General features: G+C 69.0%; 76 protein-coding genes and 1 riboswitch (2 of these 77 only partly in view). Of the genes, 56 read left to right on the top strand and 20 right to left on the bottom strand.

Translation table 11 applies throughout. The features are described from left to right. On the top strand, positions 1 to 1,775 hold the 3' portion of the coding sequence (locus PZE19_RS17455; protein ID WP_277861908.1) for a serine/threonine-protein kinase. The gene continues 1,354 nt to the left of window position 1, outside the view; only the last 1,775 of its 3,129 coding nucleotides appear in the window; the start codon falls outside the window, past its left edge; the stop codon is at positions 1,773 to 1,775. A 27-nt stretch (positions 1,776 to 1,802) separates the two neighbouring features. On the opposite strand, the gene PZE19_RS17450 is transcribed toward PZE19_RS17455, so the two are convergent. The 7 genes from PZE19_RS17450 to PZE19_RS17420 all read right to left on the bottom strand — a co-directional run bounded on the left by PZE19_RS17450 (position 1,803) and on the right by PZE19_RS17420 (position 12,615). Beyond that, positions 1,803 to 2,288 (bottom strand): hypothetical protein, encoded by a 486-nt coding sequence (locus PZE19_RS17450; RefSeq protein ID WP_277861907.1) that lies wholly within the window; start codon positions 2,286 to 2,288, stop codon positions 1,803 to 1,805. Between the two features lie 92 nt (positions 2,289 to 2,380). Continuing rightward, on the bottom strand, positions 2,381 to 4,402 hold the full coding sequence (ligA, locus tag PZE19_RS17445; protein WP_277861906.1) for an NAD-dependent DNA ligase LigA: 2,022 nt from the start codon (positions 4,400 to 4,402) through the stop codon (positions 2,381 to 2,383). 51 nt (positions 4,403 to 4,453) lie between these two features. Continuing rightward, positions 4,454 to 8,155, bottom strand: a complete 3,702-nt coding sequence (locus PZE19_RS17440) for a c-type cytochrome (protein ID WP_277861905.1) — start codon at positions 8,153 to 8,155, stop codon at positions 4,454 to 4,456. A 227-nt stretch (positions 8,156 to 8,382) separates the two neighbouring features. Next, entirely contained in the window at positions 8,383 to 9,969 is a 1,587-nt protein-coding gene (locus tag PZE19_RS17435; RefSeq protein ID WP_277861904.1) for a hypothetical protein, read from the bottom strand. Between the two features lie 22 nt (positions 9,970 to 9,991). After that, positions 9,992 to 10,765, bottom strand: a complete 774-nt coding sequence (locus PZE19_RS17430; RefSeq protein ID WP_277861903.1) for a cytochrome b N-terminal domain-containing protein — start codon at positions 10,763 to 10,765, stop codon at positions 9,992 to 9,994. Between the two features lie 42 nt (positions 10,766 to 10,807). Continuing rightward, positions 10,808 to 11,977, bottom strand: coding sequence for a Rieske 2Fe-2S domain-containing protein (locus tag PZE19_RS17425; protein WP_277861902.1), 1,170 nt, complete (start codon positions 11,975 to 11,977; stop codon positions 10,808 to 10,810). A gap of 104 nt (positions 11,978 to 12,081) precedes the next feature. Next, positions 12,082 to 12,615: a hypothetical protein gene (locus PZE19_RS17420; RefSeq protein WP_277861901.1), complete on the bottom strand. Its 534-nt coding sequence runs from the start codon at positions 12,613 to 12,615 to the stop codon at positions 12,082 to 12,084. A 542-nt stretch (positions 12,616 to 13,157) separates the two neighbouring features. On the opposite strand from PZE19_RS17420, the gene PZE19_RS17415 reads away from it, so the two are divergent. Continuing rightward, positions 13,158 to 13,787 (top strand): DUF4142 domain-containing protein, encoded by a 630-nt coding sequence (locus PZE19_RS17415; RefSeq protein ID WP_277861900.1) that lies wholly within the window; start codon positions 13,158 to 13,160, stop codon positions 13,785 to 13,787. Between the two features lie 64 nt (positions 13,788 to 13,851). On the opposite strand, the gene PZE19_RS17410 is transcribed toward PZE19_RS17415, so the two are convergent. The 3 genes from PZE19_RS17410 to ptsP form a co-directional block, all read right to left on the bottom strand. Beyond that, on the bottom strand, positions 13,852 to 15,888 hold the full coding sequence (locus PZE19_RS17410) for a hypothetical protein (protein WP_277861899.1): 2,037 nt from the start codon (positions 15,886 to 15,888) through the stop codon (positions 13,852 to 13,854). A gap of 29 nt (positions 15,889 to 15,917) precedes the next feature. Next, positions 15,918 to 16,328: an NIPSNAP family protein gene (locus tag PZE19_RS17405; RefSeq protein WP_277861898.1), complete on the bottom strand. Its 411-nt coding sequence runs from the start codon at positions 16,326 to 16,328 to the stop codon at positions 15,918 to 15,920. 105 nt (positions 16,329 to 16,433) lie between these two features. Further along, a complete protein-coding gene (gene ptsP / locus PZE19_RS17400; protein ID WP_277861897.1) occupies positions 16,434 to 18,209 on the bottom strand; it encodes a phosphoenolpyruvate--protein phosphotransferase in 1,776 nt (591 codons plus the stop codon). A 475-nt stretch (positions 18,210 to 18,684) separates the two neighbouring features. On the opposite strand from ptsP, the gene PZE19_RS17395 reads away from it, so the two are divergent. The 7 genes from PZE19_RS17395 to PZE19_RS17365 all read left to right on the top strand — a co-directional run bounded on the left by PZE19_RS17395 (position 18,685) and on the right by PZE19_RS17365 (position 27,611). Further along, a complete protein-coding gene (locus tag PZE19_RS17395; RefSeq protein ID WP_277861896.1) occupies positions 18,685 to 20,370 on the top strand; it encodes an Hsp70 family protein in 1,686 nt (561 codons plus the stop codon). A 46-nt stretch (positions 20,371 to 20,416) separates the two neighbouring features. After that, positions 20,417 to 21,319, top strand: coding sequence for a family 16 glycosylhydrolase (locus PZE19_RS17390; RefSeq protein ID WP_277861895.1), 903 nt, complete (start codon positions 20,417 to 20,419; stop codon positions 21,317 to 21,319). A 67-nt stretch (positions 21,320 to 21,386) separates the two neighbouring features. Continuing rightward, positions 21,387 to 22,040, top strand: a complete 654-nt coding sequence (locus tag PZE19_RS17385) for a Uma2 family endonuclease (protein ID WP_277861894.1) — start codon at positions 21,387 to 21,389, stop codon at positions 22,038 to 22,040. A 3-nt stretch (positions 22,041 to 22,043) separates the two neighbouring features. Next, positions 22,044 to 24,131 (top strand): Hsp70 family protein, encoded by a 2,088-nt coding sequence (locus PZE19_RS17380; RefSeq protein WP_277861893.1) that lies wholly within the window; start codon positions 22,044 to 22,046, stop codon positions 24,129 to 24,131. Beyond that, positions 24,128 to 25,033: an FHA domain-containing protein gene (locus tag PZE19_RS17375; protein ID WP_277861892.1), complete on the top strand. Its 906-nt coding sequence runs from the start codon at positions 24,128 to 24,130 to the stop codon at positions 25,031 to 25,033. The genes PZE19_RS17380 and PZE19_RS17375 overlap by 4 nt, the downstream gene beginning before the upstream one ends. 5 nt (positions 25,034 to 25,038) lie before the next feature. Continuing rightward, positions 25,039 to 26,532: an FHA domain-containing protein gene (locus tag PZE19_RS17370; protein ID WP_277861891.1), complete on the top strand. Its 1,494-nt coding sequence runs from the start codon at positions 25,039 to 25,041 to the stop codon at positions 26,530 to 26,532. 77 nt (positions 26,533 to 26,609) lie between these two features. After that, the gene (locus PZE19_RS17365) at positions 26,610 to 27,611 is read left to right on the top strand and encodes a vWA domain-containing protein (RefSeq protein WP_277861890.1); all 1,002 of its coding nucleotides are present in this window, start codon (positions 26,610 to 26,612) and stop codon (positions 27,609 to 27,611) included. On the opposite strand, the gene PZE19_RS17360 is transcribed toward PZE19_RS17365, so the two are convergent. The 3 genes from PZE19_RS17360 to PZE19_RS17350 all read right to left on the bottom strand — a co-directional run bounded on the left by PZE19_RS17360 (position 27,601) and on the right by PZE19_RS17350 (position 31,004). Further along, positions 27,601 to 28,833, bottom strand: coding sequence for a DUF362 domain-containing protein (locus tag PZE19_RS17360; RefSeq protein WP_277861889.1), 1,233 nt, complete (start codon positions 28,831 to 28,833; stop codon positions 27,601 to 27,603). The two genes, PZE19_RS17365 and PZE19_RS17360, sit on opposite strands and share 11 nt — an antisense overlap. 192 nt (positions 28,834 to 29,025) lie before the next feature. Beyond that, complete coding sequence (locus PZE19_RS17355) at positions 29,026 to 29,502, bottom strand: hypothetical protein (RefSeq protein WP_277861888.1); 477 nt, start codon at positions 29,500 to 29,502, stop codon at positions 29,026 to 29,028. Between the two features lie 161 nt (positions 29,503 to 29,663). Next, on the bottom strand, positions 29,664 to 31,004 hold the full coding sequence (locus PZE19_RS17350; protein ID WP_277861887.1) for a replication-associated recombination protein A: 1,341 nt from the start codon (positions 31,002 to 31,004) through the stop codon (positions 29,664 to 29,666). Positions 31,005 to 31,224: 220 nt separating this feature from the next. Here PZE19_RS17350 and PZE19_RS17345 point away from each other — a divergent pair, with 220 nt between their 5' ends. Then, positions 31,225 to 32,235 carry a methyltransferase gene (locus PZE19_RS17345; protein WP_277861886.1) on the top strand — a complete coding sequence of 337 codons (1,011 nt, stop codon included), beginning with the start codon at positions 31,225 to 31,227 and terminating at the stop codon, positions 32,233 to 32,235. A 146-nt stretch (positions 32,236 to 32,381) separates the two neighbouring features. Beyond that, positions 32,382 to 35,240, top strand: coding sequence for a hypothetical protein (locus tag PZE19_RS17340; protein WP_277861885.1), 2,859 nt, complete (start codon positions 32,382 to 32,384; stop codon positions 35,238 to 35,240). Between the two features lie 28 nt (positions 35,241 to 35,268). On the opposite strand, the gene wrbA is transcribed toward PZE19_RS17340, so the two are convergent. Continuing rightward, entirely contained in the window at positions 35,269 to 35,886 is a 618-nt protein-coding gene (gene wrbA / locus PZE19_RS17335) for an NAD(P)H:quinone oxidoreductase (RefSeq protein WP_277861884.1), read from the bottom strand. Between the two features lie 121 nt (positions 35,887 to 36,007). On the opposite strand from wrbA, the gene PZE19_RS17330 reads away from it, so the two are divergent. Together PZE19_RS17330 and PZE19_RS17325 are read left to right on the top strand one after the other, a co-directional pair. Next, positions 36,008 to 36,424 carry a winged helix-turn-helix transcriptional regulator gene (locus PZE19_RS17330; protein WP_277861883.1) on the top strand — a complete coding sequence of 139 codons (417 nt, stop codon included), beginning with the start codon at positions 36,008 to 36,010 and terminating at the stop codon, positions 36,422 to 36,424. A gap of 641 nt (positions 36,425 to 37,065) precedes the next feature. After that, positions 37,066 to 38,268: a sialidase family protein gene (locus tag PZE19_RS17325; protein ID WP_277861882.1), complete on the top strand. Its 1,203-nt coding sequence runs from the start codon at positions 37,066 to 37,068 to the stop codon at positions 38,266 to 38,268. Between the two features lie 100 nt (positions 38,269 to 38,368). On the opposite strand, the gene PZE19_RS17320 is transcribed toward PZE19_RS17325, so the two are convergent. After that, positions 38,369 to 39,097, bottom strand: coding sequence for an NHL repeat-containing protein (locus tag PZE19_RS17320; RefSeq protein WP_277861881.1), 729 nt, complete (start codon positions 39,095 to 39,097; stop codon positions 38,369 to 38,371). A gap of 3 nt (positions 39,098 to 39,100) precedes the next feature. Between PZE19_RS17320 and PZE19_RS17315 the strand changes: the two genes are divergently transcribed. The 19 genes from PZE19_RS17315 (at position 39,101) to PZE19_RS17225 (ending at position 66,820) form a co-directional block, all read left to right on the top strand. Further along, on the top strand, positions 39,101 to 40,066 hold the full coding sequence (locus PZE19_RS17315) for a hypothetical protein (protein WP_277861880.1): 966 nt from the start codon (positions 39,101 to 39,103) through the stop codon (positions 40,064 to 40,066). A 113-nt stretch (positions 40,067 to 40,179) separates the two neighbouring features. Continuing rightward, positions 40,180 to 41,862, top strand: coding sequence for a permease (locus PZE19_RS17310; RefSeq protein ID WP_277861879.1), 1,683 nt, complete (start codon positions 40,180 to 40,182; stop codon positions 41,860 to 41,862). Between the two features lie 186 nt (positions 41,863 to 42,048). Next, complete coding sequence (cysK, locus tag PZE19_RS17305) at positions 42,049 to 43,023, top strand: cysteine synthase A (RefSeq protein WP_277861878.1); 975 nt, start codon at positions 42,049 to 42,051, stop codon at positions 43,021 to 43,023. A gap of 4 nt (positions 43,024 to 43,027) precedes the next feature. Further along, entirely contained in the window at positions 43,028 to 43,498 is a 471-nt protein-coding gene (locus tag PZE19_RS17300) for a M67 family metallopeptidase (protein ID WP_277861877.1), read from the top strand. Between the two features lie 96 nt (positions 43,499 to 43,594). Next, positions 43,595 to 44,050 carry a nucleoside-diphosphate kinase gene (gene ndk, locus PZE19_RS17295; RefSeq protein ID WP_277861876.1) on the top strand — a complete coding sequence of 152 codons (456 nt, stop codon included), beginning with the start codon at positions 43,595 to 43,597 and terminating at the stop codon, positions 44,048 to 44,050. Between the two features lie 14 nt (positions 44,051 to 44,064). After that, positions 44,065 to 44,361 (top strand): hypothetical protein, encoded by a 297-nt coding sequence (locus PZE19_RS17290; RefSeq protein WP_277861875.1) that lies wholly within the window; start codon positions 44,065 to 44,067, stop codon positions 44,359 to 44,361. Positions 44,362 to 44,488: 127 nt separating this feature from the next. Continuing rightward, positions 44,489 to 44,728: a hypothetical protein gene (locus tag PZE19_RS17285; protein WP_277861874.1), complete on the top strand. Its 240-nt coding sequence runs from the start codon at positions 44,489 to 44,491 to the stop codon at positions 44,726 to 44,728. Positions 44,729 to 44,940: 212 nt separating this feature from the next. Continuing rightward, positions 44,941 to 45,723 carry a cupredoxin domain-containing protein gene (locus PZE19_RS17280; protein ID WP_277861873.1) on the top strand — a complete coding sequence of 261 codons (783 nt, stop codon included), beginning with the start codon at positions 44,941 to 44,943 and terminating at the stop codon, positions 45,721 to 45,723. Between the two features lie 53 nt (positions 45,724 to 45,776). Continuing rightward, positions 45,777 to 46,841 carry a DNA adenine methylase gene (locus tag PZE19_RS17275; RefSeq protein ID WP_277861872.1) on the top strand — a complete coding sequence of 355 codons (1,065 nt, stop codon included), beginning with the start codon at positions 45,777 to 45,779 and terminating at the stop codon, positions 46,839 to 46,841. A 331-nt stretch (positions 46,842 to 47,172) separates the two neighbouring features. Further along, positions 47,173 to 51,684: an outer membrane protein assembly factor BamB family protein gene (locus tag PZE19_RS17270; RefSeq protein WP_277861871.1), complete on the top strand. Its 4,512-nt coding sequence runs from the start codon at positions 47,173 to 47,175 to the stop codon at positions 51,682 to 51,684. Between the two features lie 108 nt (positions 51,685 to 51,792). Beyond that, positions 51,793 to 52,899 carry an AAA family ATPase gene (locus PZE19_RS17265; RefSeq protein ID WP_438269973.1) on the top strand — a complete coding sequence of 369 codons (1,107 nt, stop codon included), beginning with the start codon at positions 51,793 to 51,795 and terminating at the stop codon, positions 52,897 to 52,899. Continuing rightward, positions 52,856 to 53,755: a DUF58 domain-containing protein gene (locus tag PZE19_RS17260; RefSeq protein WP_277861870.1), complete on the top strand. Its 900-nt coding sequence runs from the start codon at positions 52,856 to 52,858 to the stop codon at positions 53,753 to 53,755. The genes PZE19_RS17265 and PZE19_RS17260 overlap by 44 nt, the downstream gene beginning before the upstream one ends. A 52-nt stretch (positions 53,756 to 53,807) precedes the next feature. Then, positions 53,808 to 56,012 (top strand): BatA domain-containing protein, encoded by a 2,205-nt coding sequence (locus PZE19_RS17255; protein ID WP_277861869.1) that lies wholly within the window; start codon positions 53,808 to 53,810, stop codon positions 56,010 to 56,012. 67 nt (positions 56,013 to 56,079) lie between these two features. Continuing rightward, a complete protein-coding gene (locus tag PZE19_RS17250) occupies positions 56,080 to 58,545 on the top strand; it encodes a VWA domain-containing protein (protein WP_277861868.1) in 2,466 nt (821 codons plus the stop codon). Between the two features lie 82 nt (positions 58,546 to 58,627). Next, a complete protein-coding gene (locus tag PZE19_RS17245) occupies positions 58,628 to 62,539 on the top strand; it encodes a DUF4175 family protein (protein WP_277861867.1) in 3,912 nt (1,303 codons plus the stop codon). Positions 62,540 to 62,543: 4 nt separating this feature from the next. Beyond that, complete coding sequence (locus tag PZE19_RS17240) at positions 62,544 to 63,587, top strand: hypothetical protein (protein WP_277861866.1); 1,044 nt, start codon at positions 62,544 to 62,546, stop codon at positions 63,585 to 63,587. Between the two features lie 4 nt (positions 63,588 to 63,591). Next, the gene (locus PZE19_RS17235; protein ID WP_277861865.1) at positions 63,592 to 64,770 is read left to right on the top strand and encodes a prenyltransferase/squalene oxidase repeat-containing protein; all 1,179 of its coding nucleotides are present in this window, start codon (positions 63,592 to 63,594) and stop codon (positions 64,768 to 64,770) included. Positions 64,771 to 64,805: 35 nt separating this feature from the next. Beyond that, positions 64,806 to 66,035, top strand: coding sequence for an NPCBM/NEW2 domain-containing protein (locus PZE19_RS17230; RefSeq protein ID WP_277861864.1), 1,230 nt, complete (start codon positions 64,806 to 64,808; stop codon positions 66,033 to 66,035). Positions 66,036 to 66,088: 53 nt separating this feature from the next. Further along, positions 66,089 to 66,820, top strand: a complete 732-nt coding sequence (locus tag PZE19_RS17225) for a sensor histidine kinase (RefSeq protein ID WP_277861863.1) — start codon at positions 66,089 to 66,091, stop codon at positions 66,818 to 66,820. 163 nt (positions 66,821 to 66,983) lie between these two features. On the opposite strand, the gene PZE19_RS17220 is transcribed toward PZE19_RS17225, so the two are convergent. The 3 genes from PZE19_RS17220 to PZE19_RS17210 form a co-directional block, all read right to left on the bottom strand. Beyond that, positions 66,984 to 67,439 (bottom strand): FKBP-type peptidyl-prolyl cis-trans isomerase, encoded by a 456-nt coding sequence (locus tag PZE19_RS17220; RefSeq protein ID WP_368411365.1) that lies wholly within the window; start codon positions 67,437 to 67,439, stop codon positions 66,984 to 66,986. 1,312 nt (positions 67,440 to 68,751) lie between these two features. After that, a complete protein-coding gene (locus PZE19_RS17215; RefSeq protein ID WP_277861861.1) occupies positions 68,752 to 69,006 on the bottom strand; it encodes a hypothetical protein in 255 nt (84 codons plus the stop codon). A 19-nt stretch (positions 69,007 to 69,025) separates the two neighbouring features. After that, positions 69,026 to 70,762 carry an FAD-dependent monooxygenase gene (locus PZE19_RS17210; protein WP_277861860.1) on the bottom strand — a complete coding sequence of 579 codons (1,737 nt, stop codon included), beginning with the start codon at positions 70,760 to 70,762 and terminating at the stop codon, positions 69,026 to 69,028. A gap of 465 nt (positions 70,763 to 71,227) precedes the next feature. Here PZE19_RS17210 and PZE19_RS17205 point away from each other — a divergent pair, with 465 nt between their 5' ends. The 8 genes from PZE19_RS17205 (at position 71,228) to trhA (ending at position 86,973) form a co-directional block, all read left to right on the top strand. Next, positions 71,228 to 76,159, top strand: coding sequence for a discoidin domain-containing protein (locus PZE19_RS17205; RefSeq protein WP_277861859.1), 4,932 nt, complete (start codon positions 71,228 to 71,230; stop codon positions 76,157 to 76,159). A 44-nt stretch (positions 76,160 to 76,203) separates the two neighbouring features. Continuing rightward, a riboswitch (cobalamin riboswitch) is annotated at positions 76,204 to 76,404 on the top strand. Positions 76,405 to 76,527: 123 nt separating this feature from the next. Continuing rightward, positions 76,528 to 77,502, top strand: a complete 975-nt coding sequence (locus tag PZE19_RS17200) for a DUF1559 domain-containing protein (protein ID WP_277861858.1) — start codon at positions 76,528 to 76,530, stop codon at positions 77,500 to 77,502. Between the two features lie 278 nt (positions 77,503 to 77,780). Further along, positions 77,781 to 78,743, top strand: a complete 963-nt coding sequence (locus PZE19_RS17195) for a glycoside hydrolase family 16 protein (protein ID WP_277861857.1) — start codon at positions 77,781 to 77,783, stop codon at positions 78,741 to 78,743. A 400-nt stretch (positions 78,744 to 79,143) separates the two neighbouring features. Beyond that, positions 79,144 to 82,200, top strand: coding sequence for a GH116 family glycosyl-hydrolase (locus PZE19_RS17190; protein ID WP_277861856.1), 3,057 nt, complete (start codon positions 79,144 to 79,146; stop codon positions 82,198 to 82,200). Positions 82,201 to 82,846: 646 nt separating this feature from the next. Further along, on the top strand, positions 82,847 to 83,032 hold the full coding sequence (locus PZE19_RS17185; protein ID WP_277861855.1) for a hypothetical protein: 186 nt from the start codon (positions 82,847 to 82,849) through the stop codon (positions 83,030 to 83,032). A 107-nt stretch (positions 83,033 to 83,139) separates the two neighbouring features. Beyond that, positions 83,140 to 84,177 carry a DUF1559 domain-containing protein gene (locus PZE19_RS17180; protein ID WP_277861854.1) on the top strand — a complete coding sequence of 346 codons (1,038 nt, stop codon included), beginning with the start codon at positions 83,140 to 83,142 and terminating at the stop codon, positions 84,175 to 84,177. A gap of 413 nt (positions 84,178 to 84,590) precedes the next feature. Further along, positions 84,591 to 86,132 (top strand): FAD-dependent oxidoreductase, encoded by a 1,542-nt coding sequence (locus PZE19_RS17175; protein WP_277861853.1) that lies wholly within the window; start codon positions 84,591 to 84,593, stop codon positions 86,130 to 86,132. Positions 86,133 to 86,226: 94 nt separating this feature from the next. Continuing rightward, on the top strand, positions 86,227 to 86,973 hold the full coding sequence (trhA, locus tag PZE19_RS17170; RefSeq protein WP_277861852.1) for a PAQR family membrane homeostasis protein TrhA: 747 nt from the start codon (positions 86,227 to 86,229) through the stop codon (positions 86,971 to 86,973). 138 nt (positions 86,974 to 87,111) lie between these two features. Here trhA and PZE19_RS17165 read toward each other — a convergent pair whose 3' ends face one another. Continuing rightward, complete coding sequence (locus PZE19_RS17165; RefSeq protein WP_277861851.1) at positions 87,112 to 87,507, bottom strand: response regulator; 396 nt, start codon at positions 87,505 to 87,507, stop codon at positions 87,112 to 87,114. Positions 87,508 to 87,811: 304 nt separating this feature from the next. On the opposite strand from PZE19_RS17165, the gene PZE19_RS17160 reads away from it, so the two are divergent. Beyond that, positions 87,812 to 88,621: a hypothetical protein gene (locus PZE19_RS17160; RefSeq protein ID WP_277861850.1), complete on the top strand. Its 810-nt coding sequence runs from the start codon at positions 87,812 to 87,814 to the stop codon at positions 88,619 to 88,621. Positions 88,622 to 88,686: 65 nt separating this feature from the next. On the opposite strand, the gene PZE19_RS17155 is transcribed toward PZE19_RS17160, so the two are convergent. Then, positions 88,687 to 89,997, bottom strand: coding sequence for a sulfatase family protein (locus tag PZE19_RS17155; RefSeq protein ID WP_277861849.1), 1,311 nt, complete (start codon positions 89,995 to 89,997; stop codon positions 88,687 to 88,689). A gap of 386 nt (positions 89,998 to 90,383) precedes the next feature. On the opposite strand from PZE19_RS17155, the gene uvrA reads away from it, so the two are divergent. The 15 genes from uvrA to PZE19_RS17080 form a co-directional block, all read left to right on the top strand. Continuing rightward, a complete protein-coding gene (uvrA, locus tag PZE19_RS17150) occupies positions 90,384 to 96,938 on the top strand; it encodes an excinuclease ABC subunit UvrA (protein ID WP_277861848.1) in 6,555 nt (2,184 codons plus the stop codon). A 1,105-nt stretch (positions 96,939 to 98,043) separates the two neighbouring features. Then, entirely contained in the window at positions 98,044 to 98,481 is a 438-nt protein-coding gene (locus PZE19_RS17145; protein ID WP_277861847.1) for a hypothetical protein, read from the top strand. A 53-nt stretch (positions 98,482 to 98,534) separates the two neighbouring features. After that, positions 98,535 to 99,434 (top strand): hypothetical protein, encoded by a 900-nt coding sequence (locus PZE19_RS17140; protein ID WP_277861846.1) that lies wholly within the window; start codon positions 98,535 to 98,537, stop codon positions 99,432 to 99,434. A gap of 186 nt (positions 99,435 to 99,620) precedes the next feature. Then, the gene (locus PZE19_RS17135) at positions 99,621 to 99,833 is read left to right on the top strand and encodes a hypothetical protein (RefSeq protein ID WP_277861845.1); all 213 of its coding nucleotides are present in this window, start codon (positions 99,621 to 99,623) and stop codon (positions 99,831 to 99,833) included. Positions 99,834 to 99,898: 65 nt separating this feature from the next. After that, a complete protein-coding gene (locus tag PZE19_RS17130) occupies positions 99,899 to 100,258 on the top strand; it encodes a hypothetical protein (protein WP_277861844.1) in 360 nt (119 codons plus the stop codon). Positions 100,259 to 101,050: 792 nt separating this feature from the next. Then, positions 101,051 to 102,481: a hypothetical protein gene (locus PZE19_RS17125; RefSeq protein WP_277861843.1), complete on the top strand. Its 1,431-nt coding sequence runs from the start codon at positions 101,051 to 101,053 to the stop codon at positions 102,479 to 102,481. 48 nt (positions 102,482 to 102,529) lie between these two features. Further along, positions 102,530 to 104,143: a hypothetical protein gene (locus PZE19_RS17120; RefSeq protein ID WP_277861842.1), complete on the top strand. Its 1,614-nt coding sequence runs from the start codon at positions 102,530 to 102,532 to the stop codon at positions 104,141 to 104,143. Between the two features lie 61 nt (positions 104,144 to 104,204). Then, positions 104,205 to 104,879: a hypothetical protein gene (locus PZE19_RS17115; RefSeq protein ID WP_277861841.1), complete on the top strand. Its 675-nt coding sequence runs from the start codon at positions 104,205 to 104,207 to the stop codon at positions 104,877 to 104,879. 85 nt (positions 104,880 to 104,964) lie between these two features. After that, the gene (locus PZE19_RS17110) at positions 104,965 to 106,107 is read left to right on the top strand and encodes an SU10 major capsid protein (RefSeq protein ID WP_277861840.1); all 1,143 of its coding nucleotides are present in this window, start codon (positions 104,965 to 104,967) and stop codon (positions 106,105 to 106,107) included. Between the two features lie 116 nt (positions 106,108 to 106,223). Further along, positions 106,224 to 106,577, top strand: a complete 354-nt coding sequence (locus PZE19_RS17105; protein WP_277861839.1) for a hypothetical protein — start codon at positions 106,224 to 106,226, stop codon at positions 106,575 to 106,577. A gap of 130 nt (positions 106,578 to 106,707) precedes the next feature. Further along, positions 106,708 to 107,310, top strand: coding sequence for a hypothetical protein (locus tag PZE19_RS17100; protein WP_277861838.1), 603 nt, complete (start codon positions 106,708 to 106,710; stop codon positions 107,308 to 107,310). Between the two features lie 5 nt (positions 107,311 to 107,315). Continuing rightward, positions 107,316 to 107,771, top strand: coding sequence for a hypothetical protein (locus tag PZE19_RS17095; protein WP_277861837.1), 456 nt, complete (start codon positions 107,316 to 107,318; stop codon positions 107,769 to 107,771). A gap of 167 nt (positions 107,772 to 107,938) precedes the next feature. Then, complete coding sequence (locus tag PZE19_RS17090; RefSeq protein WP_277861836.1) at positions 107,939 to 109,459, top strand: hypothetical protein; 1,521 nt, start codon at positions 107,939 to 107,941, stop codon at positions 109,457 to 109,459. A 327-nt stretch (positions 109,460 to 109,786) separates the two neighbouring features. Continuing rightward, on the top strand, positions 109,787 to 111,229 hold the full coding sequence (locus tag PZE19_RS17085) for a fibronectin type III domain-containing protein (RefSeq protein ID WP_277861835.1): 1,443 nt from the start codon (positions 109,787 to 109,789) through the stop codon (positions 111,227 to 111,229). A gap of 123 nt (positions 111,230 to 111,352) precedes the next feature. Further along, on the top strand, positions 111,353 to 115,343 hold the 5' portion of the coding sequence (locus PZE19_RS17080) for a hypothetical protein (RefSeq protein ID WP_277861834.1). The gene runs 71 nt beyond the window's last position; only the first 3,991 of its 4,062 coding nucleotides appear in the window; it begins with the start codon at positions 111,353 to 111,355; the stop codon falls past the right edge of the window.

Raw genomic sequence — 115,343 nt, 5'->3', positions numbered from 1 at the left:
CGGGCCAGGATTCGCCCCTGGCGCAGGACGGCGTGATCGTGGGGACGGTCCCCTACATGAGCCCCGAGCAGGCCCGCGGCCTCATCAGCCAGATGGGCCGGACCAGCGACGTCTACGCGCTCGGGGCGGTGCTCTACGCCGTCCTGACCGGACGCGCGCCGGTCGCGGCCGGCGACTTCGCCTCCATCCTCGCCCAGGTCCGGAAGGGCGAATTCCCCCGCCCCCGCGACGTCCGGCGCGACGTCCCTCCCGCGCTGGAGGCCGTCTGCCTCAAGGCGATGGCGTTCGACCCGGCCGCCCGCTACGCCTCGGCCGGCGACCTGGCGTGCGACGTCGAGCACTGGCTCGACGACGAGCCGACAGTCGCCTATCCCGAGCCTTGGAGCGTGCGATCCAGTCGCTGGCTCCGCCGCCACAGCACGGCCGCCGTCGCCGCCGCCACGCTCCTGGTCTGCGCCCTGGCCGGGCTCGCCGCGATGAACCTCCAGGCCCGCCGGGCCAACGCGGCGATCGGCAAGGAGCGCGACCTCGCCGACGCGGCGCGCGAGGAGGCGGAACTGAACCTGAGGGCGTCCCTGACGGTCGTCGATCGGATGCTCTTGTCGATCGCCGCGAAGCCCATGCCCGCGGTCCCGGAGGCGGTCGAATTGAGGCGAAAGGTCGCCGACGAGGCGATGGCCCTGCTCGACGTCCTCGATCGTCGACATCCTCGAGACCTGGAGGTCCGGTTCTTCGGAGCCCGGGTGAGCCGCGAACTGGCGACGATCCTCAGGCTGCTCGGCCAGCCGACCGCGGCGGCCTATGCGAGGGCCGTCGGCCTGCTTCGCAACGCGCTCGCCGACTCGCCCGGCGATCGCAAGTATCGCGATTTGCTGGCCGAGACGCTGCAAGACTTCGCTGCGGCGCTCCAGGCCGAGGGCCGGCCGGAGGACGGCGACCCCCTCCTACGAGAGGCTCTGGAAGTCCTGGCAGGCCTCCGCGCGCAATACCCCGACGCGCCCGACTATCGAAGGACCGAGGCGCGCGTCGCGAACACCCTGGCGAATCGGCGATTGGGCGAGGGCGACTACGCCGAGGCCGCCCGCGTCGCCGACCTGGCGACCCGGACGATGCAGAAATTCGCAGACTCCGACTCGCCCGGGCCGACCGACCGCATGGAAGCGGTCATGTACCAGGACACTCTCGGCGAGGCCCTCCTGGAGGGAGGCAAGCTGCCGGAGGCGGCCACGGCCCTGGACGAGACGGTGCGCCGGGTGGACGGCCTGCTCGAAAAGGCGCCCACCGACCAGAATCTCCGCTTCCTGAAGGCGGCGGCCCTCATGAAGCGGGCTCGCGCCCTGCACGGGGAAGGGGCGAAGGCCGCCGCCGACGCCGCGGTCGATGGGATCGACTCCTTGTACCGACAGTATCCCAAGATCGTCGTCTATCCCGAGTACCTCGCCCTGGCCCTGTTCGCCCGAGCAGACCAGCATCTGGAGCGCGAAGATCTCGCTGGCGCGCGAGCCGACCTGGAACGAGCCCTCGAGGCGAGCGACGGGTTGATGAAGATCGACGCAGGGCGTCCCGCGTATTCCGCACTGCTCGGTCGCGCCGTCGGCCGCCTCGGTCTCCTGGACGTTCACCAGGGAGACGCAGTCGCGGGCCGGCCGCGGCTGGAGCGAGCCGCAGGCTTGCTGACATCCGCCCTGACGGCCAATCCCAAGAGTCCGCCCGACCGCAGGACGTTGGAAGAGGTCAAAGCGGCTCTCAAGACGCTTCCCAACGCCGCGCCATGACGCCCGGACCTCGGATCGCGTGGCTGATCAGCCCGGGGGCGAGAAGAGGTTGATTTGGCCCGGAATCTGGATGTCGACTTGATTGTTGATGTTGGGATTTCTCTTATCGACCTGGTAGAGCGCCGGCGTGCCCGTGCCGACGCCGAGGATGGGGGTGGCGGGCGTGTTCGTAAGGGTGACGGTGATGGCGGTCGTGGGGATCCGCGGCCCACCCGCCGCGTCGGGGTCGCCCTTCGCGTCGGGGTCGCCCTTCGCGTCGGGGTCGTCCTCCGACCTGATCGGCGTGTAGAGGAAGACCGCGTTGAATTCATGATCGCCGGGCGCCGAGGGGGTCATGTCGACGGCTCCGGCCCTGGTGACGGGCCCTTGCTTGACGCCGTTGAGGTAGATCTCCAAGGCGGCGGTCATCTCGACCCGGAACGTCTTGCTGTTGAACCCCGGGATCTTGCCCTTGACGAATACTTTGTTGTACTTGGTGAAAAACGTCGATTCGACGGGCAATTGTTGGAGCATGGGTTTCCCCCTCCGGTCGATGGGTGACGGGAACGCCTGCAAGGATACGTTCATGATCGGCCAGATCTTACCCATCAGCGGCGCGAATGGCCTCAAATCTCTCCTGCAAGCCTCTCGAATTCGTCCTCGTCGAGGATCGTCACGCCCAGGGCGCGGGCTTTTTCGAGCTTGCTCCCCGGGTCGGCGCCGGCGAGGACGAAGCCGGTGGACTTGGAGACGGAGCCCGTCACCTTGCCGCCGAGGCTCTTGATCAGCAGCTCGGCCTCGGGGCGGGTGCGCTTCGGCAGCGTGCCGGTCAGGACGAACGTCTTGCCCAGGAAGGGGAGGCCGGTCGACGCGGCGGCGACCGGGGTGTAGGGCTGGGGGTCGACGCCCAACGCCGTCAGCTCGTCGAGCAGGCGCCGGTGGTCGGGGTCCTGGAAGAACTCGTGGACGCTGGCGGCGACGACCGAGCCGACCTCGGGGACGGCCTCCAACTCGGCGAGGGTCGCGTTGCGCAGCTCGTCGAGCGTGCGGAAGCGGGCGGCGAGGACTTCCGAGGTCCGCACGCCGACGTGGCGGATCGCCAGGCCGTTGATCAGGCGGTCGAGCGTCTTGAGCTTGCTCTGCTCGATGGCCGTCGTCAGGTTCTCGGCCGACTTCTCGCCCATGCGGTCCAGGTCGGCCAGGGTCGCCGCGTCGATCCGGTAGAGGTCGGGGATGCTCCGCACGAGGTTGGATTTCACGAGCTGGTCGACCAGCTTGTCGCCCAGGCCCTCGATGTCGAGCGAGTCGCGGTGGGCGTACTGCCGCAGCCGCCGCTCGAGCTGCTGCGAGCAGGCGGAGGGCTTGTTCGAGCAGCGGTAGTCGACCTCGTCGGGATCGCGGACGACGGGGGCCTCGCAGCTCGGACAGCGGTCGGGGAAGACGTACTCGACCTCGTCGCCGGTGCGGGCCTCCTTCTCGACGCGGACGACCTGCGGGATGATCTCGCCGGCCTTCTGGACGACGACCGCGTCCCCCTCGCGGACGTCCTTGCGGCGGATCTCGTCGGCGTTGTGCAGCGTGGCGCGCTTGACCGTCGTGCCGGCCAGGCGGACGGGCTCCAGCTCGGCGACGGGCGTGAGCTTGCCGGTCTTGCCGACCTGGACCGTGATCTTGAGGACCTTCGTGATCGCCTGCTCCGCCTCGTACTTGAACGCGATCGCCCAGCGCGGCGACTTGCTGCGGGCGCCCAGCCGGTTCCGCTGGCCGAGGTCGTCGACCTTCACGACCAGGCCGTCGGTCTGGAAGTCGAGCGTGTTCCGCCGGGTCTCCCACGCGCGGGCGTGCTCGATCACGTCGTCGATCGAGTCGTACCGCTCGACGTGGGGGCTGACGGGGAAGCCCATGTCCTTCAATCGCATGAGGATGTCGTAGAACGATGATTCGTGGACCCCGCGATGCTCGCCCAGGCCGTGGCCGACGAACCGCAGCCGGCGCTGGGCGCAGAGGCGGGGATCCAGCAGCTTGAGCGACCCGGCCGTGGAGTTGCGCGGGTTCTCGAACGGCTTCTCGCCGGCCTCGCGGCGGAGGTCGTTGAGGCGCGCCAGCTCGGCGTTGGTCATGAAGACCTCGCCGCGGACTTCCAGGACCTCGGGGGCCTCGCCCTTGAGGGTCAGGGGGATCTCGCGGACGGTGCGCAGGTTGGCCGAGACGTCGTCGCCGCGCTCGCCGTCGCCGCGGGTCGCCCCCAGGACGAACCGCCCGCGCTCGTAGCGGACCGAGACGGCCACGCCGTCGACCTTCAGCTCGACGACGTAGCGGACCGGCTCGCCGGGGTTCAGGCCGCGGCGGACGCGGGCGTCCCACTCGCGGACCTCGTCGTGATTGTAGGTGTTGTCGATCGAGAGCATCGGCGCGGCGTGCACGACCGTCGCGAACTGCGCCAGCGGCTCGCCGCCGACGCGTTGCGTCGGGCTGTCTTCGGAGACGAGCTCGGGATGCTCGGCCTCGATCTCGGTCAGCCGCTCCATCAGCCGGTCGTACTCGCGGTCGCCGATCTCGGGCGCGGCCTCGAGGTAATAGAGCCGGTTGTGCCGGTCGATCTCGGCGCGGAGCGTCTCGACCTCGCGCTTCACGTCGTCTTTCGCCATCGTCGGGCCTCCCTTCCCGTCCATTTTATCGGCTCGCGGGCGTTCCCGCGATCAGGGCGACCCGCCCCCCGCGGCGGCCGGCGTGGGGGGCGCCGCCGGCGGAGCGGGGGCGGCGGCCGGTGCGGTTTCGACGAGCCGACGCTCGACGGCGACGGCGTAATTCAAGAGGGCGTCGCGCATGGCCCGGATCATCTCCAACCGCTGGCCCTCGAACGTCGGCGGGGGCGGCATCTGCGAGGGGCCGCGGGGGGCGATGTTCTGGGGCATGGCGGTGAACGGCACGAGCCGACGGGGGTTGGCGATCCAGTGCTCCAGGTAGTCGGGACGCAGGCGGCCGGCGACCTGCCGCAGGTCGGGCCCGGTGATCGCGTCCGGGCCGGACTCGGGCTTGAACGAGCCGACGGCGTGGCACTGGATGCACGGCGAGCCCTTCGCGGCCATCATCGCGAAGCCCGAGTCCAGGTAGTTCGGGTGGACCTTCTCGCGGGCCGCGACGTAGCCCTGGAGCAGGTGGGGGATCGTCTGGTAGGGGAACTCCGCGCCGTCGACCGCGGCGAAGTAGTCGGCCAGCCCGTCGGTCTCGCGGCCGATGCTGCGGTAGTGGTAGCGGGGCATCCGCAGCTGAGCCGCGGGGCGGATCGCGTAGGGGTCTTTCAGGAAGAGCGACATCCAGGGGGTCTGGACCTTGAGACCTTCGCGGATGAGCGGCGGCGGCAGGCGGTTCCAGAACGACTCGAACGGCTTTCCCGATTCTTCGGCCTGGTAGGCCGCGTAGAGCCAGGCGAAGCCGCCGCCGACGGCCGGCTCGACCTGCACCTTGGTCCTGTCGAACGTCAGCATGTCGCCGACGTTGAACGTGTGGCCGCGGACGACGACCGGCTTCCAGACCTGCACGCTCACCTCGTCGTCGATCTCCTGGAGCGGCATCCCCTCGACCACGACCGGCGAGCCGTCGTCCGGGCCGACCTTCAACGACGCTTCGACGGACTCGTCGTCGAGCTTCGCCTGGGGGTCGTGGGTGGTGGTCGCGAGCAAATCGGGCGAGAAGTCCGAGGCGCGGGCGTTGTACGAGGCCCGCAGGTTCGTCCGGAAGGCGGGGAGCGCGTCGGCCACCGACGTCCCGGCGGGGATCCGATAGCGCGGCATCTCCAAAACGTGGCAGCCCGCGCACTGATACCGGTCGAGGATCTTGGCGCCCTCGGCGCGGGCGACCTTGGCCTCGTCGTAGTGCGTCCGCGCGACGTAGCGCGGGTGGACCCGCTCGCCGGTCAGGCCGAGGACGAAGGTCATGACCTCCTCGACGGCTTTGGGATCGTCGGCCCAGGCGAACTGGGGCATCCGCAGGCGGTCGTCCCAGCTCTTGTAGAGCGGGTCGCGCTTGAGGTGGTCGTAGCTCCGGGGCCGGTGCAGCTTCTGGAAGAGGAAGCCGACGCGCGTCCGCTGCGCGATCTGGTCCTGGTAGAACTGGTCGACGCCGTCGCGCGCGCCGGCGGCGTCGGGGAGGCGGTCGCCGATGAGTTCGTCGACGTGGCCGAAGTCGAGCTGGGCGAGGCTCTTCGATCCCCAGTCGCTGAGCGCGACGCCGATCGGCTTGGCGTTCTCGAAGCCGGGTACGTCGTGGCAGCCGAAGCAGCCCAGGCGGGCGATGGTCTTCTCGCCCAGGAACATGAGCTTGTCGTCGGCCGGCAGCCCGGCGACGAACGACTCGACCTGGCCCAACGGCACGCCGACGGCCTTGCCGTCCTTCCTGTATCCCCCCTTGGCGACGTACATCCGCACCAGCTCGTCGACGGCGTCGCGGACCGGAGCGGCGGCGGCCGGGGGGGCGTCGACGCGGACGGGCCAGCCGCCGGGGACGGAGATCAGCCAGGCGGCGACGTCGGCCGCCTCCTGATCGGTGAGCTGCAGGTCGGGCATGAGGCTGTCGGGGTCGTGGACGCCGGGGTCCTTGAGCCAGGCCGTCAGCCACGCCAGGCCGCGTTCGCCCGAGGGGAACTTGGCGGCGACGTTGACGAGGTTCGGCCCCAGGTCGGCCATCGCATGCGGCCGAGCCGGCTCGGGGAAGACCGAGGGGTCGAACGTGGCGTCGACGGCCGGCCTGTACGCGGGATCGACGAACTTGCGATCGCGTAGGGCCACCTCGCTCGTCGGGCCCTCGGTGCGGTAGGGCCGATGCTGGTGGCAGGCCAGGCAGCCCTTGCGCAGGAAGGCCTGCTTGCCGCGGTCGGGGTCGGGGTCGGGCGCCTCGGCGGGCCCCGGGGCGTCGGCCGCGGGCTCGGACTTCGCGGTCAGGTAGCGGACCATCGCGTGGACCTCGGCGTCGGACTTGGGGGCGTCGCCGGGGATGACGTCGTCGACGCCGTAGTAGCGCGGCATGCGGGTGTCGGGGCGGAAGGCGTGGGGGTTCTTGATCCAGCGGAAGAGCCAGTCGGGGGCGACCTTCGAGGCCAGCTTGCGGAGGCTGGGGCCGACGCGGGGCTCGTCGGCGAAGCTCGGCGCGGGCGATTCGCCGCCGCCGATTTCGTGGCAGCCGAAGCAGCCGTAGCTCGCGATCCGGCGACGGCCGGCCTGGAGTTTGGCGGCCTGGGGGACGTCGGCGACGTCCTGATGACACTTGAGGCAGCTCGCCTCCAGGAACCGCGAGGGGAGCATGGGCGCGTCCCAGTGCTCGACGGGCTTCCATTCGTGTTCGGCCCCCCAGCGGCGGGCCTCGGCGACGTCGTCGGGCGTGTGGGCGGCGTGCGTGAAGTCGACCCCCGAGCCCTGGCCGCCGTGGCAGATCGTGCAGCCGAAGGCGTGGATCGGGTGGGGGCCGTTGGCGTCGAGGAAGAGGCCCGCGGGCACGACCTTTCGCCTGGGGTCGACGGTCGTCGCGCCCCGATCGAGGGCGGGGTGCGACGCGAAGACCCGCGGGGACGGCTTCCCCTGGGCGTCGAGATCGTATCCGGGACGGTCGATGCCCTGATGGCAGGTCGTGCAGCGGTCCTGGCGGGGGACGTCCTTGAAGTTGTAGTTGATCGTCAGCTGCGGGAGGGTGATCTGGTCGATCTTCGACGGCGGCGCGGCCATGTCGACGCCCGGCAGGCCGCGGAGCCGGACGAGCCATCCGAAGTTGCGCGACGCCTTCTGCTCGATCACGCGGCGGACGCGGTCGACCTCGCGCGTGAGCCGGTCCCTCTCCTGAGCGAGCGCCTCGACCCCGCCGCGGAGGGCCTCGCGCTCGGCTTGTTTAGCCTTGAGGGCGGCCTGGGCCTCCTGGTCCTCGCGCGCCAGGTCGGCGAGCCGGCGCTCGGCCTCGGCGACCTCGGCGTCGAGGAAGTCGCGGGCGCGATGGGCCTCGCCCCCCTCGATCATGCCGTCGTAGACCGTCCGGAGCCCGTCCAGCTCGGCCTTCTTGAAGCGTCGAGCGGTGTCGGCCCGCTCGGCCCGGCCGCCCAATCGCACCAGCTCGACGTCGAGCGCCGCCAGCGCGGCCGAACGGCGGCCCGCGTCCTCCTCGGCGGCGCGGATCCGGGCCTCGACGGCGGCGATCTCGGCGGTGCGGGCCTCGGTGCGCTCGGCCCGCTTCCGGGCCTCCAGGGCCTTGAGCTTGGCGTCTTCCAGCTGGTGGAACTCGCGCTGGACGCGCTTCCAGGGCCGGTCGTGGTCGGCCGCGATCATCCAGACGACGGCCGCCAGCATGCCCACCGACGCGATCGCGAAGATGCGGTGCAGGGCGGGCAGGCTGCGGTAGGTTTCGTCGTCGGCCGGCATGGCGAGGCTTCTTTCGAGACGCGGCGGGGGAAGGTCGTCGAGAGTGGAACATCCTTCTCGCCCCGGGAGAAGGTGGCCCGAAGGGCCGGATGAGGGTCATGGCGCTTCGCGAAGGCCGACGCGTCCTGGAAGCCATTGCTCCTTCCGAACTCCGACGACCCTCATCCGCCGCTGCTCGGCGCCTTCTCCCGGCGGGAGAAGGGTTCGGAGGGCCGGCCTCTTTCCTTTCAGATGTTGAATCCCGGGATGGCGATCACGTATTTGAGGTTCAGCGTCCAGCGCAGGATCATTTTGAGCGGCAGCGCGGCCATCATCAAAAGCAGGACGACCGTCGTCAGCGACCGCGTCAGCCCGGCCCTGGCTCGGTAGTCCTGGAAGACGGTGCGCAGCAGGACCGGGGGCAGGGCCAAAAGATAGAACGCGAGCAGGGCCAGGCCCGGAGCCTCGCGCAGCAGCGCCCACGACGGCTTCGCCCGGCCCAGCGCGCGCACCCAGACCAGGTCGGACAGGTCGACGTTGTTGAGCGGGACGACCTTGTGGGGCTCCCAGCGCTCGTAGGGCCCGAAGAAGTTCCAGTTCGGCCCCCGCAGGAACGTCCCGAGCACGATCAGGACGATCCAGAGGACCAGGAACCCGAACAGGAAGACGACGTAGGCGAACGGCCGCGCCGCGATCGTGTAGTACCCCGAGCCTTCTTTGTTGGCGTCGATGTAGGGGATCGCGCAGAGGCCCAGGATGATCAGGCTCGGGAAGGCGACGCCGGCCAGCCAGGGGTCGAAGTAGACGAGCATCTCCTGCAGGCCCAGGAAGTACCAGGGCGCCTTCGACGGGTTGGGCGCCTCGGTCGCCTTGGCCGGCTGCTCCAGCGGGGCGGGGAGCACGACGGCCCAGACGATCAGGAACAGGGTCAGGGCGACCATGCAGATCAGCTCGGTGTACACCAGGTCGGGCCAGGTGAGGACCTTGTCGGGCTCGAGCGCCTCCAGGACGGGCAGGTCGGCCTCGCGGCGGGCGTCGTTGATCACGGCGCGTCGCAGGGCGAACCAGGTGAAGCCGGCGACGAGGACGATCAGGCCCACGATCGGCACGTTGTCGGGCTTGGCGACGATCTCGCGGAAGTCGGCGTCGGTGAGGCTCAGTCCGAAGGCCAGGAGCGCCAGATCGACGATCCCGAAGGCCACGAGCCCGCCGGCGAAGACCCGGCGGAAGGCGACGACGGCCGCGAACAGGAGCGTCGCCCCCAGGAAGACGGTCGTCGGCCCGGCGGCGTAGTCGACCCCCGCGCGGACGAACCGGGGGAGGATGAGCGGCCCCTTGAAGAAATACGTCAGCCCGATCGCCTGGAAGACGACGGCGACGACGCTCCAGACGAGCGACCAGAGCGTGCGGTTGATCGGCCCGCCCAGGCCGACGGCCGGCACGTGGTCGTCGAGCGAGGGGCCGCCGCCCGCGGTCTCGTCGGCTTGCGTCCCGCTCGATCCGTGGACCTCGGCGAAATGCGCCGCGTCGGCCCCGGCCGTCAGCGCGAGCAGTCCGTTGGCCAGCGAGGCGAGGCCGTACGCGACCGTCAGGCCGCCCGGCAGGAGCCACCGGAAGGGCACGGTCACCAGGGCCGCGCCGTAGAGCCCGACCACCGCGAGCGAGAGCCACTCGGGGAAGCGCCGGGTGCGGGGCGCGAGGCCCTCGCGCGAGGCCCCCTCGGCGACCATCTCGTGGTAGGCGACGTAGCCCGAGGCCGCCGCGTTCAGGGCCGAGGCCAGCAGGTAGTACCAGGCCAGGCCGGCCAGCACCTCGGGAGTGACGTCTTGGTGCATCGTGGGCTCGCGTTCCGATCGATCACAGGGGGCCGCTGATCCCGCCGTCCTTCCGGACGCGCCAGAAGTGGATCATGATCAGCAGCGACGCGGCCAGGGGGATCGCCACGCAGTGCAGGACGTAGAACCGGTTGAGGGCCCCCTCGCCGACGCTCCGGCCGCCGAGCAAGGCGAACTTCGCGTCCGAGCCGGGCGTGATCAGCTTCACGCCGTTGAGGTCCAAAAACCCCGCCCCCGGGCCCTCGGCCCCCAGGACGGGCGCGGCCCTCGCCATGTTCGAGCCGACGGTGATCGCCCACACCGCGAGCTGGTCCCAGGGGAGCAGGTAGCCGGTGAACGAGAGCAGCAGCGTCAGCACCAGCAGGAGGACGCCGATCACCCAGTTGAACTCGCGCGGGGGCTTGTAACTGCCGGTCAGGAAGACCCGGTACATGTGCAGCATCACGGCGATCACCATCGCGTGCGCGGCCCAGCGGTGCAACTCGCGGAGCAGGCCCAGCGTGGTGACGTCGCGGAGGGCGAGGATGTCGTTGTAGGCGTGCTCCAGCGTCGGCCGGTAGTAGAACATCAGCATCACGCCGGTGACGATCTCGACCAGGAAGAGGAAGAACGTCGCGCCCCCCATGCACCAGGTGTAGCTGAGCGCGATCCCCTGCTTGCGGACGCTGACCGGGTGCAGGTGCAGGAAGAAATTCGTGAGCATCACCTGGACCCGGTTGCGCCGGTCGGTCGGCATCGGGTGGCGGAAGAGGCTCTTCCAGACCTGCGTCTCGGTGATGCGGTCGCGGAGCGGCATGAGGGGTCTCGAAAGGCTGGGGAGGGCGGGGCGCGCGAGGCGTCAGACGGCCAGGAAGCTGTCGGGGTCGGACCACTGGTCGAGGTCCTTCCGGAACGTCTGGCCCTTGTCGACGACGATCTGGCCGTCGTCGGCGAGGCCGATCTTGTAGCGCTCCAGGGGCCGCGGGGCGGGCCCCTCGAAGTTGGCGCCGTCCTTGTAGAAGCCGCTGCCGTGGCAGGGGCACTTGAACTTCTGCTCGCCCGGCAGCCAGCTCGGCGGGCAGCCCAGGTGGGTGCAATACGTTTGCAGGGCGTAGATGACGTCGCGGCCCCGGTCGTCGACGTTGCGGACGATCCAGAACCCCCATTGATCCTTGAACCGCTCGCTGACGTCGCCCGGCTCGTAGTCGGTCGGCAACCCGACCTTCACGGTACTGGGCGGCTCGGCGTCGGCGTTGGGGAAGAGGTAGCGGATCATCATGGCCGACAGCAGCGCCAGGGCGGCGGCGAAGGCGAGCCAGCCCACGACCACCCACCACGTCGCGTAGACGAACAACCCGCGACGATCCACGCGGACCTGCGACCGATCGGGCCGCTCGCCCAGCACGTCCTCGCGCCGGGGACGGGCCGGGACGGCGGCGGCCGCGGCCGAGGTCGCGACGGCCGGCCGAGCGGCGGCCTCCTGGTCCTTCTTCGCCCCGGCGCGGCGGAGGGCCTCGGCGAGGTCTCTGGGGTCGGTCATCTCGGCCAGCGGCGGCAGGACGCGAGGCGCCGCCGTCGGAACCTGAGCGGGGACCGGAGTCGGCGATGAGGCCGTCTCGACAGTCGCGGTCTCGGGCGCCGTCGCGACGCCGCGGGCCGCGGCGAGCTTCTGCTTGACCGACATCCCACCGGGCTTCGCGGCCGGGGCGGCGGAGGTTGCGGCGGGTGCGGGCGCGGGACGGCCCGCTCCCCCCGCGCGGGCCGCGGCGAGCTTCTCCGTCACCGACATCGCCCCGACGGCCGGCGAGGCGGCCGGCGGCGCGTCGGTCTGGTCGGCGGTCGCCGGCTTCGGGGCATGTTTCGTCGTCCCCCCCGCGCGGGCCGCGGCGAGCTTCTCCTTCACCGACATGGTCTTGGGAGGGCCCGCCGGCGCGGGGGCGGTGCTCGCGGCGACGGCCGGCGACGGCTCGCCGGCGGGCTTCGCAGAGTTTCCCGAGCGGGCCGCGGCGAGCTTCTCCTGGACCGACATCGGCTTCGCCTTCGCGGGGGCCTCCGTCGACGGGGCCGCGGCCGGCGGCGATACGGGCGGGGCCGAAGCCCCGCCGCGGGCGGCGGCCAGCTTCTCCTGGAGCGTCAGGCGAGGCGCGGGCGACCCGGACGCGGGCGGCGGCTCGGTCGCGGCGGGCTTCGGGGCGGGGGCGGTCGCGGCCCTCGCGCGCGGGCGGCGGCCAGCTTCTCCTGGAGCGTCAGCCGACGCGGGCCCGGCTCGGCGATCTCGGTCTCCGGTTCCTCGACGGCCGTCGCTGTACCCACGGGGGCCGACGTGCGGGCCGCCGGTCGATTGGCGCGGGCGGCGGCGATCTTCTCCTGGAGCGTCAGCCGCCGGGAGCCGTCGGACGGGGCGGGGACGGCGGCCGCGAGGGCCGGCGGCGTCGCCTCGATCGCCGCTGCGCCGCGGGCGGCGATGCGGGCCTCGCGCTCGACGCGGGACCGATCGAGCTTCGCCTGGAGCGTCAGCCGGGGGCGGGATCCGACGCGCCGTGGGACGTCGGCCGCGGGGGGGGGCGGGGGCGTCGCGATCGGGGTCGGGGCCTCGGTCCTGGCCGGGACCGGGCCCCCGCGGCGGGCGACTTCCAAAATCTCCTGGACGCTCGGTCGTTTGGCCATCGTTCGCTTCCGGCCTGTCGGCTCGAATCGCCCGCTCGGGCTCCGGTCGTCCTCATGACGTCGGGCGTCGATCGGGCTCGGTCGGCTCCGCCGCGGGGACGGTCCTGCGTGCCGCGTCACGCCCGTGGTCGCGGACCCGGGCGACATCATCCTCGGATGGGGCGGCCTCTTCGTCGAGGGCCCGCGGTCGGCGTTCTCGATCCCGACGCGGGCCAGGGCGAAACGCGGTGGCCTCGGGGTCGATTCCGAGCGACGGGCGCCTGGCGAGGCGGGGCGTCGGACGTCTTTCAGCCTAGCAATCCCCCCCGCGCGGTTCAACTCTCCTGCGTCCCACGCGCGCCCGCTCGCCCAGGAGCAGCCGGACCGTCGTGGGCCCGAGATCGGCGTCATTCCGGCACCCCGAAGGCTCCCGGATGGGCACGCACTTTGCCTGAGAGGGAGCAGGTAAGACCAAAGACTTTGATTCAGCGAACTTTTCGCCGCCCGTTCACTGGACGGGCGGAAAGTCCCCATCGACGCCCAAACAGCAGGAGAAACGCCTGATGCTCCGCATCTTGACCCTGACCGCCCTGGCCGTCGCCCTCTTCGGGCCGACGAGCCACGCCCAGTCGCCCCCGCGCGAGGCCACGCCGGGCCGAAACGACCAGGACGCCTCGTCCGGCACGCCCGCCACGAGCAACGGCCAAACCTCCGCCCTCGACGCCGCCGTGAGCGACGTCCTGTTCGCCGAGGCCGCCGCCATCAGCGGCATGGCCGAGCTGACGATCAGCCAGATTGGCGTCCAGCAGGCCCGCGACCCCGAACTGAAGTCGTTCAGCCAGAAGATGATCGACGATCACACCAAGCTGGCCGAGGAGCTGACGAGCCTCGCCGCGCAGAAGGGGATCGCCCTGCCCCGCATGGTCGACCCTCGCGCCCAGTTCTGCGCCCAGAGCCTCCAGGGGACGTCGCGCGAGAAGTTCGACGCCTGTTACGCCAAGGCCCAGCTCACCGCCCACATGGAGGCCGTCGCGGCCTTCGAGGCCGAATCGGAGCGCGGCCTGGACCCTGAGATGAAGGCCCTCGCCGCCAAGGCGCTGCCGATCCTCAAGGGGCACCTGCATATGATCAAGCCGATCGCAATGAAGTATGCCAAGGAGAAGATGGAGAAGGACGACCACCTCTCGCAGTGACCCTGGCGCCGGGTCCGTCCGCCGTCACGGTGCAATACCGCGGCGGACAGGCCCCGGTCGAACATCATCCGGTGGAAGAAGTCTCCGCCTCGCGTCGGAACCCCCCGATCAGGCCGGCCCCAAGCCCGCAGGCGATCGCCACGGCCCCCGCGACGAGGGGCGCGGGATAATAGTCCGCGAACGTCTGCGGATCCTTCCAGGCTTCTTCCACCTTCGTCGCGGCGACGACCTGGCCTTTCAGCAGGCCCTCGGGCGTGAATTCGGCCGGTGGGATGGGGCCGAAGCGGCGCTCGACGATCGTCCAGCTCACCTCGCGGGTGTGACCGGGCGGCCCGGATCCCGTCATCCGCTTCGAGCGGAGGAAGGGAAGCCCGCCTTCCTCGTAGACGGAGTCCGTGCGGAGCCCCTCGCCGTCGCCAAGATCCTGCGACTCGGAGAGGGCGACAAGGTCGCGATCCGCGTCGAACAGGCATTCCGCCGAACGCATGCGGCCCACGAGGCTTTCCGGCCGTCTTTCGATCCGGACCAGGACCCGGCGACCGCCGTCCTCCTGCCGACGCTCCAGGCGCGAGACGACGAACCGGGCCGCGTCCTCGGGCACCTCGAATTCGCGCAGGCAGGCCGGGACGGCCGTGACGAAATTCCGCCAGTTCTGGTCGATCTCGACGATCGCCCGGTCATACGAGTCCTCGGCCGATTCCCCCGCGGCGTCCTCCATCCGCCAAGGTCCGCCGCGTTCCCTGCGCACAGCCTTGAACGAGCGCGACGGCGTCGCCGACCAGGCGGTGCCGACGTCGTCATCGACCTCGACGATCAGGCTGCGGCTCGCGCCCGAACGTCGCCAGTCCCAACGAGACGAACTGCCATCGGAACGGTCGGGGCCTTTCGACGACCATTTCCAATCGAGGACCACGCGCGACTGTTCGTAGGGTTCGGCCAGTCGCGCGGCCCCCTCGCCGAACTCCCGCGTGAAGGTCCGCCAGGCCTCGGGTTCCACGGTCGGGCCGAGCTTCAAGCCGTTCAGGATCCCGGCGACGTCGGCCGGTCGAGGGGCCTCGCGCGCCACCTCGGCCCGGCAGGCGGCGTCCAGCGTCTCGACGTCGACCCCGAGGACGCGCCGGCAGTCGGCGTCGAACGTCGCCGGGCCGCATTGCGTGTACAGTTCCAGGAATTTATCGGGGCCGTAGGCGTCGAGGATGTGGTCGACCAGCACGGCGCCCTGGGGATACGCCATCCCGGCGTGGGCGTGATACCAGCCCGGTCCGACCAGCGTCCGGAGCGGTCGCGTCTCGCCCGACCGGCGGAGATTCCAGACCTGCCGTCGGATCTCGCCGCGATCGCGACCCGAATTCGCCTCGGCCCAACCCTCGACGAAGAGGGAGGGCGGGTCGACCTCGATCGGCGACACGACGGAGTTCATCACGCAGTGCGCCACCTCGTGCCGGTCCAGGTGCGACAGGGGTTCTCCGTTCGGGCCGGTCTCGCCGGCGGGGCTCCCCAGGCAGGTCCCATACGAAGCCCGGCCGCTCATGCCCATCAGCGGCCCGCGGACCCAGTGGATCTTCCGATCGCTCGTCCGCCCGCCCAACCGCTCGCGGAGCGTGCGGACGTGCCGGTCCATCGCGGCGACCTGGTCCTTCGCGAGGGGAGACGGCTCCGCGATCATGACGACCGTGTCGCCTTCGGTGCGGACCGGGTAGCGGAACCGCGCCTCCAGGTCGAAGATCGACTCGCCGAACGGCAGCAGGAGTTTCAGCGGGAGGTCGACGACGAGCAGTCGCCCGAAGCCGGCCCTGAGGCCGTACAGGATGTGCCCGGCGGTGAAGAGCAGGGGCGCGACGCCCAGCAAGACCCACGTCGCGGCCCGGAGCCGGGCCGGCCCCCGCGCGAGCCTCCAAATCCCGCCGATCCCCAGCGCCGCCGTGGAGATCAGCAAGGCCCCGAAGATCGCCGTCGCCGGCAGGAAATGGGGATGCCACGCCCGCGTCGCCAGCATCCCGGCCAGCAGAGCCAGCCAGGCGAGCCACGAGATCCACGCCAGGATCGCCAACGCCGGCAGGTCCACGCGGACCGCCCGACGGCTCGTCGAAGGCGGGGTCATGCGACGTCTCCGGCGGGGGAGCCCGCGGCTTATTTCATCGCGCTGTAGTCGGTCGGTTCGAGGAAGACGGAGTCGACCTTCTCAGTCAGCTTGCCGTCGACCTCGCTCGCGGCCTTGGCCTTCTGCCATTCGGGGTCGGCCTGGAAGGCCTTCCAGGTCTGGGTCGCGGCCTCGCGGCTGGGGTAGGCGACGAGGTAGATCAGGGTCTTCGCCTTGCCGTCCTTCTCGTCCTGGGGCGTCCAGAAGCCGACCAGCTCCGCGCCGTGCTTCTTGAGCAGAGCGCAGGTGTGGTCGCGGAACCGCTTGTGGAGGTCGACCAGCTTGCCGTCGGGCGTGTGATACGTGCGCAGCTCGAAGACCCGCGACGGCTTGTCGTCGGCGGCCAGGACGGGGAGGGTCATGCCGAACAGCAGCAAGCCGACGGTCAGGGCGAGGCGCATGCGATCGTCTCCGGGGGAGGAAATGGGTGCGACGCCGCGACGGATCGACGACGTCTGTCGGACGTTGTAGCACGACCGACCCGCGGGCTCAAGGGGCCGGCGGGCTCAGGCGAAGTCGATGGCTTCCAGGACGCTGGAGACCTCGCGGAGGCGCTCGGAGAGGTACGTGCGGATCTCTTCGTTGGTGGAGAGCTGGAGCACGTGGTGGGCGAAGCGTTCGGCCTGGGCGGTCGTGACCGAGGAGATCAGGGCCTTGACCTGGGGGATGAAGGCGGGGCTCATGCTGAACCGCCGCAGGCCCATGCCGAAGAGGACCAGGGCCGAGCGGGCCTGGCCGGCCATCTCGCCGCAGACGGTCACCGGGGTCCCGGTGCGCTGGCAGGCCTCCAGCACCATGTGGATGACGCGGAAGATCGACGGGCTGAGGGGCTCGCAGAGGTGGGCGACCTTGGGGTTGTCGCGGTCGGCGGCGACCAGGTACTGGATCAGGTCGTTGGAGCCGATCGAGATGAAGTCGGTCTCGCGCAGCAGGGCGTCGATGCAGACGGCGGCCGCGGGGACCTCGACCATGACGCCGGTCTTGACGTCGTCGGCGAACGGGACGCCCTCGCGCTTGAGGTTGTTCTTCGCCTCCTTGACCATCGTGTTGAGCCGCCGCAGCTCCTCGACGGTCGTGATCATCGGGAAGAGCATCGACACCTTGCCGTGCCGCCCCGCGCGGAGGATGGCGCGGATCTGGGTGACGAGCAGCTTAGGGTTGTCGAAGAAGATGCGGATCGACCGCCAGCCCATGAACGGGTTGGGCTCGTTGCGGCGGCCGAGGTAGGGGACCGTCTTGTCGCCGCCGAGGTCGAGCGTGCGGATCGTCGCGGTCTTGTTCGGCGAGTTGAGGACGATCTGGCGGTAGTACTCGTACTGCTCCTCCTCGCCCGGCACGTCGTGGTGGGTGAGGAAGAGGTATTCGGTGCGGAAGAGGCCGACGCCGGTGGCGCCCACGGTGTCGGCGGCGTTGGCGTCGGCGAGGTTGTTGATGTTGGCCAGCAGCTCGACCTGGGTGCCGTCGCAGCTCACCGCGGGCAGGTCGCGGTTGGCGATCAGGCTGTCCTTGAAGTTGAAGAACTCGCGCTGGACCTTGCGGTAGGCGGCCGTGGCCTCGCGGTCGGGCCGGACGATGACGTGGCCCTCGCGGCCGTCGACGACCATGAGGTCGCCGGCGACGACGTCGTTCATGATGTTCTCGACGCCCGAGACCGCCGGGATGCCCCGGCTCCGCGCCAGGATCGCGGCGTGGCTGGTCGAGCCGCCGATCTCGGTGACGATGGCGGCGATCGGCAGGTCGCCCAGGTTCATGGCCTGGCTGGGGAGGATCTCGTGGGCGACGAGGATCACCGGCTCGTCGCCCGGGTGCGAGTCGACCGAGCCGTTGCCGTTGTCGGCCGCGCCGGGCTTGCGGGTCAGGTGCGAGCCGATCCGGGTCATCACGTCGCGGACGTCGGTGATCCGCTCGCGGAAGTATTCCTGGTCGATCCGGGCGAACTGCGCCGCGTAGGCGTTCATCACGACCTGGAGGGCCGAGAAGGCCGTCAGCCGCTGCTTCTCGATGCCCGCGTGAACCCGGGCCGTCAGCTCGGGGTCGTTGACGATCTGGAGGTGGGATTTGAAGATGTCGGCCGCCGGCGTCCCCAGCTCCAGGGCGATCCGCTGGACGAACGTCTCCAGCTCGGCCGTCGTGTCCTCGACCGCGCGGTCGAACCGCGCGACCTCCTCGGGGATCCGCGCCGCGTTGTCGAGCGTCTGGGGCTCGCCGGAGCCCAGGACCGACTCGACGCGGTAGGCGACGCCCACCACCACTCCAGGACTGACACCGATGCCTTTGTGCATAGACGAGTCGCCGAGTCGTCCTGTGAGGTTCTGGGGAGGCCCGCCGCGCGAAGGTTCGTCGACCCGTCCTGAACTCGCTTAACCAGGCCTGACCCCGTGACGGGTCGGCTCGGGCCGGGCGGTTCGTGACGGCGGCCGGGGGGGCCTGGGCGTCCGGACCAATCTATAGCGTAGGGATTCCCCCGCCGCCCGTCCAGTACGCAACGCCGGCCCCGGGCCCCGATGCGGTTCGCGGCGGGCCCGGGCGGACGGCCCCGCGCCGGCTCGCGGGCCGAACCGGGATCGACTCCTTCCAACCGGGGTCGGCGAACTTAATAATAAGGAGACGTCGAAGAAACGCGCGAGGGCGGCGAAGACTCCGAAGGAGCCGTCGCCGCGCCGCGCGGGCGGGATCGTCTCCAATCGAAGCCAGACACGACGAAGGCCGTCGCACCTCCTCCATCGCCGGCCGCGGAATCCAGCGGGAGCGCCAGACATGTCTCAGCCCGAGGGTTTGAAGCGCGTCTTCGGGATCGACCTGGGGACGACGTACTCCGTGATCTCGTACGTCGACGAGCACGGCAAGGCGGTGGTGGTGCCGAACCAGGAGAGCGAGCGGATCACCCCCTCGGTCGTCCTGTTCGACGGCGACGCCGTCATCGTCGGCGACACGGCGAAGGAGTCGGCCAAGGTCGAGCCCCACCGGGTCGTCGCCCGGGTCAAGCAGCACATGGGCGACCCGAACTTCGTCTTCGAGCACGAGGGGAAGGTCTACAACGCCGAGGACGTCTCGTCGTTCATCCTCCGCAAGGTCGTGGGCGACGCCGAGGTCGCGCTCGGCGAGCCGATCACCGACGTCGTCATCACCTGCCCGGCCTACTTCGGCACCCCCGAGCGCGAGGCCACCGCCAACGCCGGCCGGCTCGCCGGCCTCAACGTCCGGGCCGTGCTCAACGAGCCCACGGCCGCGGCGATCGCCTACGGCCTGGAGCAGGCGTCGGACCAGACGGTCCTCGTCTACGACCTGGGCGGCGGCACGTTCGACGTCACCATGATCGAGATCAACGAGCGGCTGATCCGCGTCGTCTGCACCGGCGGCGACCACCGCCTCGGCGGCGTCCTCTGGGACGAGGCCGTCGTCATGTACCTCGCCGAGCAGTTCCGCGAGCAGACCGGCGAGGAGTCCGACCCGCTCGACGACCCCGAGGTCCTCAACGACCTGACCCTCCAGGCCGAGCGCGGCAAGAAGACGCTCACCCAGCGCGAGAAGGCTCCGTTCCGCGTGACCCACGCCGGCAAGCAGGCCCGCGTCGAGCTCGACCGCGCGAAGTTCGAAGAGGTCACCCGCCACCTCCTCGACCGCACCATCGAGCTGACCCGCGAGATGCTCGAGGACGCCCGCGCCAAGGGGAGCGCCGCGTTCGACAAGATCATCCTCGTCGGCGGCGCCACCCGCATGCCCCAGGTCCGCGACCGGATCATCGCCGAGTTCAACGTCGAGCCCGAGACCTACGACCCCGACGAGGCCGTCGCCAAGGGCGCGGCGCTCTACGGCCTGAAGGAGTCGCTCCAGCAGGGGGTGCAGGACATCCTCGCCGAGGCCTCCGAAAGTGCCAACGGCCCGGCCGACGACCATGACCGCAGGCCGATCGAGCTGGGCGACGTGCCCGAGGAGGAGGTCGCCGAGGCCCTCGACCGCCTGGAGAAGCAACTCGGCTTCACCCTCACCGGCCCGGTCCGCGAGCTGGTCGGGACCAAGATCGTCAACGTCCTGTCCAAGAGCCTGGGCGTCGTGGCGCTCGACGACAAGCGCAAGGAGGTCGTCGTCTACCTCCTGCCGCGCAACACCGAGGTCCCCTTCGAACGCTCGACCGACTTCGGCACCGACGCCGACGACCAGATCGCCGTCGACATCCGCGTGATGTCCGGCGAGCGCGACAGCCCCGAGCCGACCGACTGCCAGGAGGTCGGCGTGGCGACGCTCAACCTCCCCGAGCGGCTCCCCGCCCACAGCCCGATCCGCGTCAAGTTCACCATCACCCGCGACGGCCGATTGAACGTCACGGCCGTCGACCTGACCGCCGGCGGCGCCATCGAGGTCGACTTCCAGACCGAGGCCGTCATGGACTCGGAGGCCGTCGAGGAACGCTCCACGGCGCTGCGACTTCTCACGGTGTCGTGAGTCGTCGGCGATCGGCCGCGCGGTCGGGTGGAAAGGAAGTCGAGCCATGTTTCGTGCCACGCTGTTCCTGCTGGCCCTGAGCGCCTCGGCCGCCTGGTGCCGCGGCGACGAGCCGTCGTCGGAGCCGCCCGGGACCCGGAAGGTCTGGACCCGGGTCGGCCCCCTCGGCGATACGCCCCGGCGAGTCACCGACGCGTTCCCGCTCTCCGACCAGAAGAACGAGGGGGGCTGGACGCGGCTCGAGCCCCTGAGCGACGAGTTCGAGGGCGACCGCCTCGATCCCGGGAAGTGGAACCTCGGCCTGTCCTGGTGGCGGGGACGCCAGCCCGCCCTCTTCTCCGAGAAGAACGTCGTCGTCGCCGACGGCAAGCTCCGCTTGACCATGCGCAAGGAGACGCTGACGGAAGGCGATCGCGCGCAGGGATACCACGACTACACCAGCGCCGCGATCCATTCCAAAGTCGGCACGGCCTACGGCTATTACGAGGTCAAGGCCCGGCCCATGAACTCGGCCGGCTCCAGCTCGTTCTGGTTCCAGCACGGAGACGGCCCCGACTGGGGGACGGAGATCGACGTCTTCGAGCTGGCCGGCAAGTCCCCCGACTTCGAGCGCAAGGTTCACATGACCCTTCATATCTTCAGGACTCCGACCGAAACCCGGCACTGGTCCGTCCCCGGCATCTGGGAGGCGCCCTGGCGGCTCGCCGACGACGACCACGTCTACGGCCTGGAGTGGTCCGAGAACGAACTCGCCTTCTACCTCGACGGCGTCCCCGTCCATCGCGTCGAGAACACCCACTGGCGCCAACCGCTGCAACTGATCTTCGACAGCGAGACCATGCCCGACTGGTTCGGCATGCCCGCCGACGCCGACCTGCCGTCCACCTTCAACGTCGACTACGTCCGGGCGTGGAAGAAGGGCGAGCCCGCCCCGAAACCGCAGCCGTGAGCCGCCGGCGCTTTTCGCCCCCGCCCTCTTGAATCAGGTCGATCGAGCTTCTCCCGAGGTGTCGCCCATGTCCGTGACCGCCGAGCGAATCTCGACCGAGGGCCGGAGGCTCGTCCTTCACGGGGTCCCGTGGGCTCATTACGAGACGCTCCTCGACATGTTCGCCGAGCGTGGCGTGCGCATGGCCTTCGACCGCGGGACGCTGGAACTCATGACGCCTCTGCCGATACACGAGCGTTACAAGTCGCTCTTCACGAGGATGATCGAGACGCTCGCCGACGAACTGGATGTCGACTATTTCTCGCTCGGATCGACGACCTTTTCCAGTCGGGCGCTCGAGCGGGGCGTCGAGCCGGACGCCTGCTTCCTGATCGCGAGCGCCGGCCGCGTGGCGGATTGGCGGAGCTACGACCCGGCCGCCGACCCGCCTCCCGACCTGGCCGTCGAGATCGATGTCACCAGCGACTCGCGGCGCCGCCTCGGGATCTACGCGGCGCTGAAGGTCCCCGAGGCCTGGCGGTTCGACGGCACGGAACTGGTCGTCTGGACGCTGCAGGGCGAGCAATACGTCTCCGCGCCCCACAGTCCGACATTCCCGACGGCCGCGATCGGTAGACTCGCCCAGTTCGTTCGCGACTATCGCTCCGGCACCGATCGCACCTGGATCAAGGCGTTTCGCAGATGGGTGCGCGAAGACGTCGCCCCACGGGGGGAGGGCTGACGCATGGCCGCGTTCGTGGGGATCGACCTGGGGACGACGAATTCGGTCGTGGCGCGGCGGAACGCGTACGGGCGGCCGGAGGTGATCCCGAACCGCGAGGGGGCGAACATCACGCCCTCGGTGATCTACTTCGGCGTCGACCCGCCGGCCGTCGGCCAGGAGGCCAAGGAGTGGGCGCGGCTGGGCGACTCCGAGATCGCCAGCTTCTTCAAGCCCCACATGGGGAGCCCCCTGTATCAGCTGGAGTTCCACGGCAAGGCCTATTCGGCCGCCGACCTCTCGGCCCTGGTTTTGAAGCGGCTCAAGGAGGACGCCGAGGCCGCGATCGGCGACGAGGTCGACCGCGCGGTCATCACCGTGCCGGCCTACTTCGGCGACGCCCAGCGCAAGGCGACGATCGCGGCCGGCGAGGCGGCCGGGCTCCGCGTGCTGCGGATCGTCAACGAGCCGACCGCCGCCAGCCTGGCCTACGGCCTCAGCCGCGCGAGCGACGCCGACGAAACGGTGCTCATCTACGACCTGGGCGGCGGCACGTTCGACGTCACCGTCGCCCGGATCACGCCCCAGGACGTCGCCGTTTTGTCGACGGCCGGCGACCACGACCTCGGCGGCAAGAACTGGGACGACCGCATCGCCACGTTCCTCGCCGAGAAGTTCGCCGAGGAGACCGGCTTCGACCCGCTCGACGACCCCGTCGCCCTCAACGAGGTCCTGGTCCGCAGCGAGCAGGCCAAGTGGACGCTCTCCGAGCGAGCCTCGGCGCGGGTCACGCTCCAGCTCGGCTCGCAGCGGAAGACCTTCGAGATCGCCCGCGACGAATTCGAGGCCATGACCGCCCCCCTGATGGACCGCACGCGGCGGCTCACCGAGGAGGCGCTCGGCGAGGCCGGCCTGTCCTGGCACCGGCTCGACGGCGTCCTCCTCGTCGGCGGCTCGACCCGCATGCCGATGGTCCGCACGTACGTCGCCAGGATGGCCGGCAAGCCCCCGCGCACGGGGGTCAACGTCGACGAGGTCGTCGCCCTGGGGGCGGCCGTGCAGGCGGCGATGGAGGTCGGCGAATCGATCGGCGACGCCGTCCCCAAATTCACCCTGGGGGTGGGAGCGAGCCCGCCGCCGGCGCGCCGGGTCGTCGACGTGATGTCCCACAGCCTGGGCGTGGTCGCGGTCTCGGCCGACGGGGGCTCGTACGTCAACGACGTCGTCATCCGCCGCAACCTCCCGATACCGGCCGAGGACGTCCGCACCTACATGCACGCGACGCATGGAGGCGCGAACACGCGACTGGAAGTTTACCTGACGCAGGGCGAGAGCGCGGCGCCGCTGGACTGCACGATCCTGGGGAAGTACGTCTTCAACGGCATCGCGGCCACCGACGCCGAGGTCGCGGTCGACGTCGGGCTCTCGTACGACGCCGACGGCGTGGTCCAGGTCCGCGCCACCCAGCGCGACAGCCGCCAGCGGCTGGCGATGACCGTCGAGCCGGTCCCGGACGACCTCTCGTGGCTCGCCGGCCCGCCCCGCACGCTCTCGGACGACTCGATCGGCGGCAAGATCCGCGTGATGCTCCTGGTCGACGGGTCGTCGAGCATGATGGGCGAGCCGCTCGTCGAGGCCCAGAACGCGGCGCGGGAGTTCCTCGATCGTTGCGACTTCACGACGATGGAGGTGGGCCTGATCTCGTTCGCGACGGACGTCGCGCTGCAGGCCCCGGCGACCGGCAACGTCCGCCGGCTGCACGCGGCGATCCACCGGCTCGACGCCGAGGGGAGCACCAACCTGTCCGACGCCCTGGAGCTGGCCCGCGGCCAGCTGGTCGCCGACGACGCCCGGCGCTACATCGTGCTGCTGACCGACGGCTACCCCGACGCCGCCGAGAGCGCCGTGGAGCAGGCCGAGGCGGCGCGTAAGCAGGGGATCGAGGTCGTGGCGATCGGCATGGGCGACGCCGACCGCGATTACCTGGCCCGGCTCGCCAGCAGCGAGGCCGCATCGATCTTCGTCAAGGGGGGCGAGCTGGTGCAGACGTTCGGCCACATCGCCCGCGTGATCGCCGAGGGGGGCCGCTCGCTGCGGATCTTGAGCCGATGACCACCGCCGCGACCGATCCCCACGTGATGGCCCGGGCGATCCAGCCCGGCCGGTTCCGCGCCAGCGTCCGCCAGGCGTACGACCTGGCCCTGGCCGGTGCGCTCGGAGGCCTCTTCGGGCTCTACCTCTACGTCGAGACGGTGGAGGCCCGGTCGGTCTACGTCCGCGACGCCTGGGCCGGGGCGATCATCGGCGGCTCGATCGGCTTCTTCCTCAACGCCTGGGGGCCGCTCCGCGACGGCTCGTGGCGGCGGATGGCCCGCGCGGCGGCCTGGGCGACGCCCGCCTCGGCGCTCGGCGGGGCGATCGGGCTGGTGCTGGGCGAGTTCGTCATCGGGGCCTTCCAGGGGGGCCTGATCGGCCGCGCGGCGTCGTGGGCGGTGCTCGGCCTGGGGATCGGCCTGGGGCAGGGGATCGCCGACCGCTCGTTCCAGCGGCTGACCTTCGGCCTGATCGGCGGCGGCCTGGGCGGGTTCGTCGGCGGCCTCTGCTTCGAGGTCCTCCGCATTGTGCTGAAGAACCGCTACGATTTGAGCCAGGCGCTCGGGATCGTGATCCTCGGCGGCGGCCTGGGGCTCTTCCTCGCGCTGGTCGAGCAGGCCCTGCGGCGGGCCTGGGTCCAGGTCGCCAGCGGCCGCCAGGAAGGGCGGATCTACCTTCTCGCCCGCCCGGTCTGCCGGCTGGGCCTGGACGAGCGGGCCGACGTCGGCGTCTTCGGCGACCCGGCCGTCGAGCGCGCCCACGCCGAGATCGTCCGGTCGGGCGACGGCTACGTCCTCCGCAACCTCTCGCGCTCGGGCGCGACCCGCGTCAACGGCGTCGCCAGCCCCGGCGAGCGTCGCCTCGGCGACGGCGACCGCATCCAGCTCGGGCAAACCTCCCTGATCTTCCGGCGGCGATAGGAACCATGGCGACGACCGCGACGAAGACCCGATGGATCCTGGAAGTCTCCAAGGGCCGCGAACCCGGCCGGCGGTACTCGCTCGACCACGGGGAGACCACGATCGGCAACGCGCCCTGGTCCGCGGCCTACCTCAGCCTCGCCGACCAGGAGGGCGAATCCCCGCGGCGGATGGCGACCAAGCAGGCCGCGCTCGTCCTCGGCGACGACCGCCTGTCGATCCGCGACCTGGACAGCCCCGGCGGCACCTTCGTCAACCGCCAGCGCCTGTTCACGAACCAGGAGCGGGCCCTCGCCGCCGGCGACGTGATCCAGGTCGGCGCGGTCCAGCTCGTGGTGCGGAGCGAAGCCGCGAGCAAGCCCGAGCCCGCGAAGCCGGCCCGGCCGACCAATGGGACCGTGAAGCCCGCGCCCACGCCTCCGCCGGCCCCGCCGCCGCAGCCGAAGGCGGCCCCGCCGCCGGCCTCCCGCACCGCGCCGCTCGCCGCCCCCTACGCCTTCCCGGACGGCTCGACGGGCCGGACCTGGGACGACTTCCTGACGCTCTCGGCCCAGCGCTGGGCGATGGTCCGCGACGAGCTGGACTCGGGACGCCTCGGCGAGCACCTCCGGCGCACGGGGCGCAGCGATCTCCTGCCGAGGCGCGAACCGGGATGGACGGCCGACGAGACCCTGGACGACTGGCTCGGCCGGCTCCCCACGTCGCGGTCGAGCGCGCCGGAGCTGGACGTCCATCCGGCCGTTTTGATGGTCCCGGCCGGGGCCGTCGGCGGCGTCGTGCGGCGGTCGATCCGGATCACGAACGTCGGCTATCGCATCCTCCGGCCGACGATCGCGATCGAGCCCGCCGTCGGCATGCCGGGCTCGATCCGCGCCGCGGCCGCGTGGAAGGACAAGCCGATCCAGGTCATCGACGAGGCCGAGTTCGTCGTGGAGATCGAGCCCCCCGACCACGTCTTCGACGCGACCCTGGGCGCGGTCGTCGTCAGCGCGGGGGGCGTGACGCGCCGGGTCGGCGTGCAGGTCGATCGGCCCCGCGTCGAGACGATCCCCGACGTCCCCGAGGCGACCTCGGACGCGAAGTGGTCGCCGGTCGGCCCCCTGGGCGACGGGCTGTCGGGGCTCTCGCTGGCGCGGAGGCTCTGGGCGTTCCCGCTCGTCGTCCTGGTCCTCCGCGGCCTGATCGGCCTGGGGAACCGCCTGCCCTACCTGGCGACGGGCGGCGAGCTGCGGCTGGCCGGCGCGGCGGCCCTGCCGACGCTGGCCGGGGCGGTGATCGGCTGGGCCGTCGGCTCGCGCTCCGGCGCACGCGACGCGATCGCCTCGACCTTCGCGGGCGCGGTCGTCGGCCTGCTCGCGGCCTCGCTGGTCTTCGCCACGGTCCGCAGCGTCGAGCCCCTGTTCGGCTCGCCCATCTTCGCAGCTTTGACCCTCGGCTTCGCCCTCGCCGGGGCCTCGTACGTCGCATTCCCGCCGGCTCGGAAAGAGGTCCAGGCATGACGCGCTCGTCCGACGAAAGCGTAATCCCTTCTCCCGGGGGGAGAAGGATGCTTGTGCCGGCATGTTGGATTTTGATGATGGGTTGTCTCGCCGTCCGGGCGCAGGAGGCGGAGCCCGGCCCCGCGCCCCCGTCCGGCGACCTTTCGGTGGTCGTGACCGGGGCGAGCCAGGACGACTTCCCGCGGATCGGCGTGCAGTTCGAATTGCGGCGGCCGGACGGGACGTTCGTGCGCGACGCGACGCGCGACGAGTTCCGGGTGACCGAGGAGGGGCAGGAGCGGCCGATCCTCGACTTCCAGGCGCCGCAGACCAAGGAGGAGGTCGCGACGACGATCGTGCTGGTCGTCGACCGCAGCGGCAGCATGAACGAGGAGGCGCGGCTGGCGTCGCTCAAGGGGGCCGTCGCGCGGTTCGTCGAGAAGATGCCGCAGGGCTCGAAGGTGGCCGTGATCGCGTTCAGCTCGCAGGTCGAGCTGATCCGCCCGTTCACGACCGACCGCGCCAAGATCCGCGGGGCCGTCGACGAGCTGTTCGCCGACGGGCCGACGCGGTTCTACGACGCCGTCGCCATGGCGCTCGAACTGCTCCAGGACCAGACCGGCCGCCGCGTCGTCATCGCGCTGACCGACGGCCAGGACACGTCCAGCTCGACCTCGCTCGAACAGAACGCCGACGAGGCCCGCCGGCTCGGGCTGCCGATCTACACCCTGGGGTTCGGCGAGGAGCAGGTCATCGCCAGCCGCGAGCTGAAGGAGCTGGCGAAGGCCACCCGCGGCGCGTATTATCCGGCGCGCAAGGCCGACGAGCTGCGGAAGGTCTACGAGGCGATCGCCGAGCGGCTCGGCGCCGGCTACTCGCTCGCCTACCAGAGCGACCGCCGGATCCCCGACGGCACGCTCCGCCCGGTGCAGGTCTTCCACCGGGCGAGCCGCAAGGCGGGCGAGACGGCCGTGTTCATCCCCGGCATGGTCGTGCCGGCGGCGGGCTGGTCGCCCCTCTTCCTGGCGCTGGCCGCCGGCCTCGCCGCGCTGGCGTTCCTGCCGGCGCGGCTGAGGCGGTCGCAGGCGGTCAGACCGTGACGACGTCGTGCTTGATCAGCGGGCCCTTGCCTTCGAAGAGGTAGGTCCCCAGGCCGAGCGTCCCCGCCAGGGCGATGTGCTGGGGCTGGCGGACGTCGAAGCCCTCGATGCCGGCCGGGTCGAGCGCCGTCTTGCCCGAGGCGGCGACCGGCGGCAGGTTCGCCGCGGCGCGACGGGCGTCGATCAGCTTCCACTCGATCCGGTCGAGGGCCACCGGGTCGGTCGCCAGCAGCAGGGCGTTGTTGTCCCACGTCCAGCGGCCGTTCTGCACCGAGGTCGGCCCGCCGTGGTACACGCCGCGCACGCCGTCCATGATCTGGAGGACGAACTTCGACTTCAGGATCGGGTGGCTGACGACCTGGGGGATGAACTGGTTGCAGGCGTTGGTGAAATTGTTGGCGTGCGACCGCGCCACGTTGTTGACCGAGCCGTGGCTGATGTTCTTGAGCGCGCCGGTGACGCCCGCCGAACGGTGGTCCTTCAGGCACGGGATCGCCACGACCTTGTTGACGACCTTCGTCAGGAGCTTGCCCAGGTGCGAGCGGTACTGGCGGTCGTCCTTGGGGTCGTCGCCGTAGTGGACGAGGTCCATCTGGATGAAGGCGTCGCGGTCGTAGCCGGCGATCGGGTCGTCCCGGAAGCCGTCGAACTCCATCGCGATCTGGGGGGCGTCGCCGGCGGTCAGGCCGCCCCAACGGACGTCGGCGGGGAGGATCTTGTCGTAGCCGGCCGCCTGCATCTCGCCGCGGAACCGCTCGTAGACGAAGATGTCCTTAGTCTTCACGCCGGCCGCCTTGAGTCCCTCGATGGTCTCCAGCACCAGCTCGTGCGAGGAGAAGGCGTACGGGAAGCCGTTGGGGACGACCTTGATGCCGACGACGTCGCCGGGCTCGAAGAACGTCTTCCAGGCCCCGACCGCGTCGTCCGCGCCGGTGAGCGACGTCAGGCCCTTGTCCAGGCTCGCCTTGATGGCGGCGCGGTCCTTCTTGCCTTCCTTGATCATGGCCGCGTTCTTGACCTCGACCACGCGGCCGGGGTAGAGGCCCGGCAGGTCGAACTTGCTCTTCTCCGGCTTCGGCCCGTGGGGCGTCGCGCCGGCGGCGTCCTGGGGCCCCTCGGCGCGCGACGACTTGCCCGCGAACCAGGGCGTCGCCGCCGCCGCGGCCGCCGCACCCAGGAACCCACGACGCTTCAACGTGCCGCAAGGATAACGGTCGCTCATCAGGCTCTCGTCCTTTGTCCGGGTAAAGAAGTGCGGGAGAAGGGCCGGGAAGGTCGCCGCCGCCCTGGGGCGTCGACGCGGCCGAGGAGACGCGCGACCGTCGCCGGCGCGGCCGGGACGGTCCTTGCGAACAGGATAAATCGACCGATCAGTCTAAGTCCATCCGAAAATCCGGCCGAGCCCCCGGAACGCTCAGGCGTCCGGGGGCGTCGGGGCGAGGATCTCGACGTCCAGCGACTCGATCGCGAGGTCGCCGCCGAACTCCGGGCGGTCGGCGTCGCGTTCCAGCAGCAGGAAGAACGTCGCCAGATAGATGCGGCCGGCGGGGATCGTGGACTCGGCCTCGTACACGAGATCCTCCCCCGACGAGCCGGGCGGGGGGATCGGGATCTGGTGCGTCGCCCCGCCGAGCTGGGCGAGGATCACCCCCCGGGCGCCGGGGCTCACGCGGGCGAAGCCCCGGACCACCTGGCGGACCGTGACGCCGGCCTTCGCGTCTTCGAACGGGATGTGGATCGTCGCCGTCCGCGTCGCCGAGAGCGGCCCCGGCAGGTCGCCTCCCACCACGCGGAGCTTCTCGATCCGCACCGTCGTCGCACGCCGGTCGGGCGACACGTTCGGGACGAGGACGACCCCGTCCAGGAGGAAGATCCCCTTGATCTCGGCCATGGCGCCGTCGCCCTCGAAGCCTGGTCTGAAGTGAATCCGCCGTGCGGGTTCGTCCCCGCCCGGCGACGCATCAAGATCTCCGAAACGGACCGTTCGGTCAAACGGATTCGCGTCGGTGCAGCCATTTTCGGCCCCACTCGACGCGTGTCGTCGCGCTCGCATCAGGTCGATCCCGGCGCCACGCGCCCCGGCAGGTCGTCGGGGCCGAGATAGGTCCGGCCGCGGAGGGATTCGGGGAGGCAGGGCATCTCGTCGCGGGCGGCGGGGTCGTCGTGGACGTATCGGTATCCTTGCGAATATCCGGCGGCCTTCATCAGCGAGGTGACGGCGTTGCGGAGGTGCAGGGGGACGGGCTCGCGCGCGGTGGCGGCGGCGTCGGCCGCGGCGGCGAAATAGGCGCGTTTCACGGCGTTGGACTTGGGGGCGTTCGCCAGGTAGATCGTCGCCTGGCTGAGCGGGTAGAGGCCCTCGGGCAGGCCGATCAACTGGACGATCTGCGCGGCGGCCGAGGCCTGGACGATCGCCTGCGGGTCGGCCATCCCCACGTCCTCCGACGCCGAAATGCACAGCCGCCGGGCGATGAAGATCGGGTCGGCCCCCCCCTCGATCAGGCGGGCGAGCCAGTACAGGGCCGCGTCCGCGTCGGAGTTGCGGAGGCTCTTGATCAGGGCCGAGGCCAGGTTGTAATGGTCCTCGCCCCCCTTGTCGTAGGCGTAGCGGGCGCGGCCGAGGGCCTCGACGAGCGTCTCGGGCTCGACGGGGCGCGAGCCGTCGTCGAGGGGGGAGGTCGCCAGGACGGCCGTCTCCAGGGCGGTCAGGGCGACTCGGGCGTCGCCGCCGGACGCGTTGGCGAGGCGGGCGATCTCGTCCTCGGCGACGACGGCCCGGAGCGACCCGAGGCCGCGGTCGGGGTCGTCGAGGGCCCGGCGGAGGATGGTCGCGACGTCGGCGGTCGTCAGCGGGTTCAGCGTCGCGACCCGCGAGCGCGACAGAAGGGCCGAGTTGATCTCGAACGAGGGGTTCTCGGTCGTCGCGCCGATCAGGATGACCGTGCCGTCCTCGACGGCTTGCAACAACGCGTCCTGCTGGCCCTTGTTGTAACGGTGGATCTCGTCGATGAACAGGACCGTCCGGACGCCCCGCGCGCGGCGGGCGCGGGCCTCGGCGACGGCCTCGCGCAGCTCCTTCACGCCCGAGAGGACCGCCGAAAGCTGCACGAACTTCGCCCCGCTCGGGCCGGCCACGAGCCTCGCCAGGGTCGTCTTGCCCGCGCCGGGGCCGCCCCAGAAGATCAAGGAAGGCAACGGCCCGCCGCGTTCCACCAGGCGGCGGATCAGCCGGCCCTCGCCGACGAGATGCTCCTGGCCGACGTACTCGTCCAGCGTCCTCGGCCGCATCCGCTCGGCCAGCGGGGCGTCGGCCGACGGGCCCGGATCGGCCGCCTCGGCCCAGTCCGGCTCGTCCGATCCGCCAAACAGCGAGCCCGTCGATTCGCGACGCATGGTCCCATCCTTCGCCGGCGTTACGATGTCCACCCGTCCATTATACCACGGCGATTTTTCGTCCATGAACGTCGCCGTCCGGGGCTTTTCTTCGTCTCCTAGAAGCCTCGTTCAGCAGGTATCAGGGAACCTTCCGGTCGGAAGGGCCGGTCGAAGCCGCCCTGCGACCGGCACCGCATGGTTTTGGCTGAATCACTCCTCGCATGGAGACTCGACGAGAATGGACGAGCCCACACCGCAGGACCGGGCGTTTCAAGTGCTCGCGGGATACTGGGGATCGCAGGCCGTGCTGGCCGCGGCGAAATTAGGGATCGCCGACCATCTGGCGGAGCATCCTCGATCGGCCGGTCAGCTGGCCGAGAGCCTGGGCGCGGATGCGCCTTCGCTGGCGCGGCTCCTTCGGGCTCTCGTCGGCCTCGGCGTCTTGCATGCCGACCAGGGTCGCTACGGCCTGACGTCGTTCGGCCAGGTGCTCCGAACGGGCGTCCCGGGCTCGATGAAATCCTTCTTCCTGGGGGTGATGGCCGACGACCATCGCCGGGCCTGGGGCGAGCTGGCCCACAGCGTCAGGACGGGCGAGACGGCCTTCGACCACATCTTCGGCATGCCCTGCTTCGACTATTACGCCCGCCATCCCGAGCTGTCGGCGGACTTCAACGACGCCATGACCGCCGGCTCCGCGGCCGTCGAGTCGGCGGCGACCGAGGCGTACGACTTCACGCGGTTCGGGCGGATCGCCGACGTCGGCGGCGGCAACGGCGGGTTCCTGTCGGCCGTCCTCGCGTCCGCTCCCGAGGCGGAGGGGATCCTCTTCGACACGCCCGCCGGCCTGGCGGGGGCGAAGAACCTGCTGAAATCGCGCGGCGTTTCGGGCCGCTGCGACGTCGTCCCGGGCGACTTCTTCGAGTCGGTCCCCTCGGGCGGGGACCTCTACATGCTGAAGTGGATCCTCCACGACTGGGAGGACCGTCGCGCGGCGGCCATCCTGAGGAACTGCCGCAAGGCGGCGCCCCGGGGCGCTCATGTCTTGCTCGTCGAGGTCGTCCTCCCCGACGGCGACGAGCCGACGATCGGCCACCTCGGCGACCTGAACATGATGGTCATGACCGGGGGCCGCGAGCGCACCGCCGGGGAGTTCCGCTCGATGCTGGAGGCCGCCGGTTTCTCCAACGTCCGGGTCGTCCCGACCCGCTCGCCGTTCGCCCTCGTCGAGGCCGAGGTCGCGGGCTGAGGCCGGCGTCGTGACGAACCCATCCCTCGCCGGACGGGCGCGATTCCTCGGGAGTGTTCCCGCGGCCCGCGACACCTGATAAGCTCCCGGGACGGTCGTGGCGAGGAGAGGGACGGCGCATCGTCCCGTCGCAGGGAGGGCGAGGCATGGACGTGCGACGCGCGGTGGGGTCGGGGATCGTCGTGGGCCTGGGCTGCTTCCTGACCGCCGCCGCCTTCGGGCAGGCCGGGGCGGGGCGGGGCGGGCCCTCGATCCGCTGGGTCGGCCAGGATGGGATGGATTTCGTCGGCCCGCACAACCGGATCGAGCCCAGCGACGTGCAGGACGTCCACCTCGCGATCGCCGGCCTCGACCCCCGCCGCGAGGTGACGTTCGTCGGGCTCCTGGCGATCGGCGGCCCGCGCCAGGAGTGGAACTTCAACGCCGACACGTTCGCGTGGAAGGCCGTGCTCAAGCGCGAGAAGGGATCTCCCCGCGCCGATCTCTACATCGAGCCTCCCGGCGACGGCACGGCGCGCAAATACGACGTGACGATCCGCTACGACGACGGCCGCGAGCACAAGCAGGTCATCCAGGGCCGCAAGATGGACGCCGGCCTGCGCACGGCGGCCGCGGCGATGAAGGTCGCCTGGCTCGGCCAGGACGGACGCGACGCCGTCGGCGCGGGGCCGGGCGTGGGGCCCGACGGGATCCAGGACGTCCGCCTCCGCCTGGCGGGCGTGTCCAAGTCGGCCGGGATCAAGGCCATCCGGATCGACGGGCCCGGCGGGGCCAGGTGGGAGAGCCACGCCAACCCCGAAATGCTCCCCGCCTGCGAGTACCGGGGCGACCCCGCCAAGCCCGGCGAGGGGGATCTCTTCTTCCAACCGGCCCGCGACCTGGCCGCCGGCAAGCCGCTGGCGATCCGCATCCTCTACGCCAACGACACGGGCGACCGCGCGACCGTCGCCGTCGGCCGCTTCGACCCCGCACGCAAGACGCCCGACGTCGCCGCGCCGGCGGTCGCGTTCGTCAAGGCCCAGGCGCGATGGCTCGGGCAGGACGGCCGGGATCCGGGCGGCGCCGGCGACGTCCACGTCGCCCTGACGGGCCTCTCGAACTCGCCGCCGGCCGCCGCGGTGCTCACCGATTCGGTGCGCGGCGCATGGCTCTACCAGCCTCCCGGCGACGACCGCCTGAAGTCCTCGCCCGAGTGGGCCGGGGTCGAAGGGCTGATCGTCAATCCGGGCGCGACGAGCGGGACGCTCGACCTCTTCTTCCCGCCCTATCGCGACGAGGTCGACGCCACGTTCACGCTCCGGTTGATCGCGAAGGACGGCCGATCGACGTTCGTGCGATTCCCCGGCGGCGCGTGCGATCCCGACAGGCGAATCCCCGCCCCCGACGCGACCCGTCGCGAGGCCAAACCGGGCGACGACCTCCAGGCGCTCGTGGAGCAGGGGGGCGTCGTGAGCCTCGCGCCGGGGACGTATCGCCTGGGCCGGACCTTGACGCTGAACAAGCCCGTGGTGCTCAGGGCCGAGCGAGGGGCGACGCTGGTCTTCGCGCAAGCCGCGGGCGAGCCGCCCTGGACGGCGGCGATCAAGATCCACAAGGGGCGGACGACGCTCGAAGGCTTCGCGATCCGCTTCGAGGGGCCGGTCCGCTGGGACGACAAGGTCGGCTACGGGCCGGCGGTGATCGGCACGAGCGACGACCGCGACCCGAACCCGTTCGGCCGCAAGTCGGGCCTCGTCCTCGCGCGTCTCGACGTCGAGGCCCCGGCCGGCGGCGATCCCGGCAAGTGGACCGACGCCCTCCGGGTGATGCGGTTCACCAACGCCGACGGCGGCCGCGTCGAGGGCTGTAAGCTCCTGGGAGGGTCGATCGAGTTCTTCAACGGGCCCTGGCGGTTCGTCGACAACACGTTCCGCGGCGCACCGGCGAAGGCCATGTCGCCGGCCGCGATCGCGGGGCGGTACGTCCACGACCTGCTGATCCGCGGCAACCGCGTGAAGCCGGAGCCCTCGGGCAAGCTCTGGCGGTTCCTCGCCCTGGCGCAGACGGGGCGGAACGTCGTGATCGAGGACAACGTGATCGAGGGCGTCGGCGAGATGGACGGCGACGGCGTGCCCCGCGTCAACGCGCCCGAGGTCATGCTGACCGAGGCGTACCGCGTCGGCTACGAGGGCGCGGCGCGGGCCGTGTCGCCCGACGGCCTGGCGATCCGCATCGGCGAGCGCCAGGGCGAGCCGATCCGCGCCGGGCAGTTCGTGGCGCTCCTGTCCGGCCCGGCCGCGGGGACCTACCGCCGCGTCGCGCAGCCGATCGACGCGACGACGATCCTGCTCGACGCCCCCATCCCCAAGGAGACGGGGCTCGTGTCGATCGTCGACGGCTTCAGCGGGCTGCGGTTCGCGGGCAACACGGTCGACGTCCGCGGCAGTTCGACCTCGTACGGCCTGATCCTGCCGGGCAACCACTTCGGCACGGTGGTCGAGCGGAACCGTTTCTACGGCGGCGCGCAGGGGCTCGCCGCGTCGGCCTGCCCGTCGGAGTCGCCGATCCACTGGGGGTGGTCGCACTGCCCGGCGATGGGGATGGTCGTCCGCGGCAATACGTTCGAGGACGTCCGCGAGAGCCTGTCCCTGGGCGTCTCGCACGACCCCGCGCACATCAAGGCGAACGCGGGCCGCGTGTTCATGTCGGCGATCGTCGAGGACAACGTCGTGCGCTGGACCGAGCCGTTCCTGAGGCGGGTCGCCGCAGGCCGCTCGGACGGCAAGGCCGGCGACCGGCCGCTGCTGGGGATCGTCCTGGGCGAGGGCCATTCGCGCGACGCCCGCGAGCTGCGCGTGACGGCCGCCCGCAACACGCTCGACGCGCCCGCCGGCCGCCGCCCCGGGCCGTCGCTGATCGTCCGCGCGGCCGACCTGAACGGCAAGCCGACGCTCGACCAGACGCTCGAACTCCCCGCCGCCGCCCCGGGCCCGGCCGCCGGCGACCGGGCGGGGGCCCGGCGATGAGGAAACTCGACCCCGAAAGCCGGACGGCTCAGCCGGCCGCGAGCTTGGCGGCGATCTGGGCCGTGTGGCGGCCCTGGAACCGCGCGATGGCCAGCTCGTTCGCGGTCGGCGTGCGCTCGCCGCGGGGGCCGGCGATGGTCGAGGCCCCGTAGGGGGTGCCGCCGGAGATCTCGTCCAGGTTCAGCAGCTCCTTCGCCGAGTAGGGGACGCCGACGACCACCATCCCCTGGTGATACAAGAACGTGTGCATGCCGACGATCGTCGTCTCCTGGCCGCCGTGCTGGCTGGCGGTCGAGGTGAAGGCCCCGCCGACCTTGCCGATCAGCGCCCCCTTGCCCCAGAGTCCGCCGGTGGAGTCGAGGAACGCCTGCATCGAGGCCGCGGCGGCCCCGTAGCGCGTCGGCGAGCCCAGGATGATCGCGTCGGCGTCGGCCAGGGCGTGGGGGTCGGCGGTGGGGACGTGGGCGAACGACTTCTTGGCCTCGACGGCCCCCATCTTCTCCAGGACGTCGGCCGGCAGGATGTCGGGCACCTGCGCGAGCGTCACCTCGGCCCCCGCCTCCTTCGCCCCCTCGGCCACGGCCTGGGCGAGCTGATAGACGTGCGTGTAAAGGCTGTAGAAGACGACCTGCACCTTGACCGCCATGCGAAGCTCCTAGCGATGGCCCGAGACGCGACCCCGACCGCCGGGGGGTTCATCCGCGACGCCCCTAAGACTAGACTTTCGGTATCCGTTGGCAAGTAGGCACCGATCGGATACCAACCCCATGACGCCGACGACCCCGCCCCGCCCGACCCCGGCCGAGCAGACCGCGCCCTCGGGGGAGGCCGCCGCGCCGACGGCCTGTCCCGCGGCCTTCGCGATGGAGCTGGTCGCCCACAAGTGGACGATCCACATCCTGTTCGCGCTGCACAGGGCCGACGCCCCGATCCGCTTCCGCAAGCTCCAGCGCGAGACGGCCCCGATCACGCAGAAGGAGCTGACCAAACGCCTCCGCGAGCTGGAGCGCTCGGGCCTGGTCGCCCGCCGCATTTTCGCCGAGGTTCCCCCGCGCGTCGAATACAGGCTGACGGACCTCGGCCGGACCCTCATGCCGGCCCTCGTCGGCCTGCACCGGTGGGCCGAACAGCACGGCGGCGAGGTCGTCGACCACTGGCGACGCGCCGAGCGCGAGTCGGGCTGAGAGAGTGTTCCTGAAGGCCGTAGAGCGGTCCCGTTCCCACGCCTTCCCCCCTCGCGGGGGAAGGCAGCCCCCGCAGGGGTCCGATGAGGGGGAGGCCGCGCGAGCCCCCGTTGGAACCCACCGGCAGGCCGGACGTTACGGCGACGGTCGCCGTGCTCGTCTCCCCCTCATCCGGCCCTTCGGGCTACCTTCCTCCAGAGGGGGGGCAGGCCGTCGTCCGGGGACCCGGCCGACCCCTGGGAACAGCCCCTGAGCGAAACGCCGGCGCGAAATCGGTCCCCATCCGCGCATCGTGGACCACAATGACGGTAAGGGACGGTGCGCCCGGCTTGGTCGTTTCTCAGGAGGGCAGGGCATCGGGGGAACTGCGAAAACAAAAAAAATTCCCGCCAACGAAGCCAATCCGAACTCTTACCAAGCCTTTATAAGACAACATCTTGCGTCGAAATCGCGATCACCCGCGGGAGACGAACGGACCCGAATCGAAGCCGTCGCCGGATCTCCGAGTTCGAGGCTGCTGCTACACCGAGTGACGAGGCCGAGGACGGATCCCTCGATCCTTGCCCCGGCCGGGCCGACGCGCTAGACTCGGGGCCGCCGCCACTCCGCCTCTCTCGGCCTCGAACGGGGACGCATCGACGATGACGCGATCGACCAGGGCATTTGCAGGGATCTGGGTCATGGGGCTCTTCGCCGCGTCCGCGACGGCCGCGCCGCCGGGGCTGGTGAAGCGGGAGATCTTCGGGCAGGAGCCGAAGCACAACCACGCGTCATGCGTGATCGAAACGCCCCGCGGCGACCTGCTCGCGGCCTGGTACTCCGGCAGCGGCGAGCGGACGTCGGACGACGTCGTGATCAAGGCGGCCTGGCTGGCGAAGGGCGCCGACGCGTGGTCGCCCCAGTTCCAGGCGGCCGACACGCCGGGCTACCCCGACTGCAACCCCGCCCTGTTCGCGGCGCCCGACGGCCGGGTCTGGATGTTCTGGCCGACGATCCTCGACCACCGCTGGGAGGGCGCCCTGCTCAAGTACGCCGTCGCCGACCCCTCGCAGGGCGCGCCGGGGCCGATCCGCTGGGAAGCGTCGAACGTCCTGCACATCACGCCCGACGCCGGCCGATTCGCCAGGACCGTGGCCGACTCGGTCGCCAAGCTGACCGACGAGCAGCGGTCGAAGTACGCGAAGGAACTGGAGACGTTCTCGAAGCGGTCGACGGACCTTTTGTATCAGCGGCTGGGCTGGATGCCGCGCGTCCGCGCGGTCGCCCTCCCCTCGGGGCGCTGGCTGCTGCCGCTGTACTGCGACACCTTCTCGCTCTCGCTGATGGCGATCAGCGACGATCAGGGGAAGACCTGGAAGGCCGGCGAGGTGACCGACGGCTTCGGCGCGATCCAGCCCAGCATCGTCCGCAAGAACGACGGCACGCTCGTCGCCTACTTCCGCGACAACGGCCCGCACCAGAAGATCCGCATGTCGACGTCCCCCGACGAGGGCGTCACCTGGACCGAGGTCGCCGACACGGCCCTGCCGAACCCCGGCGCGGGGATCGAGGCCACCCGCCTGGCGAGCGGGGCCTGGGCCATGGTCTACAACGACCTCCCCAAGGGCCGCCACTCGCTGGCCGTGTCGCTCTCCGACGACGAGGGCGCCACCTGGCCCATCACCCGTCACGTGGAGCTGGACGAGCCCCGCGCGTCGTTCCACTACCCCTCGATGATGCAGGCCCGCGACGGCGCGATCCACCTCACCTACACGTACAACCTCGGCAAGGCCTCGGGCGCCGACCGCAAGAGCACGATCATGCACGCCACATTCCCCGAGGAGTGGGTCCGCCACGGCGACTGAAACGCCCGGGCCCCGATCACGCCCGAGGCAGGCGGCGCAAAGGGATCCGGAACGTCGGTCGTCGGACCGCGACCGAGACAGGCGCGGCCGCCGGGGCCGGCTACAACGGGGCGGGACTCCTCGTGACCGGACGTCGGTTGAGCCCGTAGAAGAAGTTGATGCGGCCCTTCGGGCCTTTTCCCGGGTTCTGATCGGTCCCGCCGCCACCACCGCCATCGGTTGGAGGCGCGACGACGTTCAGCCGCGCCAGGGCGAAGCTCCCCAGGGCCACCGAGGGGGACGGCACCGAGTCACCCGCCAGGACGATCCTGCCGTCCGACTGAATGGCCATGGCGTAGGCGTGGTCGGAGCGGGGGTCGCCGGCGCTGAAGTCGACGTTGGTCCGGCCGCCCGATCCGAAGGTCATATCGAGCGGCCCCCCGGAGTTGAGCCGAGCCACCACGAAATCGTCGACCGTGCTAAAGGACGACCCGGCGGTCGTGGCGGCCGAACCGGCGACGATGATGCGACCGAGGCTGTCGACGGCGACCGCATAGGCGTGGCTCGCCCCGACGAACGAGACCGTGGCCTGACCGTCCGTATCGAACGTGGCGTCGGGGCTGCCGTCGGGATTGAGCCGGGCGACGCCGAACTGCCACCCGCCGCCCTTATCGAAGTCGACGCGCCGCCGGGCGATCCCCGGCGTGGTCGATTTCCAGGGCATCGGCCGGGGCGGGTCGGGGCCGTGTTCAAGGCCCTCGCCTCCGGCCTCCCGCCGCCGCTGCTCGCGGTCATCGCCGCCTGACCGCTCCAGCCGTCCCAGGGCGAGGACGAAGACGATGCGACGCAATCCTTGGTCGGAGCGATTCTGGAGCTGGCTCGGGCGTCTCGCGACCACTCGATCCGGCAGGCGTCGATCGCCGAAGCCGAGGGCCGGATCCGAGACGGCATCGGCCGCTTGGAGTGGCTCAGGTCGGCAAGTGAGGACGGCCTCACCTTTCGCAACGAAGCGAGCGTCTGGGGACGTTGCGCCCGCCTGCTGAAGATCGAACGCGAGCGAGCGTCCGTCGACACGGACTCGACGGTGTTCGGTCCCAGGCTGACCGAGGGGCTCGCGGCCGAGTCTCGCGACGGACGACACCCGATCGACGGCGGCCGGCTGCTTTCGTTCCGCGAGCGTTTGCTCTCTGAAAACAGGTGGCTGACCCTTCCCTGCGTCGACGCCGGGAAGGATGAAGCGGCCCGCCGCAACCTCCTGGTCGAAGCGACGTTGGCCTTCGAAGAGGGCTTGCGTGAACTAGAGAAGAACCAGCCCGTGGCGTCCCGAGTACGACTCGCCGACGCCCTCGTCCTCTCCGCCCGGGCCCATCGCCTCGGCGGCGATCGGCTGCGTAGCCTGCAACTCTGCGAACAGGCCCGCGAGACGCTCGGGGCGACCCCGGAATGGGGGCCGCCCGCCCATCGCCTGCTTGCCCTGAGCGAGTCCTGGACCGAGACCGTGAAGGCGCTCAGGAACCACGCCGAGCGTCCGCGAACCCGCGAGGCGATGATCCATGCCATCGACGCCTCGAAGGGCCTCCACGCCGCCGCGCCCGACGACATCGGCTGTCGGAGGATCCTCGACAGGGCGTTCGAACGCCTCGGCGATTTCGAGCGCGAGGGGGGCGACCACGACTCCGCCGAGGCCGCCATGGCCCGCCGCCGGCCGCTTTGGGCCCCGAGGACGGCCGAGGCCGTCATCATCGACGACGACCTCCGAGAGATCGCCGAGGCGCGGAAAGGGCGGACGGGTCGAGACGCCGTCGCCGCATCGCGGTAGACTGGCGTTTCTTCGAGACGAGCCCGGCCCCTCTCCCCGCCGCCGAACCCCGGATCGTTCGGGCGCGCGCCGGTCGAACTTCCGGCCCCAACAGCCCGCGAGGGGACGCCGCCGTGAGCATCGCCGCCGCACCCGCACCGAAACTCCGCGACCGCGACAGGTACGAATGGGCCCGGACGGGCGACGTCAACGCCTTCTTCGGGCTGATGATCGACAACATCGGCGACATGATCCTGATGACCAGCCTGCTGGTCGTCGCCTTCGGCTTCCCGCGCGATTTCATCCTCACGCGGATGATCCCCGGGACGGCCGTCGGCGTGCTGGTCGGCGACCTGATCTTCACGGTCATGGCCTTCGCGCTGGCGCGGCGGACGGGTCGGTCGGACGTCACGGCGATGCCGCTGGGGCTGGACACGCCCAGCACGTTCGGCTCGGTCTTCCTGATCCTGGGCCCGGCGTTCGTCGCCGCCAAGGGGAGGGGGCTCGACGCCGCGGCGGCGGCCGAGCACGCCTGGTTCCTGGGGATCGCCATGCTGCTGGCGTCGGGGCTGTTCAAGCTGGCCTGCGCCCCGTTCTGCGGCTGGATCCGCCGCGTCGTCCCCCGGGCCGGGCTGCTGGGCTCGCTCTCGGCGATCGCGCTGGTGCTGATCAGCTTCCTCCCGCTGCTGGACGTCGCGGCCCAGCCGGTGGCCGGCTTCGCGGCCCTGATCGTGGTCCTGGCGACGCTCTCCGCCCGATGGAAGCTCCCCGACCGCGCCCCGGGGATGGTCTGCGCGGTGGGCGTCGGGTGCGCGATCTACTACGGGATGTACCTGGCGGACCTGGGGCCGGGGGCCGAGGGGGGCCGGCCCGAGAGCTGGCTGCGGTTCTCGCTCCCCTTCCCGATGGCCGGCTGGTGGGCCTGGTTCCAGCTCCACTGGCGCGAGGCGGCGGGCTACCTGCCGGTGGCGATCCCGCTGGCCCTGGCGACGATCATCGGCGGCGTCGACTGCACCGAGAGCGCGGCGGCCGTCGGCGACGAGTACCCGACCGGCCTGATCGTCGCGGCCGAAGGCCTGGCGACGCTCGTCGGCGGCGGGCTCGGCGGGGTGATCCAGTCGACGCCCTACATCGGCCACCCGGCGTACAAGGCCATGGGCGCCCGCGCGGCGTACACCCTGGCGACGGCGGTCTTCATCGGGGCCGTCGGCGTGCTGGGCTGCTTCGACTGGATCTTCTTCCTGCTCCCCAAGGCGGTCGTCTTCCCGATCCTCATCTTCATCGGCCTGGAGATCACCGCGCAGTCGTTCCAGGCCACGCCGTTCCGCCACTTCCCGGCCGTCGCCTTCGCGTGCGTGCCGGCGCTGGCGTACCTGGCGCTGCTGGCGGTGAACCAGGTCCTGCCGCTGGTCGACAGGCCGTTCGACCAACTGCCGTCGAACGTCCAGCACTGGATCGGCTCGGTCACCACGCTCTCGGGCGGCTTCATCGTCACGAGCCTGCTCTGGGGCTCGGGCCTGGCGACCCTGATCGACGGCCGGGTCCGCGCCACGGTCGCCGTGCTGCTGCTGGCGGCGGCCTTCGCCTGGTTCGGCGTGATCCACTCGCCCCTGCCCTCGGGAGCCGTGATGCCGCCGGCCGCCGTCGTCGCCGAGCTGAAGGCCCTGGGCCGGGCCGAGGCCTCGGCGCACCAGACGCCCTATTACTGGTCCGCCGCGTACCTGGCGATGGCGGCCGCCGTCCTGGTCCTCGCCCGCTTCGCCGAGATGCCCGAGATCGAGCCCGACCCCCACGTTGCGCCGACGAAGGCCGTTTGAAAACCTCGTCGGCCGCCCCGAAAAGTCGGCCCGACCGCCACGAAGACCCGTAGCCTTGTGCTGCCGCGAGATTGTCTACTATGATGATCGAAATTTCGCGGGTGGCGGTGTGAATCGAGCGACGCGTCGCAGCCGATCTTCTCGGGGTATCGGGATCGCAGTGCGGGGCGTCGAAGGGGACGTGATATGAAAGCCGGGGAGCAGGTCAGGTCGCACGGACGGATCTACGACGACATCACCCAGACCATCGGCGGCACGCCGCTGGTGCGGCTGCGTCGGGTCGTCGACGGCGCGAAGGCCACCGTGGTCGCCAAGCTCGAGAACTTCAACCCGCTCTGGTCGGTCAAGGACCGGATCGGGGTCGCGATGATCGACGCGGCCGAGTCCGAGGGCCTGATCGACCCCGACACCGTGATCGTCGAGCCGACCAGCGGCAACACCGGCATCGCCCTGGCGTTCACCTGCGCGTCGCGGGGCTACCGCCTGATGGTGACGATGCCCGAGAGCATGAGCCTGGAGCGGCGGCGGCTGATCAAGGCGTTCGGGGCCGAGATCGTGCTGACCCCGGCCTCCGAGGGGATGCCCGGCGCCGTCCGGAAGGCCGAGGAATTGCTCAAGAGCCTCCCCAAGGCCTTCATGCCCCAGCAGTTCAAGAACCCCGCCAACCCGGAGATCCACCGCCGCACCACCGCCCAGGAGATCTGGCAGGACACCGAGGGCGCCGTCGACGTCTTCGTGGCCGGCGTGGGGACGGGCGGCACGGTCACGGGCGTCGGCCAGGTGCTCAAGAAGCTGAAGCCGAGCGTGAAGATCATCGGCGTCGAGCCGGCCAACTCGCCGGTCATCAGCCAGTTCCGCCGGCACGACCCGCTGCGGCCCAGCCAGCACAAGATCCAGGGGATCGGCGCCGGGTTCATCCCCGACGTGCTCGACGTGGGGATCCTCGACGACGTCATCGGCGTCCGCGACGAGGACGCCTTCGAGACCACCCGGCGGCTCGCCCGCGAGGAGGGGATGCTCTGCGGCATCTCGTGCGGGGCGGCGGCGTTCGGGGCGGTCGCGCTGGCCAAGAAGCCCGAGTACGCCGGCAAGCTGATCGTCGTCCTCCTGCCCGACCTCGGCGAGCGCTACCTGTCGACGCCGCTCTTCCCCGAGGCCTGAGCCCGTGGCCCGACCGCCGTTCGACCCCGAGGGCTTCGCCGGCCCGCTGGCGATCCCCGCGGAGGTCGTCGCGGCGATGGTCGACCATTGCCTCCGCGAGTCGCCCCGGGAGTGCTGCGGCCTGCTCGGGGGCGTACCGCCGCGGGTCTCCTCGTTCCACCCCCTGCGCAACGCGGCCGGGTCGGCCGAGACCCGCTACGACGCCGACCCCCGCGACCTGATCGAGGCCGTCGTCGACCTCCGCCGCCGCGACGCCGAGATCCTGGCCATCTACCACTCCCACCCCCGCTGGGAGGCGATCCCCAGCCGGACCGACCTGGACGAGAACCACTACGGGGCCGTCCCCCGCATCATCGTCTCGCTGCTGAACGACCCGCCCGACGTCCGCGCCTGGCGGCTCGGCCGCGACGACTTCCGGGAGATCCCCTGGGTGATCGCCGACGGGACGTTGCACGACCCGCCGGCCGGCGAATAAACTACCTCCCAGCCGTTTCGGTGACCGATCGGCCCGATGCACACCCTCTTGTCCCCCCCCATGAAACGGCGCACGCCGCGCCGCGAGCTTCCTCTCATGCAGAAGACCCTGATCATCTTCAAGCCGGACGCCGTCCAGCGCCGCCTGGTGGGCGAGATCCTCGCCCGGTTCGAGTCCAAGGGGCTGCGGGTCGCCGCCCTGAAACTGCTGCAGGTCGGCCGAGCCCTGGGCGAGAAGCATTACGCCGAGCACGCCGGCAAGCCCTTCTTCGAGGGCCTGATCGACTTCATCACCGGCGGACCGGTCGTGGTCGGCGTGCTCGAGGGGAACGAGGCCGTCGCCGTCGTGCGCTCCATGCTGGGCGCGACCAACGGCACGGCCGCCGCCCCGGGCACCATCCGCGGCGACTTCTCCAGCAGCAAGCAGAACAACCTGATCCACGGCAGCGACAGCCCCGAATCGGCCGCTCGCGAGATGGCCCTCTGGTTCAAGCCCGAGGAGGTCGTGGAGTACGCGATCGCCGGCTCGCAGTGGGTCTTCGACGGGGCCTGAGCGGACGCCCGCCGATGGCCTCGCGAGCCCGCAAGAGCGACGTCCTGGCGAACCCGTTCCACCTGGTCCTGCTGGCCCTGGCGGTCGCCTTCGTGCTGACGGCCCTGGCCTACCTGGCGAGCGGATTCGCCCTGGACGAGTCGAGGCCCGTCGCCCCTTCCGAGGCGTCGCGCCGGGCCGCCCGCTGGATCGACCGCAACGGCCCCCGGCTGCTGGCCGCCGAGCTGATCCTCATGCTCCCCGCCGCCGCCCTGCTGATCGCCTTCGACCGCCGGCTCGACCGTGCGAAACGCCGGCGACGGAGAGGGTGAGGGTGAGGGGGCGGAGGAGCTCGGGCCGCCTCGAAGCGCGACGACCCTCATCCGGCCCTTCGGGCCACCTTCTCCCGGGGGAGAAGGGCTGAGAATCGAGAACCCCATCCAACCTGGAGACGACACCATGCGCGTCCTGAACTCCCTCGCCCTCGCGGCGGCGATCGGCCTCGGCCTCGGCCTCTCGGGATGCGGCGGATCGCCCGAGGTCGGCGACGCCGTCGTGGTGCCTCCGGCGTCGACGCCCGCGCCGACGCCGCCCGCCGAGAAGCCGGCGGAGACGCCCGTCGACAAGGTCGACCCGTCGGTCGCGCCCGGCGACCCGCCGAAGACGGCCCCGGAGCCCGCCAAGCCGAAGGCCGAATGACCGGCGGGAGGCCGCCGGCCTCTCGGTTTTCGGGGGTGGCGTCTCAACACGGCCGGGCCGTCCTGGTATCGTGAGGGGACGGCGACCTCCGATCTTGACGCCTCGCGCGGCGCGGTCGGACCGAGGCGGTTTCCACGGCCCGGTCGCTCACACCCGAATCAACCCGCCCGCGGATCGCAGTGAACACCCACCATCCCCCGGAGGATCCCGCCATGTCCCGTTCCGCGCGTCTCGTCCACGCCTTCGCCCTCGCCGCCGCGACGGCGGCCCTGGCCGTCGCCCCGGCCGTCGCCCAGGAGCCCGGCTCGATCAAGGGTAAGGTCGTGTGGGCCGGCAGCACCGTCCCGGCCGCCAAGGTGCTCGTCGAGAAGGGCAAGGCGACGAAGGACCTGGAGGTCTGCGGCGTCAACGGCCCGATCGTCTCGCAGGAGTTGCAGATCGACCCCGAATCCAAGGGCGTCGCCGGCGCCCTGGTGTATCTCGTCAAGCCGACGGGGACCAACCCCGACGCCGTCAAGGCCCTTCTGAAGGCCCACCCCAAGGCCGTCCTCGACCAGAAGGACTGCGAGTTCGTCCCCTATATCCAGGGGATCTACAAGGAGCAGCCGCTGGTCATCAAGTCGAGCGACCCGGTCAACCACAACGTCCGCTACAACGGCTTCAGCAACGCCTCGCTGAACCAGATGCTGGGCGTCGGCGGGACCATGGAAGTCAAGCTCGAGGCCGAGCGCCGGCCGCTGATGGTCGCCTGCGACATCCACCCCTGGATGAAGTCGTACATCGCCGTCTTCGACCATCCGTACTTCGCCGTGACCGGCAAGGACGGCTCGTTCGAGCTGAAGGGCGTCCCCGCGGGGGCCCAGAACCTCGTCGTCTGGCAGGAGAAGGCCGGCTGGATCAACGAGGGCAAGGCCAAGGGCGCCCCGGTCGCCGTCAAGGCGGGCGCCGCGACCGACGTCGGCTCGATCAAGCTGGAACCGAACCAGATCAAGTGACCCGCGAAGCGGACCGGATCGGTCGAGCCCCGGTCCGGCCCGGGGAGGGAGCGGTGGAATCGCGGAGCGTCGAGACTCCCGGCCCCGTCTCCCCCCTCGATCGCGCCGCCGGCTATCCCGAGCTGCGCTACATGGGGTCGAAGCATCGGCTCCTGCCCTGGATCCACGAGGTGCTCGACGGCCTGCCGTTCGAGACGGCCGCGGATCCGTTCGTCGGCGGCGGCTGCGTCGCCTACCTGCTCAAGGCGATGGGCAAGGCCGTGGCGGCCTCCGACTTCCTGAACTTCCCCGCCGTGCTCGCCGAGGCGACCCTCGCCAACGACGGCGACCGCATCGACGACCGGGCCCTGTCGCGTCTGCTGGCGCGTCGCTGCGACGGCCCCAATTTCATCGAGACGACCTTCGCCGGCGTCTTCTTCACGCCCCCCGACCTGCAATTCCTGGATCGGGTCTGCGGCAACATCGACGAGCTGGAGAATCCCCGCCTGCGGTCCCTGGCCCGCGCGGCGTTGATTCGATCGTGCCTGAAAAAGCAGCCTCGGGGAGTGTTCACCCTGTCGGGCGACCTCTCGCGCTATGACGACGGCCGCCGCGACCTGCGGCTCTCGATCGAGGAGCATTTCCGCGAGCAGGTGGGCGTCTTCAACGGGCTCGTGTTCGACAACGGCGTTCGCCACTCGGCGCGACGGGCCGACGTTTTCGATCCGGATCCGCGGGGAGTCGACCTCGTCTATCTCGACCCCCCGTACGTCCCCCGCTCCGACGACAACTGCTACATGAAACGCTACCACTTCCTGGAGGGGCTCTCCTGCTACTGGAGGGGCGTCCAGATCATGGAAGAAACGCGTGTGAAGAAGATCGCCAAGCCGCACACGCCGTTCAGCTATCGCCGAAGCGCCGTCGAGGCCTTCGACCGGCTCTTCCGCACGTACCGCAACGCGATCATCGTCCTGTCCTACAGCTCGAACGGCTATCCCGACCTGGAGCAGCTCGAGGGCCTGCTGCGCCGCCACAAGTCGGAAGTCGCGATCCACAAGAAGCCCCACCGTTACCACTTCGGCACCCACGGGAAGGTCGAGCGGGCGCTCGTGGAGGAGTATCTCCTCGTGGGCAGATGAGTTTCGGCCGGTCGTGTGGCGAAGCATGGGTGTACGCCACATGTCGATGCCATGATGCACAACGGCGCGGCATGGAAGGGCCGGATCGGTATCGATCGTCGCTCTGTTAAGAAAGGCGAGGCTTGATCCCCGGCCTGCCAACCCTCCTCGCGCGGAAAATAGGAGAGCGGTACCGGATTTGCCAATGGGGTTGCCAAGGGCGTGGAGTCGGCGCGTACAATGTGAGGCTGAGGCGAAGACGGACGCCCTTCGACGGGCGAGCGGTTCATGAGTGGTTGATCGAGGCTTCGGACCGTATCCGATCACGACGATCGGGAAGAGGGGAGCGAGGATGACCTGGTCCCGGCTCGACCGGCGCGACCGCGCCGCGGCTCCGTCCCGAACCTTCGGAGTCTTCCTGGTCTGCGTGGTCGTCCTGACGGCGGCGGCCCGAGCCCAGATCCCCGGGCGGAGCGCCTCGAAGTTCTACCCCGATTCCAGCGAGGCCGCGGAATCCCTGCTTCGCAACGCCGCCAATCACGCCAGATCGAGCCAGTGGTCTGAATCCGTGGCCATCTATCAGCGGATCATCGACCAGTTCGGCGACAAGGTCGCACGGCTCCCCCGCGACCTGGTCGCGCCCGTCGGCGAGGCGGCCCCCAACGCGAACGCGGCCCGCCGCGACGACGACTTCACGCTCTACGTCGACCTCCGGGCTTACTGCCAGCGCACCCTGGCGGGCCTCCCGCCCGAGGCTCTGGCGGCCTACCGGACCCGGCGCGACCCCCAGGCGGAGCGCTGGTACAGGGAAGGCAAGGAGCGCCGCGACGCCTCGCTGCTGCGACGGGTCGTCGACGAGGCGTTCTGCACCTCGTGGGGCGACGACGCGCTGGAACTGCTGGGCGACCTGGCGTTCCAGGACGGCCGGTTCGGCGAGGCCGTGGCGATGTACCGTCGCCTCGTCCCCGACGATCCGGCAAGCCCCCTGAACTTCGTCCACCCCGACCCATCCGTCGACCTGGTCCGCGTCGAGGCCAAGAAGATCCTGGCCCACGCGGCCCTCGCGGGGGCGCCGGCCGTGGCCGATGAGGTCGCGACGTACGCGAAGCGGCGGGGCGAAGTCGCCGGCACGTTGGCGGGCCGGAAGGGTCTCCTGGCCGAGAGTCTGGCGGCGGCGGTCGCGTCCGATTCGCTGGCCCCGCCGGCCCAGAGCGACGCCCGCTGGCCGACCTTCGGCGGGTCGCCGACGCGGGACAAGGTTTTGGCCGAGGCGGTCGACGTCGGTTCGATGCAGTGGCGGGCGCCGCTGGATCGGATCACCCCAGCGCGCGGGGGCTATCCGGGGCCTCGGGGCATGGGTCAGGGGGCGTCGTTCCCGCCCGACCGCTTGCTGGGATATCATCCGATCGTCCTGGGCGACCAGGTGGTCGTCTGCGACGGCTCGAAGGTGCTCGCCTACAACCTGAGCGACCGGCCCGACGCCTCGGCCGAGGACGCCGCGGCGACGGTCCAGCCTGCGTGGACCTACGACGCCGAGGGGGGCGACGCGGGCCTCCAGGCCAAGCAGCCGTTCTGGACGGCCCCGCGGTACACGCTCACGGCCGTCGGCCGTCGGATCTACGCCAGGATGGGCCCGTCGGCCCCGAGCTTCCCGAACATCCCGAGGATGGCCATGCGCGACGGCGGCGGAGGCGCGGGGAGCTGCATCCTCGCCCTGGACCGCGACCGGCCGGGCGACAAGAAGTTGTGGATGCGGCGTTCGAGCGAGCTCTCCCTCCCCGACCGGCCGGGCGACCAGGGGAGCCGGACCGTCGCCTTCGAGGGGGCTCCCGTCGCCGACGCGCGGAACGTCTACGTCGCCGTCACCGACCGCCGCGAGCAGACCGCGACCTACGTCGCCAGCTACGACGCGGTCGACGGTTCGCTCCGCTGGATCCGCTACCTGGGGGCCGCCGCGTCCGAGAACGACGCGTTCATGGGCATGATGGGGGTCGGGACGGGCGACCCCGGGAGCCGCCTCCTGTCGCTCGACGGCCCGGCGCTCTACTACCAGACGAACCTGGGCGCGGTGGTGTCGCTCGACGCCGAGACCGGCTCGATCCTCTGGGTGGCGACCTACCCGCGGCACGAGACGGGGCGGGGCGCGGCTGCCAGCGAGCGCGACCTGAACCCGGCGGTGGTCCACGACGGCACCGTCTTCGTCGCGCCCGGCGACGCCTCGGCGATCTTCGCGTTCGACGCCCAGACGGGGCGGCTGCGATGGAAGACCGAGTCGATCCCGGAGGACGTGAAGATCGCCCACCTGCTGGGCGTGGCCCAGGGCCGGCTGGTCGCCACGGGCGACCGCGTCCTGCTGTTCGACGTCCGCGACGGCCGGCTGCTGCACGCCTGGCCCGACGCGGGCGGCCGCGAGGGCTTCGGCCGGGGGCTGCTCGCCGGGGGTCGGATCTACTGGCCGACCCGGACCGAGATCCACATCCTCGACCAGACGACCGCGACCCTGGTCGCGCCGCCGATCCGGCTGGCCGAGACCTACCGGACGACCGGCGGCAACCTCGTGGCGGGCGACGGCTACCTGATCGTCGCCCAGAACGACGGCCTGACCGTCTTCTGCCAGAACAGCCGGCTGATCGAGCGTTACCGCGAGGAGATCGCCCGCCGCCCCGACTTCGGGCCGGCGCACTACCGGCTGGCGCGGGCCGCCGAGGCGGCCGGGGGCGCGGACCTGGCGCTGGCGTCGTACGAGGCCGCGGCCCGGCACGCCAGGCCGGCCGAGACCGTCGACGGGGCGCCCCTGATCGAGGCGGCGCGGGACCACGAGTTCCGGCTGCTCCTCCGGGTCGCCGCCGACCTCCGGCGCGACAAGAAGCCCGACGAGGCCCTGACGCGTCTGGAGTCGGCGACGAAGGTCGCCCGCGAGCCGCTGGACCGCCTGAAGGCGCGGCTGACGCTCGCGGAGGCGTACCTCGACCTGGCCCGGCCGGCCGAGGCCGTCGACGTCTTCCAGCAGCTTTTGGGGGACGACCGCCTGGGGGCCCTGACCGTCGCCTCCGACGACGGTCGCCGCGGCGTCCGGGCCGACCTGTTCGTCGGCGACCGGCTCGCCGCCGTCGTCCGCGAGCGAGGGCGGGCGTCCTACGCGGAGTACGACCGCCGTGCCCGCGAGCTGTACGAGAAGGGCCGGCTGAACCGCGACGCCCGGCTCCTGGCCGAGGCGGCGCGGGCCTTCCCGGCCGCCGAGGTCGTCCCCGACGCGCTGATCGCCCTGGGCCAGGCGCTCGAGGCCGAGGCCCGGCCGGCCGAGGCCGCGACCGTCTACAAGCGGCTGCTGGCCCTGTCGTCCCCGGACGACGAGGCCCGCGCCCGGGCCCTCTGGCGGCTCGCCCGCGCCTACGAGGCGCAGGGGTTCCTGGTCCCGGCCCGCGACGCCTACCTCCGCCTGCAGGCCCGATTCCCCGGCGTGCGGATCGAGGCCGAGCCGGGGGCGAAGGAGGCGGACGCCGCCGAGCTGGCCTCGGCCGAGCTGGCCCGCGAGCCCCTCGCCCGGATCGCCGCCGACCGCGCCCGGCCGTCCTCGCCCTCGCCTTTGGTCCGCCGCTGGCTCTGGCGCGGGGGCGACGGGGCCGACTCGTCCCGGCCCGTGACCGCCGTCGGCGTCCCCCCGGCCGTCGATTCGGGCCGGACCTTCCTCGCCTCCGCGACGGCCCTCGCGGCGCTCGACCCGGCCGGCGGCGAGGGCCGCTGGACGGCCGACCTCGGGGCCCGCGCCGCCTGGGTCGGCTACCTCGCCGACAAGCTCGTCGCCGCCACCCCGGCCCGCGTCCTGGGGCTCGACGCCCGCACCGGCGCCGTCCGCTGGCGGTTCGGGCCCGAGGCCGAGCCCGGCGCGCGGCCCGGCCTCGACCCCTTCGCCCGCGACGCGGCCCCCAGGCCCGACGCGCCCGCGGCCGGCGAGCCCCTCGCGGCGCCGCTGCACGGCTTCCAGGCCGTCGGCGGCCGACTGTTCGTGCTCCGCGGCGACGACGAGCTGCTGGCCCTCGACGGCGACACGGGGCTGGTCGACTGGTCGTTCTCGGCCCGCGGAGGCGGCATCAACCCCCTCGTCTGGATCGGCCCGGAACGGCTCGTGATCCAGACCGGGAAGCCCCTGGAGATCGTCGTCCTGGAGACCGAGACCGGCCGCGGCGTCTCGCGCCGGCCCCTCGCCGAGGGCGAGTCGCTCCAGCGGGCCGCCGTGCCGCTGGACGACGAGCACGCGATCGTTGTCACCGACCGCCGGACCGTCAAGAAGCTCGACCTGACGCGCGGCCAGTTCGACTGGGACTACCGCGAGAGCGCCGAGCTGCCGGTGAACGGCCCCCCCCGGCCGATCGTCGACGCCGAACGCCTGCTGGTCATCCACGACGGCCGGACCCTGGTCCGCCTCGACCCGGTCGGCGGCCTGCGGCGCTGGTCGGCGCTCCTCGGGGTGGACGACCTCGGCGAGCGTCCGGACGCCTCGGCGATGGACGAGCGGCGGTTCTTCTGGTCCAGCGAGCAGCAATTGAGGGCCCTGTCCCTGGAAGACGGGACGACCCTCTGGAGCCGGCCGCTGGCCGGGCCGAAGCTCGTCCGCTGGTCGATCGCCCTGAGCGACCGCGCGGTCGTCGCCTATCCCGAATCGTCGGGCATGGCCGAGGACGCGACGGAGTCGCTCCCGGTGGTCGTCCGCCGCCAGGCCGACGGCGCGCTGGTCCAGCGGTTCATGCTGCCAGCCCCGATCGAGGACGTCGCGCTCCGCCTCGACCCCCGCGGCGCCGTCGTCGCCACGCCGCACGCCCTCTGGGCGCTCGGCGACCGCCCGGCCGCCGGGTTCGCGCCATGAGCCGACGACGGCCGGGCGGACGCCCCTGACATCCCGCGGCCGACCGCGATACACTACCGATCCGGAGGCCGGACGGCCCCGCAGCGACCAACCAAGGGAGGACCCCGCGTGAGCGACGCCGACCCCAAAGACCAGGAAGCCCCCGCGACGCAGGGCCCCCCGCCCGGCCAGGACGACCTGGCGGCCGTCGAGCGCCTGAAGTCCGCCTACGACACGCTCCTGGCCGAGATGAGCAAGGTGATCGTCGGCCAGAACAAGGTGCTGGAAGAGCTGCTGATCTCCATCTTCGCCCGGGGCCACTGCCTGCTGATCGGCGTCCCCGGCCTGGCGAAGACCCTGATGATCCACACCCTGTCCGACGCCCTCAACCTCACCTACAACCGGATCCAGTTCACGCCCGACCTCATGCCCTCGGACATCACCGGGACCGAGGTCATCCAGGAGGACAAGGCGACCGGACTCCGCCAGTTCAAGTTCCTCCGCGGCCCGGTCTTCGCCAACATCGTGCTCGCCGACGAGATCAACCGGACGCCCCCCAAGACCCAGGCCGCGCTCCTGGAATCGATGCAGGAGCGGCAGGTCACCGTCGGCGGCGAGCGGCACCGCCTGCCCGACCCGTTCTTCGTCCTGGCGACCCAGAACCCGATCGAGCAGGAGGGGACGTACCCGCTCCCCGAGGCCCAGCTCGACCGCTTCATGTTCAACGTCCTCGTCGACTATCCCGAGGAGCACGAAGAGGTCGACATCGTCCGGATGACCACGAGCGCGACCCGGCCGTCCGTCAGCAAGGTCCTCTCGGCCAACGAGATCCTGGCGCTCCAGGAGATCGTCCGCCGCGTGCCGGTGGCCGACCACGTGGTCAAGTACGCCGTCCGCCTGACCCGCGCCACCCGTCGCGACCGCGACGAGGCGCCCACGTTCGTCCGCGACTACGTCAGCTGGGGCGCCGGCCCCCGCGCCAGCCAGTACCTGGTCCTGGCGGCCAAGGCGCGGGCCGTCCTCCACGGCCGCTTCCACGTCTCGATCGAGGACGTCCGATCGGTCGCCCAGCCGGTCCTCCGCCACCGCATCATCACCAACTTCAACGCCGAGGCCGAGGGCCTCAAGCCCGACGACGTGGTGGAGCGCCTGATCAAGACCGTCCCCGTCGACGAACGCGAGGCCGAGCAGAGTGGAAAACTACCAAAGCTATTTAGATCCGCAAACGCTAGCTAGCGTCGAGGGCCTGGACCTGCAGGCCCGCCTGCTCGTCGAGGGCTACGTCGCCGGCATGCACCCCAGCCCGTACCACGGATTCTCGGTCGAGTTCGCCGAGCACCGCGAGTACGTCCCCGGCGACGACGTCCGCCACGTCGACTGGAAGGTCTGGTCCAAGACCGACAAGCTCTACCTCAAGCAGTACGAGGAGGAGACCAACCTCCTCCTCTACCTGCTCCTGGATACGAGCGAGTCGATGGCCTACGCCGCCGAGGGCCGGGTCTCGAAGTTCAAGTACGCGCAGTTCGTCGTCGCGGCGTTGGCCTACCTGGTCCTCCAGCAGCAGGACTCGGTCGGCCTGGCCCTCTTCGACGACGCGGTCCGGCGCTATTTGAAGCCGGCGGGCCAGCCATCGCACCTGAAAGAGGTGATCCACCTCCTGGACGTCACCCCCGCCCGCGACAAGTCGGACCTGGGGGCCGTGCTCCACGACCTGTCCGAGCGGTTCAAGAAGCGCGGGGTGGTCGCGATCTTCTCCGACCTGCTCGACGACCCGACGAAGGTCCTCGCCGGGCTGAAGCACTTCCGACACCGCCGCCACGAGGTCGTCGTCTTCCACGTCCTGGATCCCGACGAGGTCGATTTCCCGTTCCGCGACCCGACCCTGTTCCTGGGCATGGAAGGCCTCCCCGACGTCGCCGCCGACCCCGTCGCCCTCGGGGCCGCCTACCGCAAAGAGGTCGCCGCGTACCTCGACGCGCTCAAGAAAGGCTGCCGGATGATCGACATCGACTACGTCCCGCTCCGCACCGACCAGCCCCTCGACCTGGCCCTCTCCGCCTATCTCGCGGCGCGGGCCTCGCGCACGCGCTAGCCCGAGCGGAAACCCGTCCGAGCCCCGAGTTCCCGTCCCCTAAAAGGTGTCCATGCCCACCTTCGCACCGCTCCTGGCCCTCGGATTCGCCAACGCAGGGCTCCTGTACGGGCTCGCGGCGGCGTCGATCCCGATCCTGATCCACCTGCTGAACCGCCGCAAGCGGCGCGAGGTCCGGTGGGCGGCCATGCGGTTCCTCACGGCCGCGCTCGCCAAGAACCAGCGGCGGATCCGGATCGAGCAGTGGCTGCTGCTGGCGCTGCGGTGCCTGCTCGTGGCCCTGGTCGTCGGCGCGATGGCGAAGCCGTTCCTGGAGACGTTCGGCAACGTCATCCCGGGGCGTCGGACGCATCGGGTGATCGTCATGGACGCCTCGATGAGCATGGCGGCCAGGGCCGGCGGGACGACCCGGTTCGACCAGGCCAAGGCCGTCGCGGCGCAGCTCGTGAAGGACTCCCGCCGCGGCGACGCGATCAGCCTCGTCCTCATGGGCGACCCGCCGCGCGTCGTCGTCGGCGACCCGTCACCCAACCTCGACGAGGTCCGCAAGGAGGTCGGCGAGCTGACGCAGGGGCAGGGCGGGGTCGACCTGGCGGCCACCTTCGAAGCCGTCGAACGGGTCCTCGAAGCGTCGACGATCTCCCAGAAGGAGCTGGTCTTCCTCAGCGACCTCCAGTCGACGAGCTGGCGGCCCCGCAACGGCGACGCCGGGGGCGACGAGGGCCTGAAGCGGGCGATCGCCAAGATCGAGGCCCGCCGGCCCCGGTCGACGGTCATCGACCTGGGCAAGGCCGGCGCGGGCAATCGGGCCGTGGTCGGCCTGTCGGCGAGCCCGCCGGTCGTCACGCCCGGGACGACCGTCGTGGTCACGGCCCTGGTGCGGAACTTCGGCCCTTCGCCGTTCCAGGGCGTCCGCGTCCGGCTCACGACCGACGGCCGCGTCGGGCCCGAACAAGTCGTCGACCTGCCCGTCGGCGAGGACGTCCCGGTCGTCTTCAACCAGCAATTCCCCGCGCCGGGGGACCGGGTGGTGGAAGCCTCGATCGACGAGGATTCGCTGCCCCCCGACGACCGCCGGCTGCTGGTGGCGACCGTCCGCGAGGCGGTCCGCGTCCTGCTCGTGGACGGCGACTTCAAGACCGAGGCGTTCCAGGCCGAGACCGATTTCCTCGCCCAGGCGCTCGCCCCCGGAGAGGAGTCGGGCGACCAGCCCGACCCGATGCGGGTGGAGGTCGTCCCCGAGAGCCAGCTCGCCCGTCGCGACCTGGGCGCGTACGACGTGGTCGGGCTCTGCAACGTCGCCCAGTTCAGCCCCGTCGAGGTCAAGGCGCTCGAGGACTTCCTGGAGCAGGGGGGGGGCGTCGTCGTCTTCGGCGGCGACCAGGTCTCGGCCGAGAACTACAACCGCCTGCTGTTCGCCGACGGCAAGGGCGTCCTGCCGGCGTCGATCGGCGAGACCGTCGGCGACGCCGCGAAGAAGGAGGCGGCGTTCCGCTTCAACCCCCTGGGCTTCCGCCACCCCATCCTGGCCGCCTTCCGCAACCAGGCCGACCCGGTGGTCGCCGGCCTCACCCAGACGCAGGTCTGGAGCTATCACAAGCTGACGATCCCCAAGGACTCGACGGCCCAGGTCGCGCTGGCCTTCGACGACGGCGACCCGGCCGTGATCGAGGCGCCCCGCCGCCGCGGCAAGGTCTTCCAGGTCGCCCTCCCGGCCGACATCGGCTGGTCGAACTGGCCGGCGCACCGGAGCTATCCGCCGGTCATGCACGACCTGGTCATGGAAGCGGCCTCGGGCCGGCAGGCCGAGCGGACGATCCGCGTCGGGCGGCCTTTCGACCAGTCGTTCCCCGCCGCCGCGGCGGGGGCCCCGGTGACGATCATCCCTCCCGGCGGGGGCGGAGTCGCCGTCAAGCTCAAGGCCGAGGGGGGGCTCGCCCGGCTCCACTACGAGCAGACCGACGCCGCCGGGGCCTACCAGGTGAAGCTGGGCCCGCCGGTCGCGACCGAGCTGGCCTTCGCCGCCAACCCCGACCCGGCCGAGAGCGACCCGGCCAAGCTCGAGCGCGCCGGGCTCGCCGAACGCCTCCCCGGCTGGAAGTTCGTCCTGCTGGACGACGGTCGCGAGCTGGCCCGGAGCGCCGCGTCCGTCGGCCGTCGCGGCGAGCTGCACCGGCCCCTGCTGTTCGGCGTCCTGGCCCTGCTGATGCTCGAGTCGTTCGCCGCCTGGCGGTTCGGCCGCGCCGGGTCCCGTTGACGTTGATTTGAAGAGGTCCTCGTGCTGTTGATACGAACCGCGACCGCCCGACCGAGGGACGCCTGAGTTGATCGACTCGCTGCTCCAGTACCTGGCCGACCGCATGGGCGTGGAACCTCCTCGCGCCGGGGAGGCCGTCGCGCCCCACATCCGGTTCGAGCAACCGTGGCCGCAATGGGCCCTCCTCTCGGTCGTGGTCGGCGGCTCGGCGTTCGTGATCTGGCTCTACCGCCGCGAGACCCGCGCCTCGGGGCTCATGAAGGCCGTCCTGGCCTCGCTCCGGATCGCGCTCATCCTCCTGACGGTGTTCCTCCTCTCCGAGGCCGCCCTCTCGGTGGACCGCACCGGGCTGCCGTACCTCGCCTTGCTCGTCGACGACTCGGCCTCCGAGCAGATCGCCGACCAGTACGAGAAGCCCGAAGCCCAGGCCCAGGCCGCCGCGCTCGCCGCCGACGCGGTCGCGAAGGCGGCCTCGGCGCCCGGCGCCCCCGGCAAGGCCGAGCCGAAGAAGGCCAAGGACGACGAGACGACCCGCCTGGCGGTCGCCAAGGGCTTGCTCCTCAATGACGACGCGGCGATGCTCCGGACGCTCCAGAAGCAGCACCGCGTCCGGCTGTACCTGGTGTCCAACGCGACCCGGCTCCTCGCCGAGATCGACCGCCCCGAGGACGTCGCGCCGGCCGCCGAGAAGCTCCGCGCCGTCGAGCCCGTCGGCGCGCAGACCCGGCTCGGCGACGGCCTCCGCCAGGTCCTCACCGAGCTTCGGGGGGCTCCTCCCTCGGCCCTGATCCTCGTCAGCGACGGCCAGACCACCGAGGGCGAGCCGCTCGCCAAGGCCGCCGAGGTGGCCGCGCGAAAGGGCGTCCCGCTGTTCGCCGTGGGCGTGGGCAGCGCCGAGCCGGCGCGGGACCTGGAGCTGACCGACCTGCTCGTCGATGACGTCGTCTTCGTCGACGACGCCGTCCGCTTCCAGGCCAAGCTCTCCGCCCGCGGCTTCGAGGGCAAGAAGGTCGTCGTCCGCCTCCGCGAGCGGCCCGCGGGGGCCAAGCCCGACGAGCCCGGCCGCGAGATCAAGTCGATCGAGGTCGACGCCCCCCCCGACGGCAAGCCCGCCCGGGTCGAGATCGTCCACGACCCCAAGGAGACCGGCGACAAGTCGTTCGTCCTGGAGGTCGAGCCCCGCCCCCGCGAACTCCAGGTCGACAACAACCGCATCGAGCGCACCGTCTCCGTCCGCAAGGAGAAGCTCAAGGTCCTGCTCGTCGAGAGCGAGCCCCGCTACGAGTTCCGCTACCTGAAGAACTACCTGGAACGCGAGGAGACGATCGACCTGTCGGTCGTCCTGCTCTCCTCCGACCCCGAATACAGCGAGCAGGACCGGTCGGCCATACCCGTCTTCCCGGCCTCGAAGGAAGACCTGTTCGCCTACGACGTCGTCCTCTTCGGCGACGTCGACGCCAGCTACCTCAGCCAGACCCAGATGCGGAACCTCTCGGAGTTCGCGACCGAGAAGGGGGGCGGCGTCCTGTTCATCGCCGGCGAGCTGTTCAACCCCCTCTCCTACCGCGGCACCCCGCTGGAAGCCCTGCTGCCGATCGAGCTGGCCGACGCCCGCAACCCGTCCGCCGTCGGGTCTCCGGTCGCGCCCTTCCACCCCGAGCTGACGCTCGAGGGCCGGACCAGCCCGATCTTCCGCTTCGGCGGCGACGAGGCCGAGAGCGCGCGCATCTGGCAGGACCTCCCCGAGTCGTTCTGGTACCTCGAGGCCCCCCGCAAGAAGCCCGGCGCGCTGGTGCTCGTCGACCACGCCTCGGCGACCGGCAGCGACGGCAAGCTGCCGCTGATCCTCTACCAGTTCGCCGGCTCGGGCCGGACGATGTTCCACGCCTTCGACGACACCTGGCGCTGGCGGTTCCGCTCGGGGGACAGGTATTTCGGCCGGTTCTGGGTCCAGACGATCCGGTTCCTGGCCCGCTCGCGGCTGGCCGGCAAGCGCCAGGCCGAGCTGCAGACCGACCGTCGCGCCTACGAACGCGGCCAGCCGATCCAGATCCGCGTCCGCTTCCCCAACCCGGGGCTCGTCCCGCTCGACGACGAGACCTCGGTGCAGGTCGAACGCCAGGGGGGCGCGGGCCGGACGCTGAAACTCCGCCGCTCGCCCACGGCGCGGAACGTCTTCGAGGGCGTCCTGTCGCAGGCCGCCGAGGGCGAATACACCGCGCGGCTGCTGCCCCCCCCCGTGCTCGACGGGCCGATCCCCACCGCCGGGTTCCGCGTCGAGTCGCCGGCGGGCGAGTTCGAGAAGGTGCAGATGAACGAATCCGAGCTGCGCCGGGCCGCCGCCGCCACGGCCGGCGCGTACTATCCCGCGACGGCCGCGGCCGGCCTCCTGGGCGACCTGCCGAAGCCCTCGAAGGTCCCCCTGGAGACCGACCCGCCGATCCCGCTCTGGAACTCGTGGCCGATCCTGGCCCTGTTCCTGACGCTGCTGGCCTCGGAATGGATTCTGCGGAAACGGGCGCGGATGGTATGATGAACGACATGCCACCTCGCCCGATGCTGGACCCAAGTCACCGCCGCCGGCCGGGTGCCGGCGCGTCTCCGGGAGGGTCTCGATGAGCCGGTCTCGCACACGACTGGAAACGCGCCTGACCTCGCTGCGCAACCGCGTCCGCCGGCTGCTGCTGGCGCACGGGGCGAGCCGGGTGCTGGCGGTCGCGGTCCCGCTGATCCTGGCGGCCGGCCTCGCCGACTGGGCCTTCCACCTCGACCCGACGGTCCGGCTCGCGATCCTCGCCGCCATCGCCGCGGCGGCCGGTTGGACGGCCTGGCGCCGCGTCGTCCGACCGGCGATGGTCCCGTTCGAGGACCTGGACGTCGCCATGCGGATCGAGGAGCGCTGGCCCGGGCTCGAGGACCGGCTCGCGAGCACCGTGCAGTTCCTCAAGCTCCCCGCCGACGACCCCGCGTTCGGCTCGCCGGCCCTGCGCGAGGCGACGATCAAGCAGGCGATGGCCGAGGTCGAGACGCTCGACTTCCGCGAGGTCGTCGACACCCGCCCCATCGTCCGCGCGGCCTCGCTCGCGGCCTCGGCCCTGCTGCTGGCGGCCTCGGCGGCCGTGCTCGACCCGACCTCGGCGGGGATCGCGGCGCGACGGCTCTTCGCCCCGTTCGCGGGCGACCGGTGGCCCCAGCTCACGCACCTGGCGCTCGATCGCGCCGCCACCACCTTGAAGCTCGCCCGCGGCGACGCCTTCAGCCTCGTGGTCCGTTCCGGACAAGGTAGCCGCGTCCCCGATTCGGCCCGGGCCGTCTATCGCTTCGCCGACGGCGAGACCGTCACCGAGGTCCTGTCGGCCGTCGAGGGGGGCGAGTTCCGGGGCCGGATCGAGACCGTCGATCAGCCGTTCACGTTCTCCGTGTCGGGGGGCGACGACGGTTCGTCGATCCGCGACGTGGCCGTCCGGGTCGTGACCCCGCCGGCCCTGGCGCGCACCGACGTCCGGCTGACGCCGCCCGCCTACACGGGCCTCTCGCCCCAGACGCTGGCCTCGGGGCTGACCTCGTTCAAGGTGCTGGAGGGGACCCGCGTCGAGATCGACGCCGCGGCCGACAAGCCGCTCTCGGCCGCCACGATGCACCGCAGCGACGTACCCGACGCGACGGCCGCCTCGCTCGACGCGATCGCGACCGGGTTCCAGACCGCGTTCACCCCGGCGGGCGATCTGACGTTCTGGTTCGCGCTGGCCGACGTCGAGGGGTTCACCAGCCGCGAGGCCGTCCGCTACGACGTCCGGATGGTGAAGGACGAGGCGCCGAGGGTCGCGATCGTCGATCCCAAGACCGACCGCGACGTGCCGCCCGACGCCAGGATCCCGGTCGCGATCGACGTCGACGACGATTATGGGATCCACTCCGTCCGGATGCTCTTCCAGGTCGCCAGCGGCGACTCGGAGCCCCACGACGCCGTCGCCCTGCCGCTCTGGTCCGCGCCCGAGGCCGACCCGGCCGGCGTCGGCCCGGGATCGGCCGGGACCGCCGCCGCATCCTCGACGGCCATGGTGAAGCACCAGTCGGTGAAGCACGACTGGGACCTCGCCCCCCTGAACCTGCCCCCGGGCGCGATCGTCACGTTCCACGCCGACGCCCGCGACTTCGACGCGATCGGCGGGCCGAACCTCGGCAAGAGCCGCGAGCTGCGGCTGCGGATCGTGGCCAAAGAGGAAGCCGCGCGGCAGTTCGACGAGGCCCGACGAGCCCTCCGCGAGGAGGTCGCCCGCACCCTCGCCATGCAGAAGCAGGCCGCCGCCCCCGTCGCCGACGCCGCCCGCGCCCTCGACCAGGCCGGCGCCCTGTCCCGCCCCCAGCGCGACGAACTCGACAACGCCGGCCTCGTCCAGCGACAGGTCGCAGGCCGGCTCAACAACCGCGAGGACGGCCTCGAACGCAACCTCCGCCGCCTCCTCGACGACCTCCAGAACTTCAAGCTCGACAACGCCCCCGCCAGGGAACAGATGGAACGCATGCTCGCGCAGCTCGACCAGATGCGCGACAAGAACCTCGGCCCGGCCGAGCAGGCCCTCTCCCGCGCCCGCAAGAACCTCGACGCCGCCAAGGACAGGGCCGAAACCGACCCCGCCAAGGGCCGCGACGGCCAGCCGACCGAGGGCCCCAAGGACCAGGCCGGCGACACGTCCAAGAAGGCCGGAGAGGCGGCCAAGGCCCAGCCGGGCGAGTACGCCAAGGCTCAACCGGGCGACGCATCCAAATCTCAGGCGGGGGATCAGGCCAAGGCTCAGTCCGGCGATGCGGCCAAGTCCCAGGCCGGCGAACAGGCCAAGAACGAGCCCGGCGACGCCTCGAAATCCCAGTCCGGCGACGCCTCGAAGAGTCAGCCGGGACAGCCGGCGAAGACTCAGCCCGGCGAGGCCGCGAAGCCTCAGCAAGGCGGCTCGCAGCCGCCGCGCGAGGCCGCCAAGGAGGCTCTCGCGCAGGCCAAGGAGAACCAGGGGGCCATCGCGAACGAGCTGCAGAAGATGCTCGACGATCTCGGCGAGTTCGAGACCTATCGCGGGGTCGTCAAGGACGCGCAGGACCTCCTGAAGAAGCAGGAGGAGGCGATCAAGCAGGCGACCGACGCCGCGGCGAACATGAACCTCGCCGGGAAGGACCAGGGCGACCTGTCGCCCGAGCAGAAGGCCGACCTGGCGAATCAGGGCGCGCGACAGAAAGAGCTGGCGAAGGGCCTGCAGGACCTCCAGGACAAGATGGACCAGATGGCCGGCCGGCTCGACCCGTCCGACCCGCTGGCCGCCTCGGCCCTGCGCGAGGCCGCCCAGGCCAGCCGCGACGCCCAGACCGCCGCCAAGATGGAGGAGGCCGCCAAGGGGGTCGAGCAGAATCGGATGGGCGAGGCGCGCGCGGGCCAGGAGGCCGCCAAGCGCGACCTCAAGGAGCTGGTCGACCTCGTCCAGAACCGCCGCGAGCGCGAGCTGGCCCGGCTGGTCAAGGAACTCAAAAAGGCCGAAACCGACCTGCGCGACCTCCGCGCCCGCCAGGCGAAGAACCTGAAGGCGACTCGCGACGCCAAGAACATCGCCGACGCCCAGAAGCGCAAGGAAGAGCTGCAGAAGCTCGGCAAGGAGCAGGCGCAGATCCAGCAGGAGCTGAAAAAGCAGCTCCAGAAGCTCGCCAAGCTCAACGCCGACGCCGCCTCGAAAGCCGGCGGCAAGGCCGCTTCGAAGATGAGCAAGGCCCAGGAACAGATGGACGCCGACAACGCCGAACAGGCCGGCGGCGAGGAAGAGGAAGCCCTGGCCGACCTCAACGACGCCCAGGACGAGCTCGAGCAGACCCGCCGCGACGCCGAGGAGAAGCTGGCCAACGAGCAGCTCGCGCGGATGGGCGACCAGCTCAAGTCGCTCGCCGAGCGGCAGTCCAAGCTGGTCGGCGACGCCGAAGGCTTCGACAAGCTCCGCCGCGAGGCCGGCGACCTGACCCGCGGCCAGCGGGTGGGGGTCCGCAACCTCGGCCAGGTGCAGGGCGGCCTCAAGGACGAGACCGGCGACCTGGTGAAGCGACTCGACGGCGCCCCCGTCTTCGCCCTGACCCTCAAACGCGCCTCCGACGACATGGACGCCGCCGCCGCCGGCCTCGCCGCGCTCAAGACCGACGGCTCCACGCTCGACCCCGCCCGCGCGGCCGCCCGCCGTTTCGAGCAGCTCATGGAGGCCCTCAAACGCGACGACGGCAAGAACGGCGGCCAGGGGGGCGGGGGCGGCGGCGGTGGCGGCGGGGGGGGCGGCGGCGGGGACGGAATCCCCGCGACGGCCCAGGTCAAAATGATCAAGGCCCTCCAGCAAGAGATCAACGACCGCACCGAGACCCTCGACGAGCAGAAGCGTCGTCGCAAGGAACTCGCCCCCGAACAGGTCGCCGAGGCCGAGCGCCTGGCCGTCGATCAGGGCGCCCTGGCCGACATCGTCCGCGACATGACCCGTCCCCGCCGCGACGACGGAGAGGAATGAACCCATGCACGAGAATCTCATCAGAACGACGTCGCCCGCCGCCCGAGTCGGCGGAATGACGCGGCTCGGCCTGGCCCTCCTTGCCGCGTACGCCTTCTTGGGCCCCGACCCGGCCCGAGCCCAGGATCCCTCGGCCGACGCGGCCCTCGACGCCCTCATCAAGGAGATCGACGAGGACAAGAAGCCCGCGGCCAAGCCCGAGGAGCCCAAGAAGCCCGACGCCCCGGCGGCGAAGGGCGACGAGAACCCCAAGCCCCAGGCCCCCGCGGACGACGCCAAGCCCGACGACAAGTCCAGGCCCAAACCCAGGCCCGACGAGCTGTCCGGGAAGGACAAGGACCTGGACGCGCTCCTCGAATCGCTGGGCCAGACCAAGGACGAGCCGACCGCGAAGGACGAGCGCAAGCCCCCGGGAGGCCCGGGCGACGAGGACAAGGACCAGGGTTCGGGCCAGGGCGACAAGGATCAGGAGAAGAAGGACCCGAGCCAGGGCGGCGATCGCCGTCCCAGGCTGACCGACAAGGACAAGGCCATCGACGAGGAGCTGGAAGAACTCTCCGGCCGCCGCCGCAAGCGCAATCAGCGCGAGGAGGGGCAGGGGGAAGGCTCCGGCCCGATGGGCGAGATCATCAAGGAGATGCGCGACGTCGAGAAGCGCCTGGGCGAGCCCGACACGGGCGACGAGACCCGCGGCCGGCAGCAGCAGCTCGTCAAGCGGCTGGAGACGCTCATCGAGCGCATCCGCCAGGAGAGCCAGCAGCAGTCGAAGATGACGCAGCGTCAGACTCAGCAGCCGGGGGGCAAGCCCGGCGATCAGCCGGGCGATCAGGACGGCAACAATCCCGGCGGCGCCCCCAACCAACGGCCCCGCAAACCCACCGACCAGAGATCGCTCGCCGGCGGCAAGGACGCCTGGGGCCACCTCCCTCCCGAGCTGAGGCAGGAGATGGAGAACGTGTCCAAGGAAGACTCGCTCCCCAACAGCCAGGAGCTGATCCGCCGCTACTACCTGTCGGTCTCCCGAGGCAAGCTCAACCGAGGGGAATGACGCCATGATCCTCCCAAGCCGCATCCTCTGCCTCGTCGCCGCGACCTCGGTGCTCGTCGCCTCCCCACTCGCCGCCCAGGAGGCCCCGAAGGCCGAACAGCCGGCGGCGAAGCAGGAAGCCCCGGCCCCCAAGGGCGAGGCGCCCAAGGCCGAGCCCGCGAAGGGCGACGCGCCGAAGGCCGAGAAGGCCCAGTCCGTGGGCGTCTTCGGCGAGGCCGTGCGCGGGGACGTCCCCGACGGCACGCGCGAGATGCTCACGCCCGAGGCCGATCGAGCGATCCAGAACGGGCTCGCGTGGTTGGCCCGGTCGCAGCAGCCCGACGGCTCGTTCGGGAGCGGCACCTACCGCGGCAACATCGCCGTCACCAGCCTCGCCGGCCTGGCCTTCATGGCGGGCGGATCGTCGCCGGGCCGGGGCCCCTACGGCTCCCAGGTCGACAAGGCGCTCGCCTACGTCATGGCCAACACCTCGCCGGCCGGCTTCATCGCCGTGGCCGCCGCCTCGACCCACGGCCCCATGTATTCGCACGGCTTCGGCGCGCTCTTCCTGGCCGAGGCCTACGGCATGACGCGCCGGGCCGAGATCCGCGAGAAGCTCCAGAAGGCCGTCCGTCTCATCATCGACACCCAGAACCACGAGGGGGGCTGGCGCTACCAGCCGGTGCGCCACGACGCCGACATCTCCGTCACCATCTGCGAGATCAACGCCCTGCGCGCCGCGCGGAACGCCGGGCTGTTCATCCCCAAGGAGACGGTCGAGGCCTGCATCAAGTACGTGAAGCAGGCGCAGAACCCCGACGGCGGCTTTCGCTACATGCTCCAGGGGGGGGCGAGCGCGTTCCCGCGTTCGGCGGCCGGCGTCGTCGCGCTGCAGAGCGCCGGGGTCTACGACGAGAAGGAAGTCGCCGAAGGCGTGGCCTATCTCAAGCAGTTCATGCGCGAGATCAAGCTGGGGAGCCGCTACAGCCACTACTTCTACGGCCACTATTACGCCGCGCAGGCCATGTGGATCCGCGGGGGCGACGACTGGAACGAGTGGTTCCCGGCGATCCGCAACGAGCTGGTCCATCGCCAGTCCGCCGCCGGCTACTGGAACGACAGCATCTGCAACGAATACGGCACGGCCATGGCCCTGATCATCCTCCAGATGCCCAACAACTTCCTGCCGATCTTCCAGAGATGAGGCGCGAGGGCGTGCCGCCCCGGACGTGGATCACCATGCGTAAGCACCTTTGCATTTCCTTGCGACTCGCGGCGGTCCTCGCCGCGTCGGGGGTCGTCGACGCGTCGCGAGCCGAGGGCCCCGACCTCGCCGGCCCGGCATTCGAGACGCTGACGACCGCGGGCCCCGGGCCGTCGGGGCGGATCACATTGCTGGCGGTCGACCGGATCGAGATCTCGCCCGCAGAGAGCCCGCCCAGGGCGTTCGCGACGACCGAGCTGGTCCACCTGTCGCGCGAAGCGGCGACCTCGACGGGAGAAGGGGCCTACGTCGTGCTCCCCGAAGGCGACCGGGTCGTGCGGGCGCTGGTGGGCTCGGCGACGGACGCCAAGGTCGAGGTCCAGGCGCTCGCGCTGGGCAAGGCCTCGATGCCGCTCGACGCGGTGCTCGGCCTGGTGCTGAATCCGCCGAGCGACCCGGATGCGTTCGACCTGCTCGTCCGCCGGCTCCGCACGGAGGCCCGGACCAGCGAGGTCGTGTGGCTCGCCAACGGCGACCGGGTCGCCGGCTCTTTCCTCGGCATGGACGATCGCGTCGTCCGCCTGCAGGTCCAGGGCGCGGCCCGCGAGCTGGCGCGCGACGGCGTCACCGCCGTCGGCTTCGACCCGGCCCTGGTCTCCTATCCGAAGCCGGCCGGGCCTTACCTCGAAATCGGCATGCTCGACGGTTCGCGGCTCGGGCTCGTCGAGGTCAAGCTCGAGCGGGGTCGGGTTTCCGGCGCGACCCGCTTCGGCGTGCGCATCGACGTCCCGCTCGCCGACGTCGTCCGCGTCGCGCCCCGCACGCCGACCGTCGCGTACCTGTCGGAACTCCCGGTCGAAGCCAAAAGCTACGTGCCCTACTTCGACCTCGTGCGGCCGTTTCAGGCCGACGCCAGCGTGGAGGACCGTCCCCTGCTCCTGAACGGAAAGACGTACGATCGAGGGATCGGGACGTCGAGCCGGACGCTCCTGGCGTTCAAGATCCAGCCGGGCGACCTGCGATTCCAGGCGACCGTGGGCGTCGACGAACGCGCCGGCGCGCTGGGAAGCGTCGTCTTTCGCGTCCTGACCGACGGCAAGGTCCGGTACGCCAGCCCTTCGCTCACCTACCGCGACGCCCCGGTCGCCGTCGACGTCGACCTCGAGGGGGTCAAGCATCTGATCCTCGCCACCGAGTTCGGCGAGCGCGGCGACGTCCGCGACCTGGCCGATTGGGTCGAGGCCCGGATCATCCGCCGTCCTTGACGCCGCGCCGATCGTCGCCGAAGCCGTACCCACCGAGGCGAGCCAGCCCTATCATGTCCGACCCCAGCACCATCGGCCGATCGACCGCGGCGAAGACGTCGGAGCCCATGCCGAACGTGCTGGGCCACGTGGCGTCGTCGGTCGTGCACAGCGTCATCAACCATTTCAGCGCCATCGTGAGCCAGGCGGAGATGCTCAAGACCCGCGCCTTGCCCGCCGAAGAGGTCGCCCGTCGCGCCGACGCGATCATCGGGGCCGCCCTCGTGGGCTCGACCCTGGGCCGGCGGCTCGCCGAATACAGCCGACGCGCGACCACCGCGGACCTTCAGCCCGTCGACCTGGACCGCCTGATCGCCGACCGGCTCGAAGCCCGACGCGAGGACGCCCCGGCCGGCGTCGCCCTGGCCGCCGACCTCTCCGCCCGCGCCGTCTTCCCCGGCGACGCGCCGCGCCTCGTCATCATGCTGGACTGCCTGCTGGACAACGGCTTTGAAGCCTTGGACGAGATCGGAGGCGGCGTCCTGACGGTGTCGACGCGCCTCGACCCGCTGGGCTGGCTTGAGCTGGACGTCCGCGACGACGGCCCCGGCATGGCTCCCGACGTCCTCGAGCAGGCGCTCGAGCCCTTCTTCAGCACCAAGCCCGACCACCCCGGACTGGGTCTCCCCCTGGCGCGGAGCCTGTGGCGGCGCCACCGAGGCGCTTTCTCGATCGACGCGCCTCAGGGACGCGGCACCCTCGTCCGCCTCACCCGGCCCCCGGCCGAACCGCCCTCTTCAACCTGACCGCTCCGACGACGAGGCGTCGTGGCCCTGCGAGTGCGGAGGGACCTCTGAGGCCCCGAGCGGCGACCGCATCCCCTCCCGAACGGAGCCTTCGGGACCGTGAAGACGCCGAGCCTTCGCCCTCCCCGCCTGGGGCCGCGGCGAAGGCCCGCGATCGACGGGATCAGCGAACGCCCAGGAGTTCGACCTCGAACAGCAGCGTGGCGTTCGGCGGGATGACGCCGCCCGCACCCCGCGCGCCGTAGCCGAGCGAAGGGGGGATTCGCAGCTCACGCTTCCCGCCGACCTTCATGGATCCGACGCCTTCGTCCCAGCCCTTGATGACCTGGCCGACGCCCAGGGTGAACTCGAACGGCTCGTCCCGATCGACCGAGCTGTCGAACTTCTCGCCCTTCTTGCCGTCTTCCCAGAGCCACCCGGTGTAGTGCATCTTGCACTTCTGCCCCTTCTTGGGAGCGGCACCGTCCCCTTCCTTCGTATCCTTGTACTCCAGGCCGCTCTCGGTCTTCGTCATCTCTTTCTCCTTCTCGCCCTTCTTCCCGTCCTGGGCCGAGGCCGGGATCGAGAAGCTCAGGGCGAACAGTCCGGCCAACGATGCACAAAGCAGCGTCCGGGCCATCGCTTCGGCGGTCTTCAAGCGAAACACTCCTTCCCAACGTCAACTTACCCGCGTCCCTCCACGTCAGGGATCGCGACGAACGCCGAAGCTACCATATCCCTGGGCCCCCGAAAACCACCCCGAAATAGACCTGTACAAATTTCTCATGGACAACACGGCGGACACCGATATACTGCACGTCCGTATCAAGCCCGTGTTGTTCTCAAGGGTTTTCTGGCATGCCCAGTCGCGAGATGTTCATCAAGCCTATGAAACGGGCCCAGGACTAGGTGGCGAGCTTCGAGACCGATTCCGCGCCGGCCACGACCGGTTTTCGACAAGGTTCCGCCGGGGGCGGCGAATATTTCGGTGAACATTCGCGTCTCCAACAGCGTCTTGACGGAAACGATGAAGCCGACCCGAGTGGACGCGTCGTGCTTCGTGGCCTAGATGACTTGCAGAGACGGGGACGAGTCAGGACGGGCGGGAGGTGCTCCCAAACGATGCAACGATGATCTTGCGTCGCCCACTCGGGTCTCTCGCCGACTGAATCCTGCAACGGATCCCATGGCCACGATCGCGACGACGACCTCTCACCGCAAGGACGTCTTTGATGTTGACCCCAGTCCCCACGAAACGCTGGAAACGGCCGTCCGCCGGCCCTGCGGAGAGTATGGTCCCCACGGCCGCCGAAATGCCTTGCGACGCCCCGACCGAAGAGTTCTTTGCGGCTCCCGCCTCCTCGGCCGGTGAGGTCGCCGACGTCCTGCGCCGAACGACCTTGAAGGCGCACCACGCCTTGAAGGAAACCCACCCCAACCTGGAGACCCTCCGAGCGATTCGCGCCGAGGTGACCGGGCTGGAAGGCGATATCGAGCGGCTCGGGCTGCGAGGTCTCGGTCCGTTCATCGGCTCTCTGCGACGTCGGATCGAATCCTTCCTCTAAGGGTGGATCGAGGGTGGATGTCCCCCACGGAAGGTGGACGACCTTCTCGAATGAAGTCCGGGAGCCCACCCGACGCACGGAATTGGGTTGTCAGGGCAGCTGATTCAGCCTATCCTCTTATCCCACGCAGCTCCCGCAAGCTACGTAATCCGTCTGTCATAAACGGATTTCGAGCGCCGAGACAACGAGGCGAGTGGCGGCGTCCGCCGGGTGTAACGGGAAGACGACGGTCGAGCGATCGACCGTCGATCTCATCGGACTCGACCGCGAGAACCGCGGCAGGGAACCGACACCTCAGGCGGCGCCGCCCTCGTCTCTTTTCATAGCCCCGGGCGACGGCCACCCCACGATCCGTCCGGATGGATGGGGAGGGCTCCAGGGTCGACTTCATTTTCCGCGACGTCCGCCGCCCTGCTGACGTCCGGCCTGCTGGTTGCCCCGACCGATCTCGACCATATGGCCCCGGAACGAAGCCTCGGCGTTCTTGGCCTCCGCGGCTTCCAGCGCCTCGCGGGCCTGTTCGGCGGCAGTCGCCTTGGTCTGCCCCTTGGCCTTCAAGGAGGAAGTCCTCGAGGACTTCGCGGGCCCGCCTTCGGCGTTGCCGAGGGCGTCGCTGAGCTTGAACTTGCCGATGCCGGACATGGTGCTTCTCCTTTGGACGTTAGAGGAAGATACGCTTAGCGTACTCGCGAAAGACCGAGGGGTCGAGCGGACGTGCGCGGAAGGCGATGAAGCCGTCTGGCCGAACGAGGTAAAGGCATGCTCCTTCGGCGCCGAACCGACGATGCAACCCGTTGGCCGGGTCGGCGAGTCGCTCTCCTCGCCAGGCCTGGAAGCCCTCGAAGTCGGCCCTGGGCTCGACCAGAATCGGGTGGATGCGATCGTCGAGGTGAGGCGGGACGAAATCCTCGATCGGGAATCCCTCGAGAAGCGTTCCCGACGCGGGCAGAGTCCCTGGGAAGATGAGGAGGATGTGGCGAACCACCGGATCGGCCTTGGGGTCGAGGTCCGCCCTAAAGACGACGTCGGACAGCCGCAAGGGTCCTCCGGTTACAGGGTCGATCTGGGCGAGCAAAACGTCCGGCATGCGGTCGCCGGGCGCAGGGCCGCGGAGCAGCGAGCGCGTCGCCCGGCAGCCCTTGGCGCCTTCCTGAACCACGGCCCCGAACCAGCCCGCCCGGCTCTCGGCGACGATCGGGCTGCCGGAGTATGAGACGGTCAGCTCCGCGACCTCGCGCGAGATCCGACGGCGAACCCCCTCGATCCTCCCCAGTGCAGCCAGGACCGCGTCCCGTGCGGCGCGGGTCGGGGGATTCCGGGCGGCGAACATCCTCATGATCCGGTCGGTCCCTCGGAGCACGCGTTCGCCGACCGGTCGACGCTCGGGGTCGTACGATTCCAGCAGGGACTCCGGGGCTTCCCGGCGAATCACCATCGCCAGCTTCCACGCCAGATTGGCCGCGTCCTGAACCCCCGCGTTCATCCCCTGTCCCCCGGCCGGGCTGTGCAGGTGGGCGGCGTCGCCCACGACGAAGCCGCGCCCTGCGCGATAGCGGTCGACCACCCGCCGATGGATCACGAACGACGACGTCCACGAGGCCTCGCCCACCTCGCCGCCCAAGCCGGAGATCGGTCCGGCCAGTTCGCGCAACCTGGCAAGGATCGCCTCGGGAGCCCGGACATCCGACTTCCCGGTTGCGTCGATCAGCCGCCAGCGCCCCTCCTCCGGCAGCGGGATCGCGACGAAAGGCCCCTCCGACGTCAACACGACGGCCGCTTCGTCGGGCGTCAGCCGCCAGGAGACGTTTGCATCGGCCGACAGGTACCGTTCGGGATACTCGTCTCCCGCGGATGTCAGTCCCAGGCCATGCCGAACCACGCTTCGTCCGCCGTCGCAGCCGATCAGCCACTTCGCGCGGACGGACGACGACCGGTTCGAGCTGCTTTTCAGCTCGGCGGTCACCCCGTCGAGATCCGCCTTGAACGAGGTCAGCCGCGTCTCCCACTCGATCCCGCCGCCCAGCAGTTCCAACCGCTCCAGTAAGATCCGCTCCGTCCGGCTCTGGGGGAGGACCAGGATGAACGGAAACCGCGTCTCATCGGGCGCCAGGGTCAGGCGGACGTCCACGATTCGCGACGATGCACGATAAAGGCCCACCCCGTGGGCCACGCGTGCCTCGTCCCGAATCCGACCGGCGATTCCCATCCGATGGAAAACCTCCATCGTCGCCGCGTGGATCGTCAGGGCCGGCGACTCCCGCTCCGACGAAGATCCTGCCGCCTCGTCGACCAGCAAGCACCCGACTCCGCGCCGCCGCAGCTCGCACGCCAGGCTCAGCCCCGATGGGCCCGCGCCTGCGACCAGAACCTCCACATGACGATCGATCCTGTCCGCCATCCACGATTCCTCGCCCCTGGGCCTGGGCTCCCTTCGAGCAGCTCAGGTCCACTCTGACACAGTTCCGGCACCCATGCCACGCCCGCAGACGATCCTCGCTCGTCCCGCATCCGCATCAAGCTTAATAAGAAACGCCCGCGAGAGGGACAACCCGAACCAATCCCCCGTATCCGGGAGTTCGACCCAGCCGAACGAGCGCGGGGATTTCAGACCGAGCCAATGTCGACGAATCTCCCGCATATCGGGCCTGCAACGAAGAACCCGCCTGCGAAAGTCCGTGTCCCGCCCGCGCGCCGTCGCGGCGGGACTATGATTGAGGCACACCTCGCCGTGCATCGTGACCTACGTTCCACACGCGGAGAGCAATGAAGCTTTCCCGCGTCCGGTCGCCCCTCGCGCGATCGACGATTCGGTACGGACGCCCTGCTCGACGACGTTCGATCAGCAATGCCAGGGAGTCCGACCATGAAGAAGCGCGCAAGGCCGCGGCGGTTCACGCCCGGGATGACGTCCCTGGAACGACGTCGGTTGCTGACCCTGTCCGCCCTCTGGCTCGGCCAGGACGGCGGCGACTACGTCGGAACCGAGGGGACGCTCGTCCAGCAGGCCCCCAACGACTACCAGGATATCCATTTCCGGCTGACCGGCCTGTCCGGAGCGCCGGTCGCGCAGATCGAAGTCCAGCGCTACGGCGGCGGTGGTTGGGACTGGAGCTCCGCGGGCGGCAAGAACGCGATGCTGCTGCCGGACGCCGCCGATTCCACCGACGCCGACCTCTATCTGGAGCCGTATTTCGCCGACCCCGCCGGGACCCTCTACCAGGCGATCCGCGTGACCTACGCCGATGGCTCGGTCGATCAGGCCCAGGCGACCTCCACGACGGCCGTCGACCCCAACCTGCGGACGCCGGGCAAGTCCCTCTCGGCGACTTTCCTGGGCCAGGACGGTCAGGATTGGACCGGCGCGACGATCGCTGTCGGCCCAGACGGGATGCAGGACGTCCACATCGCGATCGCCAACCTCTCGACGGGTGCCTCGGGCACGGTTCGCGTCACCGCCGCGACCAACCCGCCGCGGTCCTGGGAGACCGGGGTCAACCCAGACGGCCGCTGGAACGCCGAGCCGTTGAATCGGACGGGGACGGGGTCGACGCTGGGCTCGACGGCCGACCTATTCTTCTCCTCCGACGTCGACTTGACTGACGTGACGCTGACGATCCAGGTCTTCTACGACCACTGGAACCCCGACTACCAGTCCTACACGAACCGCAGCGGCAAGACCGACTCGGTCACCATCATCGCTGGTGCGACGGATCCTTCACTCGCCATGCCGCAGGTCACCGAATCGGACCTCGCGACCTTCTCGGCGACGAGCCACCCGCAGGATCCTCAGTATCCCGGATGGTCCCACGCCGCGATCGACGCCGCCAGCCTCGCCGCCCTGTCGACGCCGCAATCGTTCGCCACGGTCCGCTCGGCCGTCCTCAGCGATCGCCACGGCGCCGCCTGGCTCTACTTCAGACCGGGCTCGCCCGCGCCATATACCGGCTTCCCCGATCCGACCGCGATGCGTTTCGACGCCGCGGGCGGGACGTTCGATTTCCCCCCCGTGCGCAGCGAGGATAGCTCGACGCTCACCCTGCTGTTGACGTTCGACGACGGCTCGCAGGCCGTATCGCGTTTCGCGGGATCCGCCGCCGACCTCGGCCGCCTGGCCGTCGACACGCGCGTCGGGACGACGGCTCAAGACGTCGCCGACGCCGCCGGCCTGTTCGCCGCGCTCGACGCCGACGCCCCGCGGATCCACCTTCGCGCCGGGACGTACAACCTCGACCGGCCCATGGTTCTTGATGCACCCGTGCAGATCACGGCCGATCCGGGGGCCGTCCTGAATTTCGTCCTATCGGACGCGGCCGGGTCGCCCTGGAAGACGAGCACGGGGGCCATCCAGGTCCGTGCGAGCCATGTCGCCCTCGACGGGTTTTCGATCCGCTTCGAAGGGACGACCGCGCAATGGACGTGCTGGGCGCGGAACGTCATCCAGGCCGGTTTCGGCACCGTCGACGTCGACCTGGCGTTCACGAACCTGGACATCGGCGCGCCCGCCGCCGCCGTCGCCGGCACGTATGAGATGGCGGTGCCGATCATGAACTTCGACGACGGTGACACCGGAGTGATCGCCGGCAACGTCCTCAAAGGTGGTTGGATCCAGCTCGGTGCGGCGCCATGGCAAGTCCTCGACAACGACTACCAGGGCGCCGTCGCCGATACGATCGCGCCGAGCTTCCTCGCCGTGCATCGGAGCTTCGACCTGACGATCCAGGGGAACCACGCCCACGTGGTGGATCCTCGTGGCATTACCCAGCGCTTCCTCGTGATGGGCAACGCCGACTCGGGACAGGGGATCGACGACCTCATCGCAGGCAACACGATCGACGGCGGCATCGGCACCCCTGCGACCGGGGCGCCCGCCGGCTTCAACAACAACCCCGAGATCATCCTCACGGAGACTTATCAGCCCCGGTTCGAGGGCCTCCCGTCGGCCGTCTCGCCCGACGGTTTCATCGTCCAGCTCCCCTATTTGCGCGGGCCCGCCGCTCGCACGGGCGACGTCGTCTCGATCGTCGACGGCCCTCACGCGGGCGAATGGCGCATGATCGCCCAGGCGCTCAGCCCGACGCGCTACTTGCTCGACCAACCGCTTCCGGACGGCCGCTTCGATATCGCCGTCGGCCGAGGCTTCGTGAACCAGACCTACCGCGGCAATACGATCGACATCCGCGGCATGAGCCCGAGCAACGTCGCGATCGTCGTGAGCGGCAATCACTGGAATCAGATCATCGAAGACAACACCTTCCTCGGCGGCGCGGCGTTGCGAATCGGCGCCGGCTCCAGCGAGGCGGCATTCGAAGGGCGATACCCCGCGCCCTGGGGCTGGTCGCGACTCCCGGTCTTCGACATCGAGATCGAGGGCAACACGTTCGTCGACGCGGAAGTCTCCCTCGGCGTGGCGCACAACCGATGGGCCGACAAGGCGAGTGCGGGGCGGACCTATCTGGAAGGCGATTTCTCCGACAATACGATCATCTGGACGGACCCGTCCGGATCGGCGGTGACCATCGGGGCGGGCCCCGACGTCAGCCGCGGCGATCCCGCCTACACCCTGGCGAATTACCCCTGGCTCACGCCCGAGGAGATCGTGCTGACGACGCACGACAACTGGGGGCGAGACCCCGGCACGGGCGCGGCGGCGACGATGAGGATCTACGCCGCAAGGATCGACGGGGCCACGGCCGACGACCTTCTAGTCAATCTTCCGACCTCCTCGGCCGTCTCGGCGATTACCCATGGTCAAGACGGCCTGGACTACATCGGCCCGGGGGCGGACGCCGCCGGGCCCGACGGGTTCCAGGACGTCCATATCACGCTCGCCGGCCTTCCCGCCGACAGGACGATCTCGCAAGTCACCATAACCGGGTATGACGGCCGCAACTGGAGCTACGGAGGCGTGTCGGGTGACGACGAGATCGTCCTCATGCGCAAGGGTGCGAAAGCAGACCTTTACATCCAGCCGTATCAGGACGAGAACGGTCGCTTCGTCATGATCGACGTCCGATATTCGGACGGCTCTTCCTCGCGAGCCCTAGTCGACGCCCTCTACGCCTCGGCGACGCTTCCGATGCCGACGAACGTCGCCCTCGGGGCCGCGCCGGCCGTCGTGTCGGCCCGGGGTGACAACGCGGGCGCCGGCGAGGACAAGCTCCACGCGTTCGACGGCGACGTCCGCACGAAGTGGCTCGATTTCTCATCGACCAGCTGGATCCAGTATCAATTCGCGGGAGGGATCGAACAGCTCGTCAAGAGCTACTCGATCACCAGCGCCAACGACACGGCGCTTTATCCCGGCCGAGCGCCCAGGAGTTGGGTCTTGAAGGGCTCCAACGACGGAGTGAACTGGACGATCCTCGATGAGAGGACCAACGCCGCCGTGACGGCGAACTATCTGAGCCGCACCTACGTGGTCGCCAACCCGGCCGCCTATCGCATCTACCGGCTCGACGACATCGTCAGCAACGGCGACCCGATCATCCAGATCGGCGAGATTCGATTCGACGGGGCGCCTGCCGCCACGTCGATTTCCGCCGCACGCGGCGACAACGCCCGAGCCGGCGAGGGGGCCGCCCAGGCGTTCGACGGCGACGTCCAGACGAAGTGGCTCGACTTCTCGTCGACAAGCTGGATCCAGTACGCTTCGCCCGACGGAGTCGCCCGAATCGTCTCGCAATACGCGATCACCAGCGCGAACGATACGGCGCTATATCCCGGCCGCGCCCCCAAGAGCTGGAAGCTCGAAGGGTCCAACGACGGACAGAACTGGACGATCCTCGACACTCAGACGGATGCGGCCGATACGGCCGATTTTTCGACGCGAGTCTATCACGTATCCAATCCGGGGCCTTATCGGTACTACCGTCTGAACGACATCGTCAGCAACGGCGACCCGATCATCCAGATCGCGGACGTCGCGTTGCAGAGCAATCAGGTTCTCGCCATAGCGGCCGGTGCTTCGGCCCCCTCATCGTCCTTCGGGGCCGACGCTTTCTACTCGGGAGGCGCAGCGGCCTCCACCGCTCATCCCATCGACGTGACCGGCGTCGCGTGTCCCGCACCACAGGCCGCCTATCAATCCGAGCGATATGGAGACTTCACGTATACGCTCCCAGGCCTCACTCCGGGCGCGTCCTACATGGTGCGTTTGCACTTCTCGGAGAACTACTGGTGGCAGGTGGGCCGCCGCACCTTCGACGTGACCATCAATGGGAGGAAGGTCCTCGACCATTTCGACATCCTCGCCGCGGCGGGAGACATGTACAAGGCCGTCGTTCGAGAGTTCAGCGCGACGGCCGACGCTTCCGGGCGCATCGTGATCGCCTTTCTCGGCGAAGGTCAGCCCGACCATCCCAAGGTCGATGCGATCGAGGTCCTCGTCCCTTCGCTCGACCTGGCCCGGGGAAGGCCGGCGACCTCGTCTTCCGACGAGGACGCGGCCTTCTCACCTGCGATGGCCCTCGACGGCGACGCGTCGACGCGGTGGTCGAGCGGGCAGTGGATGCGTCCCGATGAAGCCGCCTGGCTCGCCGTCGACCTCGGCGCCGTGAACGACATCGGACGCGTCGCCATGAACTGGGAGGACGCCTTCGCGGTCGACTACCAGATCCAGGTGAGCGAGGACGGCCGCTCCTGGACGACCGTCCGCACGATCGCCGGGGCGACGACCAGGGGAACCGTCGCATATGCGAACCTGCAGGCTCGCGGTCGTTACGTTCGCATCGCGATGACGCGCTATAACGCGACCAAAAACTACTCCCTCTACAACTTCAGCGTCTACAACTCATGAGTCGGTCCATCTCGGCGGGCCTTGCCACATCGCGGCGAGACCGTTAGCATCGAAGATCGACGGGTGCCCGACCTCGGCCAAGAGCCGAGGGGGGAGAATAGGGAAGCCGGTGCGAATCCGGCGCGGGGCCGCCGCTGTGATCGGCCAGGCTCGGGACGCTACGGCCACTGCCGCGAGGTGGGAAGGTCGTCCCGGAGCCGTTACGAGCCGAGAGCCAGAAGACCTGCCCGTCGAAGCCACGTCGTGACGTTCCGGCCGCGAACGTCCGCGCGAGCCCCGACGCCAGGTATCGTCCTGGATCGAGCCCGCCGGATGCGGTCGGAACGCCGACTCACCCAGCCCGACCCGGCTCGCTCGAAAGGCTCCCCATGCGTCCTCATCACGTCCCCCGCGGCCTGCGCCGGGGGTTCACTCTCATCGAACTGCTGGTCGCCATCGCGATCATAGCCGTTTTGATCGCGCTGCTCCTGCCGGCCGTGCAATCGGCCCGCGAGGCCGCACGCCGCATCCAATGTCGCAACAACCTCAAGCAGATGGGGTTGGCGATGCATCAGTATCTGAGCGTCTACAACGTGCTTCCCAAGGGAGGACCCGGGGGGATCGTCTCGACGGCCGTCATCAACGCACCTTCGAGCCATTCGCTGCGCATCCAGAGCTGGGGGTCCGCAGTCCTCCCCTATATGGATCAGGCCGCGATGTACAACGCGATCAACCAATCCCAATGGTACGTGCAGGACGAAAATCTCACCGTCAGCCAGGCGCGAATCGCCGCGTTTCTATGCCCGTCGAACCCGGCCGGGTCCGCAGGTAAACCGAGCGGTGACATGCCGACGTCCCCGATCCTGATGGCTCGAAACGACTACGGCGGAAACTGGGGCGAGCGGGCCCTGCGTTGCTATCCCTCATCGAATTGCCAGAACAGCTACGACGCCGGCGGAGAGGGGCGTGGCGTCATCATGCAGCGCACCGAATCAAACATCACGCTGACGGAGATCAGCGATGGGACGACCTATACCGTCGTCCTCGGCGAGGCCCCCAATGCAATCCACGGCCTCTGGATGGGGCACAAGAATTTCTTCGATCAAAGCGCCCCTCTCAACTCCCGTTACAGTTCGTCGGTCGCAGGCACCTTCGCCTCCTGCCAGGTCTTCGCGACCGACCAGAGGAACGGCCAACTCGGCTGCGACTTCGGTCAAGAGTTCCACTCCTATCACGTCGGCGGCGCCAATTTCTTGATGGTCGACGGCTCCGTGCGTTTCCTCAAGGATACGATGGACTTGAAGGTCTTCTCAGCCTATCTCTCCCGCAGGGGAGGGGAGATCATCGGCGGCGATTCGGAGTGAGCCCAAGGCTCTCCCAATTGTGGACCGATTTCACGACATTTATGCTGCCGCCCCGACAGTATCGTCGTTGCCGAAGGTTCTCGCTCGGCCTTGAGGAAGTCACTTGAGGCCTACCTCTGTCGACGGCGAGGCCGCCGGCCGATCCCTCCGCTTCTTTCTCGGCCCACAGGCTGGAGAAGTTCGGCGCGACATCATACGAGCGGACGACGCTCGAGGCCTGCGGCTTTCCGATGCGACGGTGATTCAGGGTCTCGTCATCACGGGTTGGAGGTCATGAGATGCTCGAATCTCGACGGTGGGCCTGGATCATGCTGGGTACGCTGGCGATCCTCGCGGGCCATGGGATCGCCGAGGAGTCGCCGAAGGGTTGGAATCTCGTCTGGAACGATGAATTCGACGGCGACGCGATCGACAGGACGAAGTGGGACTTCGACCTTGGCGACGGCTTCTACGATTACGGCGCGAACGTTTGGATCGGCGGCTGGGGCAACGACGAATTACAATACTATACGGCCGAACCGCGCAACATCTTCGTGCGTGACGGATCGATCCACATTCGCGCGTTGAAGGAATCGTTGCAAGGCCGGGGCTATACTTCGGCCCGGGTCAAGACGCGGGCGCGCGACGGCTCGGCCCTCTTCGCGAAGGCGTACGGTCGTTTCGAATTTCGCGCCAAACTACCGACCGGCCGAGGGATCTGGCCTGCGCTCTGGATGCTCCCCCAGGACGACGCCCACGGAAAGTGGCCCTGCTCGGGCGAAATCGACGTGATGGAGGCTCGAGGCCAGGATCCGCATCGGGTCTCGGGCACGATCCACTTCGGGTCTCCATGGCCGGCGAATGTACACGCGGAAGAGACCTATGCGTTCCCTCCGGGGCAGTCCTTCGCCGACTACCACGTCTACGCCGTGGAGTGGGAGCCTGGCGAGATCCGTTGGTTCGTCGACGACCGATGCTTCGCGACCAAACACTCGTGGTGGACGAGCCGGAAAACCGGGCCCGACGGTCGCGGCGTGAAGGCCGAGGCGGAAAGCGACGTAGCAGCGTGGCCCGCACCATTCGACAAGCCCTTCCACATCATCATGAACGTCGCCGTCGGCGGCCGCTTTCTGGGCAATCCCGACCCCACCACATCCTTCCCGGGCGAGATGCTCGTCGATTACGTCCGGGTTTATGACAAGAACGGTGGATACGGCTCTCCGAGTCCTCGCAGCGACGAGGCACTTCCCTGGCGACGGTAGGCCGAGCCGGCGACTCGGCCTCGAATGAACGACAGGGGGGGCTTGGACCGCCCTCACGGCGGATTACCGAATCTCGGCGCGGGCCTTGTCTCTCCTGGCGGGGCGGATGGACGAAGCCACCATGCCCTCGCCGCCGGCGCCCGATCCCGTTGACCCCCAGGCTTCGCTCGCCTCGGAGCCCGCTGGCGGCTGGAGACCGGCGGGTATAAGCTCGGCGGAGTGCGACGGTCCCGAGCGTGCGGATGAGACGGGGGTGAGGACGATGGCAAGCGAGGCTGCGGGTCGGGGCGAGGAGTGTCGGCCGGGCTCGGGATGCTGTGGGTCGAGTCGTCGGCAGTTCATCCAGGTCGTCGGCCTGGGCGCGGGGGCGGTGCTGGCGGGGGCACGACCGAAAGGGGCGATGGCCGGTCCTTTCGACGGCACGGAGTTCGAACGGCTCGTTCCGGGAGATAAGAAGCTCGACCCGGAATGGGTCCGCGCGCTGTTCGCGCGAGGAAGGCCGACCGTTTATCGCGGCGTCGACCTGGATCTGATCGGGATGCCGATCGGCGGGATCTGCGCGGGGCAACTCTACCTCGGCGGCGACGGGCGACTCTGGCATTGGGATGTCTTCAACGAGACGATCCGGACCAACGAGGCGCACTACGCGAACCCTCTTAAGCCGGCATCGCCCGTGGACCAAGGGTTCGCCGTGCGGATCAAGAGAGCGGAGTCGGAAGAGGTCCGCGTCCTCGACCGGAAGGGATTCGCCGACGTCCAATTCCGGGGGGAGTATCCGATCGGCACTGTGATCTACGAAGATCCCAGCGTCCCGGTGCGCGTGACGCTGGAAGCCTTCTCGCCGTTCATCCCGCTCGACGTCGACGCTTCCAGCCTGCCCGCGACGACGATGAATTTCACGGTCGAAAACACGTCGGCGGAACGGCTCGAGGTCGAGCTGGGGGGATGGCTTCAGAACGCGGTCTGTCACGCGACGGGCGAGGCCCGAGAGGGCGAACTCGTCAACACCGTCGTCCGCGACCCAGGTCTCCTGAGTCTCGTTTGTCGCGCCGAGGCCGCGTCAACCAAACCAGGATCGAACCGACCGCCGATCGTCGTCGCGGATTTCGAGGGGACGGGTTACGGCGACTGGACCGTTGAGGGGAAAGCCTTCGGCGACAGGCCCAGCGCGGGGCAGGGGCCCGGGCAGTTCCTCAAGGGCTACGAGGGCAAAGGGCTGGTCAACACCTGGACCGGATCGGACGCCCTGACCGGCCGAGCGACGTCCCCGCCTTTCACGATCGAGCGGAAGTACGTCAATTTCCTGATCGGCGGCGGGAATCACCGCGAGCAGACGTGCGTCAACTTGAAGGTGGATGGACGGGTGGTGCAGTCGGCGACGGGCGAGCGGACGGACGCGATGACATGGCGTTCGTTCGACGTCCGCCGGTTCGCCGGGAAGTCCGCTCGGATCGAGATCGTCGACGCCCATTCCGGCGACTGGGGACACATCGACGCCGACCAGATCGTGCAGGAGGACGAGGCTCGGAACGGCTATGGGCCCGTCGAGAAACGGCGCGATTACGGCACGATGAGCCTGGCTTTGCTCGCGGCCACGGATCGCGACCAGTGCCGGCCGGCGACGCCGGCCGGCAGCCCGGCCGACGGCCTCTTCGGCGCGGCCCTGCCGCCCCGCGCCCCCTTCGGATCGAAGCTTGTCGGATCGATCGTTCGCCACATGATTCTGAGACCGGGCGAGAAGCAGTCGGCCGCATTCGTCGTCGCGTGGCACTTCCCGAACCTTTCGCTCCCCGACACAAAGCTGCCGAAGGACCTCGGGCGTTTTTATGCGACCAGGTTCCAGGATGCCCACGCCGTCGCGCGTCACGTCTCGACGCACTGGGACCGGCTTGATCGCGAGACGCGGCTCTGGCGCGACGTCTGGTACGACTCGACGCTGCCGTTCTGGCTTCTCGATCGGACGTTCGCGAACACGTCGGTCCTCGCCAGCTCGACGTGCCACCGCTTTCGCGACGGCCGGTTCTACGGTTGGGAAGGCGTCGGGTGTTGCGCGGGGACGTGCACGCACGTCTGGCATTATGCGCAGGCGGTCGGAAGGCTCTTCCCCGAACTGGAGCGGATCCTTCGCGAACGCGTCGACTACGCCGACGGCATCGGCTTCGATCCGAAGACCGGAGCCATCAGCCACCGCGCCGAGGAACCCGTAGGGCCGGCGATCGACGGACAGGCGGGGAACATCCTGCGCGCTTACCGCGAGCACCAGACTTCGATCGACGGCAAATTCCTGGAGAGGCTCTGGCCCAAGGTCAAGCGATCGCTGGAGTATCTCATCGGCCATGACTCGGACGGCGACGGCGTGCTCGACGGCGGCCAGCACAACACGCTCGACGCCTCGTGGTTCGGCGAGGTTCCCTGGCTGTCTTCGCTGTACCTCGCGGCGCTCAAGGCGGGCGAGGCGATGGCCCGCGAGCGAGGCGACGTCGCCTTTGCGGACCGCTGCCGCGAGATCGCGGCGCGAGGAGCCTCGAACCTGGAAAAGCTGCTCTGGAACGACGATTTCGGCTATTTCGTGCAACGCGCCGACCCGGCCCATGCCATGGCCGTCGGCTCCTACGACGGCTGTGAGATCGACCAGGTCTTCGGCCAGCATTGGGCCTTCCAGGTCGGACTCGGGCGCGTGCTCGATGAAGGCCGAGTGCGACAGGCGCTCCGCTCGCTCTGGAAATACAATTTCACCCCCGACGTCGGACCGTACCGCGAGGCGTATAAGGCGGGCCGTTGGTACGCCATGCCGGGCGAAGCCGGCCTCTTGATGGTCACTTTCCCGAAGTCCCCCCGCCCGCCGATCGACGACCCGTCAGGCGGATGGTCGGCCATTTATTTCAACGAATGTATGAACGGCTTCGAGTATCAGGCCGCCGGCCACATGATCTGGGAGGGACTCGTCCAAGAAGGGCTTGCGATCACCCGGGCGTTGCACGATCGATATGACGCCTCGCGGCGAAACCCCTGGAACGAAGTGGAGTGCGGCGACCATTACGCGCGGTCGATGGCGAGCCACGGGGTGTTTCTGGCAACCTGCGGCTTCGAATACCACGGGCCGAAAGGTCGGATCGCATTCAAACCCGCGATCGGCGCCGATGACTTCCGGGCCCCCTTCACGGCCGCCGAAGGCTGGGGGACCTTCTCGCAGCGACGAGACCATGACGCGCTCTCCGCAACCCTGGACGTACGATGGGGACGTCTGGCGCTACGATCTCTGGACCTGAACCTTGGTGGACGTCGACAGGAGGTTCACGCGGTGGCCAGTCTGGGCGGGGTGCCGATCGACGGCGTCGTCGTCCGGCCCGCGGCGAGGTCCGGGGTGATCGAGCTGGATTTCCCCGTCGAGGTCCTCGTTGAGCCGGGACGACCTCTCTCGACGCGGATCGAACATCGAGCCGCGACACGACGCTAGGATCCTGATGCGGTCGTCCGTGAGCGCCGAGCTATCCATGGACACCGTCGCCGATCCGGCCGATCGGAGGTTGCAGAGTGGAATTCACCCGCCTTTTTCACCCAGCAAGTTCGAAGGATCTGGACGAACTCGATCGCCTCCGTTCGTCCGCAGTCGGACGTCCCGGGACGACTTGCTGAAGGAAGGCGACGTGTTGCAAGGCATTGAGAGGATCGGACTCATCAGCTACGCCGCTTCGAAGTGAAGCGGAGACTCTCCGCCATCCCACCTCGATGTTCAATCGTCATCTTGGACCCGGGAGCCGTATTGACATCGGTCGGCGTCGGAGTAGATTGAAGACATAGGGTACTACTCTATTCAGGGGTTCTCTCCATCGCGGAGGTTCCCCGGTCGTGCTTCACGCGGACCTCTGCCCTCGCTGGCTGGGCCCGCCCCCCCCAAGAAAACCTGTCTCGTCCCCGACGTCCGTCGATCCCCACGGGGTCCTCGCGCGCCGCTCCGGGCGGGTCGTCGGGCTCCGGCCCGCGGGGGATGACGTCAGCCTGTCGGCTCGGCCCGCGACGGTGCCCCGAGTCCATCCCGAATCGAGGGCTCCGGCCCTCGTCGGCCCCCCTGATTCAACGACGAATCGAAAGGCTAAATTATGATGACGCGAAGGACTTTCGGGTCCGCGTGCGCCTGCGCGGCGTTCGCCGCCCTTGCGGCGGCGGTATCGGGCTGCGACGACGCCGGCGTGCAGACGTCGCCCGAGATCAAGAACGAGGCGGAGGAATCCCGCCGTCGGTCGATGGAGGCCATGCAGAAGAAGGCCGCCGTCAAGCACAAGCCTTGAGACGTCCCGCCCTCGCGGCCCCGCACTCGCAGGGCTCGGTCCGGGGCGGCGTCCGGGGAGTTTGGGAGTCTTGTCTGCACTCTTTCCTTTCTCATCCGAGGTGTCTGATGCATCCTTCCTCGAAGCGTGGATTCACGCTGATCGAATTGCTGGTCGTGATCGCCATCATCGCGGTCCTGATCGCGCTCCTCCTCCCGGCCGTCCAATCGGCCCGCGAGGCCGCGCGGCGGTCGCAGTGCGTCAACAACCTGAAGCAGATCGGCCTGGGTATGCATAACTACCACTCGGCGATCGGCTCGTTCCCCCTCGGCAATTCCAAGGCGGTCGGCGTCGTGGGCCAGGCCCCTTACAACTGGGGGACATTCGGTCACCTGGCGATGCTCATGCCTTACATGGAACAGACGGCCGTCTACAACGCCTGCAACTTCAACTGGACCGTCTGGACGATGAACGGGGGGCCGGACGTCAACAGCACGGCCGCCCAGACCAAGCTGAACGTCCTGCTCTGCCCCTCCGACGGCGCCGCCGCCAAGCCCAACATCAACAGCTACCACGGCTCGATGGGCCCGACGACCGAGCCCTGGGGTTCCACCGGTCCCGGCGTGTTCAACACCCAAGGCTCCGGCACGACCTTGGCCGACCTCACCGACGGCAGTTCCAACACCATCTCGCATGTCGAGTCGCTGGTCGGCGACCCCAATCGGCGCACGAGCAAGTTCCGCGGCGGCTTCGCGGGAGGCGTGAGCAACAGCACGAACCTCTACGACGTCCGGGCGAACCTCGCGCAGGTGATGCAGGCGGCGCAGGGCTGCCAGACGGCCTACGTAGGAAATCCCTCGGGCTCGTACCCGAACCGCGGCGAGATCTGGGCCCTCGGCGCCCCCGGGTTCAGCCTGACGAACACTGTCTTGACGCCGAATTCCGGGCAGTTCACGTTCTCCTACTGCCGATGGGATTCGTCTTGCTCCAACTGCGGCTCCGACTTCGGACACCTTTTCGTCAACAGCAGCAACCACTCCGGCGGCATCAACACGCTGATGGCTGACGGCTCCGTCCGATTCGTCAAGGACTCCGTCAACCAGCAGTCCTGGATGGCGCTCGGCTCGGGCAACGGCGGCGAGGTCGTTTCGTCCGACAGCTACTGATTCCTGGATCGGAGAATCCGATGTCGAATCGTCGCGAGCCGGGGGGATCTCCCCCCGGCTCGCGACGCGCGCCGAGGGATCAGTTTGGTCTCCCTGTCGCCGAAGCCGGGTAGGGCCGTCTGACCGGCCCCCTCAGCTCGTAACCGCGCGACGAGGCGCCACCTGGCTTCAAGACCTCGGCGAGTTCGATCCTCAGTTCGACATCCTCCCTTGGAGAAGTGGCTCGGCGATTTCCCGGCCGGCCCACCTGGTCGTCCCACGTTCGCGATCGACCACCCTTTTGCGATTCGGCCCGCGAGATGCATGCAAGGAGAGGGAAACCGCGGAGTCGACGGCGGACCACGACGCGCCAGTCGTCGTCCCCGCGTTGTGACGATCAACACTCGTGCGGGTCGGGGCGGGGAGGGTAGGTCATGAAGCGGGACGAGGCGGGTCGGAACCAGTCGAGTTGGACGGCGGACGAGACGATCGGCGAGCGGAGGTCGCTCGCGGAAGACCTGGAAGCGGACGTCTGCATCGTAGGAGCGGGCCTAGCCGGGATGTCGACGGCGTATTTGCTGGCGCTCGAGGGTAAGAAGGTCGTGGTCCTGGACGACGGCCCGATCGGAGGCGGTGAGACCCGACGCACCACGGCGCACCTTTCCAACGCGATCGACGACCGTTACACCGAGATCGAGCGTATCCACGGCGTCGAGGGCTCGCGACTGGCCGCGGAAAGTCATTCGGCCGCCATCGAGAAGATCGCCGAAATCATCCGCGACGAAGGGATCGAGTGCGAGTTCGCCCGCCTCGACGGCTACCTGCTCCTCGGGCCGAACGACCCCGGAGACTTGCTCGCTCGGGAAGAGGAGGCTGCACGTCGCGCGGGCCTCTCGCGCGTGGAGCGACTCCCCGGCGTGCCCCAGGCCCCGTTCGATACCGGGCCCTGCCTGCGTTTTCCCGATCAGGGTCAGTTCCATCCGCTGAAATATCTCGACGGCCTCGCGAGAGGTATCGAGAAGCGGGGCGGACTCATCTTCAACGGCACGCACGTCAAGTCTATCGAGGGGGGCACCCCTGCCAAAATCGAGACCGCCGAAGGGCATATCGTCACCGCCGCCGCGGTCGTGGTCGCGACGAACTCTCCGATCAATGACATGTACGCGATCCACACGAAACAGGCCCCTTATTTATCCTACGTCGTCGCCGGCCTAGTCCCGCGTGGGATCATCCCCAAGGCGCTTTACTGGGACACGATGGATCCTTACCATTACGTTCGCATCCAGGACCTTTCGGAGGATCCGGAACACGCCGATCACGACCTGCTGATCGTCGGCGGCGAGGACCACAAGACGGGCCAGGCCGAGGATCATGAGACGCGCTACGCAAAGCTCGAGAGTTGGGCTCGGGAGAGATTCCCGATGATGCAAGAGATCGAATTTCGGTGGATGGGACAGGTCCAGGAGACGATCGACGGTCTGGCCTTCCTGGGCAAGAACCCGTTGGACGATGGAAACGTCTACATCGCCACCGGGGACTCGGGCATGGGGATGACCCACGGCACGATCGCCGGCCTCTTGATCACCGACCTGATCCTGGGCCGCGAGAACCCATGGGCGAAGCTGTACGACCCTTCGCGGAAGCCCATGGGTGCGATCAAGGACTTCCTCAAGGAGAATGTCAACGTCGCCCGCCAGTATACGGACTGGCTGACCCCCGGCGACGCCCCCGATGCGGGCGCCATCCCTGCCGGTGGCGGTGCCGTCCTTCGCCGCGGGCTCTCGAAAATCGCCGCCTACCGCGATGAGCAAGGCGGGATGCACGAGATGTCGGCCGTCTGTCCCCACCTGGGATGCATCGTCGCCTGGAACGACGACGACAAGACGTGGGACTGCCCCTGCCACGGCTCGCGGTTCGACCGCATCGGCCACGTCGTCGACGGTCCCTCCACGTCCGACCTCAAGCGCGCCGAGTGATCGAATCGAGTCAAGTCGGGCCCGCCCGCAGGCCGAAAAGCGGAGGGACGCGATCCCACGCGGAAGCGCCTATCCATTTCATGAAGAGGTGCCCATGCCGCCCTTCGCCCTGCGGGAACCTGTCAGCACGTGGACGCACGTAGTAGGACTGGTCGCCGCCTTCCCGACGACCTGGATCCTCCTCCGTGCGACGTTGCGACAGGTTGCGGCGGACCCCTCGGCCATCGCCTTCAAAAAGGGGAAGGTCGCCGCCATCGCCGTTTTCGGGTTCGGGATGGCGGCCTGCTACGGGGCCAGCGCGTTGTATCACGGCATGAACGCGGACACGACGACGGTGGATTTGCTGCGTCGCCTGGACCTCGTCGGGATCTTCCTGCTCATCGCCGGCACGTTCACGCCCGCAGCCTGGGCACTCATGCGGCCGAGTCCTCGGCGCATCGGAACGGCGGTGGTTTGGGGCATCTCCGCCGCCTGCTCGGCCGCCGTCCTGATAGGCCGATCGTTCCCGACGTGGATGGCGACGATCATCTACCTATCCCTGGGCTGGGGGATGGTCGTGTGCTACATGGACATCCGCCGCGATTACAGCCGACGCACGCTCCGCCTTCTTCCCATCGGAGGTGCCTTCTACAGCGTCGGCGCAGCCCTGAACCTTCTTCATGTCCCCACCCTGACACCGGGATTCGGCCCTCATGAGGTCTTCCACCTGTTCGTCCTGGCCGGGACCGCGGCACATGTGACCTTCCTCTACCGCGTCGCCATCCCGGCACCGCCTCAACACTCCCGAAATCCCACGACACATCTTTTGCGTAAGGTCCAAAGGGTCACGATCGACGCTTGACCTGACCGGCCCCACCTGTCATCCCTCCTGGAGAGCGTGTCGAGTCTCGGGATCGGGTCGAGCACACTCGCCACAAGATTCGTCGGGACCGCGACTCGCGGCGGCAAGCCTCGTGTCGGCGGACGCTCTTGCAATTCGTCAGTCCAGCAGGGCGGAGAGGCGTTCGATCGTCCCCTCCTTCTCAAGGTCAGCTTTTCCGAAGCCAGGCTCCGCGCCAGCGACGACGGCGGCATGCTGGGCGTCGGGAAAATTGCTCACGAGCATGACGGGAACGCCCGAAAGTTCCGGGGCGGCGTCCTTTTTCAAGGACTTGATCACGTCCACGCCCGGCGACTGGTCGCGATCCATCAGGCGATTGACCAGTACAAGGTCGTAGCGCTCGTTTTCAAGCAATCCGCGTGCATCGTCCAGGCCGTGGGCGCGATCGACCTGGGCGTCAAATCGCTTCGCCAGGAAGCCGGCGATCCGCCGATGGTCGTAATCGCACTGGCCTACATCCAAAATCCTCCGAGGTCCGCCACCCGTCTTCGCCATCGCCTGGAGCCTCCGTCACTTCATGAACCTTAATCATGTCTCGCCTCTTGCATCCCATCCAACTGCCCATTCTTCGCGACCGCTCTCCCGCCTTCAAGTGACTCATCCTGGCCGCTCGCGCCGGACGTCGGATTTCGGGTTGCCCGACTTGAGGAAAACGTGATAAAAGTCCGGCGAACGCATCGCACACGTCGGCACTCCAAGTCTCCACTCCCTTCGACCCGCCGCGCGACGCCTCGACTCATCGCCGACTCGCCATGGACCTGCTCCCTCGTTTCGTGGGGGCGGAGGAAGGACGGATTACGTGACCAACGTATGCAGCGGCCGCCGCACGGCCTGGCTTACCAACCCGGCGACGACGGGCCTCTTGGGGCTGGGTATCGGACTGGGCTGGTTCTCGGACCGATCCGCCACGGCCGCTCCGCTCCGGCCCTTTACGGTCTCGGCCGAATCTGGACCGGCGGTCGTCCTCGATCAGGACGGCCGCCGGATCGCGATCCCCCGCGCCGGTCGCGAACTCCTCGCGGGCACGACGCCGACCTACGTCGCGTTCCGTCTAGCCGGCCGATCGCAATTGCCCGAAGGGGTGCCGACCGTCGCCGCGGGGACCGGCCGTGATGCGGTGGGTCCGCTCAGGCTGGACGCCTTGGCCCTCCGTACGTTGGATGCCCGGCTCGCCTCCGCCGACCAGGTGGCCGTCCTCGGCCCACGACAGACGTTCCTCGTCGAGTCGGCCTCCTCCGCGGGCCTGGCCGACGGAACCGGATCGACCCAGTTCTGGCGAGCCGGCGTCGCGGCCCCGTCCGGAGGCAAGTCGATCGGCGATACGCTCGCAGGTTGGTACGAGTCGAGCGCCGACGCCGTCAAGAAGTTGAACGATCAGATCGCCGGAACGATCAAGAAGACCTTCAGCCCCGCCGCCCCCCAGGCGGTCATCATCCCCCCCGCCAAGGTGGCCGCGCAGGTCCTCTCGCAGGAAATGCGTACCCTTCCCCTCTCCCAGTCCATATCCGACTCCGTCCAGCCCGCTCCCGTGCCGGAACCATCGGCCTGGCTCATCTTCGCCGCGGCAACCGTCCTTGGGCTTCGACTACGTCCGCGGAAAGGCACCTGATAGAAAGCTCCTCCGGAGGGAGCCCTCGAAAACACGTCCGCCCTCGCGGTTCGACGGGTAAAGGGTTAAGCCTTCGGATCCCACCAAGCTTCGATGAGACGCCGAAGTTCATCGACCTTCGCGGGTTCGCGGCGGGCGAGGTCCCGGGTCTCGAAGGGATCGGCGGCCAATTCGTACAACTCGGCGGCGAGGCCGGGGGAGTTTCGAGGATCGGGCAGGATGAGCTTCCACCCGCCGGACACGGCCCAGCGGAAGCGGAGGCTCGACGCAGGGCGTTCGAGGTCGACGGCGTCGTGCGTGAAGACCTCGCCGAACACGGCCGGTCGACTCGTGACGGCGGCTGAGTCGAGCAAATCGACGCCACGCATCGCGGAAGTCGGTTCCATGCCGACCGCGGCGAGGATCGTTGGAGCCACGTCGATCGAACTGACCGGACGATCGATCGTCCTGGGCCGAACCTTGCCGGGCCACCGAACGATGATGGGCGTCCTCAGACCTCCGTCGTATGGCGACTGCTTCGATCGGGCCGCGTATCGCGGGGCCTCCGGATCCTGGACCCAGCCGTTGTCGGCGAGGTAGACCACGAGCGTGTCGTCCGTGATTTCTCGGGCGTCAAGATGGTCGAGCAAGGTACCGCAAGTCTCGTCGAACCAATCGATCATCGCCCAGTACTTCGCGACATGCTGGCTCGGCGTCCTATCCCGATACTTCGCGAGCAGCCGCTCGGGCGGGTCGTGGGGCTGGTGAGGCATCATGGGAGCGTACCAGAGGAAGAACGGCCGGCCGCCCTCGACCGAGCGGTCGATGAAATCGAGCACGGGCTGCATCGTCCGGCGACCAATCTCTAAGCCGTCGTCGCCGTGACGGCCTCCGCGCGCGGCGTCGCCGTGGGTCATGCCTTCCGTGAAGCCGCCCGTGCGGAAATTCCCGCCCCACCACTTACCCGCCTGGAACGATGCGTATCCGCGCACCGCGAGCAGCCGCGGGAGCGTCGGCGCGGCCTCCAGGAATCCGACCATCCGCCGCCGACCGTCGCGCAGCGCCCGGCCGCTCGATGTCTCGGCGTGCCCACCGGACGTCCCGGGCGGATCGTTGCTGGTCAACATGTGCTGATGAGCATAGAGGCCCGTCAAAATCGTGGCCAGGCTAGGTGAGCAAAGGCTCGACGGCACGTATCCCCCGCGGAAGGTCGCCCCCTCGGCGGCCAGCCTGTCGATACGTGGCGTCTGGACCTGTGGGTGCCCCATGAACGAGTAGTCCGTCCAGGCGTGGTCGTCCGCTATGATCAAAACTACGTTCGGCCCATGGTCCCTTGCGAAGGCGGAACCTGCCCACGCCACGATTGCGACGAGCGAGACGATGCATGCACGTGTCACGATCGAAGGCCCTCATAATGTAGTACAGGACGCCGCGCCATCGGTGGACCACGAAAACGTATCCGCCGGTCAACCGCGCCGCTAGCCTACTGGAGCGGTTCCGTTCCTTCTCTCGATCAGGGAAATGTGCTCACAAAGCCCACGTCCGCTCGCAGGCCAGCGACTTCGAGAAGGGACGCCGAGGTTAACGCCGTTTAGATCCGGCTCGAAATCCGCGAACAGGGCTGGCCCCGTGTCGTCGCGGAGGAGGTGAGCCTCGGAGGTCACCGCAACGCGCAGGGCAGCAGAGTCGACCGCCCGCTGGACAGCCCAACACGGACGCGTGTATACTAATCCTCCTTAGTGGGGTGGAGAATTCCGGCAGGCAGCAGGGAGGTTTTCCAAGGATGGCGGCATCGGACGTGGTGATCCGGGGTGCCCGGGAGCATAACCTCCGGGATGTGTCGCTGACGCTGCCTCGAGGGCGGCTGATCTGCCTTACCGGAGTATCGGGTTCGGGCAAGAGCTCGCTGGCATTTGACACCCTTTATGCTGAAGGGCAAAGACGTTACGTCGAGAGCCTATCTAGCTACGCCCGACAGTTCTTGGGGCAGATGCCCAAGCCCGACGTCGATCGGATCGACGGGCTCTCGCCGTCGATCTCGATTCAGCAGAAGACGGGCGGTCGAAACCCGAGGTCGACGGTCGGCACCATCACCGAGATCAATGATTACCTCCGGGTGCTTTTCGCGCGCGTGGGCCAGGGACATTGCCCGCTTTGTGATCGGCCTGTCGCCGCACAGACTCGTGAGCAAATCGTCACCCGGATCCTCGACCTCCCCACCGGCACCCCGTTCAGCGTTCTCGCCCCTGTCGCCCGCGGACAGAAGGGTGAGTACAAGGACCTGTTCATCGACCTCGCCAAAGCTGGGTATGTCCGTGCTCGAGTCGATGGGCAGGTCCACAATCTCTCCGACGACCTGCGGCTCGACCGCCAGATCAAGCATGACATTGAAGTCGTCGTGGACCGTCTCAAGGCAACGACGGCGGAGAACGCCAGAGGGCGGTTGGCCGAGGCCGTCGAGCAGGCCCTCCGCCTCGGTGACGGCACCCTTGTGGTCGCCATCGAAGGGGAGCCCGACCTGGTCCTTTCGGCCCACTTCGCCTGCACCCACTGTGGGGTCGGCTTCGATCCGCCCAGCCCTCAACTCTTCAGCTTCAACAGCCCCCAAGGGATGTGCCGAGCCTGCGACGGGTTAGGCGTCCGGCACGACTTCGACCCAGACCTCCTCATCCCCGACCCATCGCTCTCCGTCTGGGAAGGCGCGATCGCCCCGCTCGGCCCGGTCAAGGGGATCGGCAAATGGCGCAAGCATATCTTCGAGGCCGTAGCCAGGAATTTCGAGTCCGACCCCGATGGTCCGGGCGTCGGGAAGATGCTTCGAGGTCCTTGGGCCGGTCTCGACGAAAAATCTCGTCAAGTCTGGCTTTACGGAGCTGGCGACCGGACGATCGTGTGCCATTGGAAGACCAAGGGCAAGGTATGGACGCACCCCGAGAAGTGGCAGGGCGTCGCCGTCGACCTGCTGGATCGTTACAGGAACTCCGGCGGCGCCCCTACCCGCGCCATGCTCGAACCGTTTATGCGGACCATGAACTGCCCCGATTGCAACGGCACCCGACTTAACGCCCGTGCGCGAGCGGTTCGCGTGGGAGGAGAGACGCTGGTCGACCTCTCCGCGAGGCCCATCGGCCGCGTCAAGAAGTTCTTCGACGCGCTCGTCGAAGCCTCGCCCGAATCTTCGAATGGCGAGGACCCTGCACCGACGCCGTTGGATCCCGTTTCGCGCACGATCGCCGAGGAATTGCTGAAAGAGATTCGAGGCCGCCTTGGTTTCTTGATCGACGTGGGCCTGCATTATTTGGCGCTCGACCGCTCAGCCCCGACACTCTCGGGCGGCGAGGCCCAACGGATCCGTTTGGCGAGCCAGGTCGGCGCGGGGCTCGTGGGCGTACTGTATATTCTCGACGAGCCATCCATCGGGCTGCACGCCCGGGACAACGACCGTCTCATCTCGGCCCTCCAGCAACTCCGCGACGTCGGCAACACGGTCATCGTCGTCGAACATGATGAAGACACGATGCGCGCGGCGGACTGGCTCGTGGATTTCGGCCCCGGTCCGGGAGTCAAGGGGGGCGAGGTCGTCGCTCAAGGCGACCTCGAGGCCTTGAAGAAGTCCAAGGATAGTTTGACGGGTGCGTACCTGGCGGGCCGTACGAAGATCGAAATCCCCAAGGAGCGAAAAAAACCAGACGGCCGAGAACTGGTCGTACGAGGAGCCAGGCAGAACAACCTGCAGGGGATCGACGTCGCATTTCCCCTGGGGCTTTTCATCTGCGTCACGGGCGTGTCGGGCTCGGGGAAGAGTTCGCTCGTATCCGACATTTTGCGCCAGGCCTTGGTTCGCGACCTCAACGGCGGCCAGACGGCTCCCGGCGATCACGACCGCATCGACGGCCTGGACCAACTCGACAAGATCATCGACATCGATCAGTCACCGATCGGTCGTACTCCGCGGTCGAATGCGGCGACTTACATCAAATTATGGGATCTCATTCGCGACCTATATACGAAGTTGCCCGACTCCCGGGCCAGGGGTTATCAACCCGGCAGGTTCAGCTTCAACGTCTCCGGCGGGCGATGCGAGGCTTGCGAGGGCAACGGCTCCAACAAACTCGAAATGGATTTTCTCGCCGACGTCTGGGTCGTCTGTCCCGTCTGCGAGGGCCGCAGATTCACCCGCGAGACCTTACACGTCCGGTTCAAGGGCAAAAGCATAAGCGATGTCTTGAATATGGACGTCCAGGAGGCGTTAGAGCATTTTTCGAACGTCCCCAAGATCTCCGCGATGCTGCAGACCCTGCACGACGTCGGCCTCGACTACTTGAAGCTCGGACAACCTTCTCCGACCCTTTCGGGCGGAGAAGCTCAGCGTATCAAGCTCGCCCGCGAACTCGTTCGAAAAGGGACGGGAAAGACGCTTTACATCCTTGACGAGCCGACGACCGGGCTCCATTTCGAGGACGTCCGCAAGCTCCTCGACGTGCTTCATGGTTTCACGAAGCGGGGCAACACCGTCGTCGTCGTCGAGCACAATCTGGATGTCGTCAAGACGGCGGACTGGCTCATCGACCTCGGGCCCGAGGGGGGGGCCGGCGGCGGCCGCGTCATCGCGCAAGGTCCCCCTGAAGCCGTCGCCCAGGTGGCTGAGAGCTATACGGGCATCGCCCTGGATCGGGTATTGAAACCCGCCTCAAAACGTCGCGTGACGAATGGTCGGCGTATCGCCGTCAAGAATCGCAAGGATGGCAGATCCAAATCATCCGAGGCGGGATTCGATCTCATCTCCGTCCGCGGAGCCCGTCAGCACAACTTGAAGGGGATCGACATCGACATCCCCCGAAATATGATGACCGTCTGCAGCGGCCCCAGCGGTTCCGGTAAGAGCTCGATGGCCATCGACACGCTCTACGCAGAGGGTCAGAGACGCTACGTCGAAAGTCTCTCGAGTTACGCTCGCCAGTTCCTCGCCCCCCTCCCGAAGCCTCGCGTTGAAAAAATCACGGGCCTTTCGCCGGCCGTCAGCATCGAGCAGAAGACGACGAGCAAGAGTCCTCGCTCCACGGTGGGCACCGTTACCGAGATCCACGATTACTTGCGGATTCTCGTCGCCCGACTAGGACAGGCCTATTGCCCCTCATGCGGGATACCGATCGGCTCGCAGACGGCCGACGAGATCGTCGAGAAGATCCTTCAGCTCCCTGAGGGATCTCGCGTCCATGTCATGGCCCCGATCGATCGCCGCGACAACGACACTTATGAGGATCTATGGTCGTCCCTGAAAGCGTCGGGGTTCGCCCGCGCCCGAGTCGACGGCCGAACCATCGAGCTCGATTCTCCCCCGAAATTAAGCCGCCGTCGCAAGCATCAGGTCGAAGTCGTCGTCGATCGCGCGATCGTCCGGCGATCGACGAGATCGCGGTTGGCCGACGCGGTCGAGTCGGCGCTCGACCTTGGTAAAGGAGTGATCCTGATCGCTCGTGTGGGCGACGAGGTCGACGAGGCGAGGTGGCCCGTCGAACGCTACAGCCAGCATCGATCATGCGATCGCTGCGGGCGCAGCTTTGAGGAACTGTCACCCCACCATTTCTCCTTCAACAGCCCATTGGGATGGTGTCCAGTATGCGAAGGGCTCGGGGTCCAGCAAGGTGCCAATCCGGCTGTGATCATCCCAGATCCGACGCTTTCGCTCCGAGAAGGCGCCATCGCCGTCTGGCCCAAGATCGAGGAGAACCGGGCGTTCGGTCGCATGATCGAAGCTTTGGCCAAGGCCGAGGGCATTAACCTTGATTCTCCCTTCGACGACCTGGAAGCCCGCCATCGCCGTACGCTCCTCCACGGACGCATCGACGCCTCGTACGAGCTTCCAGCCTCCTCGGACGGCCACGGTTACGCCTTCCAGTACAAAGGGCTGTTCCCCGCGATCGAGGAGGCGGGTCGGGTCTCTTTCCAATATCGCTGGAAACTGCAAGGGCTCGTCGACGACGTGCCGTGCGCGGCATGCATGGGCGCCAGGCTCCGGGATGATGCGGCCGCCGTCCGTTTCGAGGGTTTGACGCTCGATCAGATCAGTCGCATGGCTTTGTCCCAAGCCTTGGCTTTCTTCGACGGGCTCAACTTGAGCGTCGAGCAGCGGCACATCGCCGGCGATCTGGTCCGCGAGGTCCGCGACCGACTGTCCTTCCTGGTCGAAGTCGGCCTCGATTACCTTTCGCTGGCCCGCAGCACGCCCACGCTATCCGGCGGAGAGAGCCAACGGATTCGGCTCGCGAGTCAAATCGGCAGCGGCCTGACAGGTGTGCTCTACGTCCTCGACGAGCCGACGATCGGGCTTCACCCCCGCGACAACGGCCGACTTCTGGGGGCGTTGCGACGGCTTCGCGACCTTGGGAACACGGTCGTCCTCGTCGAGCACGATCGGGAGATCATCGAGAACGCGGACGCCCTCATCGATTTCGGCCCCGGCTCCGGCCGATTCGGCGGAGAAGTCACCGCCAGCGGCTCGCCCAGGAAGGTGGCGTCGAACCCGAGGTCCTTGACGGGTTCTTACATGAGCGGCGTGAGATCGATCCCCATCCCCTCCAACCGCCGGCGTGTCGACCTCGATGCAAACGCCCCCAACCTCGCGATCAAAGGCGCTCGTCACAACAATCTGAAGGATCTCGACGTCCGCATCCCCTTGGGCGTCTTGACGGTGGTGACGGGCGTGTCGGGTTCGGGCAAGAGCACCTTGGTGGAGGACGTCTTGTGGAAGACGGCCGCGCGGACGCTCCACCGGGCGCAAGTCACGCCCGGCGCCGTTGAGGCCATCGTGGGCCTGGAACAGATCGACAAGGTCATCCGCGTGGACCAGTCGCCGCTGGGAGTCACGCCGAATTCCACCGCCGCCACGTATACGGGCGCATTCGATCTCATCCGCGAGTTGTTCGCCAAACTCCCCGAGTCCAAGGTCCGCGGATACACGGCTCGCCGCTTCAGCTTCAACATGCCGGGAGGCCGTTGCGAAGCCTGCGAGGGAGCGGGGCAGAAACGGATCGAGATGCACTTCCTGCCCGACGTCTGGGTGACGTGCGACGCCTGCATGGGCCGTCGTTTCACGCCCGAGGTCCTCGCCTTGACGTTTCGCGGCAAGACGATCTCCGACGTCCTCGATATGTCCGTCGACCATGCTCTCGAACTTTTCGACATGGTGCCGCGGATCAAGCGGATACTCCAGACGCTCCACGACGTCGGCCTGGGTTATCTGCCGCTCGGCCAGTCCGCGCCCACGCTTTCAGGCGGCGAAGCTCAACGCGTGAAGCTGGCGACGGAACTGGCCCGTCCCGATACCGGACGGACCCTTTACATCCTCGACGAACCGACGACCGGCCTCCACGTGGACGACGTCAGCAAGTTGCTCGACGTGGTCCATCGGCTGGCCGACCTGGGAAACTCCGTCGTCATCATCGAACACAACCTGGATGTCATCAAAACAGCCGACTGGATCATCGACCTGGGCCCCGAGGCCGGTCGGGGGGGCGGAGAGATCGTCGTCGAAGGCCCGCCCGAAGTCGTCGCCGCTTGTGGCCGAGGATACACATCGAAGTTCCTCGCCCCGCTCATCGCCGCCGGCCCTGTGGCGGAACGTCCCCGCTATGATCCCAAGGCCGCGGCCAAGAAAGCGGCCGAGGACGCGAAGGCGGCTCGCCTGGCCGCCAAGGCTGAGGCCGAGAGGTCGCTCGACGCTCCAACTCCCGGGCGAGCATCGCCGTCCGAGTCGAATGGCCGGACGAAGTCCGACGTGAGTTCCACGGCGTCCCTCGCGCCCTGGGAACGCGACGGTCGGAAGTGGCATCTCGAGGAGCGAACTTCACGCAACGGCCGCCCGGTTCGCTGGGATGGACGGATCCTGGCGCAAGTCGTCGATCGAATCGAGGAACTCGGCCCCGTCCCCGAAAAGGGGTCCAGGGGCCTTCGCCCGATCGATTGGAATCAACGTGGCATCGTCCGCATCGACTTCGTCGAACCCGATGCAAAGTCGGACGTCACATTCTTCCAGGCTACGACCGGGAGCGAGTGGATCGTTACGCTGCGTTTCCGCATCCCCCGCAATACCTTCCGCGAGAAAGAACTGGCAGCCAAGCTTGGCCTCGCTCCTTTTCACGACGCCCCTACTCCTGTGCTCTCCGACGCTCCACGTCTCAAAGTCGCCTCCAGGGCGGGCTACCAGGAAGTCGCGATCACCGGCCACGCCTTGGCCGACTTCCAGACTCAAGCCTTCGACGATTTCCTCGCGATGGCGATCTCCGCCTTGACCAAGCAACGGGGTCGCTCTCGACTCAAGACGGCCGCCGACATCTGATCCCGGCGTTCCGCGCGGCTGAAACCCATAATCCAGCCTGTCGGGTGATTCATCGGACCCATCGAGGTATTCCGTTCTAGAAGCGTTTCGAGAACGACGACGTCGATCGAGGGCCGGGCGGGCACATGCAGATCAAGATCGTCACCGACGCAAGGCCCGTTCCAACAGGCAGCAGGCCTTCGTCTCCGATTCATACTGTGGGCGATGTCCCTCCAAGCCTTCACAAGTTTCTCCTGCGGCAAATTTTCTCTGCTACCTTAATCCTTTCCAACAAAACACTTAGGGAACCCCGCGAACTTCGCGGCACGAGTTGCATTTCCTTGACTCGTTTTGTATAGCACAACTGAGTTAGACGTCGACGGAGGGCCGGGCGGGCTGGGAGCGACGTCATGGCCAAGGCGACGAGATGGAAGCGGGCCTACGGTGAGGCTCGCGAGGCTCGCAATCAGGAATGGTTGCGACTTTACGAAAAAGGTAAGTCGACATCGGCGATCGCCGAAGCGGCCGGCGTGAGCGTGCAGCTCGTGCGGAGGGCACTATCCCAGGCTCGCGCAGGGGACTTAGACTCATCCCGCATTCAGGATATCGACGGTGGACCAATCCTACCTATCAGGGAACTCGACCCGAATGAGGAAGGAATTAGTTCGCTGCGGCCGGCCGCCCCTCGGACGCCGTTGTGGCTGCAGTTGGTGCCCGCGTTTCCAATCGGCCCGTTCACGCCCGCCTCGGAATGCCCGCATCGCGGGCCGATCCAACCCGGGTCGCTAATCTGCTGCATGGTCTGCTCGGCGTCGGGGATGGACGATCACCCCGCCCTGAAGCGCGACCCGGCGACCGATCCCAAGCCGGAGCCACGAGCGTCCACGCACCGCCGAACCTCGGTCGAACCCGCTCGACGAGTCTTTGTTGTCACCCTGCCCCCTGCGGGCCGGGAGACGAGGCGGGAGCGGCGACGCCGCTCGGCCCGACCTCAGCTCTGAAAATCCCTCTTCGTCTCCCGAGCCCGAACCAGGCGTGCGAGGAGCGGGCGAGGCCGTCTTGCAAACGTCCTGACACCTGCAACTGCAATCGGGGGTGATTCGCCATGCCGCGCTCGGGAATCCGCATGACGCTCCAAGCCGCCGTCTCCGCGACGTCCCGCCTTCTGGGAGGTTGGGGGCCGACGATCGTGGTGGCCGCGGCCGCCGCTTCAGCGGGCGTCGCCTGGACGACTTACAGGATGAGCCCCGGCGAAACCGATGCGGTCGCGAACACCGCGGCTGCCGGAAAGTCCTACCCCAAGGCCCTCGCCGCCGTATACGCCGACGCCTGGCGTAAGGGCGCAGACGCCCTCGAAGCCGGACGGAGCGTCGCCGACGCGCTCGGAGTGGTCGGCGAGGCATGGCGCTCGGGACGGACGACGCTGTTCGACCGGGTCGTGGGCCCCGCCTTCGCCGTGGTCGTCCCCGAGGGCACGCCCGAATCCGACGTCTCCAAGGCCGCAAAGACGCAGCTCGCCTCACACTGGCGAGCATTCGCGGCCGGGATGATCGCGGCGAAATGAGGGGCTGATCGCAAGACTGGCTCCACGGCACACCCTTCATGGCGAGGCATCGCATGATCGACCCTATACATCTTCACAAGATCGAAGGCTGGCTCGGCTCCGACGGGGTCCAACAGAGCTTCGCCAGCCGGAGGCCGACGCTCTCTGGGGCCGCTCCGTGGTTAGTCGGGGACGAGGCCGATGGCAAGCCCATCCTGCTGTACAAGGCATTGCGGGACGTCCTCGGCGCCTATCCCAACTACCCCGCGCAGCAGATCGGCGATTGCGTGGGATTTGGTCACGGCCACGGGCTGGACATGCTCCAGTGCGTCGAGATCGCGCTCGGAGAAGCTTCGGGCTTTCGCGAGTCGTCGACCGAGTTCATCTACGCGATCTCCCGCGAGGTGGCCGGCATTCTCGGGCGTCGCGACGGTTCCTACGGCTCCGCGGCGGTCTCGGCGATGTCGACCATCGGCGTCTTGAGCCGAGAAATGCTCGGCTCCGACGGCACTTACTCCGGCAATCGTGCGAGGTCGTGGGGTTGTTACGGAGTCCCCGCCGAAATCAAGTCGAAGGCCGTCGGGATGCGGCTCGGGTCGTCGGCCCGGGTCGCAACGTGGGCTGACCTGATCGCGGCCTTGAAGAATGGATACCCGGTCACCATCTGCTCAAGTCTGGGATTTACGCTCAGCCGCGACTCCATGGGCTTCTGCGACCCGAAGGGGACGTGGGGGCACTGTATGTTGATCGGCGGGTTGCGGTTCGACCGGCCGGGCGCCTGCATCCTGCAGAGTTGGGGACCCGATCAGCCGACCGGCCCACTCGCGCTCGAACAGCCGAGTTACAGCTTCTGGGCCGACCGGGCGGCGATCGAGGGGATTCTCGCCCAGGGGGATTCGTGGACGCTCTGTAGGGCGCCGGAGTTCGCGGCTCGTTCGCTCCCGGAGCACTGGAGCTACCATCAGGCCGCCTGATCTCGACGACCTCGGGCCCGGAATCCGACGTACGCTCCCGCAACCCACGCCGACCAAGACGTCTCTCGACGCCGAAGACCGGATCCTACTGGCGGTCCTGGCTGCCGGAGCCATCCTGCTAGTTGCATCCGAATGCCTATGGGATTTGATCACCTCCTTCTGACCGGCACGAAAGGGCGACGAATCATGACTGCGATCCAGGTCGTTCTCATCATCGCGCGGAACTACAAGACTTACGCCGCCGTGGCCGCGGCCGTCGCCTCCGGCATCGGGATGCTCCTGGCGAAGAATTACGACCAAGGGCTGGAAACGATCTGCCAGGGGCTTCTGGTGTTGTTCAGCGGAGCCAGCGCCCTCGGGGTTCATGCGGCCGCGATGGCAAAGCCCGGACGACTTTGAAGGAGTCTCCCGCAGGCCGCGGAACATGCCGCTCCGATGTCGTTACGTGAGGTTGATTACGCGCCATGAGCTACTATCCCGGCTTCTCGCAAAATCTGGCCTATGCGGGAGGGCTCTTGGCAACGACAACGGCCCTGGTCGCGGAGACCGTCTCGACGGATCCAGCAGTCGGGGCCGGCTCATTCCTACTCGGGGGAGCCGGCCTCATCGCCGCAATCTCAGCATTCACGAAGGACTTCTGGCAGGACCGTCAGCGACAGCGGGAGCACGAGCTCGCCAGGCTTCGGTTCCGGGCCCAGGCCAATCGGGCGAACGAGGCGCTGGACGCCGTGCTCACATGGATCAAAGAGGCCCGACTGACCGTCTCCGCGCTCCCGGCGGCGCCGGATATCGGTCACCTTCGAGATCATCGTGATGACGATTAAGAATGTCTTCAAATCGTATTGCGGTTGGATCGCAGGCCGTCGGGGGCGCCTGTCATCGCTGATCGCGACGACCTGCCTGGCGGCGGCCGCCGTACTTTCGCTCGTGAATGCGACATCGCGGCCGTCTTCCTCATCCACGCGACGAGGGTCGCCGAAATCGGAGCCGTGTTCAGGTCGTTCGCGTCCGATCGCGCCGAGGCGAGACGTAGATGGCCGAAACGGCGCCGAACCGCCGATGGATCGGGAGGTGATCCTCGCTCGGTTCAGCAGGAGGCCGTGAGACCCGTACGTCGATAAAATGTCAATTATATTTCATTGTTGTCATCTTCTCGCGAAATGGTTTCATCATGGGTGACGGACTCCCGACGGAGCCGGTCGGTACCCGGCAGAAGAGCGCCGAGGATGCCGGCCGATCGCTTGATCTGGACGCCCGGCTCCGCGAACGCCTGGCTCGTTCGAGCGACGACCCAGCCCAGAGTTGGGCCGATCGCGTCGCAGACGCCCTGATCGCCGCAGCACTAGGGGGGGATCTCCGATCATCAAACCTGCTGTTCCGCCGGGCCGGCCCGGTCCCAGAAGCTGCAGAGGCCGTCGAACCGCCTATCGACGACGAGACCGCCCGCAGGGTGTTGGAGGCCGTCCGTGGACCTATCAAGGATCAATCATCTGATCAGGTCCGTGCGTGATCGTCGGCCCGCGACCAGATCCGAACTGCGAGACTGGGTCCGAGGTTTCGCCGGCGTCCAGATCTCGTCGAAAGCCGTATGCCCGGGGCACACGTCGCCATTCGACATGTTCGCGGCCCAGGTGCTTGACCGCCCCTCGCTCGCACTTTGGCACGGGCCGCGCGGCAGCGGCAAGTCGTACCTCTCGGCTCTGGATACGCACCTGGCCAGCCGGTTCCACCCCCGACACGAATCCCACGTCCTTGGTGGGTCGCGTGCACAGTCCGAGCAGATCTACCGGGCGTTGCAGGCGATCGTCTTCGAAGGGGCCGGGATCTTCGGCGGCGACCGGGGCTCGGTGCGACGACTCCTGAAGACCGAGGGGGTCTACACGAATGGCTCGCGGGTTTCGATCCTCGCCGCCAGTCCTACGAGCGTCCGAGGCCCGCACGTCGCCAGCCTGAAACTGGACGAGGTCGACGAGATCGACCCCGAAATCCGCGAGGCCGCGATCGGGATGGCGATGGACCTTCGGGGTGTCAAGGCGAGCGTCCTCATGACCTCCACCTGGCATCGACCCTCCGGCCCCATGGCGGGCCTCATCGATCAGGCGAAAGCCGGCGCCTTCCCGATCAGCACCTATTGCATATTCGAGGTCCTAGAACGATGTCCGACCGAGCGGAGCGGACGCCGGCTTGAGAAGTGCCCGCAATGTCCGCTCATGCCGTGGTGTCACGAGGGCCGCGACGACGACCCGAAAGGGCGTCCCAAAGCCAAGCGGAGCGAGGGCCACTACGGGATCGACGCCCTGATCCAGAAGGTCAAAGGCGTCTCGCCGCGAGTTTTCGCCAGCGATTATCTCTGCCGAGGCCCCAAGACCGACGGGGTCTGGTTCAAGGAGTTCGACGCCGAGGAGAACGTCACCGAATCGGCGGAGTTCGACCCGTCGATGCCGGTGCACGTTGCGATCGATTCGGGAGTCTTCACAGGCGCCGTTCTCTTTCAGGTCGTTCGGGGGTGCGAATGGGCGGCGACGTCGGAACCGACCCGCGTCCACGTCTTCGCAGATTTCCTGTCTGAGGGGAGGTCGGCCGACGCGTGCGCCCTAGAGATCCGGGCGATGCTCGACCGCTTGTGTGGGTCGGCGGCCCGCTATGTCTCCACCGACTCGGCAGGCGGGGCGCGGAATCCGGTCGGACCGACGGTCGTCTCGGAATATCAACGGTGCGGGCTGGTGGGCGAGTCGGGCCTGCAGACGTGGCCGAAATATCCGGGATGCGTGCTGGAGGGGCTCAGCGTGATCGAGAGCCTGGTTCGCTCCGCCGACGGTTCGGCGAGGCTGAAGCTTCACCCGAGGTGCACGAGGTTGACGGCCGCGTTCCTCGGCTACGCTCGAGCGCGGCGCTCGGGCCAATGGATGGACTATCCGGCCGACCCGCAGCACCCCTGGGAGGACCTGATCGACGCGCTGCGAGGTGGCTTGAGCGTCGCCCTCCCGGAAGGGACGTTGCCCGCCGCCGCCCCCCTCCGCCGCGCCAGGGCGGACCGCGTGTTCTAAAAGTAATCAATAGATTCTATTCTCATTCGAGCAGAAGACAACAACGCCATGCTGACATCGAACACGATCGGCGCGTCGATCAACCCGATGCCGGGGGCTGCCATGCCGCGGCTCACCTTGCCGGACGGGCGGAGGATCGACCGCCCTCACCTTGAGTGGCTGGCGCATCAGCTTCGATGGCGGTGGCTGCTCGACTCTTGGGAGGGGGGCGAGGCGTATCGTACGGCCGTTTACGGCCACGACATGCACGGGATGCCGGTACGAAACCTCGTCCGTCACAAGCGGGAATATCCGTCGGAATTCGACGCCGGTGCCTATCCCGCGAGTGGGAGGCCGTTCGGTACGGATCCGGCCTACCAGGCCACCGACGACGACTACGAACTCAGGCGGGCGCGGACGCCCGTGCCCACGTTCGTGTCCGAGGCGGTCGAGACTCATCTGGCCCGGATCTACAGCCGCGAAGTGAGGCGTGACGGGCCCGAGCGACTCGCCGCCTGGTGGCGCGACGTCGATGGCCGAGGGACTTCGATCGATGACTTCATGTCCAGTTCGGTCGCCCCGTTGCTCCTGGTCCTGGGCCAACTCGACCTGATGATCGACCGCCCGGCCGCCCCCGAAGACCAGCCCGTCCGAACCCGAGCCGACGAGATCCGGCTGGGGCTCGACTCCTGCGTGGCCTCGTACATCCTCCCCGAGAACATGATCTGGTGGAGGCTTGATCGCGGCGGTCGCTACCAAGAATGCCTCATCCGCGAGGTCCACGACGAAGGCCGCATCTCCTGGCGGCACTGGGATGAGCGGGCGTGGACGCTTTACGACGAGAAGGGCGAGGTCGTCAAGGGTCCCGTCGAGCACGGATATGGACAGGTCCCCATCATCCGCGTCTTCGACCGTCGCCGCCCTCGATGCCGGAACATCGGCCTGCCTCGATATGAGAGCATCGCCGAGCTTCAGAGGGAATTCTACAACCGCGACAGCGAGCTGATCCTCAGCGACACGACGCAGGCCCACCCGCTCTTGCAGGGGCCGGAGGACTACGTTAAGGCCGACGGAGCCGTGCCGATCGGCCCGAACTGGCTCCTGCCGAAGAAGAAGAACACGCAGGGGGGTGCGGCGACGTACGAGGGCTTCGACGTCATCCAGTTTCCCAAGGACGGGGCCGATTCTCTCCGGCTGAACAAGGCCGATCTCCGCGACGCGGCCGACCGAGCGGCGCTCCTGCTGAAGCCGGCGGGGGCCGCTGGGACGACCGGGTCGACGGTGGCGCAAAGCGGTGCGTCGAAGCGGATCGATCAGGCGGCGGGGAATGACCTGCTCAGCAAGGTCGCCGCGACGTTGGGCCAGGCGGAGCGACGCCTGGCCGGCCTGGCCCTCGTGGTCATGGGCGGGGGCGGTCCGACGGCCGAAGATCGTGCGGCGATCCGCGTCCAGTATCCCACGTCGTTCGATCTCTTCACAGGTGAAGAGTTGGCTCGGACGATGAGCCAGTTCCAGACGATCCTGGCTGCGGCGGGGCATGCCCCGCGGACGGAGAGCGAGATGCTCGGCAAGCTCGTCCGCGTGATGCTGCCCGGCTTGGAAGATTCGGATTACGGCGCGTTCGACGCCGAGATCGACGCGTACCTCGGCCTGGACGACGCAACGGTTGAGGGACGGCCCTGAGGGCCTCGTGCAAAGAATCGTTGCGACGTCGGTCCGCCCCTTCTCCGAATGAGGTCCATCCGTGAACGACCAAGCGAACGTGGACGTAAAGACCGACTCGGGCGCGCCGGGCGAACTCTCGGGAGCGTCGACCGTCGAAGAGCGCAATCGGCTCCGGGCGATGGAAGCCCAGTTGAAAGACTACCAGCGGCTGCAGGAGGCGGCGCTGGACATGAAAGAAAAGGAACGGCTGCGCGCCCTGGCCGAGAAGGGGCAGATCGAAGAGGCCTTGGACCAGCAGCGCAGGGCGTGGGAACAGAAGCACGCCGAGGCCGTATCGCGGTACACGCTGCTAGAGCAGCAGGTCTTCGGCGAGCGGAAGGCGGCGGCCATCGCCGAGGCGATCCAGGGTCGAGCGTTCGTGGGAGAGACGGCCGAACAGAGATCGGCGGCCGCCGCGATGGTCCGCCGACTCCTGCAGGACGAGTTCGAAACGATCCGTGAAGCCTCGGGCGCACTGACGGTGCGCGAGCGATCGAGTTGCCGGCCGGCCGCCGAGGCGCTTCGCGAACGCCTCGATTCGCCCCAGTTCGCGATCTTCTTCGCCCCGACGTCTCGGGGGGGGGCCGGCGGCGACGCCAGCCGTCCCTACGTGGCGCCGCGTGGCGCGCAGCCGGGATCGCTGGAAGCGATCGTCAACCAGTGGAGGGACCGGCAGAGCCAGTACCAATCGTTCGGCCTGCATCCGTTGGCCTGAACCTCGCCCTCCCGAACGCCTCGCCCCCCGGGCGTCCGGCCCCATCGGCCGCCGCAACCCCAAATCGACACCGGAGTGAAAGTACATGCCCTCGTATGAGAACAGCCCGCTGACCCAATTCACCGCCTTCAACGCCGGCGTCCTGCCCAATGACGTGTTCGGCGTGGCGATCAACTGGTTCGTCAACCGGACGCCGCTGACCGCGCGGCTGCCCAAGCTGCCGGTCGGCTCGCCGCACTTCCTGATCGTCAACGACAACTACCGGCCGCGGTCGGTCGCCTTGAATAACGGTTCGGCCTTGACGGCCGCCGCGACCTCGATGATCGCGGCCGACGCCTCGGTGTTCGATTCGGGCGACGTAGTCCAGGTGGAGCAGGAATACCTGCTGGTGACGGCCGTCGACCCTGTGGCGAACGTCTTGACGGTCGCTCGAGGTTATGCGGGCACTACGGCCGCCGCCCACGCTGACGCCCTGCCGATCCTGTTGGTGAGCAATACGCGGACCGGCGCCGAGACGAATGTCTCCGGCCTAAGTCGCATCCCCCAGGCGACCACCCAATACTGCCAGACCGTGCAGCACGCCTACCAAGTGGGCGGCGCTCTTCAGGCCGATTCGGGCTACGGTTCAGCCTTCGCCACGCCGCTCGACCGCGACCGGATGTTGGCGATCCAGCACGTCATGGACGACTTCGAGTCGGCCGTCTACTACGGCAAGGGGGTGGGCTTGACCTCCGCTACGAGCCGACCGCTCATGAAGGGCGTCCAGTCCATCCTTACCACCAACAAGGTGACGACGCCGACGAACGCGGCGGCCTACAAGCCCTCGGACCTGATCCGTGACACGATCCAGGCCTGTTTCAACGGCGGGGGCAACCCGAGCCTGCTGCTCGTCAGCACGGACTTCCTCTCGGCCTTCGCCGTCTGGGGCCATGCGGCGATGAGGGTCAACGCAGGCTCGAACGTCTTCGGCACTCCCATCGATCTGTTCGAAGCCCCCTTCCTTTCGGGGATCTCGATCGTCCCCGCGCCGCTGCTGCGTCCGGGGACTGCGGTGTGCCTGTCGGCCAACGAGGCCCGCGTGCGACTCAAGCGTTCGATGATCGACAAGCCGCGCGGCAGCCGAGGCGACGCCTTCGAGGGCGACATCATTATGGAAGGCGCGATCGAGATCGACAACGAGGCTCATCACGCGTGGGTCTCGGGCATCTCGGCCTTCACCGCCGCCTGAACATGACTCCCTTCGTATAGGCCCAGGGCCACACCGCTCCCCGGATGACGTCTCGCGGGGCCTGACCTCCAGCCGGGACCTCGAGACGTCTGATCCGCCTCTCGCCGCGAGTAACCATGAACATTCGACCGTCGTTCACGTTCCCCGGTCTCTGGCCGTACATCGAACGCGCGGCCGAGGGTCGCGAGTTGCCGCACCTAGGCCGAGGCCGCGGGCTCTGGCACTACAAACAGGTCCAGGACGCCCTCGGGCAACTTCCGGCCCTCGAGCCCGACGGGCGGCGAGAGCTGTTCGCGTACGTCGGGGGAGTCCGAGACGCCCTGGCCGCGGCGCTAGACGGGATCGACCTGGCGATCCGCGAGACCAGGACCGCCGTAGACGGCGGGGCTACGGAGTTGGAGAGGGCCGAAATCGAAACGCCCCCTCCCGTTTCGCAGCGACAGCCTGTTGCCCGGCGCAAGCGTCCCTGAGCCCGCGCCCCCACAGTGTCGAACCATCAGTAGGTTTTAAAGTGAGGCTCCTATGAGCCAGACTGACCGACTCCCGACCGTCTACGCTTGTGACGAGGACGTCGCCGTCCGAGCGACGGGCGATTTCGTCGTGCTGGCGCCGGCGTGGCAGAAGGTGGCCCAGGGGACCGATGGCGCGTTCTCGCCGGGGGTCCCCTGGTCGCTCACGTCGGCAACGGTGGATTTCCAGGCGGCCGGAGTGCGCCCCGGCCATGTCGTCCAACTCCGCAAGCCGCCCTCGGTGTTCAAGGGAGCGGGCGAGATCTTCGCAGTCGCGAACGCGACGGGAAGCGCGTTGACGCTCCGGCGGATCGGAATGGGTGCCGGGTTGGGAGCCCCACCGTCGCCACCCGTCGGTCTGTCTGGGGTCGAGTTCTTGATAGCGACGCTCGACCCGCAAATCGACGAGGCCAGCTTCGAGCTGAACCGCCGATTCGCCATCGACCCCCTCTGGCCGGGCCGGACCCCGGCCGAACTGCGAGACGCCCGCGAGCTGCGGCAGGCTTGCGTGCTGGGCGTGCTTGCCCGGCGTTATGCGGCCGAGACTCGCGGCGAGCAGGGCGACTTCGCGCTCAAGCTTCGGCAGGCCGAGGCCGAGTTGTCCGAGGCATTGGCCCGGCTGGAGGTCCGTTGGGGGCCGGGCACCACCGACCGTCCGTCGTCTTCGATCTTCTCCACTCGCATCGTGAGGTGAATTTCATGGCTTTCCTGGTTTCCCGAGAGGGCGACGTCCGACTCCTGACCGAGCTCCTAAGCGGCGGGGCGTCCGAAGACTGGCAGCTTGGCCTCTACAACGCGGCGATCGTCCCCGCGGAGACCGACACGGCCGCGACCTACACGGCCCATGAGGCGACTTTCGGCGGTTACGCGCGGAAGACGCTGACGCGCTCGGTGTCGGCAACGACGTGGAATACGCCCGTGCTCCAGGCGCCTTCGGGCGCACCGGCATGGTCGCCGCGCGGCCAGGTGGCTCACGCGAAGTATGGTGCCGCGCCACTGAGCTGGTCCGTCGGTCCGGCCGGCGACACGGTCTACGGCTACTTCATCGTGGGTGCCACGAGCGGCGCCTTGATCCTCGCCGAGCAGTTCACCGATCCGCGTTCCCTGCACTCCGGCGACACTCTCTCGATCACCCCGGTCTTCGAGGTCGCTTAAACGCGACGCCTGCGTCTCGATCGAGGCCTGAGCCCTCCACCGCCGCGCCGTCCGGGCGGGCCGGCATCATCAGAGCTGGCCCGCCCGTCGACGACCGCCGCCCGCATCCCCTGAGATCCACGGGCCGCCCCTACCGCGGTCGTCCGCATTAACGAAGAGGCTTGTCCATGACCAATTACTATGTCTCCACGAAGCGGGGAAGCGATTCGACCGGGACGGGCGCCGCCGCGACCCCCTGGAAAACGATCGGGAAGGCGATAGGCGTGGCCCCGGCCGCCTCGGTCGCAGGCGGAGGCGCACGCATCTACGTGGAGCCCGGAACATACTATGAAACGGTGACGCTCGGCCTGGCGCCGACCGCGGCGAACCGCCTCGAAGTCATAGGCGACTGCGACGGGGGTGGCTTCCTGGCGGGCGGGTATTCCACACCCGAGGTCGGAATCGTCGATTGGTCGGCTTGGACGAGCGAGACCGCGATCCTGAGCAATCCGTGCCTTGCCGGAGGCGCGGCGAGCTACGTCACGCTGCGCTCGATCAAGATGCTCGGCGGTGCCAACACGGCGACGTGCATCTACCTCACGACCGGGACCAACTGGTCGTTCTACGACTGCATCCTGGCGTCGAGCGGCAGCAACGGCAGCGGCGCGTCCATCTTCATCTCGGCGGCCGGGGCAGGGCTGGCCCTGACGGTCGAGCGGTGCGACGTCCATGGCGCGAATGTCAGCGGGACGCCCGCGGGGATCTACATCCAGGCGACCGAGACGTCCAGCTCGTACGACATGGCGAGCGTCGTGAGGAACTGCCGCTTCCTCGGCGGCTCGAGGGGGATCATCCTGGTCCGCGCCGCGGCCACGGGCCTCGGCGCCATTGGCGGCGGGTTCACGATCCGTAACAACACCTTCACCCTCACCTATACGGCCGGGGTCTCGGTGTACACCAATACCTCGATCGTGCCGGCGACGCCCGTCTCGCTAGTCGGGAACGTGTTCTTCAGCACTCGGAACGGAGTCGAGGCCGGGGCGCTCGGCCAGGTCGTCGAGGACTATAACGCGTTCAACTGCGACACCGCCCGCGTCAACACCGCGGTCGGGTCGCGCTCCCAGTCCCCATTCCGGCCGGCCGTCGACCGCAACGACGGCCGGATCCTCGGCGTCCCTCTGCGGCCCCTTTTCGAGCCGAGTCCAGGCTCGATCCTCGGCGGCTTCGTCGGGGCCTCGGGATCGCCGTCGAACGACCTGTCCAGGAGGCCTCGCCCTGAGGGATTCCAATCCACGCAAGCGGCCGCCGGCGCGCTGGAGCGACACGACGTCGGCGAGGCCAACGCGACCTTCGCCGACACGGGGTCGCCCGCCTGCCTGGCCCTCCGCGGACCGGGTTCGCTCGAGAGGCCGATACTGGTCGATGCAGTCGCTACCAGGATTCGGGTCAAGGTCCGGTGGGACGGAAACCACGGCGACGCAAATAAGCCGCAGGCGATCCTCCTTGCCAACCCCGAGATCGGAATCGCGGTCGACCAGGTCTTGACCGCCACCTCCGCGGGCGGGGTGGGCGCCACGCCGAACGATTTCGAGACGCTGAGCTTCGCGGCCGTGACGCCAAGCCGAGCCGGGGCTCTGATGCTACGGCTCGCGTCGCGGTCGGCGACCGGGACCGGAGCGGCATACTTCGATTCGATCACCCTTTCCTGATGGGTCGCCATGCCGCCACGATCCTTCCAGCACTGGTACCGCGGCGCGTCGGTCGCGTCCGCCGCGACCTCCTCGACCTCCCCGACTAGAGGGATGCGCAGGGCGCTCGGGATGCCGGTCTTCCTCGTCGCATCCTCCTTCGACGCGGCGGCGGCAGGCGGGCTCGTCGCGGGAGGCTCGGCACCGCCGAGCCTCTCGGCCTCGGCGACTGCGTCCCTGGGCCTGGCCCAAGGCGGCGGTTCCTCCCCCTTACAGGGACAAGTTGCGGTCCTCGCGGTCGGTTCGGCTGCCGGCGGGTCCGCGGCCGCGTCGGTCGCGTCGTCCGTCATGGCCGCGGGCGGTCCGGCGACCGGCGGTTCCATTGCAGCGTCGTCCACGCTCTTGGTATCGGCCGCGGGCGGCTGGTCGACCGGCGGGGCCGGGGCCAACTCGCCCGGGTGGTCCGTCACGGCCTCGGGCGGCTGGGCGGCGGGCGGGCTCGGCACGGTGGTCGGGCCGCCCCTCGGGGCGGACTCCTTCACCTATTGGCGGCGGGGCGTCTCGTTAAGTAGCTCGCTCGGGACGAGCTCGGGCGGGTTCGCACACGCGTATCGCCGGTCGTTCCGCCTGCCGTCCTCGGTGCGAGTGAAGGGGGACGCGAGCTCGGCGGTCGGCGCGGGGGGCCTGGCCCTCGGCGGCCTCGCGGCCGACGCGGCCGCGGCCCGGCCGGCCGCGGCCGCCGGCTCCCGGCTGGGCGGGGCCGCGAGCCCGACCGCCGCCCAGGCCCCGGCCTCGTACGCACGGTCGGACCTCGGCGGACTCGCGGCCGTCGGCCTCGGCGTGACGGGCGACGCTCCGGCCGCGGCGACGCTCGGCGGGGCCGCCTCGCCCCGGCTCGACGCCTCCCGACCCCAGCCCGCCGGAGGCTGGGCGGCGGGCGGTCGTTTTGCCCGGGAACTCGACGCGGCGGAAACGTCTTCGGGCGGCTTGACCAAACGGAGCTTCGCCGCATCCCGGCTCGACGCAACAGCCACGGCGTCGGTTGCGGCGACGTTCGATGGGGCGGCCAAGCTGGGCTCTGGGTTCGAGAAGCAAGCGACCGGCGGCCTAAAGTTCGGCGGCGGCGTCACGGCCTCGGCGCAACCGCGACTCGAAGGTTCCGGCGGACTCAGTCTGGGCGGATCGTTCTTGATGCCGGTGATCACCTACCGCATCTACGCAAACAACGGGCTCGGAGACCCGATCGACTACGAGACGGCGATCGCCGAGGTCTTCGAGACGACATGGACGAGCGGCCCGTTGCCAACGGACTCGTCATTCCGTTTCGCCGTAAGGTCTTACGACGCGACCCAGGGCCTGCAGGAGGAGAACCTCGACGCCGCCGTCGCCCTCGTGATCGACGCCGAGGGTCGCGATGCGACCCGGGTGCCGCCCGCCCCGCTCGGCCTCCGAGCGATCGCGCTCGAAGGGGGTCGGGCTCGCGTCGAATGGACCGTCGCCGGGACGACGCCCGGACGTCAAGCCGCCAAGTACAACGTCTACATATCTCCAGGCTTCGTAGTCGATTACTCAACCCCAGCGGCCTCGACGTCGGCCTCGGCCTCGCGGGGCGAGTCGTTCGCCGTGGAGCTTGCCGGCCTGGTCGACGGCCGCCGTTACGCCGTGGTCGTTCGCGCGATGAATCGATACGGCGAAGAAACGAATACTCGATCAGCCTTTTTCACTGCCGACGCCTCCCCCCCCTCGCAGGTCGATGCCTTGGTCGCCACCCCTTCGGCGACAGTCGCCTGAGATTCGACGTCGACGTCGGAGTTCGCGCACCTCCCGCGGGTGCGGGTCGAGCCGATCAGGCGGGCCGCGAAAGCAGGTCCGCCCCGTTGGCTCCTCATTTGCCCTCACACCAGGAGTTCCCCCTTGGCGATCACCCTGCTTGACAGCGTCCAGATGACGACCCCGCAGTACCCGTCGCTCGTCGGCGACAAGGTTTCGCTCTCGGGCTTCTTCCGGATCAACAGCTACAAGTCGTCGGGCGAACTGTGGCTCTACCACCGGCTGTACGCCCACTACAGCGTCGCGTTCCTCAACGCCGCGCAGGTCAAGTTCCAGGCCCGCGTGAACCAGACCTCGGGCACACTCTCCAAGGGCGGCCTGACGGTGGGCTCGCTGCATCACTTCGCGCTGGTGTTCGACAAGAACGACGCGACCCGCCAGTTCTTCGTCGTCAACGGCATCAAGCTGCCGTTCCCGACCCAGATCACCACCCCGCTCCCCATCGCCGCCGACTCGCAGATCGGCAGCTCGCTGTTCCCGAGCGACTACACGCTCCAGGACTACCTCCTGCTCGACGGCTACACGTTTACCGACGACGACGTCAGGGCGATCATGGCGGACCCCACGGTCTCCGCGACCCTGGGCGTCGGCATGCCGGGCGTGAAGCGCGCGTACTACAGCATGGACGGGACGACGGGGGCCGCCGTCCACGCGGGCGACGCGGGGATCACCGTGCCCGGCGTCGCCGGCCTGAGCTACGGCGAGCCGACCTTCGGCGCGGGCGGCGGATCGATGACTTACGCACCACGAATCCCCTACGTCGTCGAGACCCAGCTTGACCAGGCTTATGTGCGGTCGAGCGGCAAGTCCATGACCTTCGTGTTCAAGAACGCCCGCACCGGCTCGCTGCTCTATCCGGTGGCCGCCACCCTCCAGGCCACTCCCGTCATCAGGATCAATGGGGGGTCTCCGATCACCCTTCCCGGCCCGAGCAGCAACGGGTTCGTCACCGACGAGTGCAGTGCCCTCTGGTTTCCGTTCCCCACCGGCGTACAGGTCGTGCCCGGCGACGTGATCACCGTCAATGCCCCGCAGGCGTGGATCTCCAGCGACATTGGGGCGTGTCCCGCCCTGGTCAACTTCGTGGCGGACAACCGCTCGGGCCGTCCCTGCTCCATGAAGGTCTGGCCCGAGCCCGAGCCTGCCCGCGTCGGCTTCAACCTCGACACGCCGATCTCCACCTACTGGGGGGCGATCGTCGCCACCAAGAACCGGGCCCTCGACGTGCTGACGTACGGCCGACCCGTGCGGCCGGACGGCACCATCAAGACGCCGTTCTCGGGCACCGTCCTGTCTTACGCGATGTCCAACGGCGTCGACAAGGTGGGCCCGCAGGTCGAAAGGGGACTCTACGCTGTGGGGTGGGACGACGTCGACCATTCCGATCCCGTGACGATGCTTCTCACCCCCCAAGGCGACGACGTAACCTGCGTGGAACGCCTGGAATACCGCAACAACGGCGACTCCAACGGCAAGGGGAAGGTGAGGGTCTACGAGGTCAACAACCAGTATCGACCCCTTACGCTGAAGGCCCCGGGCATCGATGCGACGACCACCACCATCAACGTGAATGAGTCGATCCAATATGTAGTGCCCACCGACACGGCCCGCAACAACTACCTCACGATCGGCTCCGAGAAGATCCTGGTGGGGACGGTCGATACGGTGAACAGGCGGTTCAACGGATGCACCCGGGGCTGGCTGGGCACGACCCCCGCAGCCTACGCCGCGAACACGGCGTGCGTCCAGCAGTATTCCACCCGGACGGGCTCGTTCTGGTTCACGACCAGCAGCCCGTCCGGCTCCCCCCACTACGCCAAAATGAAAACCTACATGCCCGCCGACTGGACGCCGCCGTCGCCGGCCGCCCCCGTCGTCCTGCCCGACGAGCCGTGGGACGCCCTGAGTTCGACGCTTGAGTTGGCCATCGAGAATGGTGCGGGAGGCCTTCGGTGCATGGCCACGACGCCGACCCTCACCTCGACGTCCGAGCCCGAGCAGTGCATCATGCCCACCGACCCCCACTGGAACGGGCAGAAACTCCTCGAACAGTGGTGGCTCAAGTCGGCCAGGCCCTACTCGCACCTCACCTCCCCGTACATCTACTCGCACCTGCCGCTCCCCAATTACGAGAAGTACCCGGCGACCCTGGGGGTGGACATCGACGCCTCCCAGACCATCATCACGATCACGGACGGCCGCACAGCCCCGATCTTGATGGGGCAGTCGCTGTATATCGGGTCGGAGGTCATGAGGGTGCTGGAGATCCCGAAGCTCTCGGGGACGCAGTACAGGGTCGAGCGGGGCTCCCTGAACACGACGCCGGCCGCCCACGCCGCCGGCCCCCTCCAGGTGGGCTGGAGAATCCCGATCACCAGCACGTCCCAGTATTCTGGCACCAACTACCACCACGCCGAAGTATTCATCGACGAGGCGACATCTACGGGCTTGCGATTCGGGGTCCAGATGCTCAGCCTGGCGGGTTGGATGTCTCTCGACGCCAACGTCCAGGCCCGTCGGACCTTCACGCTGCCGGACGGAGTCAACGGCACCGACTTGACCTTCAAGATCGCCCCCGCGTCGCCCTCCGATTGGGATTGGATCGCCCCCAACCTGATCATCACGATGGGGACCGAGTCGATCATCATCAGGTCGGTGAACCCGACCACGGGGATGATCACGGTGAACGAGCGGAAGAACGTCCCGCACGCGGCCGGCTCGTCGGGCGTCACGAAGTCGGACGGTATCCTGTTTGCAAACGCGGATGGGACCGGCAAGGTGTACAACACGCCGTTCGGCTACACCTCGGTCATGCTGCCGACGGGTATCGACTCGTTCCTGTGCCAACCCGACAAGTCCACCTACTTTGGATCGTACGCATCGCTGGCTTCCACCGTAGCCCCAGGCGTGCAGACCTTCGGGGCGGGCCTGGCGACGTCCAAGCAGGTGGTCATGCCGGTGAACGGCTTCCCGTACGCCTTCGGCCCCTCCGTCGCCTCCAAGGCCACGGCCGCCGCACGGGCGGCCTCCAACGTCACGACGGGCAAGCATTGCTGGTACTGGGCCAACGTCCCCTACCTGGGGTCCGACGCCCTCATCTACCATATCGCCAGGGAGACCCGCGACAACCTGACGCCCGGCGGCAAGGTGATCGTCGAGATCTCGAACGAGATGTGGAACGCGTACTTCTTCCCCTACGCCCACCAGTTCCGGATCGCCCCGCTGTCCGGCATCCCAAACGCCCCCGACATCGCGATCCTGCGGGGTGCCCGAGCCAAGGAGATCTTCAGGGAGGTGTTCGCCGAGACCGGCCGCGAGGACGAGATCAACCTCGTGCTGGCGTGGCAGTGGGCGAACGTCGCGGAGCCGCTGGCGTGGGCCCGCAGGCTGGGCGTCGAGCCCGACGCAGTCTCGGCCGCCCCCTACATCGACCCGCCGACGACGGCGACCTTCGCACGAGTGTTCAACGCCATCGACATCGAGCAGCAGTGCGACCTCTACATCCACTGCGTCGAATACTACCTGTGGGGATCGGGGTACTCGCCCGGCGGCCGTGCCATCGCGGCGGCCGTGGACGCCCACCAGGCCATCACCGGACACCGGCCCCTCATCGTGTATTACGAGGGCGGCGACCAGACCCTCGCCCCGTACAACGGCCTCGTCGCCAACCCCGGGCTGATCGGCCGAGACATGCGGCAGAACCCCGAGTGGTGGAACGCCACGAGGGACATGATGTCGATCTTCAAGAAGGTCGGGAAGTGCGACTGCTACTTCCAGTTCGCGATGGGGTATGCGGCCGCCGGTGCGACGCCCTATTTTTGGGGGCTCACCACCTATGGTTGGCACAAGGCGGGCAGGGGGGACGGCCGCAACGGCGGCGTCGACAACCGGCTGTGCGTCTTCAGGCCGGGCCAGCCCAACACGGCCAACGCCCTCCAGTCGCCCGACGCCCAGAACGAAGAGGTCCGCCTCCAGGCGTGGAAGGACCAGCAGAAGGACTTCTTCGCCTCGGGGAAAGCGCCCGACCCCACCACCGATCCTGATCCCGTCGACCCTCCGATCCCACCTCCCGTGA

Source organism: Paludisphaera mucosa (genome assembly GCF_029589435.1).
Taxonomy (GTDB): domain Bacteria; phylum Planctomycetota; class Planctomycetia; order Isosphaerales; family Isosphaeraceae; genus Paludisphaera; species Paludisphaera mucosa.
Note: the sequence above shows the minus strand (reverse complement) of the source record. Positions and strands in the feature narration are given on the sequence as shown.

Bases quoted from the DNA above. Each gene is read 5' to 3' on its own strand.
- PZE19_RS17420 (WP_277861901.1), bottom strand. From the start codon at position 12,615: ATGGCCAAACGACCGAGCGTCCAGGAGATTTTGGAAGTCGCCCGCCGC.
- PZE19_RS17340 (WP_277861885.1), top strand. From the start codon at position 32,382: ATGGACGTGCGACGCGCGGTGGGGTCGGGGATCGTCGTGGGCCTGGGC.
- PZE19_RS17285 (WP_277861874.1), top strand. From the start codon at position 44,489: ATGCGCGTCCTGAACTCCCTCGCCCTCGCGGCGGCGATCGGCCTCGGC.
- PZE19_RS17410 (WP_277861899.1), bottom strand. From the start codon at position 15,888: ATGACCCCGCCTTCGACGAGCCGTCGGGCGGTCCGCGTGGACCTGCCG.
- PZE19_RS17165 (WP_277861851.1), bottom strand. From the start codon at position 87,507: ATGGCGAAGACGGGTGGCGGACCTCGGAGGATTTTGGATGTAGGCCAG.
- PZE19_RS17205 (WP_277861859.1), top strand. From the start codon at position 71,228: ATGAAGAAGCGCGCAAGGCCGCGGCGGTTCACGCCCGGGATGACGTCC.
- PZE19_RS17235 (WP_277861865.1), top strand. From the start codon at position 63,592: ATGATCCTCCCAAGCCGCATCCTCTGCCTCGTCGCCGCGACCTCGGTG.
- trhA (WP_277861852.1), top strand. From the start codon at position 86,227: ATGCCGCCCTTCGCCCTGCGGGAACCTGTCAGCACGTGGACGCACGTA.
- PZE19_RS17195 (WP_277861857.1), top strand. From the start codon at position 77,781: ATGCTCGAATCTCGACGGTGGGCCTGGATCATGCTGGGTACGCTGGCG.
- PZE19_RS17090 (WP_277861836.1), top strand. From the start codon at position 107,939: ATGACCAATTACTATGTCTCCACGAAGCGGGGAAGCGATTCGACCGGG.
- PZE19_RS17360 (WP_277861889.1), bottom strand. From the start codon at position 28,833: ATGAGCGACCGTTATCCTTGCGGCACGTTGAAGCGTCGTGGGTTCCTG.
- PZE19_RS17270 (WP_277861871.1), top strand. From the start codon at position 47,173: ATGACCTGGTCCCGGCTCGACCGGCGCGACCGCGCCGCGGCTCCGTCC.
- PZE19_RS17365 (WP_277861890.1), top strand. From the start codon at position 26,610: ATGGGTTGTCTCGCCGTCCGGGCGCAGGAGGCGGAGCCCGGCCCCGCG.
- PZE19_RS17085 (WP_277861835.1), top strand. From the start codon at position 109,787: ATGGCCGCGGGCGGTCCGGCGACCGGCGGTTCCATTGCAGCGTCGTCC.
- PZE19_RS17220 (WP_368411365.1), bottom strand. From the start codon at position 67,439: ATGGCCCGGACGCTGCTTTGTGCATCGTTGGCCGGACTGTTCGCCCTG.
- PZE19_RS17225 (WP_277861863.1), top strand. From the start codon at position 66,089: ATGTCCGACCCCAGCACCATCGGCCGATCGACCGCGGCGAAGACGTCG.
- PZE19_RS17255 (WP_277861869.1), top strand. From the start codon at position 53,808: ATGCCCACCTTCGCACCGCTCCTGGCCCTCGGATTCGCCAACGCAGGG.
- PZE19_RS17370 (WP_277861891.1), top strand. From the start codon at position 25,039: ATGGCGACGACCGCGACGAAGACCCGATGGATCCTGGAAGTCTCCAAG.
- PZE19_RS17355 (WP_277861888.1), bottom strand. From the start codon at position 29,502: ATGGCCGAGATCAAGGGGATCTTCCTCCTGGACGGGGTCGTCCTCGTC.
- ligA (WP_277861906.1), bottom strand. From the start codon at position 4,402: ATGGCGAAAGACGACGTGAAGCGCGAGGTCGAGACGCTCCGCGCCGAG.
- PZE19_RS17120 (WP_277861842.1), top strand. From the start codon at position 102,530: ATGCTGACATCGAACACGATCGGCGCGTCGATCAACCCGATGCCGGGG.
- uvrA (WP_277861848.1), top strand. From the start codon at position 90,384: ATGGCGGCATCGGACGTGGTGATCCGGGGTGCCCGGGAGCATAACCTC.
- PZE19_RS17140 (WP_277861846.1), top strand. From the start codon at position 98,535: ATGATCGACCCTATACATCTTCACAAGATCGAAGGCTGGCTCGGCTCC.
- PZE19_RS17240 (WP_277861866.1), top strand. From the start codon at position 62,544: ATGCACGAGAATCTCATCAGAACGACGTCGCCCGCCGCCCGAGTCGGC.
- PZE19_RS17435 (WP_277861904.1), bottom strand. From the start codon at position 9,969: ATGCACCAAGACGTCACTCCCGAGGTGCTGGCCGGCCTGGCCTGGTAC.
- PZE19_RS17350 (WP_277861887.1), bottom strand. From the start codon at position 31,004: ATGCGTCGCGAATCGACGGGCTCGCTGTTTGGCGGATCGGACGAGCCG.
- PZE19_RS17200 (WP_277861858.1), top strand. From the start codon at position 76,528: ATGCGTCCTCATCACGTCCCCCGCGGCCTGCGCCGGGGGTTCACTCTC.
- PZE19_RS17425 (WP_277861902.1), bottom strand. From the start codon at position 11,977: ATGTCGGTCCAGGAGAAGCTCGCCGCGGCCCGCTCGGGAAACTCTGCG.
- PZE19_RS17290 (WP_277861875.1), top strand. From the start codon at position 44,065: ATGGCCTCGCGAGCCCGCAAGAGCGACGTCCTGGCGAACCCGTTCCAC.
- ndk (WP_277861876.1), top strand. From the start codon at position 43,595: ATGCAGAAGACCCTGATCATCTTCAAGCCGGACGCCGTCCAGCGCCGC.
- PZE19_RS17245 (WP_277861867.1), top strand. From the start codon at position 58,628: ATGAGCCGGTCTCGCACACGACTGGAAACGCGCCTGACCTCGCTGCGC.
- wrbA (WP_277861884.1), bottom strand. From the start codon at position 35,886: ATGGCGGTCAAGGTGCAGGTCGTCTTCTACAGCCTTTACACGCACGTC.
- PZE19_RS17345 (WP_277861886.1), top strand. From the start codon at position 31,225: ATGGACGAGCCCACACCGCAGGACCGGGCGTTTCAAGTGCTCGCGGGA.
- PZE19_RS17395 (WP_277861896.1), top strand. From the start codon at position 18,685: ATGTCTCAGCCCGAGGGTTTGAAGCGCGTCTTCGGGATCGACCTGGGG.
- PZE19_RS17230 (WP_277861864.1), top strand. From the start codon at position 64,806: ATGCGTAAGCACCTTTGCATTTCCTTGCGACTCGCGGCGGTCCTCGCC.
- PZE19_RS17325 (WP_277861882.1), top strand. From the start codon at position 37,066: ATGACGCGATCGACCAGGGCATTTGCAGGGATCTGGGTCATGGGGCTC.
- PZE19_RS17180 (WP_277861854.1), top strand. From the start codon at position 83,140: ATGCATCCTTCCTCGAAGCGTGGATTCACGCTGATCGAATTGCTGGTC.
- PZE19_RS17135 (WP_277861845.1), top strand. From the start codon at position 99,621: ATGACTGCGATCCAGGTCGTTCTCATCATCGCGCGGAACTACAAGACT.
- PZE19_RS17175 (WP_277861853.1), top strand. From the start codon at position 84,591: ATGAAGCGGGACGAGGCGGGTCGGAACCAGTCGAGTTGGACGGCGGAC.
- PZE19_RS17125 (WP_277861843.1), top strand. From the start codon at position 101,051: ATGTTCGCGGCCCAGGTGCTTGACCGCCCCTCGCTCGCACTTTGGCAC.
- PZE19_RS17145 (WP_277861847.1), top strand. From the start codon at position 98,044: ATGACGCTCCAAGCCGCCGTCTCCGCGACGTCCCGCCTTCTGGGAGGT.
- PZE19_RS17405 (WP_277861898.1), bottom strand. From the start codon at position 16,328: ATGCGCCTCGCCCTGACCGTCGGCTTGCTGCTGTTCGGCATGACCCTC.
- PZE19_RS17130 (WP_277861844.1), top strand. From the start codon at position 99,899: ATGAGCTACTATCCCGGCTTCTCGCAAAATCTGGCCTATGCGGGAGGG.
- PZE19_RS17415 (WP_277861900.1), top strand. From the start codon at position 13,158: ATGCTCCGCATCTTGACCCTGACCGCCCTGGCCGTCGCCCTCTTCGGG.
- PZE19_RS17190 (WP_277861856.1), top strand. From the start codon at position 79,144: ATGGCCGGTCCTTTCGACGGCACGGAGTTCGAACGGCTCGTTCCGGGA.
- PZE19_RS17380 (WP_277861893.1), top strand. From the start codon at position 22,044: ATGGCCGCGTTCGTGGGGATCGACCTGGGGACGACGAATTCGGTCGTG.
- PZE19_RS17450 (WP_277861907.1), bottom strand. From the start codon at position 2,288: ATGCTCCAACAATTGCCCGTCGAATCGACGTTTTTCACCAAGTACAAC.
- PZE19_RS17375 (WP_277861892.1), top strand. From the start codon at position 24,128: ATGACCACCGCCGCGACCGATCCCCACGTGATGGCCCGGGCGATCCAG.
- cysK (WP_277861878.1), top strand. From the start codon at position 42,049: ATGAAAGCCGGGGAGCAGGTCAGGTCGCACGGACGGATCTACGACGAC.
- PZE19_RS17440 (WP_277861905.1), bottom strand. From the start codon at position 8,155: ATGCCGGCCGACGACGAAACCTACCGCAGCCTGCCCGCCCTGCACCGC.
- PZE19_RS17330 (WP_277861883.1), top strand. From the start codon at position 36,008: ATGACGCCGACGACCCCGCCCCGCCCGACCCCGGCCGAGCAGACCGCG.
- PZE19_RS17095 (WP_277861837.1), top strand. From the start codon at position 107,316: ATGGCTTTCCTGGTTTCCCGAGAGGGCGACGTCCGACTCCTGACCGAG.
- PZE19_RS17110 (WP_277861840.1), top strand. From the start codon at position 104,965: ATGCCCTCGTATGAGAACAGCCCGCTGACCCAATTCACCGCCTTCAAC.
- PZE19_RS17210 (WP_277861860.1), bottom strand. From the start codon at position 70,762: ATGGCGGACAGGATCGATCGTCATGTGGAGGTTCTGGTCGCAGGCGCG.
- PZE19_RS17385 (WP_277861894.1), top strand. From the start codon at position 21,387: ATGTCCGTGACCGCCGAGCGAATCTCGACCGAGGGCCGGAGGCTCGTC.
- PZE19_RS17105 (WP_277861839.1), top strand. From the start codon at position 106,224: ATGAACATTCGACCGTCGTTCACGTTCCCCGGTCTCTGGCCGTACATC.
- ptsP (WP_277861897.1), bottom strand. From the start codon at position 18,209: ATGCACAAAGGCATCGGTGTCAGTCCTGGAGTGGTGGTGGGCGTCGCC.
- PZE19_RS17390 (WP_277861895.1), top strand. From the start codon at position 20,417: ATGTTTCGTGCCACGCTGTTCCTGCTGGCCCTGAGCGCCTCGGCCGCC.
- PZE19_RS17280 (WP_277861873.1), top strand. From the start codon at position 44,941: ATGTCCCGTTCCGCGCGTCTCGTCCACGCCTTCGCCCTCGCCGCCGCG.
- PZE19_RS17185 (WP_277861855.1), top strand. From the start codon at position 82,847: ATGACGCGAAGGACTTTCGGGTCCGCGTGCGCCTGCGCGGCGTTCGCC.
- PZE19_RS17215 (WP_277861861.1), bottom strand. From the start codon at position 69,006: ATGTCCGGCATCGGCAAGTTCAAGCTCAGCGACGCCCTCGGCAACGCC.
- PZE19_RS17430 (WP_277861903.1), bottom strand. From the start codon at position 10,765: ATGCCGCTCCGCGACCGCATCACCGAGACGCAGGTCTGGAAGAGCCTC.